The 115343-nt window shown below is 72.3% G+C and carries 88 protein-coding genes and 1 pseudogene (2 of these 89 running past the window's edge); 44 read left to right on the top strand and 45 right to left on the bottom strand.

Going from position 1 to position 115343, the window contains the following annotated elements; translation table 11 throughout:
• The 3 genes from G448_RS0110710 to galE form a co-directional block, all read left to right on the top strand.
• Positions 1-338, top strand: partial view of a 5-(carboxyamino)imidazole ribonucleotide synthase gene (locus G448_RS0110710; protein WP_026407976.1) — the final stretch only. Its footprint begins 991 nt before the window's first position; only the last 338 of its 1329 coding nucleotides appear in the window; its start codon lies beyond the left edge, outside the window; the stop codon is at positions 336-338.
• A 163-nt stretch (positions 339-501) separates the two neighbouring features.
• Entirely contained in the window at positions 502-1029 is a 528-nt protein-coding gene (gene purE, locus G448_RS0110705; protein WP_026407975.1) for a 5-(carboxyamino)imidazole ribonucleotide mutase, read from the top strand.
• A gap of 70 nt (positions 1030-1099) precedes the next feature.
• Complete coding sequence (gene galE, locus G448_RS0110700; protein WP_026407974.1) at positions 1100-2089, top strand: UDP-glucose 4-epimerase GalE; 990 nt, start codon at positions 1100-1102, stop codon at positions 2087-2089.
• Between the two features lie 104 nt (positions 2090-2193).
• Here galE and G448_RS0110695 read toward each other — a convergent pair whose 3' ends face one another.
• From G448_RS0110695 to G448_RS0110680, 4 genes are all read right to left on the bottom strand, one after another.
• Positions 2194-3339 carry an LCP family protein gene (locus G448_RS0110695; RefSeq protein ID WP_245572294.1) on the bottom strand — a complete coding sequence of 382 codons (1146 nt, stop codon included), beginning with the start codon at positions 3337-3339 and terminating at the stop codon, positions 2194-2196.
• Positions 3340-3686: 347 nt separating this feature from the next.
• The gene (locus G448_RS0110690) at positions 3687-4937 is read right to left on the bottom strand and encodes an LCP family protein (RefSeq protein ID WP_026407972.1); all 1251 of its coding nucleotides are present in this window, start codon (positions 4935-4937) and stop codon (positions 3687-3689) included.
• 129 nt (positions 4938-5066) lie between these two features.
• Positions 5067-5447: a DUF2304 domain-containing protein gene (locus G448_RS0110685; RefSeq protein ID WP_026407971.1), complete on the bottom strand. Its 381-nt coding sequence runs from the start codon at positions 5445-5447 to the stop codon at positions 5067-5069.
• Between the two features lie 18 nt (positions 5448-5465).
• A complete protein-coding gene (locus G448_RS0110680; RefSeq protein ID WP_084436657.1) occupies positions 5466-6185 on the bottom strand; it encodes a glycosyltransferase family 2 protein in 720 nt (239 codons plus the stop codon).
• Between the two features lie 118 nt (positions 6186-6303).
• Between G448_RS0110680 and G448_RS0110675 the strand changes: the two genes are divergently transcribed.
• From G448_RS0110675 to G448_RS0110660, 4 genes are read left to right on the top strand one after another with little or no spacing between them, the layout of a single operon-like run.
• Positions 6304-6909: an acyltransferase gene (locus G448_RS0110675; protein WP_026407969.1), complete on the top strand. Its 606-nt coding sequence runs from the start codon at positions 6304-6306 to the stop codon at positions 6907-6909.
• The gene (locus tag G448_RS0110670; RefSeq protein ID WP_026407968.1) at positions 6909-8030 is read left to right on the top strand and encodes a DegT/DnrJ/EryC1/StrS family aminotransferase; all 1122 of its coding nucleotides are present in this window, start codon (positions 6909-6911) and stop codon (positions 8028-8030) included. Before G448_RS0110675 ends, G448_RS0110670 begins: the two co-directional genes overlap by 1 nt.
• Before the next feature lie 3 nt (positions 8031-8033).
• Positions 8034-9038, top strand: a complete 1005-nt coding sequence (locus G448_RS0110665) for a Gfo/Idh/MocA family protein (RefSeq protein ID WP_026407967.1) — start codon at positions 8034-8036, stop codon at positions 9036-9038.
• 5 nt (positions 9039-9043) lie between these two features.
• Positions 9044-10303, top strand: a complete 1260-nt coding sequence (locus G448_RS0110660) for a glycosyltransferase family 4 protein (RefSeq protein ID WP_390882896.1) — start codon at positions 9044-9046, stop codon at positions 10301-10303.
• Between the two features lie 15 nt (positions 10304-10318).
• Here the strand turns inward: G448_RS0110660 and wecB are convergent, their stop codons facing one another.
• Positions 10319-11407, bottom strand: a complete 1089-nt coding sequence (gene wecB, locus G448_RS0110655; RefSeq protein WP_026407965.1) for a non-hydrolyzing UDP-N-acetylglucosamine 2-epimerase — start codon at positions 11405-11407, stop codon at positions 10319-10321.
• A gap of 60 nt (positions 11408-11467) precedes the next feature.
• Here wecB and G448_RS0110650 point away from each other — a divergent pair, with 60 nt between their 5' ends.
• Together G448_RS0110650 and G448_RS16260 are read left to right on the top strand one after the other, a co-directional pair.
• Positions 11468-12514 carry a glycosyltransferase family protein gene (locus tag G448_RS0110650; protein WP_245572293.1) on the top strand — a complete coding sequence of 349 codons (1047 nt, stop codon included), beginning with the start codon at positions 11468-11470 and terminating at the stop codon, positions 12512-12514.
• Between the two features lie 76 nt (positions 12515-12590).
• The gene (locus G448_RS16260) at positions 12591-13916 is read left to right on the top strand and encodes a lipopolysaccharide biosynthesis protein (protein ID WP_245572292.1); all 1326 of its coding nucleotides are present in this window, start codon (positions 12591-12593) and stop codon (positions 13914-13916) included.
• Positions 13917-13939: 23 nt separating this feature from the next.
• Here G448_RS16260 and G448_RS0110640 read toward each other — a convergent pair whose 3' ends face one another.
• Entirely contained in the window at positions 13940-15088 is a 1149-nt protein-coding gene (locus G448_RS0110640) for a glycosyltransferase (protein ID WP_026407963.1), read from the bottom strand.
• A 237-nt stretch (positions 15089-15325) separates the two neighbouring features.
• On the opposite strand from G448_RS0110640, the gene G448_RS0110635 reads away from it, so the two are divergent.
• The 3 genes from G448_RS0110635 (at position 15326) to G448_RS0110625 (ending at position 20819) form a co-directional block, all read left to right on the top strand.
• Positions 15326-16630, top strand: coding sequence for a nucleotide sugar dehydrogenase (locus tag G448_RS0110635; RefSeq protein WP_026407962.1), 1305 nt, complete (start codon positions 15326-15328; stop codon positions 16628-16630).
• Positions 16627-18633 carry a DUF6541 family protein gene (locus G448_RS0110630; RefSeq protein WP_026407961.1) on the top strand — a complete coding sequence of 669 codons (2007 nt, stop codon included), beginning with the start codon at positions 16627-16629 and terminating at the stop codon, positions 18631-18633. The genes G448_RS0110635 and G448_RS0110630 overlap by 4 nt, the downstream gene beginning before the upstream one ends.
• Before the next feature lie 254 nt (positions 18634-18887).
• Positions 18888-20819 (top strand): glycosyltransferase, encoded by a 1932-nt coding sequence (locus tag G448_RS0110625; RefSeq protein WP_026407960.1) that lies wholly within the window; start codon positions 18888-18890, stop codon positions 20817-20819.
• Here the strand turns inward: G448_RS0110625 and G448_RS0110620 are convergent.
• The 3 genes from G448_RS0110620 to G448_RS0110610 all read right to left on the bottom strand — a co-directional run bounded on the left by G448_RS0110620 (position 20803) and on the right by G448_RS0110610 (position 27246).
• Positions 20803-23034, bottom strand: coding sequence for a DUF6541 family protein (locus G448_RS0110620; RefSeq protein ID WP_026407959.1), 2232 nt, complete (start codon positions 23032-23034; stop codon positions 20803-20805). The genes G448_RS0110625 and G448_RS0110620 overlap by 17 nt on opposite strands.
• Positions 23035-23154: 120 nt before the next feature.
• Complete coding sequence (locus G448_RS0110615) at positions 23155-25167, bottom strand: DUF6541 family protein (protein ID WP_026407958.1); 2013 nt, start codon at positions 25165-25167, stop codon at positions 23155-23157.
• Positions 25168-25296: 129 nt separating this feature from the next.
• Positions 25297-27246 (bottom strand): DUF6541 family protein, encoded by a 1950-nt coding sequence (locus tag G448_RS0110610; protein ID WP_425393661.1) that lies wholly within the window; start codon positions 27244-27246, stop codon positions 25297-25299.
• A gap of 203 nt (positions 27247-27449) precedes the next feature.
• Between G448_RS0110610 and glf the strand changes: the two genes are divergently transcribed.
• From glf to G448_RS0110585, 5 genes are all read left to right on the top strand, one after another.
• Entirely contained in the window at positions 27450-28637 is a 1188-nt protein-coding gene (glf, locus tag G448_RS0110605; protein ID WP_026407956.1) for a UDP-galactopyranose mutase, read from the top strand.
• Entirely contained in the window at positions 28634-30628 is a 1995-nt protein-coding gene (locus tag G448_RS0110600) for a glycosyltransferase (RefSeq protein ID WP_026407955.1), read from the top strand. Before glf ends, G448_RS0110600 begins: the two co-directional genes overlap by 4 nt.
• Complete coding sequence (locus tag G448_RS0110595) at positions 30625-31494, top strand: ABC transporter permease (protein WP_026407954.1); 870 nt, start codon at positions 30625-30627, stop codon at positions 31492-31494. The genes G448_RS0110600 and G448_RS0110595 overlap by 4 nt, the downstream gene beginning before the upstream one ends.
• A complete protein-coding gene (locus tag G448_RS0110590; protein WP_026407953.1) occupies positions 31494-32219 on the top strand; it encodes an ABC transporter ATP-binding protein in 726 nt (241 codons plus the stop codon). The genes G448_RS0110595 and G448_RS0110590 overlap by 1 nt, the downstream gene beginning before the upstream one ends.
• A 61-nt stretch (positions 32220-32280) precedes the next feature.
• The gene (locus G448_RS0110585) at positions 32281-34428 is read left to right on the top strand and encodes an acyltransferase family protein (RefSeq protein ID WP_026407952.1); all 2148 of its coding nucleotides are present in this window, start codon (positions 32281-32283) and stop codon (positions 34426-34428) included.
• A gap of 48 nt (positions 34429-34476) precedes the next feature.
• Here G448_RS0110585 and rfbB read toward each other — a convergent pair whose 3' ends face one another.
• Positions 34477-35472: a dTDP-glucose 4,6-dehydratase gene (rfbB, locus tag G448_RS0110580; protein ID WP_026407951.1), complete on the bottom strand. Its 996-nt coding sequence runs from the start codon at positions 35470-35472 to the stop codon at positions 34477-34479.
• A 180-nt stretch (positions 35473-35652) separates the two neighbouring features.
• Here rfbB and G448_RS0110575 point away from each other — a divergent pair, with 180 nt between their 5' ends.
• Positions 35653-36378: a glycosyltransferase family 2 protein gene (locus G448_RS0110575; protein WP_026407950.1), complete on the top strand. Its 726-nt coding sequence runs from the start codon at positions 35653-35655 to the stop codon at positions 36376-36378.
• A gap of 3 nt (positions 36379-36381) precedes the next feature.
• Positions 36382-36777: a DUF2304 domain-containing protein gene (locus tag G448_RS0110570; RefSeq protein ID WP_026407949.1), complete on the top strand. Its 396-nt coding sequence runs from the start codon at positions 36382-36384 to the stop codon at positions 36775-36777.
• Positions 36778-36799: 22 nt separating this feature from the next.
• Here G448_RS0110570 and G448_RS0110565 read toward each other — a convergent pair whose 3' ends face one another.
• Together G448_RS0110565 and G448_RS16255 are read right to left on the bottom strand one after the other, a co-directional pair.
• Complete coding sequence (locus G448_RS0110565; RefSeq protein WP_026407948.1) at positions 36800-37852, bottom strand: glycosyltransferase family 2 protein; 1053 nt, start codon at positions 37850-37852, stop codon at positions 36800-36802.
• A gap of 94 nt (positions 37853-37946) precedes the next feature.
• Positions 37947-39326: a polysaccharide biosynthesis protein gene (locus tag G448_RS16255; protein WP_051268922.1), complete on the bottom strand. Its 1380-nt coding sequence runs from the start codon at positions 39324-39326 to the stop codon at positions 37947-37949.
• 229 nt (positions 39327-39555) lie between these two features.
• On the opposite strand from G448_RS16255, the gene G448_RS0110555 reads away from it, so the two are divergent.
• Both G448_RS0110555 and G448_RS0110550 read left to right on the top strand, forming a co-directional pair.
• The gene (locus G448_RS0110555; RefSeq protein WP_026407947.1) at positions 39556-40437 is read left to right on the top strand and encodes a glycosyltransferase family 2 protein; all 882 of its coding nucleotides are present in this window, start codon (positions 39556-39558) and stop codon (positions 40435-40437) included.
• A 53-nt stretch (positions 40438-40490) separates the two neighbouring features.
• Positions 40491-41915 (top strand): sugar nucleotide-binding protein, encoded by a 1425-nt coding sequence (locus tag G448_RS0110550; RefSeq protein ID WP_034495179.1) that lies wholly within the window; start codon positions 40491-40493, stop codon positions 41913-41915.
• Between the two features lie 42 nt (positions 41916-41957).
• Here G448_RS0110550 and G448_RS0110545 read toward each other — a convergent pair whose 3' ends face one another.
• From G448_RS0110545 to rfbA, 5 genes are all read right to left on the bottom strand, one after another.
• A complete protein-coding gene (locus G448_RS0110545) occupies positions 41958-43205 on the bottom strand; it encodes a lipopolysaccharide biosynthesis protein (protein WP_026407945.1) in 1248 nt (415 codons plus the stop codon).
• Positions 43206-43305: 100 nt separating this feature from the next.
• Entirely contained in the window at positions 43306-44178 is an 873-nt protein-coding gene (locus tag G448_RS0110540) for a LicD family protein (protein WP_026407944.1), read from the bottom strand.
• A gap of 165 nt (positions 44179-44343) precedes the next feature.
• Positions 44344-45354 (bottom strand): DMT family transporter, encoded by a 1011-nt coding sequence (locus G448_RS0110535; protein WP_026407943.1) that lies wholly within the window; start codon positions 45352-45354, stop codon positions 44344-44346.
• Positions 45355-45364: 10 nt separating this feature from the next.
• On the bottom strand, positions 45365-47203 hold the full coding sequence (locus tag G448_RS0110530; RefSeq protein WP_026407942.1) for an NTP transferase domain-containing protein: 1839 nt from the start codon (positions 47201-47203) through the stop codon (positions 45365-45367).
• Positions 47204-47354: 151 nt separating this feature from the next.
• Positions 47355-48227: a glucose-1-phosphate thymidylyltransferase RfbA gene (rfbA, locus tag G448_RS0110525; RefSeq protein WP_026407941.1), complete on the bottom strand. Its 873-nt coding sequence runs from the start codon at positions 48225-48227 to the stop codon at positions 47355-47357.
• A gap of 97 nt (positions 48228-48324) precedes the next feature.
• Here rfbA and manA point away from each other — a divergent pair, with 97 nt between their 5' ends.
• Positions 48325-49518, top strand: a complete 1194-nt coding sequence (gene manA / locus G448_RS0110520) for a mannose-6-phosphate isomerase, class I (RefSeq protein ID WP_026407940.1) — start codon at positions 48325-48327, stop codon at positions 49516-49518.
• 38 nt (positions 49519-49556) lie between these two features.
• Here manA and G448_RS0110515 read toward each other — a convergent pair whose 3' ends face one another.
• Positions 49557-50300, bottom strand: a complete 744-nt coding sequence (locus tag G448_RS0110515; RefSeq protein ID WP_026407939.1) for a TIGR03089 family protein — start codon at positions 50298-50300, stop codon at positions 49557-49559.
• Between the two features lie 475 nt (positions 50301-50775).
• Between G448_RS0110515 and G448_RS0110510 the strand changes: the two genes are divergently transcribed.
• The 6 genes from G448_RS0110510 (at position 50776) to G448_RS16250 (ending at position 57993) form a co-directional block, all read left to right on the top strand.
• Complete coding sequence (locus G448_RS0110510; RefSeq protein ID WP_211228010.1) at positions 50776-51033, top strand: WhiB family transcriptional regulator; 258 nt, start codon at positions 50776-50778, stop codon at positions 51031-51033.
• On the top strand, positions 51030-55115 hold the full coding sequence (locus tag G448_RS0110505; RefSeq protein ID WP_026407937.1) for a glycosyltransferase: 4086 nt from the start codon (positions 51030-51032) through the stop codon (positions 55113-55115). Before G448_RS0110510 ends, G448_RS0110505 begins: the two co-directional genes overlap by 4 nt.
• Complete coding sequence (locus tag G448_RS0110500) at positions 55112-56638, top strand: DUF5719 family protein (RefSeq protein ID WP_051268920.1); 1527 nt, start codon at positions 55112-55114, stop codon at positions 56636-56638. The genes G448_RS0110505 and G448_RS0110500 overlap by 4 nt, the downstream gene beginning before the upstream one ends.
• Before the next feature lie 131 nt (positions 56639-56769).
• Positions 56770-57213: a metallopeptidase family protein gene (locus G448_RS0110495; RefSeq protein ID WP_425393651.1), complete on the top strand. Its 444-nt coding sequence runs from the start codon at positions 56770-56772 to the stop codon at positions 57211-57213.
• An 84-nt stretch (positions 57214-57297) separates the two neighbouring features.
• Positions 57298-57741 (top strand): DUF3499 domain-containing protein, encoded by a 444-nt coding sequence (locus G448_RS0110490; RefSeq protein ID WP_026407934.1) that lies wholly within the window; start codon positions 57298-57300, stop codon positions 57739-57741.
• Between the two features lie 3 nt (positions 57742-57744).
• Entirely contained in the window at positions 57745-57993 is a 249-nt protein-coding gene (locus tag G448_RS16250; RefSeq protein ID WP_051268918.1) for a Trm112 family protein, read from the top strand.
• Between the two features lie 7 nt (positions 57994-58000).
• Here the strand turns inward: G448_RS16250 and G448_RS0110480 are convergent, their stop codons facing one another.
• Positions 58001-58819: an RDD family protein gene (locus G448_RS0110480; protein WP_026407933.1), complete on the bottom strand. Its 819-nt coding sequence runs from the start codon at positions 58817-58819 to the stop codon at positions 58001-58003.
• A gap of 14 nt (positions 58820-58833) precedes the next feature.
• Here G448_RS0110480 and G448_RS0110475 point away from each other — a divergent pair, with 14 nt between their 5' ends.
• Positions 58834-59829 (top strand): stage II sporulation protein M, encoded by a 996-nt coding sequence (locus G448_RS0110475; protein ID WP_026407932.1) that lies wholly within the window; start codon positions 58834-58836, stop codon positions 59827-59829.
• 41 nt (positions 59830-59870) lie between these two features.
• Here G448_RS0110475 and G448_RS0110470 read toward each other — a convergent pair whose 3' ends face one another.
• The 5 genes from G448_RS0110470 to G448_RS0110450 form a co-directional block, all read right to left on the bottom strand.
• A complete protein-coding gene (locus tag G448_RS0110470; protein ID WP_026407931.1) occupies positions 59871-61163 on the bottom strand; it encodes a DUF58 domain-containing protein in 1293 nt (430 codons plus the stop codon).
• Positions 61164-61279: 116 nt separating this feature from the next.
• Positions 61280-62296 (bottom strand): AAA family ATPase, encoded by a 1017-nt coding sequence (locus G448_RS0110465; protein ID WP_026407930.1) that lies wholly within the window; start codon positions 62294-62296, stop codon positions 61280-61282.
• On the bottom strand, positions 62293-63525 hold the full coding sequence (locus tag G448_RS0110460; protein WP_026407929.1) for a DUF4350 domain-containing protein: 1233 nt from the start codon (positions 63523-63525) through the stop codon (positions 62293-62295). The genes G448_RS0110465 and G448_RS0110460 overlap by 4 nt, the downstream gene beginning before the upstream one ends.
• Entirely contained in the window at positions 63522-64277 is a 756-nt protein-coding gene (locus tag G448_RS0110455; RefSeq protein ID WP_026407928.1) for a DUF4129 domain-containing protein, read from the bottom strand. Before G448_RS0110455 ends, G448_RS0110460 begins: the two co-directional genes overlap by 4 nt.
• 22 nt (positions 64278-64299) lie before the next feature.
• Positions 64300-65502: a DUF7847 domain-containing protein gene (locus tag G448_RS0110450; RefSeq protein WP_026407927.1), complete on the bottom strand. Its 1203-nt coding sequence runs from the start codon at positions 65500-65502 to the stop codon at positions 64300-64302.
• 466 nt (positions 65503-65968) lie between these two features.
• On the opposite strand from G448_RS0110450, the gene mtrA reads away from it, so the two are divergent.
• The 3 genes from mtrA (at position 65969) to G448_RS16245 (ending at position 70384) form a co-directional block, all read left to right on the top strand.
• A complete protein-coding gene (gene mtrA / locus G448_RS0110445) occupies positions 65969-66652 on the top strand; it encodes an MtrAB system response regulator MtrA (protein WP_026407926.1) in 684 nt (227 codons plus the stop codon).
• Between the two features lie 136 nt (positions 66653-66788).
• Positions 66789-68606: an MtrAB system histidine kinase MtrB gene (mtrB, locus tag G448_RS0110440; RefSeq protein ID WP_051268916.1), complete on the top strand. Its 1818-nt coding sequence runs from the start codon at positions 66789-66791 to the stop codon at positions 68604-68606.
• A complete protein-coding gene (locus tag G448_RS16245; protein ID WP_156911029.1) occupies positions 68606-70384 on the top strand; it encodes an LpqB family beta-propeller domain-containing protein in 1779 nt (592 codons plus the stop codon). Before mtrB ends, G448_RS16245 begins: the two co-directional genes overlap by 1 nt.
• A gap of 111 nt (positions 70385-70495) precedes the next feature.
• Here G448_RS16245 and hpf read toward each other — a convergent pair whose 3' ends face one another.
• Positions 70496-71143, bottom strand: a complete 648-nt coding sequence (hpf, locus tag G448_RS0110430; RefSeq protein ID WP_026407924.1) for a ribosome hibernation-promoting factor, HPF/YfiA family — start codon at positions 71141-71143, stop codon at positions 70496-70498.
• Between the two features lie 264 nt (positions 71144-71407).
• Complete coding sequence (locus G448_RS16240; protein ID WP_051268914.1) at positions 71408-72304, bottom strand: ComF family protein; 897 nt, start codon at positions 72302-72304, stop codon at positions 71408-71410.
• A 307-nt stretch (positions 72305-72611) separates the two neighbouring features.
• Between G448_RS16240 and secA the strand changes: the two genes are divergently transcribed.
• Positions 72612-75506: a preprotein translocase subunit SecA gene (secA, locus tag G448_RS0110420; RefSeq protein ID WP_026407923.1), complete on the top strand. Its 2895-nt coding sequence runs from the start codon at positions 72612-72614 to the stop codon at positions 75504-75506.
• Between the two features lie 33 nt (positions 75507-75539).
• On the opposite strand, the gene G448_RS18850 is transcribed toward secA, so the two are convergent.
• Together G448_RS18850 and G448_RS0110410 are read right to left on the bottom strand one after the other, a co-directional pair.
• A complete protein-coding gene (locus G448_RS18850; RefSeq protein WP_245572290.1) occupies positions 75540-76202 on the bottom strand; it encodes an Rv3235 family protein in 663 nt (220 codons plus the stop codon).
• A 24-nt stretch (positions 76203-76226) separates the two neighbouring features.
• On the bottom strand, positions 76227-77075 hold the full coding sequence (locus G448_RS0110410; RefSeq protein ID WP_026407921.1) for a LysM peptidoglycan-binding domain-containing protein: 849 nt from the start codon (positions 77073-77075) through the stop codon (positions 76227-76229).
• Between the two features lie 258 nt (positions 77076-77333).
• On the opposite strand from G448_RS0110410, the gene G448_RS0110405 reads away from it, so the two are divergent.
• On the top strand, positions 77334-77891 hold the full coding sequence (locus G448_RS0110405) for a hypothetical protein (protein WP_026407920.1): 558 nt from the start codon (positions 77334-77336) through the stop codon (positions 77889-77891).
• Between the two features lie 61 nt (positions 77892-77952).
• Here G448_RS0110405 and G448_RS0110400 read toward each other — a convergent pair whose 3' ends face one another.
• Positions 77953-78171 (bottom strand): helix-turn-helix domain-containing protein, encoded by a 219-nt coding sequence (locus tag G448_RS0110400; protein WP_026407919.1) that lies wholly within the window; start codon positions 78169-78171, stop codon positions 77953-77955.
• A 90-nt stretch (positions 78172-78261) separates the two neighbouring features.
• Here G448_RS0110400 and G448_RS0110395 point away from each other — a divergent pair, with 90 nt between their 5' ends.
• The 3 genes from G448_RS0110395 to G448_RS0110385 are packed head-to-tail and all read left to right on the top strand — an operon-like array spanning position 78262 to position 81228.
• On the top strand, positions 78262-78960 hold the full coding sequence (locus tag G448_RS0110395; RefSeq protein WP_245572289.1) for a hypothetical protein: 699 nt from the start codon (positions 78262-78264) through the stop codon (positions 78958-78960).
• 1 nt (position 78961) lies between these two features.
• Positions 78962-80716: a CpaE/TadZ family protein gene (locus G448_RS0110390; RefSeq protein WP_026407917.1), complete on the top strand. Its 1755-nt coding sequence runs from the start codon at positions 78962-78964 to the stop codon at positions 80714-80716.
• A gap of 44 nt (positions 80717-80760) precedes the next feature.
• Entirely contained in the window at positions 80761-81228 is a 468-nt protein-coding gene (locus G448_RS0110385) for a DUF6912 family protein (RefSeq protein ID WP_026407916.1), read from the top strand.
• Positions 81229-81268: 40 nt separating this feature from the next.
• Here the strand turns inward: G448_RS0110385 and G448_RS0110380 are convergent, their stop codons facing one another.
• Together G448_RS0110380 and G448_RS0110375 are read right to left on the bottom strand one after the other, a co-directional pair.
• Complete coding sequence (locus tag G448_RS0110380) at positions 81269-84739, bottom strand: AAA family ATPase (protein WP_026407915.1); 3471 nt, start codon at positions 84737-84739, stop codon at positions 81269-81271.
• Positions 84736-86079 carry a metallophosphoesterase family protein gene (locus G448_RS0110375; protein ID WP_026407914.1) on the bottom strand — a complete coding sequence of 448 codons (1344 nt, stop codon included), beginning with the start codon at positions 86077-86079 and terminating at the stop codon, positions 84736-84738. The genes G448_RS0110380 and G448_RS0110375 overlap by 4 nt, the downstream gene beginning before the upstream one ends.
• A gap of 444 nt (positions 86080-86523) precedes the next feature.
• Here G448_RS0110375 and G448_RS0110370 point away from each other — a divergent pair, with 444 nt between their 5' ends.
• From G448_RS0110370 to G448_RS0110355, 4 genes are all read left to right on the top strand, one after another.
• Complete coding sequence (locus tag G448_RS0110370) at positions 86524-88434, top strand: ABC transporter transmembrane domain-containing protein (protein WP_051268912.1); 1911 nt, start codon at positions 86524-86526, stop codon at positions 88432-88434.
• Complete coding sequence (locus tag G448_RS0110365) at positions 88431-90203, top strand: ABC transporter ATP-binding protein (protein ID WP_156911013.1); 1773 nt, start codon at positions 88431-88433, stop codon at positions 90201-90203. Before G448_RS0110370 ends, G448_RS0110365 begins: the two co-directional genes overlap by 4 nt.
• A gap of 227 nt (positions 90204-90430) precedes the next feature.
• Entirely contained in the window at positions 90431-92068 is a 1638-nt protein-coding gene (locus G448_RS0110360) for a S8 family peptidase (RefSeq protein WP_026407911.1), read from the top strand.
• Between the two features lie 42 nt (positions 92069-92110).
• On the top strand, positions 92111-92725 hold the full coding sequence (locus G448_RS0110355) for a hypothetical protein (protein ID WP_156911012.1): 615 nt from the start codon (positions 92111-92113) through the stop codon (positions 92723-92725).
• Between the two features lie 138 nt (positions 92726-92863).
• Here the strand turns inward: G448_RS0110355 and G448_RS0110350 are convergent, their stop codons facing one another.
• The 5 genes and pseudogenes from G448_RS0110350 to G448_RS0110335 all read right to left on the bottom strand — a co-directional run bounded on the left by G448_RS0110350 (position 92864) and on the right by G448_RS0110335 (position 98184).
• Positions 92864-93727: an undecaprenyl-diphosphate phosphatase gene (locus G448_RS0110350; protein ID WP_026407909.1), complete on the bottom strand. Its 864-nt coding sequence runs from the start codon at positions 93725-93727 to the stop codon at positions 92864-92866.
• A 355-nt stretch (positions 93728-94082) separates the two neighbouring features.
• Positions 94083-94931, bottom strand: coding sequence for a histidinol-phosphatase (hisN, locus tag G448_RS0110345; RefSeq protein ID WP_026407908.1), 849 nt, complete (start codon positions 94929-94931; stop codon positions 94083-94085).
• 187 nt (positions 94932-95118) lie between these two features.
• Positions 95119-96186 (bottom strand): zinc-dependent alcohol dehydrogenase family protein, encoded by a 1068-nt coding sequence (locus G448_RS0110340; protein ID WP_034495168.1) that lies wholly within the window; start codon positions 96184-96186, stop codon positions 95119-95121.
• A gap of 111 nt (positions 96187-96297) precedes the next feature.
• Positions 96298-97119: pseudogene (locus G448_RS17700) on the bottom strand (ABC transporter ATP-binding protein); the annotation flags it as partial.
• Between the two features lie 6 nt (positions 97120-97125).
• The gene (locus G448_RS0110335) at positions 97126-98184 is read right to left on the bottom strand and encodes an ABC transporter substrate-binding protein (protein ID WP_026407906.1); all 1059 of its coding nucleotides are present in this window, start codon (positions 98182-98184) and stop codon (positions 97126-97128) included.
• Between the two features lie 166 nt (positions 98185-98350).
• Here G448_RS0110335 and G448_RS16235 point away from each other — a divergent pair, with 166 nt between their 5' ends.
• Both G448_RS16235 and G448_RS0110325 read left to right on the top strand, forming a co-directional pair.
• Positions 98351-99388 (top strand): FecCD family ABC transporter permease, encoded by a 1038-nt coding sequence (locus G448_RS16235; RefSeq protein WP_084436655.1) that lies wholly within the window; start codon positions 98351-98353, stop codon positions 99386-99388.
• A 60-nt stretch (positions 99389-99448) separates the two neighbouring features.
• Positions 99449-100624: a FecCD family ABC transporter permease gene (locus tag G448_RS0110325; RefSeq protein WP_026407905.1), complete on the top strand. Its 1176-nt coding sequence runs from the start codon at positions 99449-99451 to the stop codon at positions 100622-100624.
• Positions 100625-100651: 27 nt separating this feature from the next.
• On the opposite strand, the gene modB is transcribed toward G448_RS0110325, so the two are convergent.
• From modB to G448_RS0110290, 7 genes are all read right to left on the bottom strand, one after another.
• Entirely contained in the window at positions 100652-102727 is a 2076-nt protein-coding gene (gene modB / locus G448_RS0110320; RefSeq protein ID WP_034495163.1) for a molybdate ABC transporter permease subunit, read from the bottom strand.
• Between the two features lie 220 nt (positions 102728-102947).
• Positions 102948-103817 carry a molybdate ABC transporter substrate-binding protein gene (gene modA / locus G448_RS16230; RefSeq protein WP_034495048.1) on the bottom strand — a complete coding sequence of 290 codons (870 nt, stop codon included), beginning with the start codon at positions 103815-103817 and terminating at the stop codon, positions 102948-102950.
• 305 nt (positions 103818-104122) lie between these two features.
• The gene (gene narI / locus G448_RS0110310; protein ID WP_026407903.1) at positions 104123-104917 is read right to left on the bottom strand and encodes a respiratory nitrate reductase subunit gamma; all 795 of its coding nucleotides are present in this window, start codon (positions 104915-104917) and stop codon (positions 104123-104125) included.
• Positions 104914-105702, bottom strand: coding sequence for a nitrate reductase molybdenum cofactor assembly chaperone (gene narJ / locus G448_RS0110305; RefSeq protein WP_026407902.1), 789 nt, complete (start codon positions 105700-105702; stop codon positions 104914-104916). The genes narI and narJ overlap by 4 nt, the downstream gene beginning before the upstream one ends.
• A gap of 24 nt (positions 105703-105726) precedes the next feature.
• On the bottom strand, positions 105727-107346 hold the full coding sequence (gene narH, locus G448_RS16225; protein ID WP_051268907.1) for a nitrate reductase subunit beta: 1620 nt from the start codon (positions 107344-107346) through the stop codon (positions 105727-105729).
• Positions 107346-111107 carry a nitrate reductase subunit alpha gene (locus G448_RS0110295; RefSeq protein WP_026407901.1) on the bottom strand — a complete coding sequence of 1254 codons (3762 nt, stop codon included), beginning with the start codon at positions 111105-111107 and terminating at the stop codon, positions 107346-107348. Before G448_RS0110295 ends, narH begins: the two co-directional genes overlap by 1 nt.
• Before the next feature lie 88 nt (positions 111108-111195).
• A complete protein-coding gene (locus G448_RS0110290) occupies positions 111196-112542 on the bottom strand; it encodes an MFS transporter (protein WP_084436653.1) in 1347 nt (448 codons plus the stop codon).
• A gap of 279 nt (positions 112543-112821) precedes the next feature.
• Here G448_RS0110290 and G448_RS0110285 point away from each other — a divergent pair, with 279 nt between their 5' ends.
• Positions 112822-113418, top strand: a complete 597-nt coding sequence (locus G448_RS0110285) for a MogA/MoaB family molybdenum cofactor biosynthesis protein (protein ID WP_084436651.1) — start codon at positions 112822-112824, stop codon at positions 113416-113418.
• A gap of 136 nt (positions 113419-113554) precedes the next feature.
• On the opposite strand, the gene mobA is transcribed toward G448_RS0110285, so the two are convergent.
• Both mobA and G448_RS0110275 read right to left on the bottom strand, forming a co-directional pair.
• On the bottom strand, positions 113555-114394 hold the full coding sequence (gene mobA / locus G448_RS0110280; RefSeq protein WP_245572288.1) for a molybdenum cofactor guanylyltransferase: 840 nt from the start codon (positions 114392-114394) through the stop codon (positions 113555-113557).
• Positions 114391-115343 carry the 3' portion of a proteasome accessory factor PafA2 family protein gene (locus G448_RS0110275; protein WP_026407897.1) on the bottom strand. 547 nt of this gene lie beyond the right edge of the window, so only the last 953 of its 1500 coding nucleotides appear in the window; its start codon lies beyond the right edge, outside the window — the gene reads right to left on this strand; it ends in the stop codon at positions 114391-114393. Before G448_RS0110275 ends, mobA begins: the two co-directional genes overlap by 4 nt.

The following is a 115343-nucleotide window of genomic DNA, read 5'->3' as shown; positions in this document are numbered from 1 at the left end:
GCCACTGGACCCAGGATGGCGCGGTCACGAGCCAGTTCGCCCAGCACATGCGCGCGGTTCTCGATCTGCCGCTCGGCTCCTCCGAGCCCACCGCCCCGGCCACGGTCATGGTCAACGTCCTGGGGGGCCGGTCGGAGCCCGGTGAGGATGCTCTGGCCCGTGCCCTGGCCCTGGATCCGCAGGTCCGCATCCACATGTACGGCAAGAGCCGGCGTCCGGGTCGCAAGCTCGGCCACGTCAATCTCGTTGTCGATCCCACCGCCGACCCCGCTGCGGCGGTGGCCGCGGCTCTGGCGCGCGCCCGGGCCGTCGCCGCCGTCCTGCGCGGGGACGACTGAGCGCGGGCCCCTCATCTTCTCCCCTTCGCCGAGATCGGTCCAGTTCCGCGTCGAAATCGGTTCGCGTCCGCGCCGAGATCGGGCGAGACTGGTGCCCAGCGGGAACGGGCTGGACCACCGACCCCGCCCGCCTACGGATGAGCAGCAGGAAGGGACTCCCGTCATGAACCACGCCTCGCAGGCCAGGGTCGGCATCGTCATGGGCTCGGATTCCGACTGGCCCACCATGGAGGCCGCTGCCTCGGCCCTGGAGGAGTTCGCCGTGCCCTACGAGGCCGACGTCGTCTCCGCCCATCGCATGCCCGCCGAGATGATCGACTACGGGCGCGCGGCCGCCGAGCGGGGCCTGCGAGTCGTGATCGCGGGCGCCGGGGGGGCGGCTCACCTGCCGGGCATGCTCGCAGCTGTCACCGAGCTGCCGGTCATCGGCGTGCCCGTGCCGCTGAAGCACCTCGACGGCATGGACTCGCTGCTGTCCATCGTCCAGATGCCGGCGGGTGTCCCGGTGGCCACCGTGTCGATCGGCGGTGCCCGCAACGCCGGCCTGCTCGCCGTGCGCATGCTTGCTGCCGGCGACGGCGAGGAGGCCACCCGACTGAGGCGGGCGATGGCGGCCTTCCAATCCGATCTCGCAGAGATGGCCCGCGCCAAGGGCACTGCGCTGCGCGAGCGGCTCGGGCCAGGGATCTGACCCCGGCGGTTCGGTCGTCGCGGCGCGGGCGATGGGCACGAGCCCGCGCAAGTTTCTGTAGCATGCTGCCATGAGTATTCTCGTTGCCGGCGGTGCCGGCTACATCGGAGCCCACGTCGTCCGTCTTCTGCTTGAGCGCGGGGACGAGGTGATCGTCGTCGATGACCTGTCCTACGGCTCGCCGGGACGCGTGAAGGGCGCTGAGGTGATCGAGCTGGACGTGGCGTCCGGCGAGGCGGTGGAAACGCTCGCGGGCGTCATGGAGCGCCGCGGCGTCACGGCGGTCATCCATTTCGCGGCGCGCAAGCAGGTGGGCGAGTCGGTGGCACGGCCCGGCTGGTACTACCAGCAGAACGTCGGCGGCCTGGCGAACATGCTGCTGGCGATGGAGCGGGTGGGGGTCGATCAGATGATCTTCTCCTCCTCGGCCGCCGTCTACGGCATGCCGCCGGTGGAGGTCGTGCCCGAGGACATCGACTGCCATCCCATCAACCCCTATGGCGAGACCAAGCTGATCGGCGAGTGGATGATGGCGGACTGCGAGCGGGCCTGGGGGCTGCGCTGGGCCGGCCTGCGGTACTTCAACGTCGCCGGCGCCGGCTGGGACGACCTGGGAGACATGGCCACCCTCAATCTCATCCCCATGGTGCTGGACCGCCTCTCTCGCGGGGAGACCCCCAAGATCTTCGGCACCGACTACCCGACTCCCGACGGCACGTGCATTCGCGACTACATCCACGTGCGCGACCTGGCGGTGGCGCACATCGCCGCCCTGGACTACCTGGCCGGGGGCGGGCGGATGGCCGATCACATCTTCAACGTGGGCACCGGCAAGGGCTCGTCGGTGCGGGAGGTCGTCTCGAGGGTCATCGCCTCCACCGGTCTGGACGTCGAGCCCGAGGAGCTCGACCGCCGCGCCGGCGACCCGCCCCAGCTCATCGGCGACGCCGAGCGCATCGGCCAGGTGCTGGGATGGAAGGCCGAGCACGACCTGGACGACATCGTGACCTCGTCCTTCACCGCCTGGCAGGCCGACCCCGAGCGCAAGAGCTTCGACTGAGAGGAATCCCGCCCCGCCCGCCGTCCTCAACCGATCTCGGCACGGAACTCGACCGATCTCGGCGATAGGGGAGCGGGCGGGCGCGGGCGGGGCCGGGAGGGGCCTCAGGACTGGTCGGGCTGGTCGAAGTCCTTGGCCGTCAGCTCGCCCGCGCGCATCTTGGAGAAGAAGTCCGGTGCGGTCGTGTCCTGCAGGAGCACCGCGGCGCCGATCCCGCCGGGCTCGTAGTCGAGGGTGTCGATGGGCGGCGCGCCGGTGAGCCCCTTGTGCGAGGCCGAGCGGAAGGCCAGTGCCATCTGCCCCAGGTCGAGCGGGGAGGCGTCCTCATCCACGGTCAGCGCCTGTGTTCCGGAGTCGACGAGCTTGTCCTGACGGAAGGGATTGATCAGGGTCTGGGCGGACATGGCCTTGGAGACCACCGCCGAGACGACTGTCCGCTGGCGCTGCGCGCGGCCGATGTCGCCGGTCGGGTCCGACTTGCGCATGCGGGAGTACGCCAGGGCCTTGTCGCCGTCGACTTCCTGGCAGGTGCCCTTCGAGGTGTCCCACACCAGGGACGAGTCGTGGTCGTCGACGTCGTAGTCGAGGCACACGTCGATACCGCCGACGGCGTCGACCATTCGCGTGACTCCGCCCATGCCGACCTCGACGTAATGGTCCATGGTCAGCCCGGTGAGCCTCTCGGCGGTCTGGACCAGGAGCGGCGCCTGCCCGTAGGAGTAGGCCGAGTTGATCTTGTCGTCGTCGTAGCCGGGGATCTCGACGTAGGTGTCGCGGGGCAGCGACGTCAGCGAGGCCTGCCCGTTGGACGCCTTGTGAAGCACCATGATCGAGTCGGCGCGCGATCCTTCGGTGCCGTCCTGGGGCACGCCCCCGTTGGCGCGGGAGTCAGAACCGACGATGAGCCAGGTCTCCCCGGAGGTGTCCCTGGCACCGGACAGGGCATCGACGCGCTGGAGCTTGGAGTCCACGTCGTGCCACAGCCATGCCACGCGCCCCCCGATGAGCACGAGGAGCAGGACGAGGGCCGCCGCCAGCCATCGCAGCGGACGGCGCTTGCGGGGGCGGACCGGTGCGCGTTCGGGACGCGTCGGCAGCTGGGCCGGGTCGCCGTACGGCGAGGGCCCGGGACCCACCGGGAACGTGCCTCGCGCGAGGGCATCGGCGGGGTCGCCGGGAGCCGCTGCGCCCCTGGTGGGCAGGGCCCGGGTCGGATCGGGGCGCTCGGCGGGCCCGTGCCCGATGGGCACGGCCGAGGACCCCGGACGCACATGGCTCGATCCGGGTTCCCGACCACCGGCCCTACTCGGCTCGGCCCTTCGCGTCGAGACCCGTCGCGGAGGGCGGGGTGGTGGAGCCCCTCCGCGCCCTGCAGCCCGATCCGCGGGGCCCGTGCGGGGCGGGATGGGACGAGAATCGCCTCCCCGGGTGCCGGCGGGGCGCCCCGACGGCGCTGCCGGCCGTTCGGCGGCCGACCCGGAGCCGTCTCCCGGGGCCGCCGAACGGCGGACCGGGGAGGGCGGTCTCCGCCCCCGGCGACGGCCCGAGGCGTCGTCCCGGTCGGGATCGAAGGATGGGGGTAGAGTCACCGGCCCTGTCACCGGCACTGCGTCGCGGGATCGACGGTCGCCGGGTCACCCGATCCGGCCCCCGAGCCTCCCGGGTCGGCGGGAGTGGTCCCGGGCTCGGTCTTGGACCCGGTGGAGGCGCTGCCCCCGGTGGAGTCGCCCGTGGCGGGGGCCGCCTCCTGGCTGGGGGAGGTCCCGTCGGCGGACAGGGAGACGGCCTCCTCGGGGACCGGCTTGTCGTCGCGCATGGCGTCCCAGACGTCGTCGGCCTGGTCGCTGGGCGCCACGCGGTTGGCGTCGTAGGGATCCTGCTCGACGGGCATGGTGATGAAGCTGATCTTGTCCATGCCGATGCTGGCGGCGCTGTTGGCCAGGCCCGCGAGCTTGTCCACGCCTCCGAGCCCCGGGCTGACGGTGAGCGTCTCCAGCGAGGAGGTCGCGAAGTCGTAGAGGGTCGGCATGTCCGTCAGGAGGTTCTTCGACTGGGCGGTGCGCATGATCGCCGCGACCAGCTGCTGCTGGCGTCCGATGCGGGACATGTCGGAGCCGTCGCCCAGGGAGTAGCGGGCCCGCGCGTAGCCCAGGGCCTGGGCGCCGTTGAGCGTGTTGCAGCCCTTGGTGAGATGGAGGTCCGCCCTGTCGTCGTCGACGTCCTCCTCGACGTACATGGGCACGCCGCCCAGGGAGTCCACTATCTTCTCGAAGCCGGTGAAGTCGACCACCATGTACTCGTCGATGCGGATGTTGGTGAGCTTCTCGACGGTCTTGATCGTGCAGGCCGCGGCGAACTTGACGTCGTCGGGGTTGGAGGAGTTGTCGGCGCCGGTGGAGAAGGCGGAGTTGAAGATGGCGTAGGAGGAGGGATCGCTCTCCGAGCCGTCGGGCAGCTTGCACGACGGTATCTGGACCATCGTGTCGCGGGGGATCGAGACGACGTCCATGCGGCTGCGATCCTCGGACAGGTGCACGATCATGGCCGTGTCCGAGCGCATGCCCTCGGTGCCGTCATCGACCACCTGGCCGTTGCGCGAGTCCGAGCCCATGACGAGGATGTTGACGGCGCGTCCCTCGAAGGAGTGGTCCGTGGGGCCCGGCGGGCGATCCTCCTCCGAGAGGATGTCGTCGATGTCCCAGACGCTGAGCCGCCCTTGGAGGTCGCGGTAGACGGCCCAGGCGCCCGTGGTCACGAAGAGCATGGCCGCCAGCAGGCTCAGCATGACGTTGCGCAGCAGGCGGTGGCGCAGCTCGCGCGCTGCATGGCGTACGGGTGGCGTGGACACGTGCGGAAGAATACGTGGTCGACTCGCCTGATCCTATGATTCGAGTCTCGCGTCGGGCGTGATATGTGCCCTCCTCGGCCCGCTACAGCCCGCTACAGCCCGCTACAGCCCGCTGCGACCCACTGCGGGCTACTGCGCTTGCGCCGCGTTCCGTTCCGGAGGGTCCTGATGGGGGTCGGGCGCCGTGTCCAGGGCGATGCGGCGCGCCAGGCGCGTGATCTGCCGCTCGCGGCTGGCGTTGCGCCGGAAAGACGACAGGATCTGGGCCAGGAGGGCGATGACGAGGGCGTAGAGGAGCAGGTCGGCCCCCCGTCCCACGCCGACGAGGTGGGCCAGGCGCGTGGTGAGGGAGGGCGCCGCGATGGCGACGATGGCGAACAGCACGAAGGCCAGGGTCGCGAGCCTGCGCCCGGCCTGGTGCCGGGTCCCGCCGGGGGAGCGCAGCATCATCCACCCCAGGCCCGCGACGCAGATGAGGAGGACGGACTTGATGATCAGCTGGGAGCTCATGGCGGATTCCTTGCGCGGTCAGGAGAAGATCAGATCGACGAGGATATTGACGGAGTTGAGCAGCGACTGCCCCTTGGCCCTCGAGTACTCGGTGTAGGCGATGCGGACCGGGAACTCCCTCCAGGGCAGACCGGTGGCCGCGAGCTGGCGGATGATCTCGCTGGCGTGCGCCATGCGGTTCTGCCTCAGGTCGAGGCGCTCGGCCGCGTCGCGCCGCAGCAGCCTCAGGCCGTTGTGCGCGTCGCTCAGGCGCATACCGGTCGTGCGGGACGCGACCGCGGCCGCCGTGGCGAGCACCAGGCGCTTGAGCGGACCGACTGGTGAGGGGCCCTCGAGGAACCGGGAGCCGAGCACGATCGCCAGGTCCTCGTCCCGGGCGGCGGCCGCCATCGCGGCGGCGTCGGCGACCGAGTGCTGCCCGTCGGCGTCGAAGGTGATGAGGTAGCGCGCGTCGGTGCGCTCCAGCACGTAGCTGATGCCGGTCTGCAGGGCCGCGCCCTGCCCCAGGTTGACGGGGTGGCGGACGACGAGGGCTCCCGCGGACTCGGCCCGCGCCGCGGAGTCGTCCCGCGAGCCGTCGTCGACGGCGACGATGCGGGGGAAGGTCCGGCGGGCCTCCTCGATGACGTCGCGGACGACCTGCGCCTCGTTGTACAGCGGAATGACGAGCCAGGTACCGGTGAGTTCGTCGGAGCACGTGGATTCTGCGGGGATGGGGAGGTCCGGGGAAGACGTCACGGCCGCATTCTCGCATGCGGGTCCGACGCTCGCGGCGGGATGGGGGCGGGATTAGGATGCCCGTGCCGCCACCCGCGCCGTCCGGGTCATCCGGACCGCCCAACGACAAGGAGTCGCCGTGGCCACTCGTATCGCTCCGTCCGCCGATGTGTCCGAGGCCGCCGTCATCGGTGACGGATCGGCGGTGTGGCACCTGGCGCAGGTGCGCGAGCGCGCTGTGCTGGGTCGGGGCTGCATCGTGGGCCGCGGCGCCTACATCGGCGAGGGCGTGCGCATGGGGCGCCACTGCAAGGTGCAGAACTACGCCCTGGTGTACGAGCCGGCGGTGCTGGCCGACGGGGTGTTCATCGGCCCGGCGGCGACGCTGACCAACGACCGCTTCCCGCGGGCGGTCAACCCGGACGGGTCGCTCAAGTCCGCCTCGGACTGGCGGCCGGTGGGCGTCGCCATCGACGAGGGCGCCTCCATCGGCGCGCGCGCCGTCTGCGTCGCCCCGGCGCGCATCGGGGCGTGGGCCACCGTGGCTGCGGGCGCCGTCGTCACCGGGGACGTGCCGGCGCACGCGCTCGTCGCCGGCGTGCCCGCCAGGCGAGTGGGCTGGGTGGGGCGCGCGGGCGAGCCGCTGGTCGCCGCCGGGAGCGACGGGTCGCGACGATGGCGCTGCCCGGCCACGGGGGCGCTGTACGAGGAGGACGAGAACACGATCCGAGAGGTGCGTGCCTGATGCCGCATGAGTTCATCCCCGCTGCCAGGCCGATCATCGGGGCCCGGGAGCGCTCCGCCGTCGACGCCGTCATCGCCTCGGGCATGGTGGTCCAGGGCCCGCAGGTCGCCGCCTTCGAGGAGGAGTTCTCCGAGCGGGTCGTCGGCGGCGCCCACGCGGTCGCGGTCAACTCGGGCACCTCCGCCCAGCACCTGGCGACGCTGGCCAGCGGCCTGCCCGAGGACGCCGAGGTGATCGTGCCGTCCTTCACCTTCGCGGCCACGGCCAACTCGGTGGTGCTCGCCGGCGCCCGCCCCGTCTTCGCCGACATCGACCTCGCCACCTTCACCCTGGACCCGGCGAGCGTGGAGGCCGCCATCACCGAGCGCACCGCGGCGATCGAGGTGGTGCACCTGTACGGCCTACCGGCCAACATGCCCGCGATCATGCGGATCGCCGAGGCCCACGGCCTGGCCGTCTTCGAGGACTGCGCCCAGGCCCATGGCGCCGCCATCGGCTCCGTTCCGGTGGGCGCCTTCGGGGCGTGGGGATCCTTCTCCTTCTACCCGACCAAGAACATGACCTCCCTGGAGGGGGGCATGGTCACCACCGGTGACGCCGCACTGGCGCGCCGGGTCCGCCTGCTGCGCAACCAGGGCATGGAGAGGCAGTACGCCAACGAGCTGGTGGGGCTGAACAACCGCATGACCGACGTGTCCGCGGCCGTGGGCCGGGTGCAGCTGGGCGGGCTGGCCGGGTGGACCGCGCGGCGCCGGGCCAACGCGGCGGCGCTGAACGAGGGCCTGGCCGACGCGGCGGGCGTGATCACGCCCACCGAGCCCGACGGTCGCACCCACGTCTACCACCAGTACACGATCCGCTTCGAGGGCGCCACCGCCGCCGAGCGCGACCGCATCCAGGCCGTGCTGAGGGACGAGTGGCGGGTCGGCACCGGCGTCTACTACCCGATCCCCAACCACCGGCTGGACTCCCTGGCGCCCTACGCGCCGGGAGTCGAGCTGCCGGGCACCGAGAGGGCCGCCCGCGAGTGCCTGTCCCTGCCGGTCCACCCGTCCCTGTCCGAGGCCGACCTGGCGCGCATCGTCGAGGCGGTCACCGCGACCGTGAGCGCAGGAGCCTGACCCATGAGCGGGACGGCACGCACCCCGGGCCTGCGCGTGGGCCTGATCGGCCTGGGCTCCATGGGACGTCATCACGCCCGGGTCATCCGGGCGACCGTGGGCATGGACCTCGTGGCCGTGGCCGATCCCGGCGGCGACCGATTCGGCGTCGCCGGTGAGCTCGAGCCGCTGCCGGACGTCGCCGCGCTGATCGACGTCGGGCTGGACGCCGCCGTGGTGGCCGTGCCCACCGTCCACCACGAGCGGGTCGCCCTGGCCCTGGCCGAGGCGGGGGTGCCCACCATGGTCGAGAAGCCCATCGCGCACAGCGTGGAGGCCGGCCGTCGCGTCGCCGACGCCTTCGCCTCCCGCGGCCTGGTGGGGGCCGTCGGCTACGTCGAGCGCTGCAACCCCGCCCTGCGGGAGCTGCGCCACCGCCTCGACGCCGGTGAGCTCGGGCAGGTCTACCAGGTCCTGACCCGCCGCCAGGGTCCCTTCCCCGCGCGCATCAGCGACGTCGGCGTGGTCAAGGACCTGGCCACCCACGACATCGACCTGACCTCCTGGGTCGCCGACTCGCCCTACCGCGCCATCAGCGCCCAGGTCGCCCACCGCTCCGGGCGCGAGAACGAGGACATGGTCGTGGCCAACGGAGTCCTGGCCAACGGCGTCATCGTCTCCCACACGGTCAACTGGCTGACTCCCTTCAAGGAGCGCGTCATCATCGTCACCGGCGAGAAGGGCGCCCTCGTGGCCGACACCCTCACCGGGGACCTGACCTTCCACGCCAACGGCACCGTCGCCTCCACCTGGGACCAGGTCGCCAACTTCCGGGGCGTCACCGAGGGGGACGTCATCCGCTACGCCATCGCCAAGCGCGAGCCCCTGGCCCTGGAGCAGGAGCACTTCCGCGATGCCGTGCTCGGCACCGGCAGCAGTGCCGCGACCATGTCGGACGGCGTGACCACCCTGACCGTTGTCGAGGCCGTCCTCGCCTCGGCCGCCGGCGACCGGACGGTCGAGCTGTGAGGCCCGTGCCGAGGGGCGTCGCGGCCCTGGTGCTCGGGGCGGTCGGCGCTGCGGCGGCGGTCGCGATCCGCCGTCGGCGCGGGCGCGCCGCCCCCGACTCGGAGCGCGCTCCGCGAGTGGTGCTCGCGACCCGCCTGTACGCCCCCGAGCCGGCCGCGGCCGCGCTCAGGCAGCACGGGCTGGCGCGCGCCCTGGCCCGGCGCGGCGCCGAGGTGAGCGTCCTCACCTCCAGCCCACCGGGAGCCGTCGCGCCCGACGATCCAGGGGTGACGGTCAGGTCGATGCCCGCGTTGCGCGACGAGACCGGCTACATCCGCGGCTACGCCCAGTACATGAGCTTCGACCTGCCCCTCGCCCTGCGGCTTCTGGGCGGTCGGCGCCCCGACCTCCTGGTGGCGGAGCCACCGCCCACGACGGGGGCCGTCGTACGCGTGATCGCGGCCCTGCGGGGCGTTCCCTACGCCTACTACGCGGCGGACGTGTGGTCCGACGCCTCGCAGTCCACGGGGGCGCCTGGCTGGGTCGTCGCGGCGCTGCGATCGCTGGAGCGCTTCGCGCTGACCGGCGCCCGCCGCGTGCTGACGGTCAGCAGCGGCGTGGCCCGGCGTGTCGCCGAGCTGGGGGCGCGCCGGGTGACTGTCGTGCCCAACGGCATCGACACCGAGATGTTCACGCTCGACGGCCCGGTCGCCTCCGACGCCCCGAGGGCCCCCTACCTCCTCTACGCGGGCACCGCCTCGGAGTGGCAGGGGGCGGGCATCTTCGTCGAGGCCCTCCGTCTGGTCCACCGGACCCGTCCGCAGGTCGAGCTGGTCTACCTGGGGCAGGGCAGCGACTGGGATCACCTGCGCGAGCTCGCCGCGGACGACCCCCGCATCCACCTGGTTCCCGTGGTGGCGCCCGACGAGGCCGCGGCCTGGCAGCGCGGCGCCGTGGCGTCCGTGGTGTCGATCCGCCCCGGGCTCGGGTACGACTTCGCCTACCCCACCAAGATCTTCGCCGCCCTGGCCTGCGGGACGCCCGTGGTCTACGCGGGCCCCGGTCCTGCGCGCGCCGACCTGCTGCGGGCCGGGCTGGGATGGGTCGCCGACTACGACGCCCGCGCCGTGGAGGCCGCCCTGCTGGCCGCCATCGACGACGGGGGGACCGCGCGCGCCCGGGGATCGATCCGGGAGCGGTCGCAGCGACTGCGTCGCTGGGTGCTCGAGCACCGGTCCATGACGGCCGCGCTCGACGAGGCGGCGCGGGTGCTCCTCGACGACTGAGCCGTCGGGCGCGGTTCAGCGCCGGGCGCGCTCGATGAGCACGCGGGCGACGTGCTCGGCGGCGCGCCCGTCGCCGTAGGGATGGGCCAGGGCCTCCTCCGGCTCGGCGGGTCGCGGGCGCGAGGCCTCCGCCACCAGGCGCGGTCCCGGCTCGACGAGCACGTTCCAACCCAGCTCGACGGTCTCCACCCACTCGGTCTGCGGGCGCACGGTGGTGCACGGCACCCGCAGGAGGAAGGCCTCCTTCTGCAGTCCGCCCGAGTCGGTGACGACGCCGCGCGCGTGCATGACGGAGGCGATGAGCTCGGGGTAGGCCAGCGGCGGGTGGATCCGCAGGGATCCCCGGTCCTCCAGCACGATCCCGTGCTCGGCGCACCTGGCGACCAGTCGCGGGTGGGCGAGCAGGACGACGGGGTGGTCGATCCGCGTCAGCGAGTCCAGGACGGACCGCAGGCGGTCGGCGTCGTCGGTGTTCTCCGCCCGGTGGATCGTGGCCAGCGAGTACGACCGGTGGCCCGTGACCGGTCCCGGCTCCGTCACGATCGGGACGGGGGAGTCGACCACCTGGTCGCGCGTGCGCAGCAGCACGTCGGTCATGACGTCCCCGACGACGACTGTGCGCGCCGCGAGCCCCTCCTCGGCCAGGTGGGCCGCCCCGACCGCCGTCGGTGCGAGCAGCAGGTCCGCCGCGTGATCGGTCAGGACCCGATTGATCTCCTCGGGCATGGCGCGGTTGAACGATCGCAGTCCCGCCTCCAGATGGGCCACCGGCACGTGCAGCTTGACGGCCGACAGCGCTCCGGCGAGCGTGGAGTTCGTGTCCCCGTAGACCAGTACCCGGTCCGGGGCGCGCTGGGCGAGCACGGTGTCCATGGCGGCGAGCATCGCCCCGGTCTGCACGCCGTGGGAGCCCGAGCCGACCCCCATGTGGACGTCGGGGGCGCCGATGCCCAGGTCGCGGAAGAAGACCTCCGAGAGCATCGGGTCGTAGTGCTGGCCGGTGTGCACGATCGTGTGGCGGATCCCGGCGGCGCGGAGGGCGGCGTCGATGGGGGCGAGCTTGACGAACTGCGGGCGGGCGCCGACCACGGACAGAACGTGCATGGCGAGACCCTACCGGGACGGGCCGGGGCCGCCGTGCCGCAGTCATGCCACAATGGCGGCGTGACTGATGGCGTGGCCGACGGCGCGGCCGGCGGGGTGAGGGTCCTGCACGTCAATGACATCGCCCGCATCGGCAGCGCGCTGGTGCGTCGAGCGCGGGCGGAGGGCCTGCGGTGGGACGTGTACGACACCGCTCGGGCGGACCCGGGCTGGTCCCCCCGGACCCGGGCGCTGCGGCGCGCGCTTCGCGGCGCCCGGTGGGAGGCCGGGCTCGTCCGCAGGGCCATGCGCGCCGATCTGCTCGATGTGCACGGGGCCACCGTGACGGCGCACACCGACTGGCTGCGCAGGCCCTGCGTCCTGCATCTGCACGGCACGGACATCCGCGTGCGCAGGTACCAGGCGCGCTACGCCGATCTCGTGACGCGCGCGGTGCGCCGGGCGCGGGACGTCTACTACACGACTCCGGACCTGGCCGAGCATGTCCTGGACCTGCGACCGGACGCCGTGCTGCAGCCCGTCGTCGTCGATGTCGATGAGCTGGTCGGGCACGAGCCGGCCGAGCCGGCTGAGCCGGTCGAGCACGGGCCGTTCCGGGTGCTCTTCGCCTCCCGCTGGGACGCCGCCAAGGGCGGGGAGCTCCAGGTGGAGGTGCTCGACGCGCTCCGGTCCGCGTACGGGGACTCGATCGTGCTCGAGGGGCTCGACTGGGGCGAGGGAGCTCCGCGCGCGGCGCGCGACCACGGAGTCGAGCTGCGCCCGAGAATGGGCCACGACGCCTACGCCCGGTGGCTGGCGACCGGGTCGGTCGCGGTCGGGCAGATGACCGGCTGCATGGGGGTCTCCGAGCTCGAGGCCGTCGGGAGCGGGGTCACGACGGTGATGGCCCTGGATCGCCGGTGGTACGACGGGACTCACGACACCACACGCGATGTCCCGGTCCTGGGCGGGCCCGTGGACCGGTCGGACATGGTGGAGGCCGTCGTGCGGGGAGTCGGGCGGGCCCTGGACGGCGAGCGGGTGACGAACGGACGCGCCTGGGTGGCGGAGCACCACTCGCCGCGGCGGGCGGTCGCACGGCTGGTCGAGCGCTTCGATCGGCTCTGACCGGCCCCGACCGGACGGGTCCGGGGCCCGCACCCGCCGGATGATCGGCGGCGTCGCCCCATGATTCAATACCCGCATGATCAAGCCGATGGGTGCTGGGCGGCCCGGGTGGCGCGGCCCGGCGCAGCGCAGCCCCGTCCTCCGGTCCATCCTCACGCTCGTGTCCGGGACGGCCGCCTCCCAGGGTGTCATCTTCCTCCTGCAGATTCCCATCGCACGGGTCTACTCCGACGTCGACAAGGGCCTGTTCGGCGTGTACGGGTCCATCACCGGCTTCGTCATCACCTTCGCGGCGCTGCGCTTCGACGTGACGATCATCATGCCCGATGATGACGCGGCCGCGCGGGTGCTCCAGCGCCTGGCGACGCGCTGCGTGCTCGTGACGTCCTTGCTGACCTCCGCCGTCTGCATGGCCGGCGCCCGGATCCTGCGGGACCATTACCACCACTCGGGCGAGCTCATGTGGTGGCTCATGGGCGCCGGTGTCACCGTCTTCCTCGTCTCGCAGATCACCAATATTCAGTACTGGCTCACGCGTCAGGGGCGCTTCGGCGACATCGCCAGGAACCGGGTTCTCCAGTCCACGGCCGTGCCCTGCTTCCAGCTGGCGGCGGGTCTGGCTCTGCACGGGGGACTGCCGGCGATCATCATCGGGACGGTGACCGGGCAGCTGGTGGCGCTGCTCCGCCTGCATCTGCGCACGCCCGAGCTGCGCGAGCCCCTGGGCGCCGGCGCCCCCACGATGCGGGCGATGGCCCACCGCTACCGGAGGATGCCCCTGCTCAACGGTCCCAACGTCTTCGTGGACTCGGTGAGGAACAGTGGCATCAACCTGCTGATCGGGGCCACCTCGGTGGCCGCGCTCGGCCAGTTCCAGCTCGCCTGGAACATCCTGCAGGTCCCGGTGGCCCTCATCGCCGGCTCGGTGTCCCTGGTCTTCCTCAAGAGGCTCGCGGACGCCGCGCCCGGCACCATGCTGCCGCTCGTGCGCGCAGTGCTGTGGCGGGCGTGCCTGGCCGCCGTCGTGCCCTTCGCCGCGCTCTACCTGCTCGCGCCGTGGCTCTTCCCCCTCGTGTTCGGCGCCACCTGGCACGACGCCGGCTACTACGCCAGGGCGCTGACGCCCTGGTTGTTCATGACCGTCATGACCTCCCCGATCTCCAACATCTTCATCGTCGCCGAGCGGCAGAGCCGGCTGCTCGCCTTCGCCGTCGCCTATTGCCTCGCCCCTCTGGGCTGGCTGTGGCTCAGCCGGCTGGACCTGATGCCGACGGCCGTCGTCCTGGGCTGGCTCATGGCGGGCATGCTGGTCGTCCAGCTGGTCATGGCGGTCGTCGTCGCACGCGATTACGACCGCGGCGGGCTCCCGCCGGCTCCGGCGGGGGACGAGGGGGGCCGGTGAGCCCGGGTCGGCGCGCCCGCGCGTCAGCGCGGCGACAGCTCGTCGATGATCTCCCGGATCGTGGCCGCCTCGTGCTCGAAGCTGAGCTCGCGGGCGGCCCGGGCGCAGCGGGACTTGTAGACGGCCACGTCCTCGGGCGTCAGGGCGTTGAGCGCCGTGACGATCGAGCCGGGCTCGAAGTCCTCGGTCACCACGCCGATGCCGAAGTCGTTGATGATGCGGGCCATCTCCGGTGTCGGCCCCGCGGCGACCGCGAGCCGGGCCTGAACGAAGTCGAAGATCTTGTTCGGCAGCGCCAGGCGCGCGTTGGTGTTGAACGGCGGGATCCAGTAGATGCCGACGTCGTACCCGTTGAGCTCGCCCGGCAGCTCGGCCGGGGCGACGGGCTCGTGGAAGGCGATCCGGCTGCATCCCCGCGCCCGGCGGCGCAGCGCACGCAGGTAGCGGCCGCCGTCGTTGCCGGGGACCAGGTACAGGTCGAGGGTGAGATGCGGCGACGCGGCTCCGACGGCGTCGATCATGGTCTCGATGCTGCGGCCCGCCACGGCTCCGCCCGAGTGCACCAGACGGACCGTGCCGTCCTCGCGCGGCGCCGAGGGCTCCAGGTCGGCGTAGGGCGCGGCGTTGCGCACCAGACGCGGCGCGACGCCATAGTGCTCGCGATACAGGTCGGCGATCGAACCGGCCACCGTCGTCACGGCGGCGCACCGCGGCAGGTACTCGCGGCAGATGTGGTCCATGAGCGGGGCCACCAGGAGGCGCCAGCTGGTCACATGGGTGCGCTCCTCGGGCGCCCACTCGTGCATGTCCGCCCATACCGGTGCGCCGTGGGCGACCGCGAATGCCGTTGGGATCGCGCGCGCGTCATTGGCGACCACCACGTCGAACTCGTGCCCGCTCAGGCGTCGGACCGCGTCGCGCGCGGCCGGGGCGGCCAGCTCGGACGCCCGCAGCCGGCGCAGGGCGAGGCCGAGGACTCCCGCCGGCGTCTGCGGGAGGGACGCCGCCCCGTCCGGGACCCGGACGTGGTCGACCACGTGGGGCGGTGCGACTCCGTAGCCCGCGGAGGTCACGTCGCCGAGCTCGGCCAGCGCGCTGATCTCGCGCAGCACTCGCGCGTCCCGGTGAATCGGCGAGAAGGAGATGACCAGGATCGTCGGGCGTCGGCTCACGGGTGCAGTCTAGAAGACGGGCTCCCGTCCCGTTCTCGAACGGTTCCTGCGCGCGCGACGAGATGCTTCCTCATGAACCTTGCATGGATCCTGTGCATCGTTTATGTATGATATGTATGGATGTTGCCTGTTTGTCATATAAAATCCGCATGGGACCCGACTTCTCGCTGAAGTGTTTCAGAAGCATTCCAGTGGCATACGATGGCGCCAGGAACCGGCCGTCTTGAAAGGACCCGTATGCGCATCGCCGTCGTCGCCCTGGGCAAGATCGGGCTGCCCCTGGCGGTCCAGTACGCCGACAAAGGTCATGAGGTCATCGGGGTCGACGTCGCCCCCGCCGTCGTCGAGGCCGTCAACGCCGGTGCCGAGCCCTTCCCCGGCGAGGCCCGTATGGCCGAGAAGCTCGCCGCGCTCAGCCCCGCCACCGGCAACGGCGCCCTGCGGGCCACCACCGAGTACGCCGAGGCGGTTCCGGGCGCGGACGCCGTCGTCCTCGTGGTCCCCCTGTTCGTCGACGACGCCACCTGGGAGCCGGACTTCGCCTGGATGGACGACGCCACCCGCTCCCTGGCCGCCCACCTGACCCCGGGCACCCTCGTCTCCTACGAGACCACCCTGCCCGTGGGCACCCTGCGGGGGCGGTTCAAGCCCATGATCGAGGAGATCAGCGGCTTGAGGGAGGGAACCGACTTCCACCTCGTCTTCAGCCCCGAGCGGGTCCTGACCGGCCGCGTCCTCGCCGATCTGCGCCGCTACCCCAAGCTCGTGGGCGGCCTGGACGAGGCCGGCACCCGGGCCGGCATCGCCTTCTACGAGTCCGTCCTGGACTTCGACGAGCGCGACGACCTGCCCCGTCCCAACGGCGTGTGGGACATGGGCACCGCCGAGGCCGCCGAGATGGCCAAGCTCGCCGAGACCACCTACCGCGACGTCAACATCGGCCTGGCCAACCAGTTCGCCGTCTACGCGGACAGGGCCGGCTTCGACATCGAGCGCGTCATCGAGGCCTGCAACTCCCAGCCCTACTCCCACATCCACCACCCCGGCATCGCGGTGGGCGGCCACTGCATCCCCGTCTACCCGCGTCTGTACCTGTCCACGGATCCCGACGCGACGGTGGTCCGCAGCGCTCGCCTCTTCAACGCGACCATGCCCGCCTACGCGGTGGGCCGCGCCATCGAGGTGCTCGGCTCCCTGGACGGCCTGCGCGCCGTCGTGCTGGGCGCCTCCTATCGCGGGCGGGTCAGGGAGACCGCCTTCTCCGGCGTCTTCCCCACCGTGGAGGCGCTGCGCGAGGCCGGCGCCGAGGTGCTGGTGCACGACCCCATGTACTCCGACGAGGAGCTGGCCGGCTTCGGCTGGACCCCCTACCACTTGGGGGAGCCGGTCGACGTCGCCATCGTCCAGGCCGACCACCCCGAGTACCACGAGCTCGCCCCCGCCGACCTGCCCGGGCTGCGACTCCTCCTGGACGGGCGCCGCGCCACCGATGCCGCCAAGTGGACCGGTGCGCCCCGGTTGACGATCGGCGGTGGCGAATGATCCACGCGATTGCGAGCGTCCTGCTGGCGGGCGCGATCCTGATCGTCCCCGGGCTGCTCCTGGCCCGCCTGGGGGGCGTGCGGGGCTGGGGCGCGGCGAGCGCCGCGCTGCCGCTGAGCTGCGCCGTCATCGGCACCGCCGAGCTGGCGGCCGCGTCCGTCGGACGGGCCTGGAGCCCATGGGGATGGGTGGCCATCGCGGGACTGACGATTCTCGCCGCGGGTCTTCTGATGGCCGTCCGTCGTGCTCTCCCCGGGAGCCGGACCCGCTCCACCGATGCCTCTGATGACTCTCGGAACGACTCCGGTCCCCGGCGCCCCGATCCGCGCGTGCCGGCCGGGCTGGTGACGGCGTGCCTCATTCTCGCCGTCGGGATGCTGATCGGCATGGGGTCGATGAGCACCCCGGCTCAGGCCTTCGATATCGTCTTCCACTTCAACGCCGTCCAGGCGATCCGCCAGGTGGGGAACGCCTCCAGCTTCGGGAGCATGGCGGCCCTGTACCAGGGGACGCCGACCTACTACCCGACCGTGTGGCACGGGGTGGTCGCATTGCTCCCGGCGGGCGTGACGGTCGCCTCGAACGCGATGGCGCTCGTCGTGGGGGCGCTGGCCTGGCCGCTCGGAATCGCCGGCCTGCTCGTCGAGGCCCTCGACGACGACGCCCGCCCCCGCAGCCGTACCGCGGCCGCGCTGGGCACCGTCCTGAGCGCCGCCACGGTGGGGGCTCCGACGATGCTGCTGGGCACCCTGGCGGTGTGGCCCTACTCCCTGAGCGTGGTCTGCCTGCCCGGCGTGCTGGTCCTGGGGCTGCGTCTGCTGCGCCGCCTGCCCTGCGAGGACGCCCCCGGGAAGGACGTCCGGACGGAGGCGCCGCCGCCATCCGGCCTGCTCATGAGCGGCTTGATGTTCGCGGGCGCCCTGGCCGGGATCATCCTGGCCCACGGCGCGGGGACCTTCAACACCATGGTGCTCCTCGGGCCGCCGGCCGTCACCCTTGTCGTGCGCCTGATCCGCGCCGGTGGTCGGCGCAGGACGATGACGCTTCGCGTCCTGGGAGTGCTCGCCGTCTGCGCCCTGGTGGGGGCGTGGGTCATGCGCGAGGCCCTGGTCTGGGTCTGGAGCTACCCCCGCTCCGGCGGGAACCTCCTGGGAGCCCTGGGGCAGGGGCTTCTCGATCTGCCGCAGTACGGGCCGTTCGGCTTCCACGGGCTCCCGATGCGCATCGGGCTGCCGCTGGGAGTCGTGGTGTGCGGGCTGGCCGTGCTGGCGGCGGTGCGCGTTCCCCGGGCGCGCCCGTGGCTGATCACGGCGGCGCTGGCGCTGCTCCTCGTCGCGCTCGTCGGCGGCCCCCAGTGGTGGGGTCGGCGCATCGGTGCTCTGTGGTACTTGCAGAAGGCGCGTATTCAGCCGCTCGTCGTGATACCCGGTCTCGTGCTCGCCGCCATGGGGCTGCGTCATCTGCTCGACGCGCGTCCCGGGCGCAGGACGGTCGCCGCTCTCATCGCGCTCGTGTGCGTCGCGGCCGTGGGGCGTCTGCCGTTGCAGGCCGAGCTGGTGAGGTCGGTCCACGATCCCGATCGGATCGCCTACGGCACGATGCTCACACCCGAGGAGACGGATTTCATCGCCGGCCTGGGCGATCATCTTCCCGACGACGCCGTGGTCGTGGGGACGCCCGCGCGCGGGGCGAGCTACCTGTGGTCGCTCGGGGGCGTCGATGTCGTGTACCCGCTGCGATCGAGGCCGACGATCGGATCCGCCGCGGACCGGCTCGCCGGTCAGGCCCCCGATCTGCGGCCGGGCTCGACGACCTGCGAGTTGCTGCGCGAGATCGGTGCCCGGTACTACCTGCGGGTCGACCGCACCGGGACGGGGTGGGAGGACCATCAGGCGCCCCTGCGCTGGGACAGGGCCCTGGCCGACTGGCCCACGGACGCCATGGAGCCGGTGGCCTCCTCGGGCACCGCCAGCCTGTGGCGCATCACCGCCTGCGGGGACTGAGCCCGCGCAGACCCCCAACCAACCCGCGCGTGAGGGGCGCATCACCGCCTGCGGGGACTGAGCGCTCTCGTCCCGGAGCGGCCGGGCCTCCCGGATCCCGGCGGGCGCCGCGTCCTCGGGGAGGAGGCCGGCCGGCGCTCGGCGGTGGAGGCCCTGACCGGCGGGACCCGCAGCGCCTGAGGGCGGGCCCCGGATGGGGCACACTTGGCACCAGTCCGGCCCGAGCCCGGTCCCAGTCCACGGAAGGAGTCCGAGTGAGCCGCACGAACGTCGTCGCCGTCGTCGTCGCCTACAACCGCCAGGAGCTGCTGCGCCGGTGCCTGGACGGGCTGGCGGACCAGACCGTCGCGTTGATGGGCGCGGTCGTCGTGGACAACGCGTCCACCGACGCCTCCGGCGAGGTGGCCTCGACCCATCGGCTGGGAGCCCATGTCGTCGAGCTTCCCGTCAACACCGGGGGCGCGGGCGGGTTCGCCGCCGGCATCGCGCGCGCACTCACGCGGTTCCCGCGGGCCGACTGGATCTGGATCATGGACGACGACACCGTCCCGACCGCCACCGCGCTGGAGGCGCTCGTGCGGGCCGCTGAGGACTATCCCGGGACGCCGGCGCTGCTGGCCTCCAAGGCCGTGTGGACCGACGGCGCCGAGCACCCCATGAACCGGCCGCGCACCCGCCCCGGCCTTCCGCCGGCGCTCCACCGTCACGCGGCGCTCGCGGGCGCCCGCCAGATCCGCACCGCCTCCTTCGTGTCGGTCCTGCTCAACGCCCGCGCCGTGCGCGAGGTCGGCCTGCCACGCGCCTCCTACTTCCTGTGGAACGACGACTTCGAGTACACCTCGCGGATCCTGCGGGGGCGGGTCGGGCTGTACGTGCCGGGGTCGATCGTGCACCACCTCACCAGGGCGCTGGGATCCTCGGACGCCGACCCGGGGGAGCGGTTCCGCTTCGAGGTGCGCAACAAGGTCTGGACCTTCCGCGACTCCGAGGGGCTCGGGGCGTTCGAGCGGATGGCGTACGAGGCGGCCACGGCCCGCCGCTGGTTGCGCGCGACGGTGAGCTCGGGCGACCGGGGCACGCTGTGGAGGGCGGGCCGCCAGGGTCTGCTGGAGGCCCTGGCGCGGCCCGCCAGCAATGCGGAGGTCTTCCTGGGCACGCCCGTCCAGGCCGACGTCGCCGCCGTCGAGTCCATGGCCCCTGCCGCCCGTGCCGCGGCGAGGGCCGGCGGTGCGCGAACCGGGCGGGACCGCCAGGCCACCGGGGCGGGGGGCGGCGGTGCCGCGGAGGGGGGGACCGGTGCGGCGGATGCGGCACCCGCGGGCGGCATCGGACCCGTCGCCTCCGCGCCGCCGTTCAGCGTGCTGCTGCCGGTCTACCGGGGAGACCGCGCCGACTTCCTGCGCCGCAGCCTGGCCTCGGTCACCGTCGAGCAGACCCTGCCGCCCGACGAGGTCGTCATCGTGCGCGACGGGCCCGTGCCCGATGAGCTGGAGGGGGCGCTCGCCTCGGCGCGCAGGGGCGAGCTCACCGGGGCCGTGCCGGTGCGGCTGGTCGAGCTGGCCGAGAACGTCGGCCTGGCGCTGGCCCTGGAGGCCGGGCTGGCGGAGGTGGCCCACGACGTGGTCGCCCGCCAGGACGCGGACGACATCTCCGTCCCCGAGCGCTTCGCCACGCAGTTGCCGCTCATCGCGGCCGGGTACGACCTGGTGGGTTCGGCCATCCAGGAGTTCGACGATGAGGCCGACACCGACGGCCTCGTCCGTCGCCAGCCCTCGGACCCGGAGCAGATCCGTCGCGCTGTGGCCCTGCGCGATCCCTTCAACCATCCCTCGGTCGTCTACCGGGCGGCCGCGGTGCGCGCCGTCGGCGGCTACCAGCCCCTCGACCTCATGGAGGACTACTGGTTGTTCGCTCGCATGATCCACCACGGCGTGCGCGCCACCAACGTGCCCCGGGCACTGGTGCGCTACCGGGTCGGCGCGGGCGCCTACGCGCGGCGCGGGGGTCTGCGCCTGCTGCGCAGCGAGCTCGATCTCCAGGCGAGGATGCGTCGCGCCGGCGTCATCACGACGTCCCAGTACGCGCGCAATCTCGCGGTGCGCGCCAGCTACCGCCTGGTGCCGACCGCGGCGCGCCAGGCGGCCTACCGCGCTGCTCAGAGGGCGCTGCTCAGGCGCACGCGGTGATGTGGTACAGGGTCGAGTCCCCGATCATGAGGATCGGCTCGAAGCCGTCACGGGGCCGGATGTCGGACAGGCCCGCCGCTCTCGGACCGTCCAGGATCGTGCGGCCCTTGAAGTCCAGGACGTAGTCGACGCCGAGCTCCTCCAGCGCGGGGCAGACCTCGGGATCGACGCTCACGTCGTCGAGGCTGTCCATCAGCACCTCCAGGGCCGGACTCGTGGCGTCGTAGGAGGTCAGGTGCCTGGGCAGCGTCGTGACGCCGGTCAGCGCATAGGCGAGCGAACCGCCCATCCAGGGGTCCGCCAGGACGACGTCGCCGGGGTCGAGAAGCTCGGGGAGCTGGCTCACGATGGCGAGCTCATTGGCGGTCAGCGACTGGGAGTCGTCCGTCACGAGGAACGTGAGGCCGAACCGTCTGAGGTTGTCGGACATCGCGGCACCTCCCTGACTCTGCCACGTGAGCGCCGCGACGACGACCACGGTCAGCGTCGCCCGGACCCACGTCACCGTCCGGACCGTGCGCGCCGCGCCGGGCAGCGCGTGGGCGAGGGCGTCCGCGAGCGCGCACGCGCCGATGCCCGCCAGCGGCAGCCCCGTGATCATCAGGAACCCGCCCAGGCGATAGGCGTCGGAGTACCAGAACCCGGTCAGGTCGTAGCGCATCCGGCTTAAGTCCTGGGAGACGGTCACGACGTACAGCGCGCCCACGGCGGTGTGGGTCACCGCCACCCACCAGAGACGCGGGCGGCGCCAGGCCGACGCATAGCCGATGACGACGAGCAGCGCCAGCGGCCAGACGATGGCGGTGAGCTCGGGCGCGCTCGTCGCCACCTCGCCGATGCCCCCCGCCACGGAGGTGTGCGGCGGCCAGTGGGAGGCGCTCATCGAGGCGCGCAGCGCGGGCGCGATCGTCCACGACGCCGCGGCCAGGAGCGCCGTCAGCGCGCAGGCCGCAGCGGCCCGGCGCACGCCGCGGCGCGTTCTGACGGAGACGACCGCCAGGCGGACGGTTCGCGCCGCGGCCGCGGCCACCGCGGCGATGGCCGCGATCACGAGGATCGACGGCTGCGCGAAGGCTATCCCCGTGCACGCGCCCCCCGCCATGAGCCACAGGACCACCCGACGGGGTAGCGGCGTCCCCCCGCCGGTGGAGGACAACGCGGTCAGGAAGAGGCCCGGGAGCAGCGCGGTCGCCAGGAACGTGGGGTACAGGATGCCCCAGAACAGCCCGAGCAGCGGGAACGCCGGCGCCGCGGAGGCCAGGACCGCGGTTGCGAGGCGCCCGGCCCGGCGACCGGCCGTCAGGACGCCCGTCAGCATCATGATCCCGGAGGTCCACACGAGGACGGCGACCGCGCACATGACGGCGTTGGTGGCCAGGGGAATGCTCGTGACGCCCGACAGGCGCATCGTGAGCACGACGAGGGTGTGCCAGCCCAGGGGGTAGACCGTGCCGTTGGAGACCACCATGTCGAAGTCCACGCTCGAGGCGTTGCCGGTGTCGATGATCCAGCGCACGGCATTGAGGTGGTAGACCGCGTCGTAGGTCTGGGAGAAGGCGTCCGGCGCATCGATGAACCGGACGCAGATCGTCGCCATGAGAACGGCCGAGACCGTCCACGGGACGAGATCGCCCAGAGGGCCGCGTGCGGCGTTCCAGCATCGGCCCCGCAGACGTGCGACCGCTCCGCCCCGGAGCGCGGGAGCGGCGTCGGGGACGGATGGGCGACCCGGCCGGGTGATCGGCTCGTCCGAGTCCGATTCGCCCAGCGGGGAGGCGCGCTCGTCGGGGTTCGGCGGGGAGGCGCGCTCGTCGGGGCCCGGCTCGCCCGAGGGCGTCGGCTCGCCCGCTGGAGAGGCGCGCTCCTCCGGGGCCCCGCCGCTCAGGATCGCGGCCGGGATCCGGAGGAGAGCGGCCGGGATCCCGCTCACGTGCCGGGCGGCCACGGCGGCGGCCCTGGCGACGGCGATGGTGATGACCATGGTGGTCAGGGCCGCGACGACGGTCGCGCCCGCGACCGGCGCGGGACCCCAGGCCGGTCCCAGCCGGGGCGCCAGCGCCCCGGTGCCCGCGATGAGCGCGATGGACAGGGCCGGGGCCAGCGCCACCGCCACGCGGACGGGCAGACGGCCCGCAGCGGCGACGAGGCCGCCTGGAACGTACAGCAGAGCCGCAGCGACGAGCAGAGGGGGGAGGAGATCGCTCCAGCTGGCCATGGAATTCCTTTCGGGCTGCCGGCCATCACCACGGTCCCGGGGAGACGGAACGCCTCAGGCCCGCCGGGACGGGTGGGAGAACGGGATGGGGGAATCATGCATCACCGTTCGCATCACCGCCTACCCGCAGGCGGTGATGCGGTAGAGAGCCGCCTGCCCCCGCCTGGCGACGAGCTCGAATCCCGGTGCGGCGTCCAGGCGGGCGAATCCGGGGAAGGGGGTCTGGCCCGCGATCGTCTTGCCCGGGAAGTAGAGCGCGTAGGTCGCACCGAGGTCCGCCAGCGCGGGGCAGACGGCCGGGTCCGTGGCGGCCTTGTTGAGCTTGTCCTGGATGACGTACACCTCCGGGTCGTGCCGGTGGAAGAGGTGCTTCACGGTGGTGTCGACCCCGGACAGCGCGTAGGCGAGCGCGGCGCCCGTCCTGGGGTCGACGGCGACCACGGCGCTCCTCTCGATCAGGTCGGGGAGCTCGTCGATGAGGGCGCGCTCGTCGGGCGTGAGCGAGGGGGAGTCCGCGGAGAACTGGTAGGCCTTCTCGAATACCTGCACGGAGTCCGACATCGCTCCCGTCGATGGCCCGGTCATCACCAGGGCGAGGACCATGGCGGGATAGGCGGCCCACCTCCACCACGACAGCACGCGGATGCGTCCGATGGCGGCGAGCCGGCGGGCTCCGCGCGACTCGCCCGCCCACCGCGCGGTGGCGAGGCCCTCGCACGCTCCGCGCACCCATCGCGCGGCGGCGAGCACGCCGAGAGCGGCCAGTGGAACGGCGGTGAGCGGGATGAGAGCGGCCAGGCGGCTGGCGTCGTTGTACCAGATGCCCACCATGAAGAAGCGCAGGTCGCCGTCCTCGGCGGATCGGGCCACGACGTAGAGGGCGCCCGTCATGGCGTGGAGCGCGGCCAACCACCTGTATCCGTCGATTCGCAGGGCCGCGATGAATCCGACAAGAGTCAGCACGGCCGGGACCCAGATCAGCGGGAGCTGGACGGGCATGGCGGTCACGGCCTCGCCGATGGAGCCGCTCGTCGCGTAGCTCGGTCCCCAGATCGCCCCCGAGCGGTCCGGCCGCAGGAAGAGCCAGGTGACGACCAGGGCTGCGAGCAGGCCGCCGGCCGCGAGTCCCTGTCGCCGAATCCTGTTGGCGGAGCGCTCGTCGCACGGCATTCGCAGGGTGGCGATCAGTCTCGCCGTGGTCAGGGCGACGAGGGCCAGCAGGAGGGTGGCGACGGTGTTCGGCTGGCACAGCCCGAGGCCGCCCGCGCCGATGACTCCGGCCGGCAGGAGAAGGCCGGCCGGTCGAGTGCGGGCGCCCGGGCCCATCGGTATCAGCTCGCGAGCGGCGGCCAGGAGCGAGGGGAGAAGGGCGATGGCGAGGAAGTTCGGGTAGAGCACGCCCCAGGACAGCAGGACGAAGGGGAAGGCGGTGAAGCTGCCGGACATGACCGCGGTGACGAGCAGGGCCGACGGGCGCCCGTGGAAGAGGACGTGCGCCAGCGACAGGCAGCCGGAGGTCCACACGATGCCCGCCACGACCAGCACGATCGCGTTGGTCGCCGCGGGGATGCTCGTCGCACCGCACAGCCTCATGGCCAGGGCGACCAGTGCGTGCCAGCCGAGCGGGTAGACGCCTCCCTGGGGGGCCTCCAGGAAGAAGCGGAGTGAGGACGCATTGTCCGTCCGGAGGATCCACTCCACGGCATTGAGGTGGAAGACCGCGTCGTAGGTCTGCGAGATCGCATCGGGGGCGTCCAGGATGTGCGTGACGGTGAGCATGGTCACGGCGGCCGACAGCGGCCAAGCCGCGCACCAGATGGCGACGGCGCCGGGCCGGAGCCGCCCGCGGGCGTATGCCGTCCTGCGCTCGGGATGCCGTTGCGCCATCACGAGCCGGCTCGCCAGGGCCGCCAGGCTCAGGAGGAGAGCGGCGACGGCGACCGGCACCGGCCCCCAGGGCACCGCGAGCACGGGGGCGACGATGCCGGTCCCGGTGATGAGGGCGATCGAGATCGCCGGCGCCAGGCCGACGACGAGGGGCGGTCGCAGCCTCGCGGCGGCGCCGACGAGGACTCCGGGGACGTACAGCAGCGCGGTGGCCGCGATGAGGATCGGGACGAGTTGGGACCACACGGGAGCGCATTCTACCCGCGTGCGGTACGCTCCTCTCGCAACCGCGAGTCTAGTGATGAGGTGGGTGTCGATGACCGGGCGGGTCCGCCGACCGCCACGGTCCCGGATCCCGGGCCCGAGCCGCCCCGTTCACCCGCAGGCGGTGACGCGGTAGAGGGCCGCCCTTCCCTGTCTGGAGACGAGCTGGAGGCCGTCGACGGCGGACAGGCTCACGAACCCGTCGAGGCCGCGCTTGCCGCGGATCATCCGGCCCGGGAAGTAGAGGACGTACTGGACGTCGAGGTTGTTGAGCGCCTTGCACACATTCGGGTCCGTGGCGACGAAGCGGAGCCTTTTGTTGATGATCTCCAGGTCCGGGGTGTCGTGGTAGAAGATGTGCTTGACCGTGGTGTCGGTGCCCGCCAGGGCGTAGGCCAGCGCGGAACCGCTGTTCGGGTCCACGGCGACGACCTCGTCCTCGCCCACGAGCCCGGGGAGCCTCCTGATGAGCATCAGCTCATCGGGCGTCAGCAGCGGGGAGTCGTCCTTGATCGTGTACGACTCCTCGAGCTTGTGCAGGGCCTGGGACGTCGGCGGGCTCGCGGGACCGAGAAGGACGAGGGCCGCCACGAGGACGCCGTAGGCGACCCGCCTGCGAGCGCCGCGCGCCTCCCCGAGCCGCAGGGCGGGGTACCGCCGCGCCGCCCAGTCTGCGATGACGCAGGCCCCCAGCGCCGCCAGCGGGATCGTCGTCAGCGGGAAAAGGGCCGAGAGCCTGAACGTGTCGGAGTACCACGTGCCCACCAGCCAGTAGCGCAGGTCCTTCGTGGCCCCCTCCATGGGCATCGTCTTGGACGTGATGTACAGGGCGCAGTCGATGGCGTGGAGCACGACGAGCCATCGCAGCCGCGGTCGCCTCCAGGCGGCGACCGCGCCGACGATCGCGGGGACCGCCACCACCCAGGCGATGGGCAGGCCCTGGGGCGATGAGGTGAGGATCTCCCCGATGACGGCGCTCATGAAGTTGTTGGGCCCCCATGACGCGGCCTCCTGAGGGGGCCGCAGCACGATCCACAGCCCGATGATCACCGGTGCCAGGGTGAGGCAGGTGATGATGCGGTATAGGACCTGGTGGGCCCGGCGGGCGGCGTCTCCCCGCCGGGCCCCCTCGACGGCCCGCATGACCCATACGACCAAGAGGACGCTCAGGGCGATGAGGAAGGTCACGATGACGTTGGGCTGAGCCATGCCCAGGCCGCCGAGGGCGACGATGATCGCGGGGATGAGGAGCGGCGGCGGCGATGGCTCGTCGTGGGCGGGGAAGAGGTCCAGCAGGCTCGCGATCATCCCCGGCAGCAGGCACAGCGCGAGGAAATTGGGGTAGAGCACGCCGAAGCTCAGCAGGAGCAGGGGGAAGGCCGTCGTCGCCGTGCACAGGAAGGCCGTGGCCACCATGGCGAGCCGGCGCCTGTCGAGGATCCGGCTGGTCAGGGCCAGGCACCCGCTGGGCCACACCAGGGCGGACACGGCGATGGCGGTGGCGTTGGTGGTCATGGGGATGCTGGTCGATCCCGTCAGCCTCATGGTCAGCGCGACCAGCGTGTGCCATCCCATGGGGTAGAAGCTGCCATCGGGGGACTCCAGGTGGCACCTGACGGAGGAGGCGTTGCCGGTTCGCAGGATCCACTCCACGGCATTGAGGTGGAACACGGCGTCGAAGGTCTGCGAGATGGCGTCCGGCGTATTGAGCTCGCGGGCGGTGAGCCAGGTCATGACCAGGGCCGAGGCCGCCAGGAGGACGAGGAAGACCAGGACGTCGGCGGGCGTCGGTCGCCCGCGCGGCGTCGGTCCGGGTGCGGCTCGTCCCCGCACCCGGACCAGGACGAGGCGCAGCACCCGGACCAGGACGAGGCGCACCAGGCCCGTGACGATCACGGCGACCGCCGTGAGGGCGACGACGAGCACGGGCCCCCAGGGCATACGGACCAGCGGCGCGATGACGCCCGCGCCGGCGACGATCCCGATGGAGACCGCGGGCGCGAGGGACACCGCGGTGCGCGGCGGGAGCCCCGCCGTCGCGGTGATGAGCAGACCCGGCACGAACAAGAGCGCAGAGACGACCAGGATCTGGGGAATGAGAGAGACCCACACGAATGATCACATTATCAGGTGACCGTATGGAACTCGTGGGGGAGGCCGCGGAGAGGAGCGCGGCGGCGGGGCGAGCGGCGGTGCGGGAGGATCGCGCGTGGCCGGCGCGCGATCGGCTACCATCGGGCTACTGCCTACGGAGGGAAAATACGGTGAACCACGACCTCGTCATCGTCGGCTCGGGCCTGTTCGGCCTGACGATCGCGGAGCGATGCGCCAACGAGCTCGGACTCGGGGTGCTCGTCATCGACAAGCGCGACCACATCGGCGGCAACGCCTACTCCGAGCCGGATCCGCGCACCGGTATCGAGATTCACAAGTACGGCGCCCACCTGTTCCACACGTCCAACGAGCGCGTGTGGGAGTACGTCAACCGCTTCACGTCCTTCACCCCTTACGTGCACCACGTGTACACCACCCACGACGGTGTGGTGTACCCCATGCCGATCAACCTGGGCACGATCAACCAGTTCTTCTCCGCCGCCTACTCCCCGGACGAGGCCCGCGCCCTCATCGCCGAGCAGGCCGGCGAATTAGCGGGCAAGGACCCGGAGAACCTCAACGACAAGGGCATCAGCCTCATCGGGCGCCCGCTGTACGAGGCCTTCATCAAGGACTACACCGGCAAGCAGTGGCAGACCGACCCCAAGGACCTGCCCGCCTCGATCATCTCGCGCCTGCCCGTGCGCTACACCTACGACAACCGCTACTTCAACGACACCCACGAGGGTCTGCCGGTGGACGGCTACACCGCGTGGCTGGAGAGGATGGTGGACAGCCCCGGCATCGAGGTCGCCCTGGGCGTCGACTTCTTCGACGAGTCTCAGCCGTACAACAAGGCCGCCCTCAGGGGGAGGGTCCCGATCGTCTACACCGGGCCCCTCGACCGGTACTTCGACTACTCGGCGGGCGCGCTGAGCTGGCGCACCATCGACCTGACCACCGAGTACCCCGACACCGGTGACTTCCAGGGCACGAGCGTCATGAACTATCCGGACGCCGACCGCGACTACACCCGTATCATCGAGCCGCGCCACTTCCACCCGGAGCGCGACTACCCGCAGGACAAGACCGTCATCATGAAGGAGTACTCGCGCTTCGCCGAGGAGGACGATGAGCCGTACTACCCGGTCAACACGGCGGAGGACCGCCGGAGGCTGCGCACCTACCGCGAGCTCGCCGCGAGCGAGCGGGACGTCGTCTTCGGGGGGCGCCTGGGCACCTACAAGTACCTGGACATGCACATGGCCATCGGCTCGGCCCTGTCCGTGTTCGACAACAAGATCGCGCCGCACTTCCGCGACGGCGCGGCTCTGAGTGGAGAGGGGATCGAGGCGTGAGCACTACCACGCGTGTCCTGCAGCGGTTCGTCCTGCCCGCCGACGGCGACTCCGACATCCTGCCGCTGTACGCCGAGGGGGAGATCATCTCCGTGGCCCCCGTCACCAAGGAGTCGCGCGACGACGACTCCGCCGAGATCGGTATCGCGGAGACCTCGCGCCAGAGCCCCGGCCAGATCGTCTCGCGCTACAGCTATCGGGTCCCGGCGCAGAGCCGTTCCTCATTCGGCACCTACTTCAACGCCTTCCCCGCGGCCTACTGGCGGCGCTGGACGATCGTGGAGAAGGTGACCCTGCGGGTCGCCGTGTCCGGCTCCGGCTCCGTCATCGTCTACAAGTCCAATGCGCGCGGCGCCTCGCACCGCGTGGACTCGGCCCGCATCGACCCCGAGCCCACCGAGCTGGTCTTCCAGCTCCCGCTCAACACGTTCGGCGACGGCGGCTGGTACTGGTTCGACGTCGCGGCCGACTCCGAGGACGCCGTCGTCGAGTCGGCCCGGTGGGAGGCGGAGGTCCCGGCCGAGACGCCCCGGGGCAGGGTGACGATCGGGGTCACCACCTTCAACCGGCCCACCGACTGCGCCGTCATGCTCGGTCAGCTGGGCGCCTCCGACACCCTTCCGGGTGTGCTCAACGAGGTCGTCGTCTCCGACCAGGGCAGTAGGAACGTCGTCGATGACCCGCGCTTCCCAGCGGCCCGCGAGGCCCTGGGCGACGGCCTGCGCATCATCTACCAGCCCAATCTCGGCGGCTCCGGCGGATTCTCGCGCGGCATGTACGAGGCCCTGGAGGGCGGAGCGGATTACGTCCTCCTGCTCGACGACGACGTGCGCGTCGAGCCCGAGGGCATTGTGCGGGCCGTCACCTTCGCGGATCTGAGCCGCGTGCCCACGATCGTGGGCGGGCACATGTTCTCCATGTACGAGCGCACCATGCTGCACGCCTACGCCGAGCACGTCCAGCCCTGGCGCTTCTGGTGGGAGTCGACCAAGGGCACACGGCCCGACCACGATCTGGCCAACGCGCCGCTGCGGACCACGTCCTGGCTGCACCAGCGCGCCGACGCCGACTACAACGGCTGGTGGATGTGCCTGATCCCCACCTCCGTGGTCCGCCGGATCGGCTTGAGCCTGCCCTTCTTCATCAAGTGGGACGACTCGGAGTACGGCCTGCGCGCCAAGCGCGCCGGCGTGCCGACCGTCTCCCTGCCCGGCGCCGCCGTGTGGCACGTGCCGTGGACCGACAAGGACGACTCGCTGGACTGGCAGGCCTACTTCCACGAGCGCAACCGCCTGGTGGCGGCCCTCATCCACTCCCAGTACAGGCACGGCGGGCACGTCATCACCGAGTCCATGCAGGGCCAGATCAAGCACCTGCTGTCCTCGCAGTACTCGGTGGTCGAGCTGCGCCTGAAGGCCATCGAGGACATCCTCACCGGCCCCGGTCACCTTCAGGCGGGGATCGCGACGATCGTGCCCGAGGTGCGCGCCCTGCGCTCGGCCTTCGACGACGCCGTCGTGGAGAAGGATCCCGACGCCTTCCCGATGGTGCGCCGTGAGAAGCTGCCCCGCCGGGGCGAGGATCTCGGCTACCCCAAGACCATCGCGGGCCGCCTCGCGATGGCGGCCAAGGGCACCGTCAAGCAGATCCTGCCGGTCAAGCCGGCCTCCAGGGCGAATCCCGAGGCGCGCGTGCCGTGGACCGAGGCGCGCTGGTGGATGCTCTCCCAGTTCGACTCCGCGGTCGTGTCGAACTCCGACGGCTCGGGCGCCTCCTGGTACCACCGCGACCCCGCCCGCTTCCGCGAGCTGCTGGTGCGCTCGATCGTGCTGCACAAGCGCCTGCGCCAGGAGTGGGACGCCCTTCAGGCCGAGTACCGGGCGAACGTCGGAGCGGTCGTCGGTCCCGAGGCCTGGGCCCGCACCTTCGGCATCGCCGGACGGACGCGGTCCGACTCGGCGGCGTCGCCCGCCACGGAGGAGTCCCGGTGACTCAGAGCGTCGCGGCCGGGGGCGTCGGACTCGTCGTCCCCGGTCACTCCAAGGGCCTGCTCGACGTCTTCCGGCAGCGCTACCTGCTGTCGTTGATCGTCAAGAAGGAGCTTCGGATCCGGTACCACGGATCCGTTCTGGGCATGGCCTGGTCCTACATCAAGCCGGCCGTTCAGTTCGTCGTCTACTTCCTGGCGATGGGGGTCTTCCTCAGACTCAACACGACGCTGGAGGGGTACCCGATCTACCTGTTCTCCGGAATGGTCGTCATCACCTACTTCTCGGAGGTGATGGGCAACGCCACCCGCACGCTCATCTGGAACGCGGCGCTGATCAAGAAGATCTTCCTGCCGCGAGAGATGTTCCCGGTGGCCAGTGTCTACGTGGCCATCGTGCACTTCGTGCCGCAGCTGCTCGTGCTGCTGGTGGGATCCCTCTACTACGGCTGGACGCCGACGATCCAGGGGCTGGCGGCCATTCTGGTCGGATTCCTCATCGTCACCTTCGCGGCACTGGGCCTGGGACTCATCTTCGGCTGCCTCAACGTCTTCTTCCGGGACTCCGAGAACCTGGTCGACTTGATCCTCATGATCGCCACCTGGGTCTCACCGGTCCTGTACCCCGCGGACCGGGTCAAGGGCGTCGCCCCGGAATGGCTGTGGCACCTCTACCAGGCGAATCCCGTGACCGTGGCCGTCGAGCTGTTCCACGACGGGTTCTGGTCCACCGCCACGGGCGAGTACGTCCCCGGGATCGGTTCCATGCCCGTGCTCGCCCTCATCGGCCTGGTCGGCTCGCTGATCGTGCTGGGCCTGGGGCAGATCGCCTTCAAGCGCACCGAGGGCAAGTTCGCGCAGGAGCTGTGATGGACCCACGTATCGAGATCGCCGGGGTGACCAAGGAGTTCACCCTGCGCCACCGCCGCTCGCTCAAGGAGCTCGCCGTCGCCGCCGTGCGCAGGCAGGACCTCGGCATCAACACCTTCAAGGCCCTCGACGACGTCACCTTCGACGTCCACGAGGGCGAGACCGTCGCCCTGCTGGGCTTCAACGGCTCGGGCAAGTCCACCCTGCTCAAGCTCATCTCCGGGGTGCTGCGCCCCGACGGCGGCAGGGTCCGCACCCGCGGACGGGTCGCGGGCCTCATCGAGGTCGGAGCCGGCTTCCACCCCGATCTGACGGGTCAGGAGAACGTCTTCCTCAACGGCGCGATCCTGGGCATGACCAGGAAGCAGATCGAGGACGCCTACGACTCGATCGTCGATTTCTCGGAGATCCCCGACTTCATGGAGACCGAGGTCAAGTTCTACTCCTCGGGCATGTTCCTGCGGCTCGCCTTCGCCGTGGCCGTGCACTCCGACCCGGAGGTCTTCCTCATCGACGAGATCCTCGCCGTGGGGGATGAGCCCTTCCAGCGCAAGTGCCTGGACGAGATCCGCGGGCTGTCCGACCAGGGCAAGACGCTGGTCATCGTCAGCCACGATCTCGATATGGTCTCCGATCTGTGCGAGCGCGGGGTCCTCCTGGAGAAGGGCGTCAAGGTCGCTGACGGCCCCTCGAAGGACGTCGTGCGTCGCATGCGCGGGGAGTAGCCGTGGATGCCGCCGTCGTCCGGATGCGGGGCGGGCCCTCCGCGAGCGCCGCCCCGAGCTCATGAGCTCCCTCACGGCGCGCCGCCCGCAGCCGGAGGCCGCCGGGGCGTGCGACCGTCCCCGGTCCATCGCGATCCACGAGCGCGGGCCCGCTCGACTCTGGAGGCGAGTCGCGCGGACCGCCTCCCGAAGGGCCTCGGGAGGCGGCCGCCGCCTCGATATCCAGGGCCTTCGGGCCGTGTGCATGATGCAGGTTCTCGGCTTCCACGCCTGGCGGATCGGCTCGCCGATCGGCGTGGACGCCTTCATCATGATCTCGGCCTACCTCATGACCGGCGCCTTCGTGCGCCGTGCCGAGGCCGGCCGCGTCCCCTGGTTCGTCGAGCGCTGGCTGCACACCTTCAAGCGGCTCATGCCGCCACTGGTCGTCACCGTCCTCATCACAGTGGCGGCCTCGCTGCTCATCCTGCCCCGCACTCGATGGATCGAGGTGCTCGTGCAGGGCGTCGCCTCGGTGACCTACTGGCAGAACTGGCGTCTGGCCGCCGTCAGCGCCGACTACTTCGCCGACGATCACGCCGTCTCCTCCCCGCTGCAGCACCTGTGGTCCATGTCCATGCAGGGACAGGTCTTCCTGCTGTGGCCGGTTCTCATGGCGGTCTGCGCCGGCCTCGCCGCGCGTGCGGGGCTGCCGGTCCGCCGCGTGGTGGCAGCGGCCTTCAGCACGCTGGCAGTGGTCTCCCTGGCGTGGCTGGTGACGGCGGCACCGACCGACGGCTCGGTCTACTTCGACACCCGGGCCCGCATCTGGGAGTTCGCGCTGGGCTCCGCGGTCGCCGCGGCGGCGCCATGGCTGCGGCCGCGCAGCGCGTGGACGCGCCGGCTGGTGTCGTGGCTCGGCCTGGGGACACTCGTGCTCTTCTGCCTGGTGAGCATCGGCACCTACCCCGGCCCCATGGCCGCGGTTCCCATGGCGTCGGTGGCCGCCATCCTCCTGTGCGGCACGGAGCCCGGGGCGGGCACGGTCTCGCGGCTCCTGTCGTGGCGACCGCTGGTCGCTCTGGGCGACCGCTCCTACGCCGTCTACCTGCTGCACTGGCCGCTGTTCGTCCTGTACCTGACCGCGACGCACCGGCGGGGATTCGACGTCCGGACCGGTGCCGTCCTGATCCTCGTCGCGCTCGTCGCGGCCGCGGCGATGACGCGATGCGTGGATCGGCCCGCCCAGGTCTTCCCCCGCTCGGGGCGGAGACTGCGCGTGCAGGCCGCGATGGTGACCGTGAGCCTCGTGGCGGGGGGCCTTCCGCTCGGCGTGGCCGGCGTTGCCATCGCCTACCAGCGCCAGATGGAGATCTCGCAGCAGGTCCGGGTCGGTGTCGATCCCGAGCACCCGGGCGCGCTCGCGGTGCTCAACGGCCAGGCGAGCGACTGGACGAAGGACCCGGTTCCGGGGCCGCTGGCCGTGACCAGCGAGTGGGCCTCCCTGTCGAGCATCAAGTGCGCCGACGACGTGACCGCGCGCATCGACAGCGAGAACTCCTCGTGCCGGCGCCTGCCCTCAGCCGCCGACGGCGCTCTCAGGGTCGTCGCCGCGGGGGACTCGCACGTGGCCCAGAACACCATCCCGACTCTGCGCCTGCTGCACGAGTCCCGGGACTGGGATATCACGGTCTACCTCAAGGGGGCGTGCTCCTTCGGCCCGCCCGAGTACTCCAAGGACAGATGCCGGGAGCACAATGAGGCCGTTCTGGAGCAGATCGAGAAGAATCCGCCCGACGTCGTCGTGCTCCAGACCACGGAGACCTCCGACGACTCCTCCGTGGAGCTGCTGAGGCCCGGGATTCGGAGGCTCGTCGAGCAGCTCACCGATCAGGGCATCACCGTCATCGGCTTCCGCGACAATCCGCGGTCCGACCAGAGTCTGTACGAGTGCGCCAACGCCGTCGGTCCGCGGACGCTGGTCGGCGGCTGCCTCTTCCCCCAGGCGGGCGCCATGGCCGTCGAGGACCCGGCGAAGTCCCTTGAGGAGATTCCGCTCTTCCATCAGATCGATGCCAGTGACATGCTGTGCCCCGACGGCGTGTGCGGCACGATCATCGGCGACGTGTTCGTCTACATGGACGACAACCACGTCTCGGCCACCTACTCCCGGACGATGGCGCCCGAGCTCGCCTCGCGCGTGGAACGGGTCATGGGCATCGAGGAGTGACACGACGGCGCGATGGTCGGGCGGTCCGTCGGGCCCTCGGCCGGTCCCTCACCGCCCCTGGGCGGCGTACGTGGCCTCGACCTCGGCCTTGAGCGGGCGCCACCAGGCCTCGTTGTCCCGGTACCAGTCGATGGTGGCCTGCAGGCCGGAGCGGAAGTCGGTGAACCTCGGCGTCCAGCCGAGCTCGGCGACCAGCTTGGAGTTGTCGATGGCGTAGCGCATGTCGTGACCGGGGCGGTCGGCGACGTGCTCGTAGTCGTCGGGTGCGTGGCCCATGAGCTCCAGGATCAGCTCGACGACCTCCTTGTTGTTCTTCTCCCCGTCGGCCCCGATGAGGTAGGTCTCGCCGATGCGTCCCTTGTCGATGATGTCCCACACGGCGTCGTTGTGATCCAGCACGTGGATCCAGTCGCGCACGTTCTGACCGGCGCCGTAGAGCCTGGGGCGCACCCCGTCGATGAGGTTGGTGATCTGGCGGGGGATGAACTTCTCGATGTGCTGGTAGGGCCCGTAGTTGTTCGAGCAGTTGGAGATCGTGGCCTCCACGCCGAAGGAGCGCACCCAGGCGCGCACGAGCAGGTCGCTTCCGGCCTTGGACGAGGAGTAGGGGGAGGAGGGGCTGTAGGGGGTCGTGGGGGTGAACTTGGCCGGGTCGTCCAGCTCCAGGTCTCCGTAGACCTCGTCGGTGGAGATGTGGTGGAAGCGCGTCTTGTGGCGGCGCACCGCCTCCAGCAGGGTGAAGGTGCCCACGAGGTTGGTCCGGATGAAGGGGGAGGGGTCGCGCAGCGAGTTGTCGTTGTGGGACTCGGCCGCGAAGTGGACGACGACGTCGGCCTCGGCCACGAGCGGGTCGACGACGTCGTCGTCGGCGATGTCCCCGACGACGAGGGTGACGCGGTCGCCCAGGTCCGCCAGTGATCCCTTGTTACCGGCGTAGGTGAGCTTGTCCAGGACGGTGACGGCGGCATCGGGGTGACGGACCAGGGTCTGGTGGACGAAGTTGGCGCCGATGAAGCCGGCGCCTCCGGTGATGAGGATGTTCATGGGATGAGGGCTCCGAGGTGTGTGAGACGGGGACGTCGGCTCGCGCCGTCCTTCGCGCATCATGCCATGTCTGCGGTCCTCTCCCGCGGCGCCCGCCCGGTGCTCCTCCGGGTACGCTGCTCCGGGCCGGCACACACCCGGTAGACTTCTGCCGGTTCATCGCCATCGTGAAGGAGAGCCATGGCGCCGCCAACGCATGACACGCTGATCATCATCCCCGCCTGGAACGAGGCGGACGTGCTGGGCGGCGTCCTTCAGGAGGTGCGGGACACGGTCGGCTCCTTCGCCGATCTCGTGGTCGTCTCGGACGGATCGACGGATGCCACGTCCGACATCGCCCGGTCCGCCGGGGTGCCGGTGCTGGACCTGTCGATCAACCTCGGTGTCGGCGGCGCCATGCGGGCGGGGTACCTGTACGCCCAGCGCCAGGGGTACCGCTACACGGTCCAGCTCGATGCCGACGGTCAGCACGCGCCCGAGGAGATCACGAGCCTTCTTCATCGGGCCGAGGAGGATCGGGCCGACGTCGTCATCGGCGCGCGCTTCGCGGGCAAGGGGGACTACTCGGTGCGCGGTCCGCGCTGGTGGGCGATGAGGGTTCTGTCCGTCATCCTGTCCAGGGTCTGCGGGACCCGCCTGACGGATACGACGTCCGGCTTCAAGCTCTCGGGGCGTCGGGCCATCGAGCTCTTCGCCAGGGAGTACCCGTCGGAGTATCTCGGCGACACCATCGAGGCCCTCGTCGTCGCGGCGAGGTCGAACCTGGTGGTGCGGCAGGAACCCGTGGCGATGAGGCCCCGAGCGGGAGGAACCCCGTCGCAGAATCCGCTCAAGGCGGCGAAGTTCCTGGGGAGGGCCTTCGTGGCGCTCGGCGTCTCCCTGACCCGTCCTACGCAGAAGAAGTGACTTATGGAACGCACGTACTGGATCGGCCTCGTCTTCGCACTGATCGTTCTGCTCGCGGTGTTCTTCCGTATGCGCAACGCGGGCATGAAGGAGCGCTACGCGACCTGGTGGGTGGTCATCGTGGTGGGCACGACCATCGTGTCGCTGTTCCCCGCTCTGCTCAGCCTGCTCGCCGGCGCCTTGGGCGTCAGGGTCCCGCTGAACCTGGCCTTCTTCGTCGCGGGAATCGTCATGATGCTCGTCTCGCTGCAGCTCAGCGTCGATGCCTCGCGAGCGGATGAGGAGAGGCGCAGGCTCGTCGAGGAGATCGCCATCCTGAACCTGCGCGTCGAGGAGCTCGAGGCGCATTCGGCGGGCTCAGGGGGTTCGGCGGACTCGGCGGACTCGCCGCGGTCATGAGGGCCCCGGTCGCCCGGCGGGCTCACTCGGCCCTCGCGACGGACGGCGAGGCGATCCCGTACGCCCGCCGGACGTACCTGCGGTAGACCCTCCGGTAGAGCGCGGGACTCGTCTTGAACAGGAGCGCCGCGATGCCGACGGCCGGCCTGATCCGCATGGCGCTCGCGATGCCGCTCCACGGGATCCTCCTCCTGCACGCCCTCAGGTCGCCCGTCGCCCGGGAGCCGTCGACCATCATGGCCTGCTGCGCGTTGTTGAGATACGTCAGGGTCGTCGAGGTCGCCAGCGCGCGGCGCACGCGCGCATCGTCCGGCATCCCCCGTGAGGCCAGGGCCATCGCCGAGACCAGCCGATCGCTCTCCTCGATGGGCGTGACCTGGCCCCAGGTCAGGCCATCGGTGTCCACCGTGTAGTCGTACAGGGGGTCGTCGATGACGACGACGGATCGCGCTCGGGTCAGAGTCTCCAGGACGACCAGCGCGTCCTCCGCTCGTCTGATGTCCGTGGTGAAGCGGACGTCGTCGAACAGTGATGCCTTGAACAGCTTGTCCCACACGTAGGGGGTCAGGGTATCGGCGAGCAGCCGGAGCGCCGCCTCGCGCCCCGTCATCCGCCCCGGGGCGACGCGGATGCGCGTCCGGGTCGCCTCCCCGATGGCCCTGATCCGGTGAGCGCACAGGACCATATCGGTCGTATCGGGCGCGGACCCGGGGCCCGGGCCCGCGCCGGCCGCCGCCCGATGCATGGAGGCGAGGTACTCGGGGCGGTAGGCGTCGTCGGAGTCGATGAATGAGATCCATGCGCCGCGGGCCGAGTCGAGCCCCTGGTTGCGCACTGCGGACACGCCGCGGTTGACCGTGTTGTCGAACACCCGCACGCGCGCGTCCGGATTCTGCGACAGGAACCGGGCGATGCGCTGGGACGCGTCGTCGGGGGACGCATCGATCAGGACGAGGAGCTCGAAGTCCCCGTCGGTCTGCGCCAGGACGGAGCGGATCGAGTCGACGACCCGTTCGCCGGTGCCGTAGACGGGCATGATGACCGAGGTTCGAGGTGTTCGAGGCGTGGATGTCATGAGTCCTCCCGGGAGCGGCGCTCGATGCGGGGCCTGCTGGGTGCTGGGGCCATGAGATGTCGTGGGTTCGGCGGGGTCGTCGAACCTGCCGGGATCATCGGACCCGCCGTCCCTCGTCGGCGCGGACGATGGCTCGCAGATGGACGCAGATCCCGGTCAGGGGCGCCAGGCCCAGTGCGAGCGTCGCGCGGGGACTCACTCCCAGGGGCAGGATCCACAGGAGGAGAGCGGCCGCGACCGCCGCCAGGACCCACCCGAGTGTGTACGCCCGGTGGTTGTTGAGCGCGATCGTGGAGGCGCCCGTGAGCACGAGGGAGGCCATGCTGGCGGCGGCGAGCGTGAGGAATCCGAGTAATGGCGGTGACGGGTCGTACTGCGCGCCGTAGACGGCGCGCACGAGCCACGGGCCGACCGCCGCTACGACGATGGCGAGGAGGGCGCCGCCGGCCAGAAGGATGCCGAGGATCCTGAGCACGGAGGTCAGGCGCCTGGACGGCTCGGCATCGGCGATGGTGGTGATGAGCACGCCCTGGAAGGCCTGGAGGGGGATCATGATCGGGGAGCGCGTCACGCTGACGGCCAGGATGACGATCGCGACCTCGGCCGCGTCGGCCCCTGGCGAGGTGATCTCGAGGAGCGTGGGGAATCCGGTGACGAGTACCGCCCAGGAGGCCGAGCTGAGCATGGCCTGAAGGTTGAAGGACGTCAGCCGGGCCGTGCCGACGTCGGCGCGGGAGCCCGCTGGGGCCCGGACGGCGGGCACGAGGAGGAGCAGCAGCCACACCAGGGCGGGCGCCGCGGCCGCGGCCTCCAGGCCGATGAGGCTCGAGGCGATAATGGCGACGGCGAGCGCGAGCAGCAGCCGGAGCAGCGCCTCGGCGGCCATGAGGGCCGAGTAGAGGTTCCAGCGCCTGGTCCCGGCCAGTATCCCGGACAGGGATGCCTGACCGGCGTAGCCCCACACGCCCGCGGCGATGAGCGCGGCGATGAGCGGCCTGGTCGACGGGGTCAGCCTCGGCGCCCACGCCGGAGCCGCGAGAAGTGTGAGCAGGGCGATGACGAGACCGAGCAGCAGCGCGGTCGTGAGGATGCCGGCACGGCGGGGAGCGCGTCCGGGGGGCTCGGCGGATCCGGCGGACTCGGCGGTCCCGCGGATCCTGGCACCGGCCAGGGCGGCGCGAGTCGACTCGGTCTGGATGCCCGAGATCACGCCGAAGACTCCGAACATGAATCCCCAGAAGACCAGGAACTCCTTGTTCTGTGCGACCGTGAGCGTCCGGGCGGAGATCACCGTGATGAGCAGGCTCGACGCCGCGGCGGTGATCGATGCCGCCATGATCCCGGTGGCGTGCCCCGCGGTGACCCCGGTCCGAGGCTCCCCCGCGGCGTCCGGTCCCCCGTCCGTTGCGCTCCCCGCGTCCTCGGTGCCCTCAATGCCCTCGGCGGGGACCGAGGGGCCGTTGTGAACCGTCACCCGGCCAGAGTAGGCGCCGGGGGCGGGCGGACGGGTGAACGGGCGCTGTGATGCTCTGTGGACCTCTGCGAACGGCATGGGAGAAGCGGCGAGAGCGGGATCGGGCGGTCCCGTCGTGCGGGACCCGGGCGCGGGGCGCCGGTGCGGCGCCCGCGCGCGGATGACGGAGCACGTCGCCGCGCGATGCTAACCTAGCGGTAGCACAGACCGCATCGTGGAAGGCCCCTTCATGACTGTTGACATCCTCTTTCCCTTCTACGGCGATGTGGCCATGATGAAGGAGGCGGTCAGGTCCGTTCTGCGTCAGTCGAATCCCGACTGGCGGTTGATCGTCGTCGACGACGGCTACCCGGACGACTCGATACCCGGCTGGTTCGACTCCCTGGAGGACTCCCGCGTCACCTACATGCGCAATGAGACCAACCTCGGGGCCAACGGCAACTACCGCAAGTGCCTGACCTTCGTCGAGAACCCGCTCGTGCAGGTCATGGGGGCGGACGACGTCATGCTCCCCAACTACGTGGACTGGCTCGTCAGGGCGGCCGAGCGCCACCCGGACGCGGCTATCTTCCAGCCCGGTGTCTTCGTGATCGACGAGCACGGAGCGCCCTCCCACACCCTGGTCGAGAGGGTGAAGAGCTTCTACATGCCGTCCAGGAGGGTCCCGCAGGTGCTGCGCGGGGAGGCCCTCGCGGTCTCGATCCTGCGGGGCGACTGGCTCTACTTCCCGTCGCTGGCCTGGCGCGCCGAGACCATTCTCGGCATCGGCTTCCGGGAGGGGTACGACGTGGTCCAGGACATGGCCCTCGTGTGCGACGTCGCCATGCAGGGCGGCGGCCTGCTCTACGACCCGACCGCGGCCTTCCTCTACCGACGTCACTCGGGCTCCGACTCGTCCTGGCGCGCCCTGGAGGGCACCAGGTTCGGCGAGGAGCGTCGCTTCTTCCTCCAGATGGCCACCGAGATGGGGCGGCTCGGCTGGAAGCGAGCCGCGCGCGTCGCCCGGCTCCACATCTCCTCGCGCTTGCACGCGGGGTCCCTGCTCCCCAGGGCCGCGCTCGCCAGGAACATGGCCGGGGTGAAGAACCTGGGGCGCCACGTCGTCGCATGACCGGCAGCGAGGAACCACGAGGCGTCATGGGCGGCATTGATGGCGACATCGATATGCGTGTGCCCCTGAGTATCCACTCCACGCCGATTCCCGGCTTCCTGCGCCTGGACCTGACCGTTCACGGGGACGATCGCGGCTGGTTCAAGGAGAACTGGCAGCGCGAGAAGATGATCGCCCTCGGACTGCCGGACTTCGGCCCGGTCCAGAACAACATCTCGTTCAATGACGAGGTGGGCGTCACCCGCGGCATCCACGCCGAGCCCTGGGACAAGTTCGTCTCCGTGGCCACCGGCCGCGTCTTCGGAGCCTGGGTGGACCTGCGCGAGGGCCCGGGCTTCGGCGCCGTCTACACCTGTGAGATCGACCCGTCGGTGGCCGTCTTCGTGCCCAGGGGCGTGGGCAACGCCTACCAGACCCTCGAACCGGGCACGGCCTACACCTACCTGGTGAACGAGCACTGGTCGCCGGAGGCGGCCTACACCTTCCTCAACCTCGCCGACGAGACCGCCGCGGTGCCGTGGCCGATCCCGCTGGAGCGGGCGATCCTGTCGGACAGGGACCGGGCGCACCCGCGCCTGCCCGACGTCACGCCCTTTCCGGCCGACTCCGCCGATTTCGAGCACGGCCGACGCGTGCTGGTCACCGGCGCCCACGGCCAGCTCGGCCGTGAGCTCATGGCTCGGCTCCCCGCGGCCGGTTGCACCGCCACCGGTGTCGATCTGCCCGAGTTCGACATCTCCGACGCCGCGCGGATGGCGGCGGTGGACTGGTCCGCCTACGACGTCGTCATCAATGCCGCCGCCTGGACCGATGTCGACGGCGCCGAGACGCCGGACGGGCGCCGCCTGTCGTGGAGGGCCAACGCCACCGGCCCGGCGAACCTCGCTCGCGAGGCGATCCGGCACGGCCTGACCCTCGTGCACGTCTCCAGCGAGTACACCTTCGACGGCACCGCCGACCTCCACGTCGAGGACGAGCCCCCGAGCCCCCTGGGCGTCTACGGTCAGTCCAAGGCGGGGGGCGATGCCGCCATCCAGGCGGTGCCGAGGCACTATCTGGTGCGCACCAGCTGGGTGGTCGGCGACGGCGGGAACTTCGTGCGGACGATGGCCTCCCTGGCCGGGCGCGGTGTCGCTCCACGGGTCGTCGCGGACCAGACCGGGCGCCTGACCTTCACCTCGGACCTGGCCGCCGGAATCATCCACCTGCTGTCCGTCGGCGCCGAGCCCGGCACCTACAACCTGTCGGGCGAGGGGCCGATCGTGTCCTGGTGCGACGTCGCCAGGCGCGTCTACGAGCTCGTCGGTCGCAGCGCCGACGAGGTGACGCCCGTGACGACCGCCGAGTACTACGCGGGCCGGGAGGGCATCGCTCCGCGCCCCCTCAGCAGCGCCCTGGACCTGTCCAAGATCGAGGCCGCCGGCTTCACCCCGGGCGACTCCATGGAGCGCCTGGAGGCCTACGTGCCGACCCTGTGATCGGCCGGCCCGGGCCGAGTCTGGTGTTCGGCCGGCGGTCGGTCAGTCGTCGGAGGCCCCCGACGGCGCCCGCCGCAGTGCGAGGCGCACGCCCGCCAGGAAGGCGGCCGCGAGGATCGCCATGGCCCCGGCGTACGCGAGGGAGGCCCCCAGCAGCCCGTAGGTCGGCACGAGCAGGAGGCACAGGACGGTGATCGCGGCGGCGGCGATGATGTATCCGGCGAAGACGAGTCGCTGCAGCCGCATGGTGGTCAGGGCGTAGTAGAGGATCACGCCCGCCGCGTTGAGCGCGCCTCCGGCGACCAGCACCATGAGCTCGAGCATGGAACCGGAGACGTCCGTGCCGTAGACGAAGCCGAGGATCGGGGCGCCGACCGTGTAGGTGACCAGGGCGACCGCGATGAAGGCGACGAAGGTGCCCAGCAGGCCCCGCCTGACGATCGCCGCGAACCCGGCCCGGTCCGCGCCGATCCACCGGTCGGCCATCTGCGTGAGCAGCGGTCGGAAGATGACGAAGGAGAGCAGGTTGATGGTGAATGCCGGCATGAAGATGATCGCGAAGTATCCCTGCTGCGCGTTGTCGAGATAGCGGTCGATCGCGAACCGCGGGGCATTGGCGAGGTACAGCGCGATGAACGAGGCGAGGAACAGCGGCAGGCACTCGGCGAGGACCCTGATGATGGGGCGCGGCTCCCATCGGGGCCCCAGCGGGAACAGGCGCCTGGCGGGCGGCAGGTAGGCCCCCAGCATGACGACGAGGGAGGCGACCAGGGTGATCGCCGCGGCCGTGAGCATGCTCCCGCCGAGCGCGAGCACCACGGAGAAGACGCCGATGGTGGTCAGGGTGCGCAGGAAGCAGGCCTTTCCGGCGATATCCAGCCGTCCCTCCCTCTGCAGCTCGCAGTAGAAGACGTCCTCGAAGGCGTCGAACACGCGCAGACAGGCGATCAGGGCGATGAGCACCGCCGCCATGAGCCCGTCCCCGGACAGCGCCGCGGACACGATGATGCCGGCGACCATGGCTCCCACGGTCACCAGCCGAGTGGCCAGGTAGGTGCCGAAGGAGAAGCGGTGACGGGCGTCGGTGACGTGGTAGGTGCGCACCTCGTACATGCCCAGCGCCTGGAACTGCTGGCCGACGGTGTTGGCGATGGTGAACACCCCGGCCGCCTCGAGCCCGGCGGTGCGCTTGACGACCAGGAGCAGGACCGCCGTCGTCAAGGACAGCATGAGGGAGGCCACGGTGTTCCAGAAATAGTCGCGGGCCCGGGACTTCTCCGGTGCGGACATGCTCGTGCCTCCTGGGGGCTGTGGGCCGTGGGAACGGTGCGCACGCACGGATCGGCCCGCAGCTCGGGGACGCCGCGGGGCGTCATCATGGCGGGCTCCCTCAGGGGAGGGTACTCCCATAGGGGCCGAAGTCGACAACGTGCGGCTTGTGGTTCCTCCGCTGGTCCTCCGGCGGCAGCTCCATGTAGTCGCCGTAGCCACGGCGCAGCAGCGCGTCGTACTCGTGGGGCAGCATGACGGTGATGTCCTCGAAGGGAACCTCGCGGACGGGGAAGAGCTCGTCCCTCGTCAGCGCCCAGTTCTCCGGGTCGCGCATGGAGAAGTCCGCCATGCGCTTGGTCCGGACGTGCTCGTAGCGCCGGGCCGCTCTCTCCCAGCGGGACTGGAGGAATCGAGGAGTCAGGCCCAGGCCGCGCATTATCCAGTGAACGGTCGAGGTGACGGTGTAGATCGCCGCCCGCCGCGCCCCCGTGATCCCGATGAGATAGGGCCTGGGGGTTCCCCGCAGGAACAGGAGGCGCCCCCACAGCCAGGTGCGCCGACTCATGGCCCGGAAGGCGCTCGGGGAGTCCGGCACGTTGTCCACGGGCAGGATGTCCAGTGAGATCGGCATGCGGTAGGCCGAGTCCTTGGCGAACTCGGGGATCAGCAGTGTGTCCTTGAGGACGAGCTTGGAGAACATGAACGGGTAGTCGCGGATCGTGCGGGTGTTGTCGATCCGGAACTCCGCACCGAGCAGGTCGGGCGCCTCGCTGAGGAACCGCTCGTAGTCGCTGCGCGTCATCATGACGTCGACATCGTCGTCCCAGGGGATGAACCCCTTGTGGCGCACGGCGCCGATGGCCGTCCCGCCGTACACGGCGTAGGAGACGCCCAGCTGCCTGCACACGCGGTCGAACTCCGCGAGCATCCTGGTCAGCAGCACGTGAACCCTGCGCAGCATCTGCGGGTCGGCCCAGTCATCAGTCGTCATCCGTGGCTCCCATCGAGGTCGGCCGGCCCTCTCCCGGGCCGCCGGCCCGCATCCTCTCACAGGGCTCTCACAGCGGCCTAACCCGGTACTCGGATCTCCGGGGAAGGGCGCGTCGCCCGCTGAGCCGTTCCGCGGCCGCAGCGGGCGACGACGCCGTCACGGGTCTCAGGTCGGAAGCGCCGCGTCCCGATCGGGCTCGGGCCCGCACCCGTCCCCCGGCGCCCTGCGACCATCCGCCGACCCGCTCCTCGGCAACCGGATGATTCGCAGCTCGCGCCAGTCGGAGGTGGCCGCCAGCACGGTGCCCGTGAGGGTGACGACGCAGCAGACGATCTGCAGGGCGGTCGGCACGGTTCCCTGCAGGACCAGCGCGAAGACGACGGCCCACGCGGAGTAGGAGATGTTCAGCGCCATTCCGCGCGAGGCGCCGATGACGTTGATGGCCTTGTAGTAGAAGAGGTAGGACGCGGCGCCCGTGAGCGCCGCCAGGACGATCACGGCGGTGGCCGGTGAGATGGCGGCGCCGGCGGCGAAGCGGAACGCGCCCGAGACGGGGATCACGATGAGCAGGTAGGTCAGGCCCGAGGTGGTCTGGCGGATGTGGAGCGCCGTCTCGTTGTCGACGATGTCGTCCCGCATGCCCCAGGCCAGGAGAACCGCCTCGGAGCCCCAGCCGACCACGCATCCGAGCGCCGCGACCACACCGATCAGGGCCGAGCCGGTGGTCTCCTCGCTGGAGGAGGACCAGCCGATGACCGCCACGGCCGCCAGCGCCACCATGAGCGCCACGATCTGGCGGGGCCGCATGCGCTCGCCCAGTAGGAGGAAGGCCAGCAGTGTGCCGAAGGCGGGGTAGAACGTGGAGATGATCGCGGTGTAGCCCGGACCGATGTTGTTGATGGCGATGAGGTAACCGGTCATGCCGATCGGTCCGCCCAGCAGAGCGGCCAGCATGACGGCCTTGCCGCTGCGCGTCCTGATGGCGGCCGCCGTGTCCCGCAGGCGCCCGCGCGCCGCCATGTAGATCAGGAGGATGACGGCGCTGGACGCGTCGTGGAGGCCTGCGCTGGTCAGGGATGCGTGATCCCCGCCGACGAACGGCGCGAGCAGAAGGGCCATGCCGAGGACGACGGTATCGACGCCCCAGAGCATGCCGCTGAGAATTCCGTACTTCATGCTGCGCTCCTCATTCCGAAAGGGATTCCGCCGGCCCCGAGGGGGCGGTGGTCGGCTCTGCGGCCTCTGCGTAATCGGCCAGGAGCCAGTCGACATGGTCGACGGCGTGACGGTAGTAGATGAGGAGCCACTCGCCGACGTCGTCCCCCTCGGCCTCCTTGGCGAGCGCCCACACGTACCAGCACCAGCCGGCGAAGACCACGTAGGACCAGAAGTGGCGCCTCTCGCGCTCCGTGGGCGTTCGGCCGAAGTAGAACTCGAGCGCCTCATCCCCCCGGTCCAGCGGCAGCTGGGCGCACACCACCATGGTGCCGAAGTCGCTGGCGACGTCGGACATGCCGGCGTACTCCCAGTCGATGAGATCGAGGCGGCCGTCGGGGGAGACGAGGAAGTTCAGCGGGAAGAAGTCGTTGTGGCTCGGCGCCTCGGGGAAGCCGTCGGCGTCGGCGAACTCCTTGAGCCTCATGACCTTGTCGCGCAGCTCGAAGTACCTCGGGACGTCGATGGGGCCGTAGCCCTCGAGGATCCTCTCGTACGCCACCCCTTCCCGGACGAAGTCGAAGGTCCGGGTCAGGGTCCTGCCGGACTCGTGCAGCTCCCTGTCCATGCGCATGGCCTGCTCGAGCTCCTCCGGGCGGGAGGCGTCCAGGTTCCGCGAGTCGGGGATGAAGCGCGAGATCTTCCAGCCCTTGGCGGCGTCGCCGGTGACGAAGGTGCGATCGATGCCGAGGTCCCGGGCCAGATTCAGCGCCTCGAACTCGGCCCTCCGGTCGACGATCTTGTCCGTGCCGATGCCCGGGTGCCGGTAGACGTACTGCTCCTCACCCACGGCGAAGTGGCACGACAGGTTCGTGATGCCCTGCTTGAGCGGGTAGAAGTCGTGCACGTCGTTCTTGCGGCATCCCAGGACCGAGGAGATGTTCTCGAAGATCTCGGAGTCGAGGTTCTCCATGAACATGGGATCGAAGCCGCGGACCTCGTCGAGCGAGTCGAACTCGTTGATCACCCCGGCCGGGTACTGCCGGATGACCATGTCGAGATCCTTGACGTGCTCGATGTAGATCTGCTCCCACAGCTTGGGCGCCGTCTCGGGCAGGGCGTAGACCTCCTCCAGGATGCGTCGGAAGCCGGCCGAGAACGCGCGGTCGAAGTAGACGTGCCCCAGCATCGTCCAGGCGTCGTGACCGCCGACCGTGACGCCGGTGATCCGTCCGCCGGGACCGGTGGAGATGCACCACTCCTGGGTGGGGCCCTCGACGTACTGGGCCGAGTAGTAGGCCTGGTACACGTGGGAGTCGAAGGGGTTGGACGTGAAGTAGTCGTCCGAGGAGCAGACGTAGGTGTTGCCCAGGTCCTCTCGCACCACCCACAGCGAGCCGTTGTTGTTGCGGGCCACGTAGTCGTCGTTGACGACGATCTTGACCCCGAACCGGTCGGCCAGGTGGAAGAAGTACTCCTTCCTGTACCCGACGACCACCGTGATGTCGGTGATGCCCGCCGCGTGCAGCTGCTCGATCTGCCTCTCGACGAGGACCTCTCCGCGCACGCGCAGCACCCCCTTGGGGCGCTCGTAGGAGATCGGGGCGAAGCGCTCGGACAGGCCCGCGGCCATGATGACCGCGTTATCGACCCGGTAGGGCTCCAGCGCCCTCCTGCCGGCCTGCGTGATGCGCCGCTCGGCGATGTATCCGGCGGCCTCGCACATGCGCACGGCGGTGTTGACGCCGCCCAGCGACATCCGGGTCGTCTCCTGGATCTGGCGCTGCGTCAGCGGGGCGTCCGCGCGCGCAAGGGCGTACAGGACGTCGAATTGGGGCTGCGAGAGCGCGCCTGTCATCGGCTCTGTCATCGGCTTCACCATGTCCGTTCATTTTCCGGTGGGATCGGGGTGTGTTCAAAGGTAACGAATGAACTTCGAAAAGTGAACGTGGGGGGTGTCACTCTGCGCCCGCTCCCGGTCGCCGGGGCGCGTCCCGCGGCCGGTGCGAACGTCTCCGGGCTCATCGTCGCCCGCGGTCCAGCAGCCCCAGGAGGTAGGTCCCGTAACCCGACTTGGCGAGCGGCTCGGCGCGCCGGCGCAGACCCTCGTCGTCGATGAAGCCCATGCGCCAGGCGACCTCCTCGGGAGCGCCGATGTTGAGGCCCTGGCGGTGCTGGACGGTGCGGATGAAGCTGGTGGCATCGGCCAGGGAGTCGAAGGTACCGGTGTCGAGCCAGGCTGTGCCGCGGGGGAGAACCTCGACGGTGAGCCTGCCGGCCTCCAGGTAGGTGCGGTTGACGTCGGTGATCTCGTACTCGCCTCGCGCGGAGGGCTTGAGGCCCCCCGCGATCTCGACGACGTCGTTGTCGTAGAAGTACAGGCCGGGCACGGCGTAGGTGGAGCGGGGGCGGGCGGGCTTCTCCTCGATGGAGATCACCTTGAAGCTCTCATCGAACTCGACCACGCCATAGGCGGTGGGGTCGGCGACCTGGTAGGCGTAGACGACGCCGCCGTCGGGAGTGGTGTGTCGGCGCAGCCGGGTGCCCATACCGGGGCCGTAGAAGATGTTGTCGCCCAGGACCAGGGCGGCGCTGTCGGTGCCGATGAAGTCGGCGCCCAGGACGAAGGCCTGGGCCAGTCCGTTGGGCTCCTGCTGAACGGTGTAGGACAGGTTGACGCCGAGCTGGGAGCCATCTCCCAGGAGACGGTGGAAGGAGGGGGCGTCATGGGGGGTGGTAATGATGAGAACGTCCTGGATCCCGGCGAGCATGAGGGTGCTCAGGGGGTAGTAGACCATCGGCTTGTCGTAGACGGGTACCAGCTGCTTGGAGGTCCCCAGGGTGATCGGGTTGAGTCGCGTGCCGGAGCCACCGGCCAGAATGATTCCTCGCATGCGCTCAGTGTGGCCCATGCGTGCTTCCGGCGTCGCATCGCGAGCGCCGCGGTCGTCGTGCTGCGGCGCCCCGCGGGTAATGGGTTAGCGTGTTGTTATGGAGAGACTCATCGGTGCGCGCCAGTCCTATGACTGGGGCTCGACGACGGCCATCCCCGAGCTGCTCGGCGAGCGCCCCGATCGGCGTCCCTGGGCCGAGCAGTGGTACGGGGCCCACGCCTCCGGCCCAGCCGGTATCGCAGGAGGATCCGCTACTCTGGCCGACCTCATCGACGCCGACCCGCAGCGGCTGCTGGGCGAGGACGTCGTGAGGCGCTTCGGTCCCCACCTGCCCTTCCTGCTCAAGCTCATCGCTCCCGAGCGGGCGCTCTCGCTGCAGGTCCACCCCTCGCTGGAGCAGGCGGTCGAGGGATTCCGACTCGAGAACGAGGCGGGGCTGGCCCTCGATGATCCCGCCCGCTCGTACAAGGACGACAATCACAAGCCGGAGATGGTGCTGGCCCTGAGCCGCTACGAGGCCGTGGCGGGGTTCCGCGCCCCTCGTCGGGCCGCCGAGGTCCTGTCGGGCCTCGACTCCGCGCTCGCCCATCGCATGCGGCGCACCCTGCGTCTGAACCCGACCCGGTTCGGCATCCGCCAGGTCTTCTCCGAGCTCGTGTCCGCCGGGACCCGTCCCACGGCCGCGGAGATCGATGAGCTTGTCGAGGAGATCGCCGTGCGCCTGGAGCGGGGGGCCTCCCCCTCGCGGCGCGCGGACGCCAACGCCATGATCATGGCCAGGACCTTCCCGGGCGACCCGGGGGTGGCCGCGGCCCTGCTGCTCAACCCCGTCACTCTCCAGCCGGGCGAGGCCCTCTTCGTGCCCGCGGGCAGCGTGCACGCCTACATCAGCGGACTCGGTGTGGAGATCATGGCCTCCTCCGACAACGTGCTGCGGGCGGGGCTGACGAGCAAGCACGTCGATGTGCCCGAGATGCTCGCCTGCGTGGACTACGTGGCCGCTCCGCCGGTGCGGCCCGCGCCGGAGTACCTCTCCCGCGCCACCCGCGCCTACTACGCGCCGGTGGATGACTTCGAGCTGCTCGTGACCGAGGTCGTCCCCTCCGACGGCAGGGTGCAGGTGCCCGGACGCGGGCCCCGGATCGTCCTGGCGGTCGAGGGGGAGACGGCGATCACGACTCCCGGCGGCCGAGCGGCGCTCGCGCGCGGCCAGGCCCTGTTCATCGGGGCCGACGAGCGCGTGCTCGCCGTCGATGGGGACGGAGTCGTCGTCCAGGCCGACGTTCCCTGAGACCGGGGGCGAGCCGTCCGCCGGCGGACGGCTCGCGATCAGGCGCTGGACGCTCCCTCCTGACGCGCGGCCGAGGCGACCACGGCGGCGTCGGCGTCCGGCGACACCAGCACCGCCGTGAGCCCGGCCCTCCAGGCGGCCAGAACGCCCAGCAGCGCCTGCTCGGTCGTCCTCCGTTGGATCAGGAGGGCCCGGGCGCCCGTGGCGAGCGCCGCCTCGGCGTCGGCCCCAGGGGCGGCGGCGACCAGCGCGTCCCGGCTCACCGTGCGCGGCTCGCCGTTGCGGACGATCTGCAGGGCGGGAGCGGAGCCGTCCGTCGGGACGGCCGGGAAGCGGTCCGCGAGGGGCATGACATCGGCGACTCCGTCCAGCACCAGCGGCGGGAGGGGGCCCGGCCAGCGTGTCGCGAGGGATTCCATTGTCACAAGTACCTGAACGTCCGCTGAGGGAAACAACCAATGAATCCTGAATGCGACCGACATGCTGGGTGCCTCTTCTAGTAGGTTTCCTACAAGAGGATCGTCGGCGTCGAGCAGGACGGGCACGGCCCCCGCCAGCCAGGCCCCCGCGCACCACGTCATCGTCCGCCAGTGCGGCCCCATTCCCAGGTGCACGCCGGCGCCGAATCCCGCCTCCTCTGCGATGAGTCCCGCGCACTTGGCGTTCCACATGCTCAGGACGCGGCCGGTGAGTTCGACGCGTTCGTCGGGGGAGTACCACACCAGCCACGGGTGGGAGGAGTCGGAGGCGGAGGGCAGGGCTCGGGCGAGCGCATCGGGCATGGGGGAGATTCAAGCAAAAACCGGGTGCGATTCAAGCGTCCGCGCCACTGTCGCGCGTCGTCTCCCGAGACGGCTCGGGCGGTCGCGACGCGGGCGCGGGGAGGGGGTCCGGGTGCGGGCGCCGCGGGGACGCGACGACGGGCGCCGGGCCCGTGCGGGGGCCGCGCCGGGCCCGTGCGGGGGCCGCGCCGGGCCCGTGCCGGAGCCCGCCGGAGGGGGTGTCGAGGGGTGTGTAGAGGAACCCTCAAAATCCTGGCTCCGAGGGCGCTGTTATCGTTCCGTTACACGGACTTTTCGGCGGAATGACGCCGATGGTTACGATTGGGTGACATATCCCTCCCCGGCTTGACTCTCTTTGCTCACGCCCGTGTAATTCATGCGTAGTTACCTGCCCCTGACCTGAAGGGAAGCCAACGTGTGGAACATTCTCGGCGAGGGTCCTCTCGCGCGCACCGACGAAGCCGACGACGAGACCCTGCTGTTCCTCTTCGGCGGTGACGAGGTTGACGAGGGGCCGCTCGCGTGGCAGGAGCGCGCCCTGTGCGCGCAGACTGATCCCGAGGCGTTCTTCCCCGAGAAGGGCGGCTCGACGCGCGAGGCCAAGCGCGTGTGCGCGTCCTGCGAGGTTCGCGAGGAGTGCCTCGAGTACGCCCTGGCCAATGATGAGAGGTTCGGCATCTGGGGCGGCCTGTCCGAGCGGGAGCGTCGCAAGCTCAAGCGTCGCGCGGTATGAGCCCGGCGGGACCCGGCGCCCCGGCTGCTCGTACGACCGGGACCGAGGCGCTCGCGGTCGTGGTCACCGCGGGCGTCACGCCCTACCTGCGCCGGACCCTGCGATCCGTTGCCCGGCAGTCCGTGGAGCCCGAGGCCGTGATCGTGATCGACGTGGCCTCGCGTCACAACGGTCTGGGTGACGGAACGCCCGTCGAGGAGGTCGTCGCGGCCTCGGGGATCGATGCGCGCATGCGGGTTCGCGTCGTGCGCGCCCCCGACGCCAGGGGCTTCGGCGACGCGGTCGCCCGCGGCCTGGCCCTGTACTCCGAGCTCAGCGGGACCGGGACGCGCGGGCCCCGGGCCTCGTCCGATCGGCCCTCGGGCGCCGCGGACTCGAAGCGCTCGCGCGGCACGACGCGGCGCAGGGGGCGGGCCGCCGATCGCGAGGGCGGGAACGCCGGGAGCAGCAGAGCGAGCAGGGGCGGCAGGGGCTGGTTGTGGCTGCTCCACGACGATGCGGCGCCGGCCCCGGGATGTCTCGAGGCTCTTCTGGCCGCGGTCGCGGAGGCGCGCTCGGCCGCGCTGGTCGGGCCCAAGCAGGTCGATTGGGATGAGCCCGAGCACCTCCTCGAGGTCGGGCTGCGCACCACCGCGTCGGCGCGCAGGGCCAATGACGTCGTCGCGGGCGAGATCGACCAGGGCCAGCACGACGACCGCTCCGATGTCCTGGCGGTCGGCACCGCGGGCGCTCTCATCGACCGCGCCGTATGGGAGGAGCTGGACGGCACCTCCCCCGAGTTCCCGGTCTTCAACGACGGCCTCGAGCTGTCGCGCGCGGTCCGCCTGGCCGGTCATCGCGTCGTCGTCGTCCCGCAGGCCGTCATCCGCCACCGGCGCGCCAGCTACTTGGGGTTGCGCCCATCCCAGGGCGGGGCTCCCGAACGTCCCGCGGCGGACGCGGACGCGCTCCCCTCGGCGCCGTGGGCGCGGGCGGCGGATCCCGACCCGGACCGCTCCTTCCGCGCGCGCCGCATCGCCCAGCTCACCGCCTGGGCGACCTTCTCCGGCCGGCCCATCGGTCTGCTCCTGATCTGGTTCCTCATCCTGGGAATCGCCCGCTCCGGGGTGCGCCTGCTGACCAAGTCCCCGGCCCTGGCCCGTGCCGAGCTCGGGGCCGCCCTGACCGTCCTGCGCCGTGGCGGCGCCATCAGGCGGGGTCGCAGGCGCCTGGCCTCCCACGCCACCGTGCGCCGCTCGGTCCTGACCCGGCTCTACGTCCATGCCGCCGACATCCGCTCGGTGCGCCGCGACCGCCGGCGTCAGGAGCGCGAACGGGCCGCGCGCGCCGCGGCCCCCAGCGAGCTGGAGCTGCGCGAGCTCGCGGTGCTGGCCCGTCGTCGCCGCCTGTCGCTGACCGGCGTGCTCCTGGCGGTGGTCGTCGTGGCGGGAGCCGGCCTGAGCCCGCTGCTGGTGACGGGCTCCATCACCGGCGGCGCCTCGGTCGGCCTGGCCACCACCGGGCGCGCCCTGTGGGGCGCCGCCTGGGCGACCTGGGCCGCATCCGGTGACGGCTACACCGCCGTCGCCAACCCTCTGCTCGCGCTGCTCGCGCTGCCAGTCGCGGTGGCGAGCCGGTTCGGGCTCGACGGAGACGGATTGATCCGCCTGCTGATCCTGGCGGCGGTGCCGCTGGCGGCCCTGGGCGCCTGGTTCGCCGCGGGGACCATCACCCGACGCGTGGGCCTGCGGGCCTGGGCGGCGCTGACCTGGGCGCTGGCCCCCGCTCTTCTGCTGGCCGTGGGCCAGGGGCGGCTGACGGCCGTGCTGGTCCATCTCGCCCTGCCCTGGGCGCTGCTCGCGCTCGCGCGGGCCGTCGGCGCCGATCGGCGTGATGCGGTGCTCTCCGGTCTGGTCGATGCTCACCACGCCACCGAGCGGGAGAAGGCCGATCTCGACCGGTTCGCCTCGGAGCGCGTCGAGGACCTGGCCGCTCTCGCCGACGACTCGGATGACGCCGCGCAGTCGGACGGGACCGGTCCCGACAATGAGGTCGCCGAGGCCGACGAGGGCGCCGACGAGGGCGACGGTCCGGCCTCCTCCACGACGGATGCTGCGGCGACTGCGGTGATCGCGGCGACTGCGGTGACGAGGGATGCGGCGGACTCGACGGCTCCGCGTGAGCGCGCCGTCGCCCTGGCCCGCATCGTGGAGGAGAACGACGCCGAGTTCGGCTCGTCCGACCCGATCGCGGAGGCGCGGCGCTCCGCCGAGGACGACGAGGGCGACGGTCCGGCCTCCTCCACGACGGATGCTGCGGCGACTGCGGCGACGGAGGGTACGGCGGACTCGGCGGCTCCGCGTGAGCGCGCCGTCGCCCTCGCCGCGACCACCGAGCGCTACGGGCCCGGCTCGCCGACGGCCGCAGCCGTTGCCGGCATCCTCCTGACCCTCGTCGTCGCCGCCGCTCCGAGCACGGCGGTGGTCGTGCTCGGCTGCCTGCTGGTCCTCATGGCGGTGGTGCGGCACTCGGCCCTGCGCCTCGTCCTGACCCTTCTGCCCGTGGCCGCCACCGCGGCGCCCGCATGGTGGCACGCCGGGCGCCTCGTCTCGGCCGAGGGGATCGCCTCCGGACTGCGCTACCTGCTCACCGATGCGGGCGGCCCCGTGGCGGTTCCGGCGCCCTCGCCCCTCGATGCGCTCCTGGGCCTGCCCGTCGGCATGACCGCGCTCGTGACCGATCCCGCCGTCGCGCTGGTCGCCGGAGCGCTCCTGGCGATCCTGCCCGCGGTCGCGCTGTGCGGCCTGGTCGCCGGGGGACGACGCGGGCACCGGGCTCGGGCCGGCCTGCTCGGCGCTCTGGGCGGTCTGGGGCTCGCGCTGCTCGCCGTGCGCTCGATCACCGCGGTGGGCACCCTGCCCGACGGGACCGGATCGGTGACCGTCACCGGCTGGGCGGGCACTGGCATCACGCTGGCCACGGCCGGGCTGCTCGCGGCGGGCCTGGCCGGTGCCGACGCCGCCGGCGCGAGTCTCGTGCGACGCGCCGGCGGGTGGCGTCACCTCGTCCTGGCCGCGGCCACCATCGTCGGGCTCGTCGTCCCGCTGACCGTCGGAGTCTCCTGGGCGCTGGCCGCTCGCAACTCCACCGGTCTCGGCGCCGACGCCACCATCATGGCTCTGCGTCCGGGCGCGCAGCAGGTGCCCGTCATCGCCAGGGAGACCCAGCGCTCGGCCAGTGCCGGCCGCGTCCTGGCGCTGACCTCGACCCCGGAGGGCATGATCGTGCGCACCTGGCGCGGAGCGGGCACCCAGCTCACCGATGTCGTCCCCGACGTCCTGGCCGCACAGCTGCGCGACCGGCTCGCCGAGGACACCGGCAGCACCGCCTCGGCTGATTCGGCTGATTCGGCCGATTCGGCCGACCCGGTCGACACGGCCCTCGTGTCGGCGATCGCCTCCCATCCGTCGGGGATGACGCTGCGCATGGCGCCCGCCGATCCCGCCGATGCGGAGCTGGCGGACATCGTGACCCGTGCCACCACGGGTCAGGACGAGAGTGCCGCCGACGACCTGGCCGCCCACGGCATCGCCGTCGTCCTCCTGACCGACGCCCCCGGGGACGAGACCACCGCACTGGCTCGCGCGGGCCTGGAGTCCACGCCGGGTCTCGACCAGCTCGCGCAGACGGCCGCCGGCAACTCCTGGCGCGTCAGCCCGAGCGGGACCGCGGAGTCCTCGCGCGTCACCCTTCTGACGGCCGACGGCGCGCAGGAGGCCCTGCCGACCTCCGCCGGCGCCGGCATCGGTGTGACCGCGGACATACCCGACTCCCCCGAGGGACGGGCACGCACCCTCGTCCTGGCCGAGCGCGCCGACGCGGGCTGGTACGCCACCCTGAACGACGAGCCCCTCGAGGCGGTCGGCCTCCAGGACGCCACCGGCGGCTGGAGGCAGGCATTCGCCGTGCCTCAGGGCGGAGGGGAGCTGGTCGTCTCCCATCGGACCACGGCGGGCACGGTCTCCGCCCGCCTCATCTGGGCGACCTGGGCCATCACCGCGCTGGCCGCACTGCCCCTGCGGCGCAGGAGGACCGTCGCATGACCGAGATCCCCTCCGCCTCTCGCAGGACTGCGCGCCGTCGCCGAGTTCTCCGCCGCTCGGCGACCCTGATCGCCTCGGTCGTCCTGGTCGTCGGCCTGGCCGGCCTGACGTGGCTGGGCGGTCGCGTCCCGGCGCACCGGAGCGCCGATGTGACCGCAGTCAGTGTCCCCGCGCCGGCCGGAGAGATCGTCTACGCCTGCCACGCCGCTCCCAACAACACCCTGGGCGCGATCTCCGTCGGCAGAACGACCGCCACCACGACGCTGAGCAGTCTTGAGGAGGGGGCCGGCCTGACGTACAAGGGCGAGGCGCTGAGCAAGCCCGTCACCACGTTCTCCGAGGCCACCGGCGGCGTGCTGACGGTCGACCCGGCCGGGCGCAGGCCCATGGGCGCCGTGGGCGCGACGACCACGCTGAGCGCCGACGGGGACCTGCGCGGGCTCACCGCGGCCCCCTGCACGCCTCCGGCCGCCATCTCCTGGATCGTGGGAGGATCGACCGCGCTCGGATCGTCGGCCGAGCTTCGTCTGACCAACCCCGGCACCACATCGGTGACGGCCACCGTCCGCCTCTACGGCTCGGTGGGCGAGATCCCGCTGCCCTCGGGCGGCCAGGTGGTCGTGCCCCCGGGCAAGACCATGGGAGTCCTGCTGGAGGCGGCCGGCAATGATCCCCGCCTGGCGCTGAGCATCGAGTCCGTCGGGGGGACTCTCGTGTCCGCGTTGGCCACCGAGTCCCTCGATGGCGAGACCGCGGCCGGCACGGAGATCATGACGGCGGGCGCCGCTCCCGCCGCTGAGCTGACCATTCCCGGCGTCGTCCTGGTCGACGCGGCCGATCAGGGGGAGAGGACCCTCGATGCCGCCGCCGACGCGCCCGACTCCTCGGACGTCCCGGCGGTGCGCCTGGTCAATCCCGGCAGCGAGCCCGCGACCGCGTCGATATCGATGATCGGCCCGGACGGCGCACGGGCCCTGCCGGGGGCGGACTCGGTGGTCGTGGATCCGGGCGCGGTCTTCGACGTCTCCCTCAGCGGGGTGCCGGCGGGGGCGTACGGCGTGCACGTCAGCTCCGACATGCCGCTGGCGGGCGGTGTCCGGCTCGTGCGCAGCGCGGGCGAGTACCCCCAGCGCTCGGGCGCGCTGGTCCACGATGTCGGCTGGTCGCAGGCGGCCGCGCCCGACGCCGGGGAGGCCGGCTCCATCGCCCTGCCCCGGGCCGAGGGGCTGACCCCCCAGCTGGTGCTCACGAACTCCGGGGAGACCTCGACCACGGTGACTCTGTCCTCGGCCGACGGCACCTGGACCCAGGAGACGGAGGTCCCGGCCGGCAGCACCGTGACGCCCCGGGTGCCCGAGGGCGTCGCGGCACTGACGATCGCGGGTCCGCCCTCCCGGGAGGTGACGGCGGCCGCAGTGGTGACGGCGAAGGTCGACGGGGACGCCGCTGGCACTCTCATCGCGGTCGTACCGGCTGTGGCCGACTCAACGGCCCTGGCGGAGAGCCGCCTGCTTCTGCGCTGAGGCGCGCATCGGCTTGCCTCCCGCTCCGCTCGCCGATCATCTCGGTTCGGGAGCCGCACCGAGATCGGTTCGAGTCCGTCCCGGCCGAGGCGGCGACGGGAGCGCCCCGGCCGGTCGTCTAGGCTGAGGCCGTGCCGATCCCGTCCCGCAGCGCTCCAGCTCCCGTGACCGCCTCCATCCGTCGCCGGGATCGTCATGGACGCGGCCTGCGAGGCCCGCTCCTGCCCCCGCACCTGCCCGCCTGGCGCACGCGCGCCGAGCGCTTCGACGAGCTCGTCGTCTCCGCCGCCGAGGTCCTGACCCGTCGGTGGCCGCAGGTCGGCTCCATCCAGTTCGCCGTGGAGGAGGTGCCTCCCTCCGATCCCGCCCCGTGGGAGCACGGCGTCGTCCTGGGGCGGGGTTTCGCCGCCCGACCGCGCGCCGGACTCCCCTCGCGCATCGTCGTCTACCGCCGTCCCCTCGCCTCCCGCGCCCAGGACGATGCCGAGCTCACCGAGCTCGTTCGGCGCGTCGTCGTCGAGCAGGTGGCGCTGATGCTGGGGCGCAGTCCCGAGGAGATCGATCCGGAGGCGTAGGCCTCGCCCGCCTGGAGCGAGCAGGGGGAGGCGAACGTGTGCGTTGAGTGCCTCATGCGGGGCTCCGCGCGATAGCCTGCGCACGTGAGAAGAGTCCGACGCTGCCGCAGGCCCGGCTGCGAGAGTCCCGCCGTCGCCACGCTGACGAGCGTCTACGCCGACTCCACGATCGTGCTGGGCCCTCTGGCCACCGAGGCCCAGCCCGAGGCGTACGACCTGTGCGCCAAGCACGTGGAGTCCTTCACCGCCCCGCGCGGTTGGCAGGTGATCCGGCTGGCCACCGATTTCGAGCCGGCTCCGCCGTCGGACGACGACCTCACCGCCCTGGCCGACGCCGTGCGCGAGGCCTCGCGCGCCCCGCGGCCCAAGCCCCAGCCGGCCGAGCACTCCGGTCGGCCCGGCGGTATCCTCCCCGCCTCCCTCACGCAGGCGCCCGACACGCTGCCCGACCACCTCGTCGGCCTGGGCGATGGGGAGATCATGCGACGGGGCCACCTGCGCGTCCTGCGCGGTGAGAAGGAGGACTGACGCGTGCCCGCTCGACCCGTCCCCACCGTCATCGAGCCCTGGGCGCGCAGCCTCCTGCGCTGCCCCGTGACCGGCGGAGAACTCGTCGATGGCTCCGGTCCCGACGGCGCCCCGCGCCTGGAGTCGCCGTCCGCGGGCCTGGCCTACCCGGTGCGCGACGGCGTGCCCGTCCTTCTGATCCGCGAGGCGGTCCCGCTCCGACAGGGCCCGCGCCCGGACGCCGACGAGCGGAGGGTTTCGAGCCGGCGGTGACGGCTCCCTACTCCTGGTCGGCTCGTCTGTCCCGCAGCTCGAGCATGAACTCGCGGTCCCTGCGCTCGGCCAGCACCGCCGCCAGGAAGCGCTCCGGATGAGTCCCCGCCGGAGCCGGCGGCGCCACGTAGGGCTCGACCTCCGCCGCCAGCCGTGTCGCCAGGTGCACTCGCGGTGCGGGCTGCATGGACGAGCCGCGCTGCAGAAAGGTTCTCGCGACCAGTGCGAGATCGCCGGGCAGGGCGCGCAGGTCCGCTTGCGATGCCCACGCGGCCAGCTCCGGAGGCATCAGGATAGGAGGAGCGGCCCCCGCCGCCGAGCGCTCGTGGACCACGTAGGTGCCGGCCAGCAGATCCCCCAGCCGCTTGCCACGGCGCGTCGCCACGCATGCCAGGCTGGCCACCACGCCCAGAGTCATCCAGATCTCCACCGTTGTCAGCAGGACGCGCACGAGGCTGTGGCGCAGCCGTATCGAGCCGCCGTCGTCGCGCACCACTCGTGCGCCGGTGATGAGCCGGCCCGCGGATCGCCCCCGGGAGAGGGTCTCGACCGTCAGAGGCACCAGCAGAACCCAGAGCAGCAGGATGAGCGAGGCCTCGACCATCATCGCCGCCCGCGACGGGCTCTCGTCGTCGGACGAGGAGAGCCTGCTCCAGGTGATCAGGCTCATCACGAGTCCGCTGCTGTACAGGATGTAGTCGATCAGGCCGGACAGGATGCGCAGCCCGGCCGAGGCGGCGCTCACCTCGAGGGCCACGGCCTCGCCGGTGATCACCACGTCGGGCATCATCATCCGCTCGGACGAGGCAGGGGCCTCATTCATCATGTCAGACTCCTTCCGTGGACATCGACGCGTATGCGGCTGCGCACCGCGACCAGTGGGACCGGTTGGACGAGCTCACGCGCAGACGCCGGTTGAACGGGGCGGAGACCGACGAGCTCGTGAGCCTCTACCGCGCCACTGCGGGGCACCTCTCGCGCATCCGCACCGGCGCCCCGGACCCCGAGCTCATCGCCGAGGTCTCGGCCCGCGTGGCGGCCGCCCGCGGTCGGATCACCGGTGCCCGGGAGACCCGTCTGAGCGACCTGGTCCGCTTCTGGCTCCAGTCGGCGCCGGCGGCCCTGTACCGGGTGCGCTGGTGGACGGTGGGCGTCATGGTCGCGGAGATCGCTCTCACAGCGATCATCGCCCTGTGGACCCTGCGCAGTCCCGAGGCCATGAGCGCAGTGGGCACCCCGCAGGAGCGAGACGCCTACGCCCGCTCCATGTTCGAGTCCTACTACAGTCGGTACGAGCCGAGCGAGTTCGCAGCCCAGGTGTGGACCAACAACGCGCGCATCGCCGCCGTATGCGTCGCGAGCGGCATCACGGGGGTCCTGCCCGCCTACGTGCTGTTCGTCAACGCCCTCGGCGTCGGCCGAGCGGCGGCCGTCATGGCCGACCACGGCGCGCTGGACCTCTTCTTCGCACTCATCACCCCCCATGGCCTGCTGGAGCTGACCTGCATCTTCATCGCCGGTGGTGCGGGGCTGCGCCTGTTCTGGACGCTGCTCGTCCCCGGTCCCAGGTCCCGCGGGACGGCGCTGGCCGCGGAGGGCCGGGCTCTGATCACGGTGGCGGTCGCGCTGACGGCGGCTCTCGCCGTCGCGGGCTTCATCGAGGCCTTCGTGACACCGGCCCGGATGCCGTGGTCGATCAAGCTCGTGGTGGGGGTGCTCGCCGTCACGGTGCTGTGGGTGTATACGCTCATGCTGGGAGGGCGGGCCGCCAGCGTCGGGCGGACCGGGGACCTGACCGAGGACGAGGCGGGGGTCGTGCTCGCCGAGGCGGGCTGATCCCCCGTGCGGGAGCGGTCGGGGGGCGGCGTGCGTCCCCATCACAGCCTCCCCGCGGCCTTGAGCGACAGGTAGGCGTCCGCCAGCGTCGGGGCGATGCGACCGGGCTCGGCCTCGACGACCTCGATCCCGTAGCGTCGCAGCCTGCGGCGCACCCGGTCGAGCTCGATGACATCGTGCTCGGCCGCCGCCGCGGTGTACACGGCCTCGCTGTCGGCGCGATCGGCGCGCAGATCGGCGAGCTCGGGGTCGGTGGGAGAGGCGAGGATCACCGTGTGATCCCGTGCAACGGTGCTCAGTGCACGCACCATCGGCGCCTCACCGCCGGACCCGTCCAGCGCGGTGAGCACGACGACGAGTGCGCGCTGCGACAGGGCGCCGTGCACCGTGGAGGCCAGGAGCGCCCAGTCGGTCTCCACCAGCTCGGCGTCGAGGGGCGCCAGAGCGTCGGCCAGGGCGCTCATGAGCGCGGGTCCCGTCCGCCCTCGCACCTGTGCGCGCACAGCGACGTCGAGGGCCACGACATCCACTCGGTCCCCGGCCCGCGAGGCCAGGGCGGCCATGAGCAGGCAGGCCTCGATGTGAGAGTCCAGACGCGGGGCGTCGCCCAGCCGTGCCGCGGACATGCGTCCGGTGTCGACCACGATGAGCACGCGTCGGTCGCGCTCGGGCCTCCAGGTGCGCACGACGACCTCGCCCCGCCGTGCCGTGGATCTCCAGTCGATCGAGCGGACGTCGTCGCCGACGACGTACTCCCTCAGGGAGTCGAACTCGGTTCCCGCCCCCCGGATCATGACGATGCTGCGACCGTCCATCTCCCGCAGGCGCGCGAATCGGGAGGGCAGGTGCCGTCGCGAGACGAACTCGGGCAGGACTCTCAACCTCGCCGGTGCCAGCAGGGACGCCTGGCGGCCGGCCAGCCCGAGGGGTCCCGCCAGCCGTACCGTGACGAGGTCGGCCCGGCGGTCGCCACGACGCGTCGGAGTCAGCGCCGTGCGGGTTCGGCGGCGCTCACCCGGCGGAATCGACAGCGACGCCCGCTCGTGGGAGGCCCCGGCCGACGGGGGCCACGCGTCGCGCACCCGCGCCGTCGCATGACGGCGCCCGGTGTTGGTCACGGTGAGGGTCGCCGTCGTGGATCCCCCCAGGCGGACCGACCTCTCGACGGAGCGCCGCACTTGCAGGCCGCGCGGTGAGGGCGCGGCGGCGACGTCGCCCACGACGAGGAGCACGACGGCGCCCGCGCATCCGACCACGGTCAGCGGGCGGGGCGCGGCGAGCACGATCAGGCAGCAGGCGGTCAGCAGCCAGACGGTGCGCATCGTGAGGTACACGCTTCCTCCTCCCAGTTATGCCCCCGGTCGCGTGCCCGGGGCATCCGGCCTCCTCACGGGGGCTCGCAGCGGTCGTCGAGCGGTCCGCGGACGATCGGCGGACGATCGGCGGACGTTCAGCGGGGCACGGGCACGGCCCGCAGCACCCCGTTGATCACGGACTCGGTGGTGACGCCCTCCATCTCCGCCTCGGCGCGCAGCCGGAGGCGGTGCCGCAGCGCCGGCAGGGCGAGCGCCTTGACGTCGTCGGGCGTCACGAAGCTCCGCCCCGAAAGCCAGGCCCATGCCCGTGCGGTGGCGAGCAGTGCGGCGGCCCCGCGGGGGGACACGCCCAGCGCCACCGATGGCGACACGCGCGTGGCCCGCACCAGGTCCACGATGTATCCCAGGACCTCCGCGGACGCGCCGACCGTGAGCACCTGGGCGCGCGCGACGGACAGGTCGTCGGGGCCCGCCACCGCCCGCAGACCCGCTCCCGCCAGGTCGTGCGGGTCGAAGCCGGCGGCGTGCCGCGAGAGCACCTCGATCTCCTGGGCGCGCTCCGGCAGGGGCAGGATCAGCTTGAGCAGGAACCGGTCGAGCTGCGCCTCGGGCAACGGGTAGGTGCCCTCGTACTCCACGGGGTTCTGCGTGGCGATGACCATGAAGGGATCGGGCAGCGGGCGCGGCTCCCCGTCGATCGAGACCTGGTGCTCCTCCATGGCCTCCAGCAGGGCGGCCTGCGTCTTGGGCGGCGTGCGGTTGATCTCGTCGGCCAGGAGCAGGTTGGCGAACACCGGCCCCTCCCGGAACGAGAACGCGCCGGAGCGGGCGTCGTACACCAGGGATCCCGTCACGTCGCCCGGCATGAGGTCGGGGGTGAACTGGATGCGCTTGGCGCCCACGTCCAGAGCCCGGGACAACGAGCGCACGAGAAGCGTCTTGGCGACTCCCGGCACGCCCTCGAGCAGGACGTGCCCCCCGGCGAGCGCGGCGATGACCAGCCCTGTGACCGCCGCATCCTGACCGACGACGGCCTTGGCGACCTCCGCGCGGACGGCCACGAGCCGTTCGCGCGGGTCGTCGACCTCGGTGGCGGCCGGCGGCGGATCGGAGACGGCCTCGGGCGAACCGGAGGCGGTGGGAGTACTCATCGTGGAAGGACCTCGCTCTCGAGTCGATCGAGCTGGACGGCCAGGCCCGCGAGGGCCCGGTCATTGGAAGGGACGGGACCGCACAGGAGGTCGCCGACGAGCCCGGGCGGCCACCCGGTGGCCCGAGCGGCCGCGTGGGCGACGGCGTCGCGCTCGGCGGCGCGGGGGAGACCCAGTCTGCGGGACAGGCGCAGCGCGGTCGCGGAGCGCAGCGTCTCGGCGGCGCGATCCCGGGCCCCTGCGCGCCGGTACAGGCGACCGCGCCCGCGCGTCGTCTCGGCCGCGTGCACGACGACGGGCAGATCCTCGGCGACGATCCGGCCGAAGCGCCGCCCCCGGACCACGGCCAGCGCGCAGACGATGACGACGCCCTGCGCCAGCAGGACCGGCATCCAGGGGGGCGTGGACACGGTGTCCCACACCGTCGGGATCTGCTGCTGGGAGGCGTCGAACCAGACCACGTGCTCGTGGTGGCCCAGCGCGCGAATGGCGAGGGCCGCATGGCCGGCCTCGGCCAGGCGAGAGTTGGTGATGACGTCGGCGTCCGCGATGACGCGCAGCGCGCCGCCGCCACCGGTGGGGGCGGTCGCGTAGGCGTAGCCGGTCCGATCCTCCCCCTGGTCGAGGGGGAAGCAGCCGGTGGCATCAGTCCCGTCGGTGCTGTCGGTGCCCTCGCCCAGCTGCACGGAGCCGCGCGAGCCCGCCATGGATTCCGCCGCCGCGGCGTCCGCGTCGGGGCACTGGGAGGTCAGGACGGTGTCGGCGGGCGCCGAATGGCCCGAGGAGGTCAGCTCGACCGGGTCGGTCAGCCCGGACAGGTCCTGGTACAGGGCGCCGACGACGACGACATCGGCTCCGGTGCGCGCCAGCTCCGAGCGCTCGTCCTCCGTCAGGAGCCCGGCGTCGAGCAGGGCCACGGTCGTGCCCGGTTCCGCGGCGCGCACGGCCGCCTCCTGGGAGCGGACGGTCTCGACCGAGACGCCCTCCTGGCGCAGAAGCCGGGCGAGCGCCTGCGCTCCGTCGTGCTTGGGATTGTCGATCGCGAACGGCGTCTCGGAGTGCTGCGACTCGGTCAGGGTCCCCACGACCGTGACGATCAGGAGAAGCCCCACCGCCAGGATGAAGGGACGCCACCGCCGCAGCCTGACGGACAGGGGGACGCCGGTGACCTGGTCGCCTCCCGAGGCGGCGCCCGGCCGTGCGCCGCGGGAGGACGAGGAGACAGTCACAACGGGCCTCCGCGTCCGTGGACGGGGACCTCCGCGAGGGCGGGCTCGACAGCCGGCTGCGTGCGGTGGATCGCGTCGGCGAGATCGCGCATCCAGACATCCTGCTCGAAGGTGGGGTCGATCTCCCCGTAGCGCACCGCGTCGAAGAGAACCCCGGCGCGGTGGAGGTCGTCGGCGTGACCGACGACGACGGAGGCGGCGACGGTCGCCGCCTCGTGAGCGGTCATCCCCGGATAGTCCTCGAGAGCGCCGCGCTCGTCGAGCGAGCGGATGATCGCTCGGAAGCGCTCGACGACGGCGGTGGTCCAGTCCCCCCTGTCGGCGGCGTCGTCCGCCGCCCTGGTCAGCGCGGTCGAGTCGCGGTCGTCGCCGGCGAAGAGGCTGCGGTTCATGCGGGCGCGCTGCTGCCGGGTGACGCGCCCGAGCAGGAGGGCCAGGACGACCAGGAGGGCGAGCAGCACCACGACGACGATGAGGGTGGACGTCCAGGAGGGGATCCCCGGCACGGCGCCACTGGGGTCGAGGTGCTCCGAGATCCACCGCCACAACCGGGTCCACAGGCTCTCGCCCCCCTGGTACTCCCGGCGCGCGAGCTCGCGTTCGGCGGCCTCGCGGGCCTGGGAGGCGTCGGGCGTGGCGGGGGCATCGGCCGCCCGCGCCGTGCCGGCGCACCGGCGCAGCGCCTCCGGCGCGCACGGGGCGTTCGCGTGGAGGAGCGGGAGGAGTGCGAGCAAGCCGACGATGGTGCGCATGTGCTGTGCGATCCCCTCGGCCTCAGACGGCGGCCGCCTGGCGCAGCTCGACGTCCAGACCCTCCTTGCGCATGCGCAGGTCGATGTAGGTCAGTGCGGTGACGGCCGAGGCGAAGGGCAGGATCGCCGCCTGGAGGAGGGAGGAGATGAAGGACGAGCCGGCCATGAGGGCGGAGTAGGCGCCCAGCCCGCCCCCCAGCGTCGCGAGCGCGCCGAGCATGCCCACGGCGCCCGAGACGATCCCGGTGAGGGTGGAGGTGATGAGCAGGCTGAGCAGCAGGATGCCGAGCACCCGCCAGAAGCTGCCCCGGGTCAGGCGCCACGAGCGGCGCATGCCCTCCCACACGCCCACGTTCTCCAGGATGAGGGCGGCGCTGGAGAACTCCAGGCGAACGGTGAAGTAGACGGCCGCGATGGTCAGGGCGATGGTCACCACGAAGATTGTCAGAATGGCTGCGAGGACGCCCGCGGCGCTCCACTCGCCGCCGCCAGTGATCGACGCGATGACGACCGCGCCGAGGCCTACCGCGACGACGAGCACGACGACGGCCGCCACGATGCCGATCAGCCCGATGAGCAGCGACTGGCCGATCAGCGGCCAGATACGGGGCCGAACCCGATCCCAGACCTCGCCCGGTGTCGCGACGCGCCCGAGCACGGAGCGGGAGACCGCCACGATGATCAGACCGGTCAGGATGATGGAGGCCAGCGACAGGAGAAGGGAGACTCCCGACTGCGCCACGAGCGTTGTACCGGTGGTCTGGAACGAGCTCATGACCTCCTCCACCGACGGCTCGTTCGAGGCCTGGACTCTCTCGAGGGCGGAGAACTGGGGCTGGGCCATCACGAACGTCACGGCCGCGGAGATGATTCCGATCACGCTCGTCACGACCAGCGCGGGCAGGAACATGGCGCGGGGATTGGCGCGCAGCGCCTCGAACGCGCCGCTGATGATCTCCATGACGCCCAGCGGTCGCAGGGGGATGATGCCGGGCTTGGGCGCGAGGAAGGAGGGCCTCTGCGCGAGGTACGGACCCGTTGATCCCTGGGCGGGGGCCCGGCTCTGGGATGCTCCGGTCCGAGCCTCCCCGGGCGACGGCATGCCCGGTCGCTCCCATGCCCGGCCGTCGGCCGGATCGGCCCCCTCCGTGCTCTCCGGCGCCTGCGGATGCTCGGATGGCGGTTGCCACGACTGATTCGAGGGCCCGTCGATCTCACTGGTCATGAGGCAACTGTGGCACGTTGCGACGGCGACTTCCTCCCTCCCGAGGAGGAGACGGGTCCGAGGAGGGGGGGCGGTGACGCCGGTCGGCGGTCCGCCGCTCCCGGCCGTGACGATGCGGAGGCATTATGATGGAAACGATACGAAGTGAATGCGCAGACGCTGTGGAGAGAATGCGCAGACCGCTCATCCACGACTCGCAGATAGCGCGTGGTCGACGGGGAGGTAGCGGACGACTAATGCGGAAGAGACGGGAAGAGGATGCGGAGATGATGAAGAGGCAATGCCTCGATAATAGGGAGATGATATGGAGCCGATACGAGGAGAGCGCGAAGTTGTCACGGAGGTGGCACGAAGGTGTCACAATGGTGTTACGGGGCTGAAGTGCAAGCGATGGCGCGGACGACACGTACCTGGAGGCCGGACGCCAATGCCTCATCCGGAGCATCTTCATGTCAAGATACGTTCCATGAGCACCCGCATCCTGGTCGTCGATGACGACACGGCCCTGTCAGAGATGATCGGCATCATGCTCACAGCCGAAGGGTATGAACCTTCGTACTGCGCCGACGGGGCTGCCACCATCGACGTCTTCCATCAATCAGAACCCGATCTTGTTCTCCTCGACCTCATGCTTCCCGGCCTTGACGGCGTGGAGATCTGCCGGCACATCCGCGAGGAGTCGGATGTCCCCGTCATCATGCTCACGGCGCGCACGGACACTCAGGACGTCGTCGCCGGGCTGGAGGCCGGGGCCGACGACTACGTCACCAAGCCCTTCAAGTCCAAGGAGCTGCTGGCCCGCGTGCGCACCCGGCTGCGCCGCACCTCCGACGGCGGCAACGCCGAGCACGTGCGCGCCGGTGATCTCGATATCGACGTCGCGGGGCACCAGGTGCGCCGCGGGGAGGTCGAGATCGGTCTGACGCCCCTCGAGTTCGATCTGCTGGTCACGCTCGCGCGCACTCCCTGGAAGGTGTTCACCCGCGAGGAGCTTCTCGAGCAGGTGTGGGGCTACCAGCACGCCGCCGACACGCGGCTCGTCAACGTGCACGTCCAGCGGCTGCGCGCCAAGATCGAGCACGATCCCGAGCATCCGGCGATCGTGGTGACCGTCCGCGGCGTGGGCTACCGCGCCGGCGAGCCCGCCTGATCCGTCCGGCGGCACTCGGCTCGTGACCTTCTCGCACCGGTCCGCTCGAGCGAGTTCGCCCGAGGCGCCTCGCAGAGCCCCGGGGAGCGCGCCGACGCCGGTCAGCAGCCCCGGTCTGCGCCGACGCGACGGCTTCATGCCGTCGCTGTCGGCCATTCGGCGCAGCCTGGCCACGCGGATGGCGATGTTCGCCATGGTCGGCGGCATCGTTCTCATCGTCATCATCCTGGTGGTGGTCACGGCCCGAATACGCGACGACATCTTCGCCGATCGTCGTGATGTCATCCTGACGGACGCCCGTCTTCGGGTCGCCACCGTCCAGGCGGCCTTCGATACCTCCGGCGCGACGACGGCGGACCAGGTGGCCGCCGTCGCCCAGGCGCAGATCTCCTCCGTCGGCCAGTCGTTCGCCGGGGCGGGCGGCGTCGGCGTCATCCTCAAGCGCAGCGGCACCGAGACCACGGCCAATGTCATCAATGACCTGACCACCGACGTCAAGCTCATGTCGCTGGTCTCCGAGGACATGATCACCGCGCTCGCCGACGGCGCGGGCGAGCACCGGCAGTACTGGGAGTCGGTCAGCGTGGACTCCGGCAATGGCCCCAGTCCCGGCCTCATCGTCGGGCAGAGGGTCTCGTTGCCGCTGGCGGGCGACTACGACCTCTTCCTGGTCTACACGCTGGCGCCCGAGCAGAACGTCATCGATCTGGCCTCCCGGGCCGTGGTCATCGCGGGCTCGGGCTTCCTCCTCATGCTCATCCTGGGGATCTGGGCCCTGACCTGGCGCGTCCTGATTCCCATTCGACGCACCTCCCTGGCCTCCCAGCGTCTGGCGGGCGGCCGCCTGAGCGAGCGCCTGCCCGTCCACGGGGAGGACGAGATCGCCACGCTGTCGAGGTCCTTCAACGAGATGGCGGCCTCCCTCGAGGCTCAGATCGAGGCCTGGGAGAAGCTCTCCAAGATCGAGAGGCTGTTCGTCTCCGACGTCTCCCACGAGCTGCGCACCCCGCTGGCCTCGATCCGCCTGGCCAGCGAGCAGATCTGGGAGGCCCGCGACGAGATCGAGGATCCGTTCGCCGCTCGCAGCCTCGAGATCCTCATGCGCGAGATCGACCGCTTCGAGTCCATGCTCACCGACCTGCTGGAGATCTCCCGCATCGACTCCGGGCGCGTGCAGCTGCGCGCCGAGGACGCCGATATCGTCGCACTGACCCTGGGCGTGCTGGATCTGGTCTCCGTGCACATCGAGGCCAAGGGGTCCCAGGTCGTGCTCGACGCGCCACCCGAGCCGGTGGTCGCCGAGGTCGACTCCACGCGCATCGAGCGCATTCTACGCAACCTCATTGTCAACGCTATCGAGCACGCCGATGGCTCCCGCATCGACATCACCATCTCCGGGTCGGACGACGCGGTGGCCGTGCGGGTGCGCGATCATGGCATCGGCATGAGCCCCGATGTCGTCAAGCAGGTCTTCGACCGCTTCTACCGGGCCGATCCCTCTCGCAAGCGGACCCTGGGCGGGACGGGGCTGGGACTGTCGATCGCCCTGGAGGACGCCGCCCTGCACGGCGGCACGATCGTCGCGTGGGGATGGCCCCAGGAGGGCGCGTCCTTCCTCCTGACTCTGCCGCGGCGCCTGGGCCCGGACGCCGGGCCGGGGACCTTCACCCGGCCGGGACCCCTCGGCGTCGTTCCCGACGACGCCCCCGCCGTCGCCCGTGCGGCCCCGCGCCGCGAGCCGGAGTCGGGGGTCATGACCGCGCCGGCGCCCGTCGTCGCGCCGTCCCCCGCCTCGCGCCGCGCCGCCGACCGGGCACAGGAGGACGTCCCACCGGTCGCGTCCGGAGCGCGAGCCGTGCTGCCGCTTCCCACCGCCGCCAGCACGTCGCCCAGGGCTCGCACGCCCGAGGACGTCGACAGGCGGGCGGAGCAGACGGAGCCGGGTGAGCCGTGATGGGGCTGGGACGCGGCGGGATCGCCCGAGGAGCGCGACGCACGACCGGCGGCACCGGCGGAGTGCCGCGACGCGCCGTGCTCGCGGCACTGACGGCGGGAGGGGGGACGGCCGCACTCGCCGCCTGCGCCGACTTGCCGACCACCGGTCGGGTCACATCCTCCGACGCGGTCTCGGCCCGCAGCGGGCAGCTCGTGCAGACGGCCGCTCGTCCGCGTGACGGCGCCGGACCGGAGGAAATCGTCTCCGGGTTCCTGCGGGCCTGCATCGCCGGGTTCTCCGACGACTTCGCCACCGCCCGCGTCTTCCTGCACAGGGTCGCCTCCGAGGCCTGGGACCCCGCCGCGGTCGTCCGCGCCTACACGGGGGCCACGGCGCCCGTGGTCGAGCGCGACGAGTCGGGAGCCGTGCGGGTGGTGGTGGAGCTCGTCGGCTCGATCGACACGGCGGGGGTGCTGACCTCCGGCGCGTCCGCCGAGGCGGAGGGCGCGAGCCGCTACACGGCGTCGTACTCCCTGGCCACTGACGGCCTGGGCCAGTGGCGGATCGTCGACCTCCCCTCCGGGGTGCTGCTGCCGGCGGGGAGTCTGTCGACCAACTTCGTGGCCACGAGCCTGTACTTCCTGGCCCCGGATCTGAGGCGTTTCGTGCCCGATCTGCGGTGGCTGCCGCGGCGGAACCTGGTTTCCTCCGCGGCGGCGGCACTGCTGGACGGACCGACGGACTGGCTCGCCGCGGGAGCGCTGTCGGCGCTGCCCGACGGCACCGGGCTGGCGGCCGACGGCGTCACGCTGGAGGGCGAGACCGCGACCGTGACCCTCGACGCCGCGGCGGCCGATCTCGGCGAGCAGGCCCGTTCCCTGGCGGTGGCGCAGCTGACCGCGACGCTGAGTCGGATCGAGGGCGTCGCCTCGGTCGTTGTCATGGCCGGGGACGAGTCGCTGGGAGAGCCGGCTCCGCTCCGGGAGCCGGACGCCGAGGCCGGCGCGGTCATCGGCCTGGCCGGCGGCGCCGTCGTCCAGGGCACCAGCTCGACCCGCAAGACCCTCGCCACGGCTCAGGCTCTGGGCACCACCCAGGCCCGCCACCCGGCGCTCGGCCCGGATGGGGCCGTCTACGCCCTCAACGCCTCGAGTCTGCTGCGGCTGAGAGCGGGGGAGGGAGCCGCCAGCGTCATCGCCTCGGTCGGGGCGGCCGACGCGGGCGAGGGCGGCCTGCTGCCACCGGTGGTGGACCGCTACGGATGGGTGTGGACCGTTGCCGACGGCGCCCTGACCTCCGTGGGGAGCATGGGGCAGCGCGCGGAGCTGAGCGCGCACTGGCTGGAGGGGCGCGAGGTGACGGCGATGGATCTGTCGGCCGAGTCCGCGAGGCTCGTGCTGCGCCACCGGAGCGGGGACGGCGGGGGAGACGAGCGCGTGAGCGCGGCGGTCGTCCTGCGCGCCGAGGACGGGACTCCCCGCGGGCTCGGTGAGCCGCTGCCGCTGCCGCTGGCGGCGGGGTCGGGCGTCACGGGGCTGGCGTGGTGCGATCTGGTGAACGTGGTCGTGCTGGCACCCGGTGAGGTCGGGCAGGGGGCGCTCGATGTCCGCTACGTGCAGGTCGGCGGAACGATGACGGGCGTCGCCGGCACTCAGGGGGCGAGAGCGCTCGTCGCCGATCGCGTCAGCGGCGCGGTGCTGCTGGTGGACGACCGCGGGCAGGTCTGGCAGCGCAAGGGCGCTACCTGGCGGGTCCTGACCGTGGAGGTCTCCGACCTGTCCTACCCCCTGCCCTGATCGCCCGCCGTCGGGGCCGGTGGCGAGGGCCGCGGCCGGCGCGGCGGGGAGTGGGAACCGGTCGGGGCGGGGCCGACTCGCGCGCGAGCCGGCCCCGCCCCGACCGCGCCGTTACAGGACCTGGGCGTCCAGGCGGATGACTCCGTAGGTCCAACCGTGGCGGTGGTAGACCGCGCAGGGCTGCTTGGACGACTTCTCGATGAAGAGGTAGAAGGGGTGGCCGACGAGCTCCATCTGGTAGAGCGCCTCGTCGACCGTCATGGGCACGGCCTGATGCAGCTTCTGGCGGACGACGACGGGAGAGTCTCCCAGCTGCGACTCGACGGCGACGCCCGGTTCGGTCGGGGCCGCGGGCGAGTCCTCGATCGGCGCGTCCCCGGTGTCGGGGACGACGACGGCCTCCTCGACACCGGGCGCCTCCCGCTCCTCCTTGGCGATCTCGACCGTGTAGCGGCGGTGGTTCTTCTTGCGATCGCGTGCGCGGCGCAGGCGCTCGGTCAACTTGCCCATGGCGATGTCGAAGGCCGCGAAGCGGTCGGAGGAACTGGCCTCGGCCCGGATGATCGGGCCCTTCGAGATCACGGTGATCTCGGCGCGCTCGGCGGTATCGGCCTGGCGCGGGTTGCGCTCGTGGGTGACCTCGACCTCGACGCGCTGGACGCGCGGGTCGAGCTGCTCGACCTTGGTGGCCTTCTCCTCGACGTAGTCCCGCAGGCGAGAACTGATCTCAGCGCTGCGGCCGACGACGGTGATGTCCATGGTGAACCTTTCTGGGTCCTGTGTGATCCTGCGAAGGGGATCGGGCTGGGGGAGCGCCCGTCGCACCGTGCGGCGGGCCCTGGATGGTTCCTCACCACCTCCTGAGTGCCGGACCCGCCGCTCGGACGGGGATGTCGTGCAGCCACCCGCGGCCACCCGCAGCCATCCGCGTGCGGCCCGCGCATCTGTGCGCTGTGATACATAACCTATGCCATAAATTACACCATGCCCGCGGCACCCGCGCCATTCGGCGCGACTCGGGCGTCATCGTCGTGAGCCGATCGCGATCTGATCGTCCGGCTCCGGAACCGGGCCGCCCGGCACCGTCGAGCCCCTCCTGCGAACGGGAGGCGGGGTGGCCGCCACGACGAGCGCGCCGATGACCCGGGCCCCCGCGTCGCGCAGCGCGCGGGCGCACGCCCCCAGGGTCGCACCGGTGGTGACCACGTCGTCGACCAGTAGGATCGCCAGCCCGGAAACCGGTGCCAGGACCCGCGGCGGGTCCGCGCGGTTGATCCGCCGCTGCCGTGCCGAGCGGCCGGCCTGGTGCGCCCCGCCGGCGAACCGGGGACGGCGCAGCAGGTCCGCGCTGAGCACGTCCAGAGCCCGTCCTCCGCCGCCCCGGGGCGCTCCGCCGGGGCGCGGCCAACCGGCGGCCGCGCCCCGGGCGACGGCGTCGGCGAGCGGGGCGGCCACGAGACGGCCCCGGGCGCGGCGGAGCCATCCGGAGGGGGCGGGGACGACGAGCAGCGGACCGGCGCCGACGACGGTTCGCGTCTCCTCGTCCAGGGATCGCGCCCAGAGACGGCCGGCGCGGATCCCGGTCTCGTCCATGAAGCCGGTCAGATCCTCCCGGGCGCCGTTCTTCCACCCCAGCACCATGTGCCGCACCGGGCCCGCGTAGGCGGCCACGGCGCGCACCTCCAGCGTGCCGGCGGCCTCCGCGTGCTCGACGGAGGCGGGGGCTCCGGCGAGCAGGCTCCGGCAGTCGGGGCACAGCTCGACGTCCCAGCGTCCGCAGCCGGCGCAGGACACCGGCAGGACCAGGCGGGCCGCCTCGCGCAGGTGGCGCGACCAGCGGGAGGCGGCCGGCGGCGGGACTGCGCGAGGCGGCCGGGACGCGCTGTCGGCGGAGGCCGATGAGGACGATGGGGAGACCATGGTCCCATGATCCCGCGATCGCGCATCGGGGTCGGGCGGGCGTCCACAGGACGTGGCGGGACGCCGGCGGCGCCGCGCCGGGCGCGGGCCTGTGCACGGGGAGCGGCCGTGCCCGGGGGAGGCGCCCCGGGGGAGGATCGCGCGCGTTCGCAATGAGGCAGATCATGCGCCGGCGCGGTGGCCACTCACAGGGCGTCCACTACGATGGACGCGACCGCGCCCGGCTACCCGGGCGATGGGGACGCGGAGATGCGGGACGCAGCCGCGGGCCGCGCGCACCCCACCACCAACAAGGGAGAAAACCAGCGTGTCGATCGTCGACCGGATCCTTCGCATCGGTGAGGGACGTACTCTCAGGAGGCTTGACGCCATCGCCACCCAGGTCGAGGCGCTTGCCGAGACCTACGCGGACTTCACCGACGACGATCTCAAGGAGGTCGCCGGCGACCTCAAGGAGCGCTATGTCGACGGGGAGACCCTCGACGAGCTCCTTCCCGAGGCCTTCGCGACGGTGTGCGAGGCGGCCGACCGGGTGCTGGGCATGCGTCCCTTCCACGTCCAGATCATGGGCGGCGCCGCGCTCCACCGGGGCAACATCGCCGAGATGAAGACCGGTGAGGGCAAGACTCTCGTGGCCACCATGCCCTCCTTCCTGCGGGCGCTGACCGGCAAGGGCGTGCACGTGGTGACGGTCAACGACTACCTCGCCGAGTACCAGTCCGATCTCATGGGGCGCGTCCACCGCTTCCTGGGGCTGACCACCGGTTGCATCCTGACCGGCCAGACCCCCGCGGAGCGCCGCAAGCAGTACGCCTGCGACATCACCTACGGCACGAACAACGAGTTCGGCTTCGACTACCTGCGCGACAACATGGCCCAGCGGCCCGAGGACCTCGTCCAGAGGGGCCACGCCTTCGTCATCGTCGATGAGGTCGACTCCATCCTCATCGACGAGGCCCGTACCCCGCTCATCATCTCCGGCCCCGCCACCGGTGACGTCAACAAGTGGTACAAGGAGTTCGCCAAGATGGCCGAGCGCCTGCGCCCGGGCAAGGACTACGAGGTCGATGAGAAGAAGCGCACCGTGGGCGTGCTGGCGTCCGGCATCGAGCGCGTCGAGGACTACCTGGGCATCGACAACCTGTACGAGTCGGAGAACACGCCGCTGATCGGCTTCCTCAACAACGCGATCAAGGCCAAGGAGCTCTTCCACCTCGACAAGGACTACATCGTGCGCGACGGCGAGGTCCTCATCGTCGATGAGCACACCGGTCGCGTCCTGCCGGGGCGTCGTTACAACGAGGGCATGCACCAGGCCATCGAGGCCAAGGAGCGCGTGGAGATCAAGGCGGAGAACCAGACGCTGGCCACCATCACCCTTCAGAACTACTTCCGTCTCTACCCCGAGGGCTCGCGCTCGGGCATGACCGGCACCGCCGAGACCGAGGCCGCGGAGTTCGCCGGCACCTATAAGATCGGCGTCGTCCCGATCCCCACGAACAAGCCGATGATCCGCGAGGACCAGCCGGACCTGGTCTACACGAACGTCGATGCCAAGCTGACCGCCGTTGTCGACGACATCGCCGAGCGCCACGAGGCCGGACAGCCGGTTCTCGTGGGCACCACGAGCGTGGAGAAGTCCGAGCGCCTCTCCGGCCTGCTGAGCGGGCGGGGCATCCCGCACCAGGTCCTCAACGCCAAGCAGCACGCGCGAGAGGCCGCCGTCGTCGCCATGGCGGGGCGCAAGGGCGCCGTCACCGTGGCCACCAACATGGCGGGCCGCGGCACTGACATCATGCTCGGCGGCAACGCCGAGCACATCGCCGTCGCCGGGCTCAAGGAGGCGGGCCTGGATCCGGAGGAGAACGCCGAGGAGTACGACAAGGCCTGGCCCGCCGCGCTCAAGGCCGCCCAGGACGCCTGCAGGGCGGAGCACGACGAGGTCGTCTCCCTCGGAGGGCTGTACGTGCTGGGCACCGAGCGCCACGAGTCCCGGCGCATCGACAATCAGCTGCGCGGGCGCTCCGGTCGTCAGGGGGACCCGGGCGAGTCGCGCTTCTACCTGTCGATGGAGGACGACCTCATGCGCATGTTCGCCTCCGGCGCCGCCCAGCGCATCATGGCCTCGGGGGCGTACCCGGACGATGTGCCCCTGGAGTCCAAGGTGGTCACGCGCGCCATCGCCTCGGCCCAGCGCCAGGTCGAGTCGCGCAACTACGAGATCCGCAAGAACGTCCTGAAGTACGACGACGTCATGACCGAGCAGCGCGAGAAGGTCTACGACGAGCGTCATCGCGTGCTGGAGGGCGAGGACCTGGAGCCGCAGGTCGCGGCCTTCCGCTCTCAGGCCGTCGAGGCGATCGTCGCCGGCCGCACCGCGGAGGGGCGCGCCGATGAGTGGGATCTCGACGCCCTGTGGGGCGACCTCGCTCGTCTCTACCCTGTGGGACTCTCCCAGGACGAGCTCGTCGATGCCGTGGGCGGGATCGATCGCCTGACCCAGGAGCGGCTGTCCGCCGAGCTGTCCGAGGACGTCGCCGTGGCCTACGAGGACGCCGAGCAGCGCATGGGGGACAACCCTCTCGCCCGCGCCCAGCTCGGTGATGAGCCCATGCGGGCCCTGGAGCGCCGTGTCCTGCTGGCCGTGGTCGACAAGCGGTGGCGCGAGCACCTCTACGAGATGGACTACCTCAAGGAGGGCATCGGCCTGCGCGCCATGGCCCAGCGGGACCCGCTGGTGGAGTACGCCAACGAGGGCGCCCACATGTTCAAGGCGATGATGGAGGGCATCCGGGAGGAGACCGTCGAGCAGATCTTCGCCAACGTCGGCCGCTTCGACGCCGCCGCCGCGCGCGCGGCCGAGGACGGCACGGCCGAGGCCGCCTCCGCCGTGGCCGCTGCGGACGGCACTGCCGCGGCCCGCATCAGGGGCGTCGGAGCGGGCTCGGGGGGCGGTGGCGTCCTGGGATCCACCGGTCGGGAGGCCATGAGCGGGCGGATGACCTACTCGGCGCCCTCGGAGGATGGCACGACCACCTTGACGACGTCGGGATCCCGCCCGAGCGCGCGGGGCGGTGCGGGGGCCTCCGGCTCGTCGGCCGCGCTGTCGGCGGCGGGCCGTGCGGGCTCCTCCTCGGGCGGCGGAGCGCGCTCCGCCAACCGGGCGCAGCGGCGCGCCGCCAAGAAGAAGCGGAGGCGTTGAGCACGGCCACGGGCGTCATGGACCGGCATGGGCTCAGCCGATCTCGAGAGTCGACATGATCCACCTGCCGCGGTGGGGGATCAGGAGGGCGGCCGCGGCCCTCACCCGTGAGCCGTCGTCGAGCAGGACGGCGGCCTCGCAGTTGCCCGACAGCGTGATCTGGGTGCGGGCGCAGCGCGCCCGAGGCCTGGCGCGAGCGGGCTCGGTCCCCAGCAGACGCAGGGCCAGGCCCGCGCGGCGGGCCAGCGCCTCGAACATCTCGGGAGTGGTCCACCGCGCCAGGTGGTCCGCGGGTCTGTGGCCGCTGAGGACCTCCGCGGCGGCGGTGACGATGGAGGCGGCGTGACGCTGCGGGTCGGGCAGGCGCTGCGCGTCGAGTGGGTCGGGCGGGTTCTTGGCGGCCCTGGAGGCCGTGCCCGCGCGTCGCCGTGAGCGCTGGCTCCGACGGCTGAGCGCGGTGCGGAAGTGCAGGCGGTCCCACTGCCTGCGCTCGGCGTTCGTCGCGGGCGCGTGGGGAACGATCTCGCCGGCCGGCGTGCGGGTGGCGGTTCCGGGGGTGCGGGTCCGCGGCCCGGTCGGTTCCGGGCGCCTCGGCGCGGGGCGCCTTCTGGTCGTCCTCGGTGGTCGTGAGATCGATGCCGTGGGCGGCGTGGGCGGTGTGGTCGCGATGTCCGCCGAGGCGGTGGGAGTGGTCATGGATGTCTCCTGTCGTGGGTCGTGTCATGAGTCGTCGTCAGCGGAGTGCGCTCGGGGTCGCCCGGGCGCGTCGGGGAGCCGCAGTGAGGCGCCCGGGTGGATGGCGGAGGGATCCGGGCCGATGCGCTCGGCGTTCGCCTCGTAGATCAGGGGCCAGGTCCTCATGATCCGCTCGTCGGTGGCGCCGGGGCCCAGCGCGATCGCGGTGATCGACCACAGGGACTCTCCGGGCTCGACGATGTGGGTGGTCGAGGAGCCCGGCTCCCCGCCGGTTGAGGGGGCGGTCGGGGGATCGGGATCCTCCGCTCCAGCGCCGGGCGCGGACGAGTCGGGCTCGGGCCGCTCGGCGTCCGGCGCCTCCGTCCCGGTCCCGGAATCCCGGGCGGACTCGGTGCCCGGGTCGGCAGTCGGTTCGGCCCGCGGGGCGGGGTCCTGGCCGGAGGTCACCTGCCAACCCAGGTCGTCGGGGGCGGAGGGGGCGGCGGCAGCGGCGGCGGGGGCGATCGTCAGCCCCGCGATCATCGCGCCGGTGGCGATCCGTCGCACGAGCGGGGCGCCCCATCGCTGGAGCACGGTGCCGGCGCGGCTCCGACTCGTCACCGGTGCCGACGCGCCGCGCGCATCCGCCGTCGCGGGAGCGCTCTCGAGCACGACGGCCAGCGCCAGCCCAGCGGATGCCAGGTGCCACAGGCCGCCCGCGGCGCCGAGCCCGCACGCGATCACGATCGCCATCTGGGCGATCTGGGCCGCGCCCCACCAGGCGAGCGGGACGGATGCGAGACCGGCGCCCGCCGACCAGGCGCTCGCGGCCAGAGCCGCCGTTCCGAGAGCCGCGGCCAGCGCGACGGCGACGAGACGCATGAGAGTACGCACGAGATCCTCCGTCATCGAGGATGATGTTTGATGTGCTTTGATATTGACTGACTATTATGAACTTGTCAAGAGCGGATATAGGGCTGTTCCGAGAGGGGGTGTGGGACGACGGGGCGTCGCGGTCGCTGCGGATCGAGGGGCGGCGTCGTGAGTCGCGGCCCTGGACGGGGCCTCGGGGCGGGGGGGGGCGGAATCCCGGGCGAGATGACCCCGGGCGGGGTCTTGCCGCATCGGCGAGTGACGTGATGGGCTGCCGTCATGGACTGGGACTGCCTGCTGGCCGATCTTGAGAGCCGGTTCGAGGCGGAGCACCGCTCCAGCATCGCCGCTCAGGCGGCGGACCTGGCGGAGGCCGAGACCGCAGCCGTGCGACTGGCCGACCGGCTTCGCGGTGCGGTCGGGCGGGCGATTCGCCTGCGCACGCGCGGCGGCGTGCCGGTTGAAGGGGCGGTGGTGCGGGCGGAGGACGGATTCGTGCTTGTCGATGAGGGGGACGGCCTGCAGGCTCTCGTCCCCACCGACTCGCTCGCCTTCCTCGCCCCGCTTCCCGGGCCCGCGCCCGAGCCGGGCGGCCGTCGCCGTCCGACCATCCAGGCCGTTGCGCGTGAACTGGCCCGCACCGGCGCGCGGGTGCGGGCGATGACTCCCGCCGGGGACGTCATCGGCCGGATCGGGCGGGTGGGGGCCGACTACCTGGACGTTGTCGTGGATGGCCCGCGCGGCGGCAGCGGCGAGCGGCCTCTTGCGGGAGGGGCGCCGCGCACCGGCGTCGTCACCGTGGCCCTGAGCGCGCTCGACGTTCTGCGCAGCCGGTGAGCGGACCGCCGCGGAGCGCGCTTACTCGGCCTGCGCGCCTACTCGGCCCTTCCGGGAGCCTTCACTTCTCGAAGGGGCGGCCTGCGGCGACCATGTCGCGCGTCGCCTCGAGCTGACGCTCGATGTAGGAGTCGAAGGCGCTCTCGGGAACCCTCCACAGGCGGCGAGCGCCCACCTGGATCGCGGGCAGGTCCCCGGACTGGATGAGGGCGCGCACGCCCTGGGCCGATAGCTGCAGATTCTCGGCGACCTCGGCGATGGTCAGGAACTTGTCTTTCATGGCACGATGATGACATCCCGGCGCACGGTGCGCCATCCCTGAACAGTCCTGTGGATAATTAAAGATGCTTCTAGGCTGTCCCAGGGTCTCATGAGTGATCAGGAGAATCCCGTGGTCCTTTCCCGCCGCGGCCCCGCACGGGCCGCCGATCCTGTACGCCCGGCTCGCAAACGCCGTTCCACGTGGCGCGATCCGCGCATGGCCGGTGGGCTCGTCCTCATCGGCGCCGCCGTCGCCCTGGGCTCCTGGGCGGTGAGCGCCGCCGCCGAGACCCAGCAGGTCTACGCTCTGGCCCGTGACGTCGCCCCCGGGGAGGATCTGACGGCCGACGGGGTCCTGTCCCTGGTGGACGCCCATCCGGGCACGGATGCCTACGTCCTGGCGGGGCGACTGCCCGAGGCCGCTGTCGCCCAGAGGTCCTTGGGCGCCGGTGAGCTCCTGCCCACCAGCGCCGTGGGGGAACGGACTCCGGACGACCTGCGCGCGATCGTCCTGAAGGTGTCCTCCACCCTTCCCGCCGGTACCGGGGTCGGCGACATCGTCGATCTGTGGGCCCTGCCCGCCGCCGGAACCGCCTCCCGGACCGCCTCCGAGGACAAGCGCACCCAGGCCGAGGTCGTCGCCGAGCACCTGGTCGTCTCGACGGTCGGGCAGACGGGCGAGAGCCTCGTCAGGGAGAGCACCACCGAGGTCGAGGTCCTCGTTCCCGCCTCGTCCGTGGCCGTGGTGCTCACCGCCGCCGGCGGCGACGGCGATCTCGTCCTGGTGCCCAGCGCCTCCGGGAGCTGAGATGGACGAGCGACTGCACGGGGTCCTCCTGGCCGTGTCGGGGGACGACTCCGACCTGCTGCGGGCGATCGACGCGCGGGGATCGGGACTGCGCGTCGTGCGCCGCTGCGCCGATGCTGCCGACCTGCTCAGCGCCGCCATGGCGGGGCTGGCCGTGCTCGTGGTCGTCGATACGGGCTTCGACGAGTTCGATCGCTCCGTCGTGGACCGGCTCGAGCACGCCGGCGCCACCGGCATCGTCCTGACGCCCACCGATCAGCTGGAGCACTGGGCCACGATCGGCTGGCCGGTCGAGGATCGGGGAACGAGCCCCGATGCGGTGCGGGCGCGCCTGCAGGCACTCGCGCGCGCTGTCGGAGTCGGCCGGGCGCGGCGCACGTCCCCGGCCGCGCCGGTGATCTCGTCCGCGCCCCCGGCTCGGCCCGACGACGAGTCGGATGATCGGCTGTGGGCCGAGCTGATGGCCCCGGACCCCTTCTCCTCGACCACGCCGGACCGGGCCGGGGGAGCGAGCGCCTCCCCGCCGGAGGAGGCGCTCGCGAGGTCCGTGCCGCGCCGGTCGGATGCGCCGGACGGAGGCGCGGCGCGCATCGATTCCGCTCGTGGGCCCGCCGACGACCCCGGCGCCGTCGTGGATGAGCCGGGCGGTGGACTCGCGGTGGTTTGGGGACCCCGCTGCTCCTCGGGGAGGACGACGATCGCCGCAGCGTTGGCCCACTGCCTGGCCCCCGCCGGCGGTTCGATCCTCGTGGACGCCGATCTGGAGGGCCCGTGCCTCAACCAGGTCCTCGGGCTGCCGGAGGACTCCTCCGGGCTGGCCACCGCCGCGCGCCTGGCCGGGCACGGCAGACTGGACGACGAGACCCTGGAGGCGCTCCTCATTCCCTTCGGCCCATCGGAGCGCCTGCTGTCGGGCCTGGGGCGCCCGGGGCGCTGGCGCGAGCTGCCGCCCTCGGCCATGTCCGAGGTGTGGAGGCACTGCCGACGACTGGCGGCGTGGACCATTGTCGATATCAGCGGTGGTCCCGTCGACGACTCTGTTGACGAGTACACCCTGGAGCCCGGCAGGGGAGCCGTCGCCGCCGGACTCGTGCGCAACGCCGACGTCGTCCTGGTGGTCGGCGGTGCGGATCCCGTCGGGATACGACGGCTCCTGCAGCTGCTGGGCGATCTCGATGACGAGATGCGTCCCACCGGCCGGATGGAGGTGGTCGTCACCCGGGTGCGGTCCGGCGTCGCGGGGCCGGCCCCGCAGCGCGCTGTCAGGAACGCCCTTGAGCGCTACGGCCGGCTCAGCGAGGTGGCGCTCGTGCCGGACGACCCGGTGACGGCCGATCGGTGTCTGATGGAGGGACGACCCGTCACCGACGCGGCTCCGGACAGTGCGCTCGGGCGGGCGCTGACGGCGCTCGCCGATCGGGTCGCCCCGGAGATGGCCGCCGCCCGACGCCCGGGCAGGGCGGCGCGGCGTCGCGGACTCGGGCTGCGGCGCGGTCGTGAGGCCCGAGGCGGTCGCCTGAGGCGGGCGCGTCGGTCAGCGCGCTCGAGTGGGGTGGAACGAGCCGCGGTGCGTCCCGCTTCGATCTCCGTCGATGCGGGGCCTTCTGCTCCTCCACCGGACGGGGGCGTGGCCCTGAGGAAGCCGGGACCGCCACCGGGTGCGGCGCCTCCGCCGCCCCCGCCGCCCCCGGGGGCCAGGGGCGCGGTGCCCCCCGCCGCGTCCGCGGAGCGCCGCCGGGGGCGACGCGCCAGGTGATGACGGCGCACCGATCGGCGGGTGGAACGGGGCACACTTGGGCCATGCGCATCTATCTTCCCGCGACGGCTGCCGACCTGACAGCTCCGCGTATCAGCCCTCGGACGGCTCACGCGGCCACTCCCGCCCTGGCCGCGGCCCTGCTCGACGAGGATGAGGAGGGCCTGGAGGTCTCGGCGAGCCTGTGCGCGGCGGACGCCTCCTTGATGCTCCTGGCCGCGCCCGGCGCCGGGGCCCTGGCGGATCGTCGGGTCGTCGTCGCGGCGGACGTGGACTCCTCGGAGGTCTCGGAGCTTTCGGCGAGCGGAGACATTTTGCCCGGCACGGTCGAGCTGAGGACGCCGGTGGCCTGGGAGTCCGTGGCCGCGCTGCTGGTGGACGACGCGGAGGCGGAGGCGGATGTGCGGGCGGCGCGCACCGGTGACGAGGGCGCCTTCGAGCGGGCGGCCGAGGCCGACCTTCTGTGGTTCGACGTCTCGGAGCGCGAGCAGCTCGCCGCCGAGCTCGGTTGAGCGCCCGGGTCCCCGGCCCGTCCGATCCGCTTGGGATCGGCTACGAGGCGGTGACGCTCAGCGTCGAGCCCGAGGGCGTCCTGGTGATCTCGATGCGGTCGGGGATCTGACGGCGCAGTTCCTCGACGTGGGAGACGATGCCGACGGTTCGTCCTCCCTCCTGGAGGCGCCCGAGCTCGAAGAGGACGGTCTGGAGGGTTTCGGGGTCGAGAGAGCCGAAACCCTCATCGACGAAGAGGGTCTCCATGGTGATGCCCCCGGACTCGGCGGTGACGACATCGGCCAGGGCCAGGGCCAGCGACAGGGAGACGTAGAAGGTCTCCCCGCCCGAGAGGGTCCTGGGGTCGCGGGTGCGCTCGTCTCCGAGGCGGTCGATGACGGCCAGGCCCAGTCCTTTGCGGCGCCGGTGCCGGCTGGTCTCCTCGGCGACCCGGATGAGCTCGTAGCGCCCGGAGGACATCTGGGACAGGCGCTCGTTGGCGAAGACGAGGACCTCCTCGAAGCGGGCCTGCAGCACCCAGGTGGCCAGGGGCGTGCCGGCCTCGTTCTCCCCGCGGGCCAGGGCCGCCACCCGGATGAGGTCGGCGCTGGAGCCGGCCGCCTCCTCATAGGCGGTGGCCGCCTGCTCGACGCCGTCGACGGCCCGGCGCAGGTGCTCGTGGGACTCGGCGGTGCGCGCCTGAGCGGAGGCGGCCTGCCTCGCGGCGGCGTCCGCCTGGGCGAGCTCGGCGGTGGCGTCCTCGAGGCGGTCCTCCTCCTGTCCGCTCAGGGCGGCGATCTGCGGGTCCTCCAGCCCCAGGCGGACCCGCTCCCGGGCGGTGGCGGCGGCGCGCACGGTCGCGGACAGGGACTCGACGGCGCCGCGCTCCATGAAGGCCGCCGTCGCCTGAGCCGCGCCGGCGAAGCCCTCCTCCTCCAGCGCCCTGGCCAGATCTGACAGGGCGCTGCGGGCCTGATCCAGGGCGGTGCGCGCCGTGTCGACGTCCTCGGAGGCGTCCTCCGCCTCCTGCGCCCGCACGAGGAGCGCGCCGGCGCGGGCGGTGACACTCGACCAGCTTCCGCGCGTCTCGAGGCAGCGCCGCTGGTCCTGGGCCAGGGCCTCGCGCTCGGTCTCCAGGCGCGAACGGGCCGACTCCTGGGAGGACCGGGCGGCGTCGAGCTCGGCGCGCTCCTGCTCGGTGCGGGCATCGAAGGCGTCGAGACGCGCGGCCAGTTCGTCAGCGGCGTCTGCTGCGGCCCGAGCCGTGGTCAGGGCAGTGGCGGCCTCGTCCAGGGCCGCCTTGGCGGCGGAGGCGTCCATCCCGTCACTGGAGCGCTGGGCCTCCTGAAGCCGGGTGGCGCAGACGTCGCGCTCCCGGACGGCTCCGCTGAGCGCCTCGTCGGCCTGCCGTTGGCGCTCCTCGGCGGCCTCCACCTGCTGGCGGGTGGCGCCCTCGGCGTCGGCCGCAGCGGGGGAGGGGTGGGTGGGGGAACCGCATACGGGGCAGGGCTCGCCCTCGGTGAGCTCACCGGCCAGTGCCCCCGCGGTCCCGGAGATCCAGGCCAGGCGGGTGGCGTGAACCCGACCGGCCGCCCCCTGCGCCGCCGCGACCGCCAACGCGCGGGCATTGTCCCGCTGGGCGAGCCGGGCCGTGAGCTGCTCGACGGCCAGCGCCGCCCGGTGGCGCTCCTCGGCCCGGGCACGGCGCTCTCGAAGACCGTCCAGGCGCTCACGGGCCGCGCGGGCCGCCTCCAGGTCCTCCACCAGGGCGGCGCGCAGACCCGGGCGGGAGGCGAGTTGCTCGGTCTGTTGCGCCAGTTCGGCGATGCTGCGCTGAAGGGTTGCCTCCCGGTGGTTCAGGGTCTCCTCACGTGTCTTCAGCTCGGCCTCGAGGGCGACGAGGACCTCGAGCTGCCCGTGCTCGCGATGGCACCGGTGCGCCAGCTCGTCGAGGCCGCGGGTGCTCAGCACCTCGGTGCCGGCCGGCTCGGACACGTCGGCCGGTGCGGGTGCCTCAACCGCCTCGGCCTCCTGCTGGGCGGCGGCGTCCGGCTCGCCGGGTTCCAGCTCGACGGCTCCGGGGTCTGTCCTGCTCGGTTCCTCACCGAGCGCGGCGAGCCGGCGCTGCGCCTCACGGGCAAGAGGCTCGACCAGAGCAGCGGGCGTCGCCTCCGTATGGCGGTCCCGACTGCTGGTGCTGGTAACGGTGGCGGTATCGGCGGCACTATCAGCACCGGCGGCACCGCTGGCCTGCTCGGCCAGGTGGGCCGGGCCGCTCTGATCGACGCGGGCGGCCAGAGCGGCGACGGCTTGTTGGGCGTGGTCGAGGGCTGTCTGCTCGGCCGCCAGGTACGGCCGCACCCGGGCGGCGCGCTCGGCGGCCTGGAGGCGTGCGGCGTCGTCGGTGTCCTGCTCGGCGCGCTCGGCCAGCCGCCGGCTCTCCTCGACCAGCGCCCGGCGTCGCTCCAGGAGGTCGTGGAGCCTCTGGGCCTCTTCTCGGGTGGTCTGAGCCCGGGCGAGGTCCTGCGCGGTGGCCTCGGCCCGGGCTTCGGCCTGCTGGGCGCGGCCGCATGAGGCCTCCAGCACCTGGACGCCGATGCGGCGAAGAGCCTCAAGGTCCGGGGAGGCGCCGACCATCGCCGCCTCCAGCGCCTGGGCCGGCGTCGGGGCGGGACCGGCGGAGTCCTCCTCCGGCTCCTCGCGGTCGGTGTCTTCAATGGGCAGCGGCAGTGCCTCCTGGGCTCCTCCGGATGGGGCCTCCTCCGAGGAGTCATCCTGGAGTGCCACATGGCCAGCGTCGTCGGCCTCTTCAGCGGTATCCGCGGTCTCTGCGGAGGACGGCACCTCGGTGAGGAAGGGATGCCGGACCAGGGAGGCGACCTGCCCGCGCAGGTCGGCCTTGGCCTGCTCGACCCGCCGGTCCCCCTCCCGGGAGGCCTGGACGAGGGCGTCCTGGATGGCGTCGTAGATGCCAGTGCCGAACACGTCCTTGAGCAGGTGCTGGCGCTCGGAGGAGTCGGCGCGCAGGAACCGGGCGAACTTGCCCTGCGGCAGGACGACCGTCTGCGTGAACTGCTCCCGGCTGAGCCCGACGGCGCGGGTGATCTCCGCGTCGGCGTCGCCCACGCGGGTGACGGGTTCGTCGAGCGGCTGCCCGCCGACCCCGGTCAGGTGCCAGAGCTTGACGGTGCCGTTCTGGGTGGTGGTGCCCTGGCCGCGTCGCTTGGCCCGCTCGTAGGTGGGGGTGCGGCGCACCCGGTAGACGCCGGCGCCGGTGGAGAAGACGAGCTCGATGACGCTCTCGGTGCGCGGGCCGACGAGGGTGGAGCGGATGCGCTCCTTGGAGGAGTCGGCCGAGTCGGCCACGTCCCCGTAGAGGGCGAAGACGATCGCGTCGATGATGGTGGTCTTGCCCGATCCGGTGGGGCCGGTCAGCAGGAAGCGGCCCGAGGCCCCCACGGCGTCGAAGTCGATGCGCTCCTGACCGGCGTAGGGGCCGATGCCGGTCATGGTCAGGGAGTGGATCCTCATCGCTCGCTCCTCGCGCTCGCCAGGGCGGACTCGTAGGCGCTGCGCAGGACGCCGCGCTCGGCGGGTTCGGGGGCGCGCCCGCAGACGTCGTCGAAGAAGTCCTCGGTGATGCGCAGCGGGTCGGCCGCGGCGGTGACGTCGATGCGCTCGCGGGCGGTGCGGGCGGGGGCCTCGTGCTGGAAGGCCAGGAGGCTGGGGAAGCGCTTCTTGAGCGCGGCCAGGGCGCCGGGTGACCGCTCGCCCCGGAGGACGACGCGCACCCAGGCGCCGGTGGCGTCGTCGAAGGCGGGGGACAGGAGCTGGGACATGGTGCCGGTCAGCGTGCGCACCCGGTGCAGGACCGGGGTGGGGATGCGCTCGAGGGCGGCGACGCCGTCGGCGGCCAGGTCCAGCAGGACAAAGGACTTGGTGGCCGAGTTGCGGGCGCCCTCGGCCTCGTCGAAGGAGAAGGGCAGGGGCGAACCGGAGTAGACCAGGCGCGGGCCTGCGGACTGGGCGATCTCCTGGGGGCGGTGGAGGTGCCCGAGGGCCACGTAGTCCAGGCCGCCGGACCGCTCGGCCAGGGGCGAGCCGCCGAGGCCGGTGTAGACGCCCGCGGGCACGGAATCGACGCCGCCGACGCGGATGTCCCGCTCGGACTCGGCCGTGGGGCGGCCGCCGACGACGAAGGCGTGGGACATGACCAGGGCGGGGACGCGCATGGTCGCCGCGGCGCGGCGGGCGGCGAGGTCGGCGGCGACCAGGCGCAGGGCGCCCGAGACGACGGCCTCGTGGCTGCGGGGCAGGCGGCGCGGGGGTCGCCGTGCCTCGGGCGAGTCGGGATCGGGCGCGTTGTCGGGCTCGGTGGGACGGGCGTGACCGGCGTCGCGCTCGGGCTCGTCGCCGGTCTCCCCGAGCCGCTCGGCGAGGAGGGGCGGAAGGGACTCGCGGGCGGCATCCGGATCGAGATAGGGCAGGGCGTAGATGTAGAGGCCGTCCCCGCCGTCGGGATCCGGGATGACGACGGGGCGGTCGACCTCGGTGGTGCGGGCGCGGATGGTCAGGCCCTCCCGCAGGAGGTCGGCGCCGAAGCCGAGGCGCTGGGCGGAGTCGTGATTGCCCGGAGTGAGGACCACCCGGGTGATGTCCGACAGGCGGCGCAGGGTGTCGTCCAGGAGCCGGACGGAGTCGATGGGCGGGATGGCGCGGTCGTAGACGTCGCCCGCCACGACGACGGCATCGACGGCCTCGCGGCGGGCGAGCTCGACGAGGTGATCGGCGAAGGTCTCCTGGGCGTCATCGAGGACGCGCCCGTGGAAGGTGCGCCCCAGGTGCCAGTCGGAGGTGTGCAGGATCCGCATGGGCGCAGCCTCTCACGCGGGTGCGACATGAATCGCGGCGCGATCGGACGGTCGCGCGCCCCGGTCGGGCCGCCGCCGATGCGCGGCATCCGCTCCTGCCGCTGTCCGTCGTCCCGCTGCGAGCCGGACCGATCTCGACGCGGGACTGAACCGATCTCGGTGCGGAACCGGACCGATCTCGATGAGCTCGGCGGGGAGGGGCGGCGCGCTTGCGCCGGTGCCGCCCCGTTCGTAGGCTTCTGCCGTGTTCGTTCCGCACTGCGATAACTGACTGCGTCCCCGGTCCCGGCCGGGGACGCCGATTCCGCGTCCGCCTCGTCTGATCGCGCCGCCTCCGAGGGCCGCCGACACGACCTGGCGAGGCGCGTCGAACGTCTGTCAGCAGCGGCCCGCCGAGCCTCCGCTCGCGCCGCGTTTCGACGAGCACCCGAAACGAGCCCCTCTGTGCCTCCTCAGTCCCCTCAGTCCGCCCGTCCCACCCGGCCCCTCCACGCCTCCGACATCCCCATCGCCCGCCACCCGCGCCGCTGGCCGGCATTCCTGTCCATCACCCCGACTCCGCTGCCCGCCGTCCTCGACCGGCCCGGCGCGTGGATGCGCGCCCTCCTGCGTCGTGCCGCACCGTTGCTGGCCGTGGCCTCTCTTCTCGACGCCCTGACCCACCTGGCCGCCGGACTCGTCCCCACCGCCCTGGGTCGCGTCGTCGACTCGGGCCTGGACCGGGGACTGTCCGCCGACCTGGCCCCCGGTCTGCTCGCCCTGGCGGCGCTCGGCATCGTCAGCGCGCTGACCGGCGGCCTCGCCGAGGCGTTCTCCTTCGGCGCCTGGGCCTCCGGCTGGCAGCCCAGCGCCCGCGGCGTCGGTCACCGGCTCGGATGTCGCTCGCGCGCCATCACCCGCGCGGTCGCCGGTGGCGATGTCGTCTCCATCGTCACCACCGACGCCGACGCCATCGGCGCGTTCATGTACGTCATCGCCAACGTCGCCGGCTCGCTGGTGAGCGTCATCGTCGTCGGTGTCCTCATGATCCGCATGGACATCGGGCTCGGACTGCTCGTGCTGCTGGGACTGCCGGTCGTCCTGAGCCTGGTCGGCGCCCTCGTCGAGCCGCTCGACCGGCGCATGTCCGTCCAGCGCGAGGAGCAGGGCCGCCTGACCACTACGACCACCGACGTCGTCGCCGGCCTGCGCGTGCTGCGCGGCATCGGCGGCGAGGACGCCTACGCCGCCCGCTACTCCGAGGCCTCCGCCCGCGTGCGCGACGCGGGAATGAGGGTCGCCTCCACGCAGGCCCTGCTCGCCGCCATCCGCGCCGGCGCCCCCATGATCCTGACGGCGGTCGTCGTCGGCGCCGGCGCCACCGCCGCCCTGGAGGGGCGCATCACGCCCGGCGAGCTCGTCACCTTCTACGGCTGGGCGGCCTTCCTCATCCAGCCGCTGGACTCGTTCGCCGACCTCATGCAGCTCATGACCCGCGCCCGGGTCGGAGCCAGGAGGGTCGCCCGCGTCGCCGCCGTCGAGCCCTTGGTCCGCGATATCGTCGTCGATCCCGCGGCGCGTCCGGACCCGACCGGCGACCTCGTCGACACCACCACCGGCGTGCGTCTGCGCGGCGGCGTCATGACCGCTCTGGTGTGCTCGCGCCCCGGAGCCTGCGCGGCCCTGGCCGAGCGGCTCGGGCGCCCCGACGACGATGCGGCCGTCACGCTCGACGGCACCGACCTGCGGCACCTGCCGATCGAGGCGGTGCGCTCGGCCGTCATCGTCTCCGGTGCGCGCGCCGAGGCCTTCGCCGGGCCCCTGGCGGCCGAGGTCCTCGGCGAGGCCGTTCCACTGGCCGAGGATCGCGAGCTGGCTCCGCTCGTGCGCCTGCATGCCGGCGCCGCGCGGCCCGACGCCGCACGGGCCCCGGTCCTCCTCACCGGCGACCAGGAGCGCGCCGCCGGTCGCGCGCTGCGAGTGGCCGCGGCCGACGATGTCGTCGACTCCCTGGGGGGTCTGCAGGGCCGGCTCACCGAGAGGGCCCGCAATCTGTCGGGCGGTCAACGCCAGCGCCTGGCGCTCGCCCGCGCCGTGGCGCGCCGCTGCCCGGTGCTGGTGCTCATCGAGCCCACCAGCGCCCTGGACTCCCACACCGAGGACCTCATCGCCCGACGGCTTCGCGACGAGCGCCGGGGGATGACGACCGTCGTCGTCACCGCCTCCCCGCTGCTGCTGGGGCGCTGCGACGAGGTCGTGCTGCTCGAGGCCGACGAGGGCGGAGGGCTGCGCGAGACGGCTCGCGGCAGTCATCGCGGGCTCAGCGCCCTGGACGCCTACGCGGCCGTCGTCGAGCGCGGGGGCGAGCGCGCATGAGCGCCCTGCGCCTCCCCGTGGCCGATGCCGCCGACGTGCGCCGGCGCTTCGGCGCGCTCCTGCGCGAGCACGGGCGCGCCGTCGGAGCCCTCGCCGTCGTCCAGTTGTCCGCCGCCCTCGCCTCGGCGGCCATCCCCAGGGTCCTCGGCCTCATGGTGGATGCTGTCGATGCTGCCGACGCGGACGGCGGGGCGGGGCGGCTGGGCCGCCTCATCGTCATCGTCATCGCCCTGGCCGCCGCCAACGCGCTGCTGACCGGAATCGGGGAGTACCTCGCCCGAGTCCTCGGAGAACGGGTCTTCGCCGAGATGCGCGAGGCGCTGGTGAGCGCCGTCATGCACCTGCCTCTCGGCGTCGTCGAGGCCGCGGGCACCGGCGACCTCCTGGGTCGCACCGGCCACGACCTGGAGTCGATCCGCTTCGTCGTCCAGCGAGGCGTCTCCCAGCTCCTCATCATCGTGCTCACGATCCTGACCGTTGTGGTGGCCGCGCTGGTGAGCTCCCCGGTCCTCGGCCTCTCGATGCTCGCGGCGATGGTCGTGGCCGGGCCGATCGGCCGGTGGTACATGCGCCGCGCCATCCCCGCCTACAGGGCCATGAGCGCCCTGTGGGCCGAGGTCGACGGCGCCGTCGCCGAGACCGCCGATCAGGCCGCCACCGTCGATGCCCAGAGCCTCGGGGCGCGCCGCAACCTGGTGCTCGATCGCGCCGTGCGCGAGGTGTGGACCACCGAGCAGTACACCCTGTGGCTGCGGGTCCTCCTCGTCGCCGGGCTCTCCGTCGTCGTGATGCTGCCGCTGCTCGTCGTGCTGACCTGGGGCGCATGGCTCCTGGGCCGCGGGGCGGTGACGCTCGGTGCGGTCGCCACCGTGGCCCTGTACTCGGTTCAGCTGCGCGGGCCCGTCCACGAGATCACCTTCTGGCTCGACTCCGTGCAGTCCGCCTCCGCGGCCATGGCCCGCATCGTCGGCGTCGAGCTCGTCGAGCCGGACCGCACGGCATCCAGCGACCGGACCGCCGCCGCGCCCCCGCGTGCGCGAGGCGCGTCCTACGCCTATCGGGAGGGCCGCGATGTGCTGCACGACGTCGACCTCGAGGTCCTCCCCGGGGAGCGGCTCGCCGTCGTCGGCCCATCCGGCTCCGGGAAGTCGACGCTCGTGCGCCTGCTCGCCGGCATCCACCCGCCCACCCGCGGTCGTGTCACGGTCGGGGCGGACGGGCCGGATGGCGAGGGGACGGATCTGACGGCGCTGTCGGAGGCCGCCCTCCGCAAGGAGGTCGTCCTGGTCACCCAGGAGCACCACGTCTTCGCATGCTCCCTGGCCGACAACCTGCGCATCGCCCGGGCCGACGCCACCGACGCCGAGATCGCCCGGGCCCTCGACGTCGTGGGCGCGGGGCCGTGGGCGGCCGAGCTGCCCGACGGCCTCGCCACGCTCGTGGGCGCCGGCGGGGCCGACCTCGATCCGGGGCGGGCCCAGCAGGTGGCTCTGGCGCGCATCGTGCTCATGGACCCGACCACGCTCGTCCTCGACGAGGCGACCAGCCTGCTCGATCCGGGGGCGGCCCGTTCGGCGGAGCGAGCGCTGGAGGCCGTGCTGACCGGGCGCACCGTGATCATGGTCGTCCACCGGCTCGACGCCGCCGCTGCGGCCGACCGGGTGGTCGTCCTCATCGACGGGCGGGTCGTGGAGCTGGGTCCGCACGACGAGCTCGTCGCCGCCGGGGGCGAGTACACCAGGCTGTGGGAGGCCTGGACTGGTGCGTAAGGAGTGCGTACGGGTCGGAGAGCAGTGGTGGGCGGGGGCTCAGGGGGAACCGATCTCGGTGCGGAACCGAACCGATCTCGACGAGGGCGGGGCGCGGCCGCTCGACTCGGGGCGAACTCCCCATCGCCTGCGATGGTGGTCAGCGGACCCCCGTGACACACTCCTATCACTCCGGATCTCGGAGTGGGCCCTGTCCCCGGGGCCACCGCCCACCGAAAGTCATCCTCATGCGCACGATACTCAGCAGGCGCTCGGCCGTGGTCGTCGTCTCCGTCCTCGCCGTCGTCTCCGTCCTCGTCATTGCCGCGGGTCTCACCGGCGTGCTCAGAAGATCCACCGGCGACCCGTCCGCGACGGCGACGCCCGGGCAGGACGCCGAGGCCACCGCCGAGAACGCCTACAGCGACCGCTTCGTCGTCACCTACTCCGAGGGGACGCCCGCCGCCAACGCCATCGGGTCGGTGGAGGCCTACGGCACGAACATCATCGACTCCCTGCCCGCGGGCGACAAGCAGGCCCTCACCGCCGCCGCCGGCGAGATCTCGGTCGAGGTCGAGTCCGTCACCGCCCACTCCCTCGGCACGGTGGGTGTCGTGCTGAGCGAGAGGCTCACCCCCGATCAGGTCGAGGAGTTCATCTCCGCGCTCGGAGCCGCGGACGGCGTGGAGGCCGTTGAGCCCGAGGTGCACATGACGGCCCTGGACGACAACGTCCCCGACGACGAGTACTTCTCCTACCAGTGGGACATGACCTCCGGCTCCCACGGGATCAACGCCACGAACGCCTGGTCGCAGTCCACGGGCGAGGGCGTCACGGTCGCCGTCATCGACACGGGCATCCTGGCCGCCCACCCGGACCTGGAGGGCCGGCTCCTGCCGGGCTACGACTTCGTCTCCGACTCCTGGATCGCCCGCGACAACGACGGACGCGATGCGGATCCCTCGGACGAGGGCGACAACGTCGAGGCGAACGCCTGCTACCAGGGATCCGAGGCCACCAACTCCTCCTGGCACGGCACCCACGTGGCCGGCATCATCGCCGCCAACGCGAACAACCGGATCGGCGTGGCGGGCGTCGCCCCGGGGGCCGCGATCGTCCCCGTGCGCGCCATGGGCCGATGCGGAGGCGCCGGAACCGACATCATCGACTCCATCACCTGGGCGTCGGGAGGGCACGTCAACGGCGTTCCTGACAATCCCAACCCCGCGCGGGTCATCAACGTGAGCCTGGGCGGCGACGGCACCTGCCCGGCCTACACCCAGAACGCCATCGACGCCGCCGTCGAGCGCGGCTCGATCATCGTCGCCGCCGCGGGCAACTCGGACCAGGACGTGAGCGGCGTGACCCCCGCGGGCTGCAAGAACGTCATCACCGTCGGTTCCACTTCCAGCAGCGGCAGCCGCGCCTCCTACTCGAACTACGGCGCCGGTGTCAGCGTCTCCGCCCCGGGCGGCGATGTCGCCAGCGGGGGCGTCCTGTCCGCCGTCGATACCTCCACGACGACTCCGGAGGGCTCCGGCTACGCCCTCATGGTGGGCACCAGCCAGGCGAGCCCGCACGTCGCCGGCACGGTCGCGCTGCTCCTGGCCATCGATCCCTCGATCACGGGCGACAAGGCCACCACCCTGCTGCAGGACACCGCCGCCCCCGTGAGCGACTGCGACCGCGACGGCTGCGGCAGCGGTATTGTCGACGCCGCGGCCGCGACCCAGAGGGCCAAGCAGGACAAGGGCGATACCGGTGGCGATGCCGGTGCCGAACCGGCTCCCGAGCCCGAGCCGAGCCCCGAGCCCTCGGATCCCATCGGTCGCCTCCTGGACTCCCTGCGAGGGGTCCGGAGCCCGACGACGGAGACGACCGAGTAGGCCGCCGGATCAGGCGACCCCGGATGGAGGGCGGTGACGGGCGTGGAGGAATCCGCTGGAGGCGGGCCGAGCGCGGCCGGCGAGGAGCCGACGAGCAGTGGATCCGCGCATGACGGTGACCACGGGGCCCCGGCGCTGCGGCTATCGCAGGAGCCGCAGCGGCCACGGCGCGCCGTTCGTCTTGCGGCCTGCGCCGTCATCGCCCTCGCGACACTCCTCACGGCCGCCTCCGCCCCGGCCCCCGGCGTCGCGCCGAGCACCGGGGCGAGCACCGAGGACGGTGCCGCGGCCGCGGTCTCCTCGTCCACCGCGGCCACTCCGCCCGGCTCGCCCGGGGGCGGGGACGCCGTCCCCCGCCCGCCGGTGGATGCCTCCACGGGCGGTCCGGCGGTCACCGGAGTCCTCCTCGTCCTCGACGAGCAGATGAGCGGCCTGCTCGCCTCCGACGGGTTCGACGATGTCCTGGGCATGATGGCCGGCTCCATCGAGACGACCGCCGGCCTGTGCGGCGCCACCGTCGATGACATCGGCGTCGCAGGCGGAGGACTGCTCGTCCGTCTCGATGACCCGTCGCTCAACCCGTGCCTCATCGATGGACTCGCCGGGATCGAGCACGTCGTGAGCGCCGACGAGGACATGACCGTGACCGCCCAGTGACTGCGCGGATTCGCCCAGTGACCGCCCGGCGACCACGCGGAGCCCTCCCGGGGCGGGTTGCGAGGCGATCGATCGCGGGGCGGGGCGGCACGGGCTGCGGCGCGGCCCCGGGATCAGGCCGATCGATCGGATCGGGGATCAGGCTGTGATCGTGCTGGAGGCGACGAGCGCGATGATGATCGCGCCCAGCACCACGCGGTAGACGAGGAAGCCGGTGAACTTGTTGGAGGAGACGAACTTCAGCAGCCAGGCGATCGTCGCGTAGGCCACCAGGCCCGAGACGACGGTGGCGATGCCGGTGGCGGGCCATCCGATGCCGTCGGCGATGTCCCCCGCCGCGGTCACGGCCTCGAGCAGGCCCGCGGCGATGAGGGCGGGGATGCCCATGAAGAAGGACAGCCGCGTGGCGGTCACGCGGTCGAAGCGCAGGAAGAGGCCGGCGGAGATCGTGGCGCCGGAGCGGGAGATGCCCGGGAGGACGGGGGAGAGGGCCTGGAAGGCGCCGATGATGAGGGCGTCCTTGACGCTGACCTGGCTCATGCCCTTGCCGGCCGAGGCGTGAGTGGCGCCCGTCGGGCCGTCGGACTGCTGGTCGGCGAACCACATGACGGCGCTCCAGATGATGAGCGCGCCGGCGATCACCCACAGGGAGCGGGCCGTGACCTCGATGAAGTCCTTGAGGACCAGCCCCACGACCGCGACCGGGATCGAGCCCAGGATGATGCCCCAGCCCAGCGTGTAGTCGGGGTCGCTCCGCGCGCTCTGGTTCGTCAGTCCCCTGAACCAGGCCGCCACGATGCGCACGATGTCGCCCCAGAAGTAGATGACGGCGGCCAGGATCGCCCCGATCTGGATGACGGCGGTGAAGGCGGTGATGCCCTTCCCGTCGATGTCGTAGCCGAGGAGCTTCTCGACGATGTTGAGGTGGCCCGTCGAGGAGACGGGCAGGAACTCGGTGATGCCCTCGACGATGCCGAGGATGACGGCGTGCAGCCAGCTCATGGGTCTCCCAGGATGAGGGCGGATGGGGTCGCCCGAAGGTTATCGTGCCGTGACGCGGTGCTGACAGGTCTGCGGCGTTGGCCTTAGTCTCACTGCGCCGCTGTGTCGGCGCGCCGCCGCGTCTCGCAGTTCCACTCGCCGTCTCGCCGCGTCACGGTCCCGTCGCCCGCTCGTCACCCTGCTCGATGGGGCGGGGGCCGTGAGCGCGCGGAGCCGGCGACGGTTAGCACGCCGCTGGCAGGAACCACCGGGAGGGCCGTGAGCGCGCGGAGTCGGCCCGCGATCGGTTCTCGTCCCGGCCTCGAGCGGGCGCCGGGCCGACGTCGGGCCCGTTCCGCCCCGGTGCCGGCCGGTTTCAGTCGGTCTCGGCGGCGAGCCGGGCGAGGACGGCGTCGTGCAGCGGGCCGTTGGTGGCCACGGCGTCGCCGCCCCAGGGGCCGGGCTCGCCCGTCAGCGAGGTGAAGCGCCCGCCCGCCTCGGTGACCATCGGAACGAGTGCTGCCATGTCGTAGACCTCGAGCTCGGGCTCGACCGCCAGGTCGACCGCGCCGGAGGCCAGCAGCATGTAGGACCAGAAGTCGCCGTAGGCGCGTGTGCGCCAGCAGCTCTGCATGAGCGAGAGCATGCCGCGCAGCCGCCTGCGCTCCGCCCAGCCGGACAGGGAGGAGTAGGACAGGGAGGCGTCCTCCAGGGCCGTCACACCGGACACGTGCAGCCGATGGGCGAGCGCCAGGGACCGTCCGCTCCACGCGCCGCCCCCTGCGACCGCCCACCAGCGCTTGCCCAGTGCGGGCGCGGAGGCCAGGCCGACGACGACCCTTCCGTCCTCCACCAGGCTGATGAGGGTCGCCCACACGGGCACCCCGCGCACGAAGTTCTTCGTCCCGTCGATCGGATCGATGATCCACTGGCGCGGCGAGTGACCCGTCACCCCGAACTCCTCGCCGAGCACCGAGTCGCGGGTGCGCGCGCGCGACAGGTAGTCGCGGATGAGGCGCTCCGCCTCCCGGTCGGCGGCGGTGACCGGGGTCAGATCCGGCTTGGTCTCGACCTCGACGTCCTGGGCCTCGAAGTGGCCCCGGGTCAGGGGATCGACCTGATCCGCGATCGTGTGGGCCAGGTGCAGGTCGTCGCGCCAGCGGCGCTCGCCGGCCGGGGATGGGGAGGCGGTCTCGGTCGTGGCGTCGGTCGTGGCGTCGGTCATGGCACCACGGTAGCGGCGGTTCCGAGATTCTCCGCGACCTTCCGAGGGCCTTCGCGGGCTGGTGGCGCGCTGCGGGCCGCCCCGGCCGTCGCGCGCGGGACGGCGCACGCGGTCCCGGGCCGTCGCGGGCGCTCATGACGTCCGCGGCGGTCCGGGGCCGGGCCGGGGTCCGGGGCCGGGCCGGGGCTCAGACCTCCAGCAGCACCTTGATGGCGCGGCGCTCGTCCATCGCCTTGTAGCCCTCGGCCGCCTCCTCCAGGGGCAGGCGCAGGGTGAAGACCTTGCCCGGGTCGATCTCGCGCTTGAGGATGCGGTCGATGAGGTCGGGCAGGAAGCGGCGCACGGGGGCGGGGCCGCCCAGCATGCTGACCTCGGCGAAGAAGAGCCGCTGCCCGTTCAGGCTCACGCCATGGGCCACGCCGACGTAGCCGACGTGCCCGCCGGGCCGGCACGAGGCGATGGCCTGGTCCATGGACACCTGGTTGCCGACGGCCTCGACGACTCCGTGGGCCCCGTAGCCCCCGGTGAGCTCCTTGACCTTGGCGGCGCCCTCCTCGCCGCGCTCGGCGACGACGACGTCGGCGCCGAACTCGCGGGCGAGCCGAGCGCGGTCCTCGTGGCGGGAGAAGGCGATGACCCGCTCGCTGCCGAGGGCCTTGGCGGCCAGGACGGCGGACAGGCCCACGGCGCCGTCGCCGACCACCGCGATGGTCCTGCCGGGGCCGGCGTGAGCGGCCACGGCCCCGAACCAGCCGGTGCCCAGCACGTCGGAGGCGGCCAGGAGCGAGGCCATGATCTCCGGGTCCTCGGGCCTGCCCCCGGGGACGACGACGAGAGTGCCGTCGGCCTGGGGCACGCGCGTGTACTGCGACTGCGTGTCGCTCATGAAACCGCCGTTGGCGCAGCGGGACTGGAAGCCGTCCGCGCAGATCTCGCAGGTGTTGTCGCTGATGCAGAAGGAGCCGACGACGAAGTCGCCGACCTCGATGTTCTTGACGTCGTCGCCGACCTCGACGACGGTGCCGACGTACTCGTGCCCCATGGGACGGGCCTCGTCGACGGGCTGGATGCCCCGGTAGGGCCACAGATCGGAGCCGCAGATGCAGGCGACCTCGATCTTCAGGACGGCGTCGGTGGGCTCGATGACGCGCGGGACCTCGCGGTCCTCGACGCGCACGTCCCCGGGGGCGTGCATGACGACGCCGCGCATCGTGGTGGGCAGAAGCGGGGTTGCGGTGCTCATGGGATCCTCCATTACCCGCGCCCGGTGGTGCTCGGGCGCTGTTGCCTTGAGCCTACGAGCCGTGCGGGCGCCGTCCCAGGCACTCCCAGGACCATCCCGATCGCTATCAGCCGAAGCCCCGATCGTCCCGCGCGGCCGGGGCAGGACCAGAAGGGTGCCGGTGAGGGGATCGGCGATGATCTCCACCGGCAGGCCGAAGACGTCCTCCACCAGCTCGGCGGTGATCACGTCCTCGGGGGCGCCGTGGGCCAGGATGGCGCCCGCGCGCATGGCGATGATCTCGTCGCCGTACCGGCAGGCCTGGTTCAGGTCGTGGAGCACCGCCACGATCGTGGTTCCCAGGTCGGTGTTGAGCTCGTGGAACAGCTCCAGGACGTCGACCTGGTGGACCAGGTCCAGATAGGTGGTGGGCTCGTCCAGCAGGAGGACGCCGGTGCGCTGGGCCAGAGCCATCGCGATCCACACGCGCTGGCGCTGCCCGCCGGACAGGGATGCGACCCGGCGGGTCGCCAGGGCGCTCACATCGGTGCGCTCCATCGCCTCGCTGACCGCCTCGTCGTCACGGGCGGACCACTGGTGCAGGATCGACTGGTGGGGGTAGCGCCCGCGCGCCACCAGCTCGTGCACGGTGATGCCGGGCGGCGCGATCGACGACTGCGCCAGCATGCCCACGCGCCGCGCCACCTGCTTGGGGGACAGGGTCGCGATGTCGCGGCCGTCGAGGACCACCCGCCCCGAGCCGGGGGAGAGGACTCGGCTCAGGGCCCGCAGCAGCGTGGACTTCCCGCAGGCGTTGGGGCCCACGATCATCGTCACCGCGCCCGGCGTGATCGCCGTGCTCAGGTTCTCGATGACGGGGTGGGCCGGGTGGTAGGCCAGGCGGATGCCCTGGGCGCTCAGTCCTGTCGGGGCGCTCCGGGGGTCCGGCGGGGGCGCCGGGGGCACGACCGGCTACCCCTTCACCGTCTCGGAGACCGTCGTGAGCACCGTGCGGGCCGCCGTCGGGCCCGCGTTGAGGAAGAAGGGATCGTCATCGACCTGGACCGCGCGGTTCTCGGAGACGGCCGTCAGCGTGGGCCACAGGTCCATGGAGGTCAGCGCGGAGGCCTGTCCGCCCTGGACCCCGTAGAGGAGCCAGTCGCCGTCGGCCTGGTCGAGCTTCTCGGCGGAGACGTCCTGGGAGACGTCGTCGGTGAATCGCTGGCTCTCGGGGCGGGCCGCGCCCATGTCGGCCAGGACCGAGCCGGCGAAGGAGATGGCCCCGAAGATGCGTATGCGGTCCCCGTCCCTGCGCAGCAGGGAGATCGTGGCCGCCCTGTCGATGGACCGCCCGGCCTCGGCCGCGTCGGTGTGGAAGGCGTCCAGCCAGGCCTGGGCGGTGCCCGGCTTGCCCAGTGCGTCCGCCATGAGCAGGTAGTCCTGCTTCCAGTTGGTGCCTCTGCCCTGTGTGGCCACCGTGGGGGCGATGTTGGACAGGGAGGTGTAGAGGGAGGCCGCGTCCTTGCCGGAGCTGTTCATGAGGATGAGATCGGGGGAGAGGTTGGCGATCGCCTCGACGTCGGGAGCCGTGCGCTTGCCGACGTTCGTCATCGAGGACAGGGCGTCGGCGTGCTGCGGAAAGGCCTCGGCGAGGTAGTCCGGGACCAACTCGGCGCCGTCTCCGGCCGTGGAGCCCACCGGGACGAGCTCCAGGGCGAGGGCGGCGTCGAGCTGACCGGTACCGGTGATGACCACCTTGGTGGGGGCCGCCTTGAGCTCCGTGCTGCCCTGGAAGTGCACGACCGTGCGGGGGAAGACGCCGTCCCCCTGGCCCGAGCCCATGCCGTCGGGGACGCCCGTCGGAACCGAGGGGGCGCCGTCGTCGGCGGCCCGGGAGGGATCCGCGGAGCCGGACGACGCGCCACCGGCGCCCCCGGAGGAGCAGGCGGCCAGGATCGGCGCGGTGGCGGCCAGACCCGCCAGGGACAGGACGGAACGGCGAGTGCAGCGACGGCTGCGGAACATGATCATACGCTGAGGCTAACCTCAGGTGTACCGTTCTCATCAAGAATACATCCGGAGGAGGTGGGGAGAAAGTGGTCAAGATCGCGTCCGGGGCGCCCCGCCGGGGCGTCCGGGAGAGCCGTCGAGAACCGCTGCGGGACGTCCGCGGTGATGAGGGCGGTGATGCGGGGTGATGAGGATGGGTCGTGCGAGCGCGTCCCTCGGCGGGCCCGGAGCCGGTGCGCGCACCGCCGGCGCATTGCTGATATGCCTGGTTCTGCTGGCTCTGCTGGGGCTGGTCAGCCTCGCCGTCGGCTCCCGCGGCCTGACTCTGGGCGAGGCCTGGAGCGGCCTGGTGGGCCCCGGACGGGGAACCGTCGACTCCGTCATCGTCTGGCGACTGCGCATGCCTCGCACCGTCCTGGCCATCGCCGTCGGGGCCTGTCTGGCCGTGGCCGGCGTCGTCATGCAGGCCCTGACGCGCAATCCGCTGGCGGAGCCCGGAATACTCGGCGTCAATGCGGGCGCCTCCCTGGCCGTGGTGCTGTCCATCACCGCACTGGGAGTCGCCGATGTGCGCGGCCACCTCTGGTTCGCCTTCGCGGGCGCCGCCCTCGCCGCCATCCTGGTCCATCTCATGGCCCGGCGCAGCGCCGACGCCGGCCCCTCCCGCCTCGTGCTGGCGGGGGTGGCCCTGGGCGCCAGCCTCCACGCCATCACCGGCACCATCACCATGTACGACACCAGGGCCTTCGACTCCTACCGCTTCTGGGTGGTGGGCTCCCTCGAGGAGCGCGATGCGGGCCTGCTGGCGCGGGTCTGGCCCTTCCTCGCCGTCGGCCTGCTGCTGGCCCTGGTCTCGGGACTGACCCTCAACGCGCTGGCCCTGGGGGAGGAGCAGGCGAGGGCCCTGGGCGTCAGTCCCGCACGCGCGCGCCTGCTCGCCCTGGTCGCCATCACGCTCCTGTGCGGCGCATCGACGGCCGCCGTCGGCCCCATCTCCTTCGTCGGACTGGTGGTGCCCCAGGTGCTGCGCCTGGCGCTGGGCGCGGACCAGCGGCGGCTGCTGACGGCCTCCCTCGTCGCCGGGCCGGTCCTGCTTCTGGCCGCCGACATCACGGGGAGGCTCCTCATCCGTCCCGATGAGTTGGAGGCCGGGGTCGTCACCGCCTTCATCGGCGGCCCCGTGCTGCTCGCCATGGTGATCCGTCGCACAGGAGTGGGGACGTGATGAGCCCGGGCCCGCGGGGCTCCCGGCCGCCGCGGCGCAGGGTCTCGGTCATCGCAGACGATGAGCCCGGGCCCGCGGGGCTCCCGGGAGCGGCGGGAGCCCCGGGGCTCCGGCGGGGCGGCCGTCGGCGCCGGTCCCCCCGCCGGCCCTCACCGCCAGGGCCCGCCGGCCTCCCAGCAGCGCCTGGCCCTGGGGTCCGGACGCGCCCTCCTGCTCCACCGTCGGGCCCTCGTGGCGACCGTCCTCCTGGTGGCGGCGGCCCTGGCCGTCGTGATCGTGACGGTTCTCACCGGGACCTACGAGATCTCCCCCGTCGACGCCCTGCGCGTCCTGGGCGGTCAGGGCACTGACGGTCCCGCTGGTGCCACGGACCGCTTCATCGTGATCGACCAGCGCCTGCCGCGGGCGACCGCGGCCGTGCTCGTGGGGGCGATGCTGGCGCTGTCCGGCGCCATCTTCCAGAGTCTGTCCCGCAACCCTCTGGGCAGCCCCGACATCGTCGGCTTCACCACCGGCGCCTCCACCGGGGGGCTGGTGGTCATCCTCCTGAGCACCGCCTCCACCACTCTTCAGATCGCCACGGGCACGATCCTGGGCGGGTTCGCCACCGCGGCCGCCGTCGTCCTGGTGGCGCTGCGGCGCGGCATCGGAGGGGAGGCCCTGGTGCTGGCGGGCATCGCCCTGTCCGAGGTGCTGTCGGCCACCAACGACTACCTGGTCTCGCGGGCCACCATCCAGGACGCCGAGGTGGCCAAGGCCTGGCAGTACGGCTCGCTCAACGCCATCACGTGGGCCCAGGTGCGCCCGCTGGCGCTGGCGGCGGCGGTGCTCGTGCCCCCGGTCGTCCGGCTCGCGCGGCCCGCCGGCGTCCTGGAGCTCGGCGATGACGCCGCCACCAGCCTGGGACTGAGCACTGTCCGGGTGCGCGGGGCCATGCTCGGCTACGGCGTCGTGCTCGCCGCCGTGTGCGTGGCCGTGTCCGGGCCGATCGGCTTCCTGGCCCTGGCGGCCCCGCAGCTGGCGCGGCGGGTGAGTCGGGCCGCCGGAATCACCATGGTGGCCTCGGCGGCCATGGGCGCCTTCGTCCTGGCCGGGGCCGACCTGCTGGCGCAGCGCCTGCTCGCCCCCTTCCAGATCCCGGTGGGGCTGCTCAGCGCGGCCTGCGGCGGGATGTACCTCGTCTGGCTGCTCGTGATCCCCTCCGAGCGCCCGGGGCGACTGGGCGGGGGCGACTGAGTCGACGGCCCGGCCGTCCGATCCGGTTCAGTCGGCGCCCGTCCGCCCGGCGGGGGCCCGTCCGCCCGGTCCGCGGCGGGGCAGGATGCGGACCGCGACGGCCTTGATGGCGCACCACAGCTCCTGGCCGACGTCGATGCCCATGTCGGCGACGGCGCCGGCCGTGACGGCCGCGCGGACGGCCTGGCCGCAGGCCAGTCGCACCTCCACGCTCACCAGGGCGCCGGCCCGCTCCACCCCGACGACCCGACCCGCCAGGACGTTGCGGGGGGAGCCCCGGGGCGGCCGCCGGTACAGGGCCACCGCGTCCGGCGGCACCAGGGCGATGCCGGGGGCGCCGGGGTCCGGTTCCCCGCGGGCCTCCCGCCCGGTGGTCCCGTCCTCGGCGGTGCTCATGCGGCCCCCGTCGCCGTCTCCCCCGTCCCGGGGGCGCCCGTGGATCGCCCCTCCCCCCGGCAGCGACAGCGCCGGGGCGAGGGCATCGCCGTCCAGACGCCCGGTCAGGACCCCGGTGCCGGTGAGTCCGGCGGCGAAGTCGGAGACCGGTTCGGCGAGCACGTCCGCCGCGGTCCCCCGCTCCGCCACTCGGCCGCCCTCCAGGACGACGACGTCGTCGGCCAGGGCTGTGATGTCCAGGACGTCGTGGGTGACCAGCAGGGTCGTGATCCCCCTCTCGGCGGTGCGGCGGGCGATCAGGGCGCGCATCTCCCGACGGGCGGTGACGTCCAGGGCCGACATCGGCTCGTCGAGGAGCAGTAGGCGCGGGGCGGTGACCAGGGCGCGCGCCAGGGCCACGCGGGCCGCCTGGCCCCCGGAGAGGGCACCGCCGGAGCGGGATGCCAGGTGCGCCGCTCCGACGGCGGCCAGCTCGGACCTGGCGCGGCTCCGGGCCGCCGAGCGACTCGCGCCCCGGCAGCGCAGAGCGAAGGCCACGTTGCTCAGGACCGACATGTGGGTGAAGACTCCCGGGTCCTGACCCAGCAGGGCCGCCTCGCGGCGGCCCGCGGGCACGAAGCTCTCGGGACCGTCCAGGACCCGCTCGCCGAGGACCACCCGGCCCTCCTCGGCATCCAGCAGGCCGGCCACCACCGCGCATACCGTGGACTTGCCCGAGCCGTTGGGGCCGATGAGGGCCATGGTGCGCCCGGCTCGGACGGAGAGGTCGACGGCGACGTCGCGCGCGCTCAGGCGGAATGAGACCCTCAGCTCTCGGCCGAGTCCGCCGCCCTCGTGCGCGAGTTCCGCGGGGGCGGTGGACTCGTCACGGGCGGATTCCCCCGTGCCTCCGGTCTTCCCGGTCTCCCTGGCCTCCTTCACGGCCGGCGCCGCGCCCCGGTCCGGACGGCGGTCGCCCGTCAGGGCGCTCCAGCGCACGTTGGTGGCCCCCACGACGAGGAGGGACAGGACGATGAGCAGCGTCGCCAGTGCCAGGGACACGGCCGTGTCGCTCTCCCTCTCCAGGTAGATCGCCAGCGGCATGGTGCGGGTGACGCCCTCCTTGGAACCGGCGAAGGCGATGGTCGCCCCGAACTCTCCCAGGCTCCGCCCCAGGGCGAGCGCCGTTCCGCGGACCAGTGCCGGTGCCGCCAGCGGCAGGGTGATGCGCGTCAGGATCCGCCACGGGCCCGCCCCCAGGGTGCGGGCGATGGTCTCGGCACGGGTGTCGCGACTGCGCAGCGCGGCCTCGAGGGTGACCACGAGGTAGGGCATGGACACGAAGACCTGGGCGATGACGACGGCTGCGGTCGTGAAGGGGATCTGCACGCCCAGGACCTCCAGGGCCCCTCCGAGCAGTCCCCGCCTGCCCAGGGTCGCCAGCAGGGCGATTCCCGCCACCACCGGTGGCATGGTCATCGGCAGCACGGCGAGCACGCGGCCCACTCGCACACCGGGCCACTGCCGCGCCAGCAGGAGCGCCAGCGGCACGCCGAGGCTCACTGAGACGGCGGTGGCGACCAGGCAGGTGCGCAGGGACAGGCCGAGCGCGCGGGTCGCCGACCGGGAGGCCAGCAGCGTCGGCAGCTCGGTCCAGGCCACGCGCGTGCCCAGGCCGACGAAGGGCAGGAGGATGACGCAGGCGCCCAGCGCCCCGAGCGCGAGCACGGGCAGCGGAAGGGGGGCTCGCGCGGCGCGCGAGCGGTTCCGGTGCTCGCCGGTGCGGGCGGGGGCGGGCCCGTGACCGGACCCGGCCGGGTCGGGGGAGGCGCGGAGTGTCACGTGGCGAAGCCTGTCATGTCGTGGGTCTCATCACGTCCGCGAGACCGCGTCCGGGCCGGGCACGGGTCCGGACGCGAGTCCCGCGACGGGGCGCGGGTCGGCCGCCTCAGCCGTTCTCGGTGGCTTCCTCGGCGGGCGCCGCCGCCGACGTCGGGGCGGCGGAGGAGTCGGAGGGGGCGCCGAAGCCGTACTTGGCCAGGATCTCCCGGCCCTTGTCGGACAGCACGAAGTCGACGAAGGCCCTTCCTCCGGCCGGGTTCGACGCGGAGGCGGTCGTGGCGATCGGATAGTGGTTGACGATGCCGTGATCGGGGATCGTGATCTCCTCCGTGCCCTTGGCGCTGGCGGCGTTCGTGGCGTAGACGATGCCGGCGTCGGCCTCGCCGGACTCGACCTTCTCCTGCACGCTGGAGACCTTGGTCTCCTCCGAGGCCGGATGGAGGGTGACGCCGGTGGCCTCCTCCATCTCCCTGGTGGCGGTGCCGCAGGGGACGCCGGCCTGGTCGTCGCAGATGACGAGGTTGACGCCCTCGGCGTTCAGGGACTCGTCGAAGCCGGTGATGCCGGCGGGATTGCCCTCGGGCACGATGATGCTCAGGACGTTGGTGGCGAACTCCCGCTGCTCGCCCACGAGCCCTCCGCCGGCGGCGTCGTCCATGGTCCTGGTGTCCGCGGTGGCCAGCACGTCGGCCGTCGAGCCCTCGGCCAGGTTGGAGACGAGGTCCTGGGAGCCCTGGAAGTCGAAGGTGACGGAGGATCCGGGGTTGGCCTCCTGGAAGGAGGTGCTGATCTCCTCGTAGGCCTTCTGCAGCGAGGCGGCCGCGAAGACAGTGATCTCACCGCTGACCGCGCCGGAGGCGGCGTCGTCGGAGGATGCCCCGGTGGAGCTCCGGGAGGGCGAGCCGCCGCAGGCCGCCAGTGAGATGGCGGATAGGAGGGCGACGACGGTGAGGGCTGCGCGGCGGCGGACGCGCATGAGCGGGTCCTTTCGTCAGGGGCTCCGTTGCGGGGGAGCCCGCCCCGGCCGACCGGGCGCTGGTCGGTGCCGACTCGGCGTCGGGCCGTGGATGCCATGGTCGGGTCATGGATAGTGGCTGGTCGGTCCAGGATCGCACGGTGCGGGCGGAGGGAGAAGACCATGATGTTGGGTGCCCGAAGATTGCGGCGGTTCGCAGCGCCCCACCGATGAGGGCGTCGCCGGACCGATCTCGAGCCGGAACTGGACCGATCTCGGCGCGGAACCGGACCGATCTCGGCGAGGAGGGGGCGTCCGCGGCGGGGTCAGGCCCCTTGCGAGGGGGCGACGTCGTCGGAGCCCTGGTTGCCGGTGCCCTGGGTGCGCACGGGCCCCCATCCGCGGCGCGGAGCGGTGGTCGCCGTCGCGCCCGTCCGCGAGCGGTAGACGACGTAGGGTCGGGTCACGTAGCCCAGGGGCGCGCTCACGACGTGGACCAGCCGGGTGAAGGGCCAGATGGCGAAGAGCAGCAGGCCGGCCACGATGTGCAGCTTGAACGCCGTCGGCACGTCCGCCATGAGTTCGGGCCGCGGGTTCAGCAGGAGGATCGAGCGGAACCACGGGCTGATGGTCTCGCGGTAGTCGTAGCCGCCGTGCAGACCCCCCAGCAGCTGGGTGGAGACCGTCGCCCACGCCCCCAGGCAGATCGGCACGAGCAGGAGGACGTACATGATCCTGTCGTTGGTCGTCGTCGCCAGGCGCACCGACTTGATCACGATGCGCCGGTAGAGCAGGCCGCCCAGACCCGTCAGCGTCATGACGCCGGCCAGCGTGCCGGGAACGACCGCCATGAGATGGTAGATGTGCTCGGGGATGCCGGCCGCCTCGGTCCAGGCCTTGGGGACCCCCAGGCCCATGCCGTGGCCGGCGGCCACGAGCAGGATGCCGAGATGGAACAGCGGGGAGGACCAGCGCAGGATCCGCGACTCGTTCCACTGGGAGGACCGGCTCGTCCAGCCGAACTGGTCGTTGCGGTAGCGCCACACCAGGCCGGCGCCCAGGAGGAGGAGCGATGCGTACGGCAGAGCGATCCACAGGACGTACTGCTCGAAGGCGCTCATGATCGGGGCTCCTGGGAGTTGCTCCGGGCGGGTGCCGCGGGAGGAACGGAATGGACGGGGTCGGCGGGGTTGGCGATGATGCCGGCCGCCGCGCCGATCGGAGCGACCGGCGCGGAGGGGAAGGGCAGCGTGTCGGTCACCCCGACGGTCTCGACGGGGGGCCCGGCCGCCACCAGCGCCCGTACCCGGTCGGCGGTGGCGGCGTCGATCTCGGGCAGGGTCATGGAGACCGCCTCCACGAGGCGGGAGTAGGGGGATCCGGCGTCGACGAGTGCGCTGCGCAGCACCTCGATGCCCTCGCGATGACTCGACAGCAGAGTCTGCGCGATCTCATCGCCGCTGCGCGCGGAGAGCTCCAGCACCACCGGCAGGTAGTCGGGCAGCTCGTCGGTCGTCAACTCGTAGCCGGCCGCCGCGAGCGCCTGCTTGAAGGCCAGCAGCGCCGCCCCGCGGTGACGGGTGTCGCCCACCGCGTAGTAGGTCAGGTACAGGCAGCAGCGCCGGCGCCGGTCGAAGGTCTCCACGTAGTGCTCCGCCAGGACGCGCTCCCCCCAGGAGCGGGCCGTGGCCATGAACTCCTCGACGGGGGCGGCCACCGCCGCGGGCGGGGCCTCGGGGCCGACCAGGGCGGCGGTGACCGCCTCCAGGCGCGCGCTCAGGGAGTCCTCGACCGGGTAGTCCAGCAGCAGGGACGCCGCCATGTGGGTCGTCGCCCGCTGGGAGGCCGTGAGCTCGACCCGCTCGGGGGCCGTCAGCGGACGCGGTGCTCGTACGAAGGGGGGCATGGAGATCATTCCGCGGGCCATGGATCAGCGGCCCCCGTCGGAGGAGCCCGCTTCGGACGGGCCCGGGCCCGCGGCCGGCACCGGCTCGCGGCGCACCGTTGGTATCGGCAGGAGCACCGGGGCGGAGCCCGGCCTCCCCTGGGAGGAGTGGAAGGAGGCGACGTCGGAGTGGCAGCCGGCCGGGGCGCCCTCGCCCAGCAGCGTGCGCGCGTCCTCGCCCATGGCCTCCATGCCGCGGGGGATCTCGGGCTTGGAGGTGGGGATGACGTACCGGTCGTCGTACTTGGCGATGGCCAGCAGGCGGTACATGGACTCCAGCTCCTCCCCGCTCATGCCGACGGAGGCGGCGATGGCCGGGTGGGCCCGGCGGCCCAGGCGCACCTCGCGCATGTGCGAGCGCATGGCGGCCAGGCGGCGCAGGGCGAGCTCGACCGGGCCCGTGTCCCCGGCCGTGAACAGCCCGGCGAGGTACTCCAGCGGGATGCGCATCTCGGAGACGGCCGTCAGCAGCACCCTGTGGTCCTCGCCGTCCAGGCCCGCGGCCGCGACCTCGTCGACGACCGGGCTCAGCGGCGGGATGTACCACACCATGGGCATGGTCCGGTACTCGGGGTGCAGCGGCAGGGCCACCTCGTAGGTCTCGATGAGGTCCCAGACGGGGGAGTCCCGGGCCGCGATGATCCAGGTCTCGGGGACGCCCTCGTCGCGAGCGGCCCTGATGACCTCGGGGTCACGCGGGTCCAGGAGGATCTCCCGCTGGGCCGCGTACAGGTCCTGCGGATCCTCGACGGCGGCGGCCTGCGAGACGCGATCGGCGTCGTAGAGCAGGACCCCCAGGTAGCGCAGACGGCCGACGCACGTCTCGGAGCAGACGGTCGGCTGACCGATCTCCAGACGCGGGTAGCACAGCGTGCACTTCTCGGCCTTGCCGGTGGCGTGGTTGAAGTAGACCTTCTTGTACGGGCAGGCCGACACGCACATGCGCCAGCCGCGGCAGGCGTCCTGATCCACCAGCACGATGCCGTCCTCCGCGCGCTTGTACATGGCCCCCGACGGGCAGGCCGACACGCAGGTCGGGTTGAGGCAGTGCTCGCAGATGCGCGGCAGGTAGAACATGAAGGTCTGGTCGATCCGGTGCTGCACCTTCTCGCCCATGCTCGTCAGGACCGGGTCCTCCGCCAGGGTCTCGGTGGATCCGCCCAGGTCGTCGTCCCAGTTCGGCCCCCAGGCGATGGTGGGCATGTACTCGCCCGTGAGCTGGGACCGCGCCCGGGCCACCGGGAGGGCGGGGGAGTCCCTGGGGGCCGAGAGCAGGCGGTCGTACTCGTAGGTCCACGGCTCGTAGTAGTCCTCGACGCCCGGCATGTCCGGGTTGGCGAAGATCCGGGCGAGGCGGCGCAGGCGCCCGCCGGAGCGGGGCACCAGGCGCCCGTTGCGGGTGCGGGTCCAGCCGCCCCTCCACCGCTCCTGGTCCTCCCAGCCCCTGGGGTAGCCGACGCCCGGGCGGGTCTCGACGTTGTTGAACCACATGTACTCGGTGCCCTCGCGATTCGTCCACGCCTGCTTGCACGTCACCGAGCAGGTGTGGCAGCCGATGCACTTGTCGAGGTTCATCACCATCGCGATCTGGGCCATCACCTTCATCAGAAGGTCACCTCCTGGTTGCTGCGACGACGGATGAGGGTGACCTCGTCGCGGTTGTTGCCGGTGGGGCCGATGTAGTTGAAGGCGTAGGACAGCTGCGCGTAGCCGCCCGCGAAGTGGCTCGGCTTGAGCACGATGCGGGTCAGCGAGTTGTGCGTGCCGCCCCGGCGCCCGCTGGACTCGGTCAGCGGGGTGTTCATGGTGCGCTCCTGGGCGTGGTGCATGAAGACGGTGCCCTCCGGGATGCGGTGGGAGACGATGGCGCGTGCCGCCACGACGCCGTTGCGGTTGCAGGCCTCGACCCACTCGTTGTCCCCGACCCCGATCTTGTCGGCGTCGGCCGGGCTCATCCAGATGGTCTGGCCGCCGCGGCCCAGGGTGAGCATGTGGAGGTTGTCGTAGTACTGGGAGTGGATCGCCCACTTGTTGTGGACCGTCAGATAGCGCACCGCCACCTGCGCGGTGCCGGCCCGCGAGGTGGACACCGATCCCGGCGCGGCCTCGCCGTACAGGGAGGCGAAGTCCAGCGGCGGCCGGAAGACGGGAAGGGACTCGCCCATGTCCCGCATCCAGTCGTGGTCGAGGTAGTAGTGCATGCGGCCGGTCAGGGTGTGCCACGGCTTGGCGTGCTCGACGTTGACGACGAAGGCGCTGTAGCGCCGGCCCCCGTGCTCGGATCCCGACCACTCGGGCGTGGTGATGACCGGCTGCGGCCTGATCCGGGTGTCGGCGAAGGTGATCCGCCTGCCGGCCTCCTCCTCGCTCAGCTCGATCAGCGGGGTGCCCGTGCGCTTGGACAGCGTCCTCCATCCCTGGGTGGCCAGGCGGCCGTTGGTCGCGCCGGACATGCGCATGACGGCGTCGCCGGCTCTGATCGGCGTGTCGATGAGCGGGCGGTCCGCTCCCGCCCCACGACCGGTGCCGTGGGCGCGGCGCAGCTCGTCCATCTCCTCGTCGGCGACGAGCATGATGCCCTTGGCCGGGATGCCCGGCTTCTCCACCAGTGGTCCGATCGTGTCGAACTTGTTGAGGATCTGGGTGTAGTCGCGCTCGACGGCCACGAGCCGGGGCATGGTCACCCCCGGTACCCACCGCTGCGGGAGCGAGGAGACGTCCCCGTGCGCCATGGTCATGGCGTCGGGGGTGTCGTGGGTCAGCGGCACGGCGATGACGTCGGTCTGGGCGCCCAGGTACTGCGGTGCCCAGGCGCTGACCATGGCGGCGAGCCGGCGGTAGATGTCGAAGTCGCTGCGGGCCTCCCAGGGCGGGTCGATGGCCGCGTTGAAGGAGTGGATGAAGGGGTGCATGTCCGTGGTGGACAGGTCGTACTTCTCGTACCAGGTGGCGGCCGGCAGGACGACGTCGGAGTGCAGCGTGGTGGAGGTGTTGCGGAAGTCGGCCGTCCACATGAGGTCGAGCTTGCCCTCGGGGGCCGGGTCCCGCCACGTCATGGAGGTCGGGCGGCGTCCGGGGGGAGTCTCGGCGGCATTGACGTCGCCCCCCGCGCCCACCATGTGACGCAGGAAGAACTCGGTGCCCTTGGCCGAGCTTCCCAGCAGGTTGGTGCGCCAGGACGCCAGGATGCGGGGGACGTTCTCCGGGGCGTCCGGATCCTCCGCCGCGAAGCGCAGCTCGCCGCGGGACAGCTGGTCGACGACGTAGTCCGCGGGGCTCATGCCGGCCTGCCTGGCCTGCTGGCCCAGCAGCAGGGGGCTGCGGTTGAACGTCGGGTAGGACGGGGTCCAGCCCCGCCTCATGGCCTCGACCATGGTGTCCGAGACCGTCTTGCCGGCGAGCGTCCCCGGCCCCAGCGGGGAGGCGAGGCGCTCCGCGGGGGTGTCGTCGTAGCGCCACTGATCGGTGGTCAGGTACCAGAAGCCGGTGGAGATCATCTGGCGGGCCGGCCGCTGCCAGTCCAGGGCGAAGGCGTACTGCGCCCAGCCGGCGATGGGCCGGACCTTCTCCTGGCCCACGTAATGGGCCCAGCCGCCGCCGTTGACCCCCTGGGTGCCGCACATGGACGTCAGCGCCAGGATCGCGCGGTAGATCTCATCGGCGTGGTAGTAGTGGTTGATGCCGGCGCCCATGAGGATCTGGGAGCGGCCCTTGGACTCGACGGCGTTGGTGGCGAACTCGCGGGCGACGCGGATCATGGCCGGCCCCGGCACGCCGGTGAGCTCGGCCGCCCACGCCGGGGTGCCGGGAGCGGTGGCGTCGTGGTAGTCCGCGGGCCACCGGCCCGGCAGGCCCGCCCGCTCCACGCCGTAGTCGGCCAGCAGCAGGTCGTAGACGGTGGTCACCAGACGGCCGTCGGGCAGGCGGGTGGCGGGCACGCCGCGGCGCATGACGCCGCCGCCCGCGCTGCCGGCGGGGGTGGTGGAGCCGGGCAGGTCGAAGCGGGGCAGCAGCACCTCGACGCCGTCGACGGGGACGGCGGTGGTCGCCAGCTCGGCGATGCTCATGATCGGGGCGACGTCCTCCATGAGGAGGTTCCACCTGCCCTCGCCCTCAGGGGTGAAGCGGTCGGCCAGGGTCCCGCCGGGGTCGGCCGGGCCGCGCTCGCGGTCCCACACCAGGGGGCGGAAGTCGTTCCGGGGCATCCCCTCGGCCGCGCCCGGAATGGAGTCGGCGGTGAGGAAGCGGCCGGGCACGTACCCGGTGCCGTCGGGCGAGGCGTCCAGCTCCAGCAGGAAGGGGGAGTCGGTGCAGCGGCGCATGTAGTCGATGAAGAACGGCTCGTGGCGGCCGACGTGGAACTCCTTGAGGATGACGTGCCCCATGGCCATCGCCATGGCGCCGTCGGTGCCCGGGGCCACGCGCAGCCACTGGTCGGCGAACTTGGTGTTGTCCGCGTAGTCGGGGGAGACCGCCACGACCTTCTGCCCGTGGTAGCGGGCCTCGGTCATGAAGTGGGCGTCGGGAGTGCGCGTCAGCGGCACGTTCGAGCCCCACATGATGAGGTACTGGGAGTTGTACCAGTCGCCCGCCTCGGGGACGTCGGTCTGGTCGCCGAAGACCTGCGGGCTGGCCGGGGGCAGGTCGGCGTACCAGTCGTAGAAGGACAGCATGGTGCCGCCGATGAGCTCGTGGAAGCGTCCTCCGGCGCCGTAGGAGAGCATGGACATGGCCGGGATGACGGAGAAGCCGGCGCAGCGGTCGGGGCCCCAGGTGCGGATCGTGTGGACGTAGGCGGCGGCGATGATCTCCATGGCGTCGTCCCAGCCCACGCGCACCATGCCGCCCCTGCCGCGGGCCGACTTGTAGGCCCGGGAGGTCGCGGGGTCGCCGGTGACCCGCGCCCAGGCGGCCACCGGGTCTCCGCCGTTGGCGGACTTCGCGGCGCGGAAGGCGTCCAGCAGGGCCGAGCGCACGTAGGGGTAGCGGATGCGGGTGGGGGAGTAGGTGTACCAGGAGAAGGCCGCGCCGCGCGGGCAGCCGCGGGGCTCGTACTCGGGCATGTCCGGGCCCGTGGTGGGGTAGTCGGTGATCTGCTTCTCCCAGGTGATGATGCCGTCGGTGACGTAGACCTCCCAGGCGCACGAGCCGGTGCAGTTGACCCCGTGGGTGGAGTGGACCATCTTGTCGTGGCTCCACCGGTGCCGGTAGAAGGCGTCCGCCTCGCGCCCGCCGGTCAGGAAGAGGCGCCGGGCGTCCGAGCTGGGTCGGCCCCGTCGCAGGTAGGAGCCCAGGGCGAGCAGGCCGGGGGCGCTCTCGACCCGCTCATCGGGTCCGGCGACCAGGGGGTCGTTGGAGGGGGTCATCGATGGTCCTTGAAGATGGCGGTGGGCCGACGGCCCGGGGCGGTTGCGGGTGGCGGGGCGCTGCGGGAGGCCCGCCGTCGTGCGCGGGTCAGCCCGGGAAGGGCGCGCCCGGGCGGGCGTAGCGGATCCAGCAGATGACGGCGCACAGGGCCGAGTAGGCGGCGCAGATCCAGAACCAGGCGGCGGCGTCCATCGCCGACAGGGCCGCGCCCACGAAGAAGGGGCCGAAGCAGGCCACGGCGGCCGTGAAGCCGATGGCGCCGCCCGCCTGGCGCTTGGGCATGATCATCGGCATCTGCTTGAAGGTGCCGGCGTTGCCGATGCCCGCGAAGAAGAACATGATGAGCATGGCCCACAGGAAGGGCGTGAAGGCGGACGGGTCGCTCGGGTGCAGGTAGAGCGCCGCCCAGCCCAGGGTGATGGCCATGCCCACGGCTGAGACGAAGGTCCAGAAGCCTCCCGACACCCTGTCGCACAGGGGCCCCCAGATCACGCGGACCAGCGAGCCGATGAGAGGGCCGAGGAAGGCGTAGGAGGCTCCCAGCGGCAGGTTCTGGTAGCCGGCCTGCGCCAGTGGGGAGGAGGCCCCGAAGGTGTTGTTGATCAGCAGGCCGAACTGGGCGGAGAAACCGGAGAACAGGCCGAAGGTCAGCACGTAGAGCATCGTCATGCACCACGTGTCGGCGTTGCCGAAGATGTCGATCTGCTGGCGGATGTTGGCCTTGACCGGGACGTCCTTGAGGAGCGTGAAGGCGAGCACGGTCGCCAGGATGGTCCAGGGCGCGAAGAAGATGGCGGCGTTGTGCACGAAGATCTCGTGGTCGCCCGCCTCGCGCTGCGGGGCGATGAAGGTGATGCCCAGCAGGCCGAAGCCCATGAGCCAGGGGCCGACGACCTGGATGATCGACATGCCCAGGTTGCCCAGGCCCGCCTGGACGTTGAGGGCGGTGCCCGACAGCCGCTTGGGGAAGAAGTAGCCGGTCGAGGGCATGTAGCCGGAGAACGTGCCCCCGCCGATGCCGCACAGGAAGGACAGGAGCAGCAGCACGGGGTAGGGGGTGGAGGTGTCCTGCACGGCGACGAACCAGCCGAGCATGGGGATGAGATAGAGCAGGGACGAGATGCCGATGAGCCTGCGGGTGCCCATGATCGGCGGCAGGAACATGTAGATCAGACGGATGAGCCCGCCGGACAGTCCCGGCATGGCCGTCAGCCAGTAGAGCTGGCCGGCCGTGAGGTCGAAGCCGATGAGCCTGAGCTTCGGGGCGATCGCCGAGACGAGGAAGAAGACGCAGAAGGCGATGACCATGGAGAAGGTCGTGATCGTCAGGGTTCTCCAGGCGATCCCGCGGTCCCAGCCCCCGGGCTCCTCCGGGTTCCAGCCGTTCAGGGTGCGGCCCGCGGTGTCGGGGCTGCTGGTGTCGGACTGACTCACTGCTGCTCCTGTCGATGAAGGGGAGGCGCCCGGGCCGCGTCGTCCGGCAGGCCCCGAGGCACCGGGGCATCCTCTTCGACGCTCGGAACAAGAATGACCCACGGGCCGTGGTGCGCGCCACGGCCGGTGCGAGGCCGCAGGGGGCGGGGGAATCCGGCGGAATCGGGGCCGCGGTTTGTCACGGTTCTCCTCTGGTTATAGAAAAGCGCGTGTGATCTATATGGGGATCCGCCCGTTGTCGCGGGCCGGTGCGCGGCCTTGCGCAGTTACGGTGGCTCCATGAGCCAGTTCCAGCCCCGACCCGTCTCTCCGCCCGAGCCCGAGCCCGAGTCCCAGCCCGGGTCCCGCCCCGCCCCCATCGTCCAGAAGTCCCTCCGGCCCTTGCCCGAGCCCGTCGCGGGCGCGGTCATCACCGTCTCCGATCGCTGCGCCGCCGGACAGCGCGAGGACGTCTCGGGACCACTGGCCGCCCGGCTCCTGGCCGAGCACGACGTCATCGTCGAGGCGGTGCGCGTCGTGCCCGACGGGGCCGAGCCGGTGCGCGAGGCCGTCCGGGAGGCCGTCGCCGCCGGTGCCCGGGTGGTGCTGACCACCGGAGGGACCGGGATCACGCCGCGCGATCTCACGCCGGAGGGCACCGCGCCCCTCCTCGCGGCCCGGATGGAGGGCCTCGAGGCGCAGATCCGCGCCCACGGGCTGACCAAGACGCCGCTGGCCGGCCTGTCGCGGGGCCTGGTGGGCGTCACGGGTCGCGACGACGCCGGCGCCCTCGTGGTCAACGCTCCCGGCTCGCGAGGCGGGGTCGAGGACACCGTGGCCGTCATCGGCCCGCTCGTGCCGCACGTCCTGGAGCAGCTCCGGGGCGGCGACCACTGAGGGGCCCTCCGGGGCGCCGCCGTGAGCGCGGCTGATGCGCCAGTGACATGCCGGTGACATGCCGGTGACATGCCGGTGACATGCTACTGAGGCGGCCGCCGGCCCGGCGGCCGGTCATCGGCGCTGCTCGGCCCGCTCACTCCCGGGCCCAGGCGCGGACCTCCTCCCAGGTGTCGAGATCGCGCGCCGCGGCGCGCAACTCGCCCAGGTCCACGTGCGCCACCGCCAGGCGCCCGAGGGCTCCGCGCACCGGGACGTCCCGCAGCGCCAGGCCGTCCGGCGCCACGCACCGGGTCAGCGCCGCTGTGCGGTAGACGCCGAGCAGGTACTGGACGTGGCCGCCCGCCAGGGCGCAGGCCCCGTCGCCGGGGCACCCGGGGCTCCCGACCGCCGCCATCAGGACGGGCAGGGCGCGCCAGGACTCGGGTGCGTCGCAGGTGATGACGGCGGTCAGCGCCGCCGGTCCGACCGATCCCGCCGGTCCGGGGGCCTCGGCCAGCCGCGCGAGGCCGGCGGCGATCCCGGCGACCGGGCCGCCCAGCGGCGGGTCCTCCAGCGCGCGCAGCACGCCGGGGGGCAGCGCCACCCGTTCGGGCGCCACGACGACGACGCGACCCGGCCTCGGGGCGCCGGCCCCCGAGGGCCCGGAGCGCCCGACCCGTCCTGCCGAACCCGCCGGACAGGACGACCGGGACGGCCCCGACAGCGCCGCCAGCCCGGTCAGGACGTGATCGAGCAGTCGGGCCCCGCGCGCGACGACGTCGGGCTTGGAGGCCCCGCCGAGCCTGCGCCCGGTCCCGCCCGCCAGCACGACGACATCAATGGCGCCGGCGGCATCGGCAGCACCGCCGGCATCGATGGTGCCGACGGCGTTGATGTCGTTGATGGCACTGATGGCGCCGGCGGCGCCGATCGCCTCCCCCTGCGGGAGGGGCGAGCCCTCCGCGTCGTCGCCCTCCTCGGCCTCCTCGCTCATGCGGGTCCCAGGGCGTCGATCTCGTCCAGGAGCGTCTCCACGTCCTCGCTCTCGGTGCGCAGCGGGTCCGGCAGATCGATCTGGGGGCGGGGCGGATCGTCCAGACGCACGTGCGCCCAACCGATGGAGGCGACCCTCCCGGTGCGCTCGCAGGCCGCGACCACGCGCCCGCGCAGCCCGGCCCGGGTCCCACGGGGCGGTCGGGCACGGGCCGCGGTCACCTCCTGCGGCGCCACGAGGGGCGTCATGAGCCCGGCGGAGGTCAGCGCCTCGCGCAGGCCGGCGTCCGCCGACAGGTCGTGGTAGGCCAGCTCGGCGCGCCGCACCCGCGCATCCCGCCAGCCGGCGGGGGCGCGCTCGGCGACCCGCGCCAGGACCCGGTGCTTGATCGCCCAGTCCAGCTCGGTGGCCACGGGCTCCGACTGCCCTGAGCGCAGGGCCCGCGCGCCCCGCCCCGCCAGGTCGAGCACGCGCGCGGTCAGCTCGTCGGTCTCGTCCGCGGGCAGGGCCGCCAGCCGCTCCAGGACGAGCTCCAGCAGCTCCGGGCAGGTGATGGCGCTGCGCCCGTCGGCTCGTTCGCAGGGCGTGTTCGGCTCCCGGTTCCACACGCGGGCGGCGCGCGCCGGGGCGGCCAGCTCGCATTCGGCCAGGCTCCACTCGCCGCGCTCGACCAGGGTCAGGGCGGCGTCCATCAGGACGACCTTGAGCGCGGTCGTCCAGGGACTGACCGCGGAGTCCGCGGCGACCACGTGCAGGCGGCGCCAGCGGCTCGCGTCGGCGTGCGGCTCGTCGCGGGTGTTGACGAAGGCGCGCTCGCGGGTGGGGTCGGCCGAGGTCGCGCCGTGGACGTGGTCGGCGCGCGCCGAGTAGCGCATGGGACCCAGCGGGTGATCAGCGCCGTCGGCGCCGTCAGCGCCGTCAGCGCCTCCGGCACCGGAGGCTCCGAGCG

Origin of the sequence: Actinomyces gerencseriae DSM 6844, assembly GCF_000429265.1 — a bacterium.
Lineage (GTDB): Bacteria > Actinomycetota > Actinomycetes > Actinomycetales > Actinomycetaceae > Actinomyces > Actinomyces gerencseriae.
The sequence above is the reverse complement of the archived record's forward strand: the minus strand, read 5'-3'. Positions and strand labels throughout refer to the sequence as shown.

Excerpts from the sequence above, each read along its gene's own strand:
- G448_RS0110385 (WP_026407916.1), top strand. The coding sequence starts at position 80,761 with ATGCGCATCTATCTTCCCGCGACGGCTGCCGACCTGACAGCTCCGCGT.
- G448_RS0110665 (WP_026407967.1), top strand. The coding sequence starts at position 8,034 with ATGAGCGGGACGGCACGCACCCCGGGCCTGCGCGTGGGCCTGATCGGC.
- G448_RS0110565 (WP_026407948.1), bottom strand. The coding sequence starts at position 37,852 with ATGACATCCACGCCTCGAACACCTCGAACCTCGGTCATCATGCCCGTC.
- G448_RS0110465 (WP_026407930.1), bottom strand. The coding sequence starts at position 62,296 with ATGAGTACTCCCACCGCCTCCGGTTCGCCCGAGGCCGTCTCCGATCCG.
- G448_RS0110685 (WP_026407971.1), bottom strand. The coding sequence starts at position 5,447 with ATGAGCTCCCAGCTGATCATCAAGTCCGTCCTCCTCATCTGCGTCGCG.
- G448_RS0110550 (WP_034495179.1), top strand. The coding sequence starts at position 40,491 with ATGCGTGTGCCCCTGAGTATCCACTCCACGCCGATTCCCGGCTTCCTG.
- modA (WP_034495048.1), bottom strand. The coding sequence starts at position 103,817 with ATGCGCGTCCGCCGCCGCGCAGCCCTCACCGTCGTCGCCCTCCTATCC.
- G448_RS0110515 (WP_026407939.1), bottom strand. The coding sequence starts at position 50,300 with ATGCCCGATGCGCTCGCCCGAGCCCTGCCCTCCGCCTCCGACTCCTCC.
- G448_RS0110630 (WP_026407961.1), top strand. The coding sequence starts at position 16,627 with ATGATCCACGCGATTGCGAGCGTCCTGCTGGCGGGCGCGATCCTGATC.
- G448_RS0110670 (WP_026407968.1), top strand. The coding sequence starts at position 6,909 with ATGCCGCATGAGTTCATCCCCGCTGCCAGGCCGATCATCGGGGCCCGG.
- rfbA (WP_026407941.1), bottom strand. The coding sequence starts at position 48,227 with ATGCGAGGAATCATTCTGGCCGGTGGCTCCGGCACGCGACTCAACCCG.
- G448_RS0110360 (WP_026407911.1), top strand. The coding sequence starts at position 90,431 with ATGCGCACGATACTCAGCAGGCGCTCGGCCGTGGTCGTCGTCTCCGTC.
- G448_RS0110530 (WP_026407942.1), bottom strand. The coding sequence starts at position 47,203 with ATGACAGAGCCGATGACAGGCGCGCTCTCGCAGCCCCAATTCGACGTC.
- G448_RS0110380 (WP_026407915.1), bottom strand. The coding sequence starts at position 84,739 with ATGAGGATCCACTCCCTGACCATGACCGGCATCGGCCCCTACGCCGGT.
- G448_RS16235 (WP_084436655.1), top strand. The coding sequence starts at position 98,351 with ATGAGGATGGGTCGTGCGAGCGCGTCCCTCGGCGGGCCCGGAGCCGGT.
- G448_RS0110405 (WP_026407920.1), top strand. The coding sequence starts at position 77,334 with ATGGACTGGGACTGCCTGCTGGCCGATCTTGAGAGCCGGTTCGAGGCG.
- G448_RS0110535 (WP_026407943.1), bottom strand. The coding sequence starts at position 45,354 with ATGAAGTACGGAATTCTCAGCGGCATGCTCTGGGGCGTCGATACCGTC.
- hisN (WP_026407908.1), bottom strand. The coding sequence starts at position 94,931 with ATGACCGACGCCACGACCGACGCCACGACCGAGACCGCCTCCCCATCC.
- G448_RS0110365 (WP_156911013.1), top strand. The coding sequence starts at position 88,431 with ATGAGCGCCCTGCGCCTCCCCGTGGCCGATGCCGCCGACGTGCGCCGG.
- G448_RS0110590 (WP_026407953.1), top strand. The coding sequence starts at position 31,494 with ATGGACCCACGTATCGAGATCGCCGGGGTGACCAAGGAGTTCACCCTG.
- G448_RS16245 (WP_156911029.1), top strand. The coding sequence starts at position 68,606 with ATGGGGCTGGGACGCGGCGGGATCGCCCGAGGAGCGCGACGCACGACC.
- galE (WP_026407974.1), top strand. The coding sequence starts at position 1,100 with ATGAGTATTCTCGTTGCCGGCGGTGCCGGCTACATCGGAGCCCACGTC.
- G448_RS0110285 (WP_084436651.1), top strand. The coding sequence starts at position 112,822 with ATGAGCCAGTTCCAGCCCCGACCCGTCTCTCCGCCCGAGCCCGAGCCC.
- G448_RS0110575 (WP_026407950.1), top strand. The coding sequence starts at position 35,653 with ATGGCGCCGCCAACGCATGACACGCTGATCATCATCCCCGCCTGGAAC.
- wecB (WP_026407965.1), bottom strand. The coding sequence starts at position 11,407 with ATGCACGTTCTGTCCGTGGTCGGCGCCCGCCCGCAGTTCGTCAAGCTC.
- mtrA (WP_026407926.1), top strand. The coding sequence starts at position 65,969 with ATGAGCACCCGCATCCTGGTCGTCGATGACGACACGGCCCTGTCAGAG.
- G448_RS0110295 (WP_026407901.1), bottom strand. The coding sequence starts at position 111,107 with ATGACCCCCTCCAACGACCCCCTGGTCGCCGGACCCGATGAGCGGGTC.
- G448_RS0110635 (WP_026407962.1), top strand. The coding sequence starts at position 15,326 with ATGCGCATCGCCGTCGTCGCCCTGGGCAAGATCGGGCTGCCCCTGGCG.
- mtrB (WP_051268916.1), top strand. The coding sequence starts at position 66,789 with ATGCCGTCGCTGTCGGCCATTCGGCGCAGCCTGGCCACGCGGATGGCG.
- G448_RS16240 (WP_051268914.1), bottom strand. The coding sequence starts at position 72,304 with ATGGTCTCCCCATCGTCCTCATCGGCCTCCGCCGACAGCGCGTCCCGG.
- G448_RS0110585 (WP_026407952.1), top strand. The coding sequence starts at position 32,281 with ATGAGCTCCCTCACGGCGCGCCGCCCGCAGCCGGAGGCCGCCGGGGCG.
- manA (WP_026407940.1), top strand. The coding sequence starts at position 48,325 with ATGGAGAGACTCATCGGTGCGCGCCAGTCCTATGACTGGGGCTCGACG.
- G448_RS0110375 (WP_026407914.1), bottom strand. The coding sequence starts at position 86,079 with ATGCGGATCCTGCACACCTCCGACTGGCACCTGGGGCGCACCTTCCAC.
- G448_RS0110480 (WP_026407933.1), bottom strand. The coding sequence starts at position 58,819 with ATGATGAATGAGGCCCCTGCCTCGTCCGAGCGGATGATGATGCCCGAC.
- narJ (WP_026407902.1), bottom strand. The coding sequence starts at position 105,702 with ATGCCCCCCTTCGTACGAGCACCGCGTCCGCTGACGGCCCCCGAGCGG.
- G448_RS0110555 (WP_026407947.1), top strand. The coding sequence starts at position 39,556 with ATGACTGTTGACATCCTCTTTCCCTTCTACGGCGATGTGGCCATGATG.
- G448_RS16260 (WP_245572292.1), top strand. The coding sequence starts at position 12,591 with ATGATCAAGCCGATGGGTGCTGGGCGGCCCGGGTGGCGCGGCCCGGCG.
- narI (WP_026407903.1), bottom strand. The coding sequence starts at position 104,917 with ATGAGCGCCTTCGAGCAGTACGTCCTGTGGATCGCTCTGCCGTACGCA.
- G448_RS0110335 (WP_026407906.1), bottom strand. The coding sequence starts at position 98,184 with ATGATCATGTTCCGCAGCCGTCGCTGCACTCGCCGTTCCGTCCTGTCC.
- G448_RS0110395 (WP_245572289.1), top strand. The coding sequence starts at position 78,262 with ATGAGTGATCAGGAGAATCCCGTGGTCCTTTCCCGCCGCGGCCCCGCA.
- hpf (WP_026407924.1), bottom strand. The coding sequence starts at position 71,143 with ATGGACATCACCGTCGTCGGCCGCAGCGCTGAGATCAGTTCTCGCCTG.
- G448_RS0110570 (WP_026407949.1), top strand. The coding sequence starts at position 36,382 with ATGGAACGCACGTACTGGATCGGCCTCGTCTTCGCACTGATCGTTCTG.
- narH (WP_051268907.1), bottom strand. The coding sequence starts at position 107,346 with ATGAAGGTGATGGCCCAGATCGCGATGGTGATGAACCTCGACAAGTGC.
- G448_RS0110500 (WP_051268920.1), top strand. The coding sequence starts at position 55,112 with ATGACCGAGATCCCCTCCGCCTCTCGCAGGACTGCGCGCCGTCGCCGA.
- G448_RS0110620 (WP_026407959.1), bottom strand. The coding sequence starts at position 23,034 with ATGGCCAGCTGGAGCGATCTCCTCCCCCCTCTGCTCGTCGCTGCGGCT.
- purE (WP_026407975.1), top strand. The coding sequence starts at position 502 with ATGAACCACGCCTCGCAGGCCAGGGTCGGCATCGTCATGGGCTCGGAT.
- mobA (WP_245572288.1), bottom strand. The coding sequence starts at position 114,394 with ATGAGCGAGGAGGCCGAGGAGGGCGACGACGCGGAGGGCTCGCCCCTC.
- G448_RS0110455 (WP_026407928.1), bottom strand. The coding sequence starts at position 64,277 with ATGCGCACCATCGTCGGCTTGCTCGCACTCCTCCCGCTCCTCCACGCG.
- G448_RS0110450 (WP_026407927.1), bottom strand. The coding sequence starts at position 65,502 with ATGACCAGTGAGATCGACGGGCCCTCGAATCAGTCGTGGCAACCGCCA.
- G448_RS0110350 (WP_026407909.1), bottom strand. The coding sequence starts at position 93,727 with ATGAGCTGGCTGCACGCCGTCATCCTCGGCATCGTCGAGGGCATCACC.
- rfbB (WP_026407951.1), bottom strand. The coding sequence starts at position 35,472 with ATGAACATCCTCATCACCGGAGGCGCCGGCTTCATCGGCGCCAACTTC.
- G448_RS0110390 (WP_026407917.1), top strand. The coding sequence starts at position 78,962 with ATGGACGAGCGACTGCACGGGGTCCTCCTGGCCGTGTCGGGGGACGAC.
- G448_RS0110505 (WP_026407937.1), top strand. The coding sequence starts at position 51,030 with ATGAGCCCGGCGGGACCCGGCGCCCCGGCTGCTCGTACGACCGGGACC.
- G448_RS0110540 (WP_026407944.1), bottom strand. The coding sequence starts at position 44,178 with ATGACGACTGATGACTGGGCCGACCCGCAGATGCTGCGCAGGGTTCAC.
- G448_RS0110545 (WP_026407945.1), bottom strand. The coding sequence starts at position 43,205 with ATGTCCGCACCGGAGAAGTCCCGGGCCCGCGACTATTTCTGGAACACC.
- G448_RS0110400 (WP_026407919.1), bottom strand. The coding sequence starts at position 78,171 with ATGAAAGACAAGTTCCTGACCATCGCCGAGGTCGCCGAGAATCTGCAG.
- G448_RS0110325 (WP_026407905.1), top strand. The coding sequence starts at position 99,449 with ATGAGCCCGGGCCCGCGGGGCTCCCGGGAGCGGCGGGAGCCCCGGGGC.
- G448_RS18850 (WP_245572290.1), bottom strand. The coding sequence starts at position 76,202 with ATGACCACTCCCACCGCCTCGGCGGACATCGCGACCACACCGCCCACG.
- G448_RS0110340 (WP_034495168.1), bottom strand. The coding sequence starts at position 96,186 with ATGGAGGATCCCATGAGCACCGCAACCCCGCTTCTGCCCACCACGATG.